This is a genomic window from Paenibacillus albiflavus (assembly GCF_004344915.1).
GTDB classification, from domain to species: domain Bacteria; phylum Bacillota; class Bacilli; order Paenibacillales; family NBRC-103111; genus Paenibacillus_AM; species Paenibacillus_AM albiflavus.
In genome coordinates this window covers 1-85,216 of sequence record NZ_SKFG01000027.1, presented here as the reverse complement: position 1 = coordinate 85,216, position 85,216 = coordinate 1, and the positions used below count along the sequence as shown (strand labels likewise).

92 protein-coding genes, 2 tRNA genes, 1 rRNA gene and 1 other RNA gene are annotated in these 85,216 nt (G+C 43.3%); 37 read left to right on the top strand and 59 right to left on the bottom strand.

The window, feature by feature from the left end; genetic code table 11:
- The 5 genes from E0485_RS20190 to E0485_RS20170 all read right to left on the bottom strand — a co-directional run.
- A 16S ribosomal RNA gene (locus E0485_RS20190) occupies positions 1-84 on the bottom strand; the annotation flags it as partial.
- Between the two features lie 374 nt (positions 85-458).
- Positions 459-716 carry a DUF2164 domain-containing protein gene (locus E0485_RS20185; protein WP_132419876.1) on the bottom strand — a complete coding sequence of 86 codons (258 nt, stop codon included), beginning with the start codon at positions 714-716 and terminating at the stop codon, positions 459-461.
- A gap of 86 nt (positions 717-802) precedes the next feature.
- On the bottom strand, positions 803-1,114 hold the full coding sequence (locus E0485_RS20180) for a DUF5316 family protein (RefSeq protein WP_132419875.1): 312 nt from the start codon (positions 1,112-1,114) through the stop codon (positions 803-805).
- Between the two features lie 189 nt (positions 1,115-1,303).
- Entirely contained in the window at positions 1,304-1,579 is a 276-nt protein-coding gene (locus E0485_RS20175) for a hypothetical protein (protein ID WP_132419874.1), read from the bottom strand.
- Positions 1,580-1,750: 171 nt separating this feature from the next.
- A tRNA-Leu gene (locus tag E0485_RS20170) sits at positions 1,751-1,833 on the bottom strand.
- 246 nt (positions 1,834-2,079) lie between these two features.
- Here E0485_RS20170 and E0485_RS25740 point away from each other — a divergent pair.
- Entirely contained in the window at positions 2,080-2,214 is a 135-nt protein-coding gene (locus E0485_RS25740) for a hypothetical protein (protein ID WP_268957618.1), read from the top strand.
- Between the two features lie 12 nt (positions 2,215-2,226).
- Complete coding sequence (locus E0485_RS20165; RefSeq protein WP_132419873.1) at positions 2,227-2,508, top strand: hypothetical protein; 282 nt, start codon at positions 2,227-2,229, stop codon at positions 2,506-2,508.
- A 10-nt stretch (positions 2,509-2,518) separates the two neighbouring features.
- Here the strand turns inward: E0485_RS20165 and E0485_RS20160 are convergent, their stop codons facing one another.
- From E0485_RS20160 to E0485_RS20145, 4 genes are all read right to left on the bottom strand, one after another.
- Positions 2,519-3,253: an adenosylcobinamide amidohydrolase gene (locus E0485_RS20160; RefSeq protein ID WP_165921239.1), complete on the bottom strand. Its 735-nt coding sequence runs from the start codon at positions 3,251-3,253 to the stop codon at positions 2,519-2,521.
- Positions 3,250-3,474, bottom strand: a complete 225-nt coding sequence (locus tag E0485_RS20155; RefSeq protein WP_132419871.1) for a hypothetical protein — start codon at positions 3,472-3,474, stop codon at positions 3,250-3,252. The genes E0485_RS20160 and E0485_RS20155 overlap by 4 nt, the downstream gene beginning before the upstream one ends.
- Positions 3,475-3,558: 84 nt before the next feature.
- The gene (locus tag E0485_RS20150) at positions 3,559-3,873 is read right to left on the bottom strand and encodes a hypothetical protein (protein ID WP_132419870.1); all 315 of its coding nucleotides are present in this window, start codon (positions 3,871-3,873) and stop codon (positions 3,559-3,561) included.
- Positions 3,874-3,943: 70 nt separating this feature from the next.
- Positions 3,944-4,513 (bottom strand): xanthine phosphoribosyltransferase, encoded by a 570-nt coding sequence (locus E0485_RS20145; RefSeq protein WP_132419869.1) that lies wholly within the window; start codon positions 4,511-4,513, stop codon positions 3,944-3,946.
- 235 nt (positions 4,514-4,748) lie between these two features.
- Between E0485_RS20145 and E0485_RS20140 the strand changes: the two genes are divergently transcribed.
- Complete coding sequence (locus tag E0485_RS20140; protein WP_132419868.1) at positions 4,749-5,444, top strand: hypothetical protein; 696 nt, start codon at positions 4,749-4,751, stop codon at positions 5,442-5,444.
- Between the two features lie 149 nt (positions 5,445-5,593).
- The gene (locus E0485_RS20135; protein WP_132419867.1) at positions 5,594-6,628 is read left to right on the top strand and encodes a YkvI family membrane protein; all 1,035 of its coding nucleotides are present in this window, start codon (positions 5,594-5,596) and stop codon (positions 6,626-6,628) included.
- Here E0485_RS20135 and E0485_RS20130 read toward each other — a convergent pair.
- The 11 genes from E0485_RS20130 to E0485_RS20080 form a co-directional block, all read right to left on the bottom strand.
- On the bottom strand, positions 6,566-6,976 hold the full coding sequence (locus E0485_RS20130; RefSeq protein ID WP_132419866.1) for a hypothetical protein: 411 nt from the start codon (positions 6,974-6,976) through the stop codon (positions 6,566-6,568). The genes E0485_RS20135 and E0485_RS20130 overlap by 63 nt on opposite strands.
- A gap of 15 nt (positions 6,977-6,991) precedes the next feature.
- Positions 6,992-7,258: a hypothetical protein gene (locus E0485_RS20125; RefSeq protein ID WP_132419865.1), complete on the bottom strand. Its 267-nt coding sequence runs from the start codon at positions 7,256-7,258 to the stop codon at positions 6,992-6,994.
- Between the two features lie 24 nt (positions 7,259-7,282).
- On the bottom strand, positions 7,283-10,591 hold the full coding sequence (locus E0485_RS20120; RefSeq protein WP_165921238.1) for an AAA family ATPase: 3,309 nt from the start codon (positions 10,589-10,591) through the stop codon (positions 7,283-7,285).
- Positions 10,588-11,922 (bottom strand): metallophosphoesterase family protein, encoded by a 1,335-nt coding sequence (locus E0485_RS20115; RefSeq protein ID WP_132419863.1) that lies wholly within the window; start codon positions 11,920-11,922, stop codon positions 10,588-10,590. The genes E0485_RS20120 and E0485_RS20115 overlap by 4 nt, the downstream gene beginning before the upstream one ends.
- Positions 11,923-11,949: 27 nt before the next feature.
- The gene (locus E0485_RS20110; RefSeq protein ID WP_132419862.1) at positions 11,950-13,077 is read right to left on the bottom strand and encodes a glycosyltransferase family 4 protein; all 1,128 of its coding nucleotides are present in this window, start codon (positions 13,075-13,077) and stop codon (positions 11,950-11,952) included.
- Positions 13,078-13,254: 177 nt separating this feature from the next.
- On the bottom strand, positions 13,255-14,100 hold the full coding sequence (locus tag E0485_RS20105) for a DegV family protein (RefSeq protein ID WP_132419861.1): 846 nt from the start codon (positions 14,098-14,100) through the stop codon (positions 13,255-13,257).
- 63 nt (positions 14,101-14,163) lie between these two features.
- A complete protein-coding gene (locus E0485_RS20100; RefSeq protein WP_132419860.1) occupies positions 14,164-14,427 on the bottom strand; it encodes a hypothetical protein in 264 nt (87 codons plus the stop codon).
- A gap of 235 nt (positions 14,428-14,662) precedes the next feature.
- Positions 14,663-15,706 carry a hypothetical protein gene (locus tag E0485_RS20095; RefSeq protein WP_132419859.1) on the bottom strand — a complete coding sequence of 348 codons (1,044 nt, stop codon included), beginning with the start codon at positions 15,704-15,706 and terminating at the stop codon, positions 14,663-14,665.
- Positions 15,707-15,828: 122 nt separating this feature from the next.
- Complete coding sequence (locus tag E0485_RS20090) at positions 15,829-16,623, bottom strand: Cof-type HAD-IIB family hydrolase (RefSeq protein ID WP_132419858.1); 795 nt, start codon at positions 16,621-16,623, stop codon at positions 15,829-15,831.
- Between the two features lie 45 nt (positions 16,624-16,668).
- Entirely contained in the window at positions 16,669-17,415 is a 747-nt protein-coding gene (locus tag E0485_RS20085; protein ID WP_132419857.1) for a pseudouridine synthase, read from the bottom strand.
- Between the two features lie 3 nt (positions 17,416-17,418).
- Positions 17,419-18,918, bottom strand: a complete 1,500-nt coding sequence (locus E0485_RS20080) for an RsmF rRNA methyltransferase first C-terminal domain-containing protein (protein ID WP_132419856.1) — start codon at positions 18,916-18,918, stop codon at positions 17,419-17,421.
- A gap of 185 nt (positions 18,919-19,103) precedes the next feature.
- Between E0485_RS20080 and E0485_RS20075 the strand changes: the two genes are divergently transcribed.
- Positions 19,104-19,610, top strand: a complete 507-nt coding sequence (locus E0485_RS20075; protein WP_132419855.1) for a thioredoxin family protein — start codon at positions 19,104-19,106, stop codon at positions 19,608-19,610.
- 70 nt (positions 19,611-19,680) lie between these two features.
- On the opposite strand, the gene thpR is transcribed toward E0485_RS20075, so the two are convergent.
- The 4 genes from thpR to E0485_RS20055 form a co-directional block, all read right to left on the bottom strand.
- Positions 19,681-20,253 (bottom strand): RNA 2',3'-cyclic phosphodiesterase, encoded by a 573-nt coding sequence (thpR, locus tag E0485_RS20070; RefSeq protein ID WP_165921237.1) that lies wholly within the window; start codon positions 20,251-20,253, stop codon positions 19,681-19,683.
- A 102-nt stretch (positions 20,254-20,355) separates the two neighbouring features.
- Positions 20,356-20,778 carry a DUF309 domain-containing protein gene (locus tag E0485_RS20065; protein ID WP_132419853.1) on the bottom strand — a complete coding sequence of 141 codons (423 nt, stop codon included), beginning with the start codon at positions 20,776-20,778 and terminating at the stop codon, positions 20,356-20,358.
- A gap of 9 nt (positions 20,779-20,787) precedes the next feature.
- Complete coding sequence (locus E0485_RS20060) at positions 20,788-21,588, bottom strand: GTP pyrophosphokinase (RefSeq protein ID WP_132419852.1); 801 nt, start codon at positions 21,586-21,588, stop codon at positions 20,788-20,790.
- Between the two features lie 25 nt (positions 21,589-21,613).
- Positions 21,614-22,717, bottom strand: coding sequence for a quinone-dependent dihydroorotate dehydrogenase (locus tag E0485_RS20055; RefSeq protein ID WP_132419851.1), 1,104 nt, complete (start codon positions 22,715-22,717; stop codon positions 21,614-21,616).
- A 136-nt stretch (positions 22,718-22,853) separates the two neighbouring features.
- On the opposite strand from E0485_RS20055, the gene E0485_RS25735 reads away from it, so the two are divergent.
- Positions 22,854-22,985, top strand: a complete 132-nt coding sequence (locus E0485_RS25735) for a hypothetical protein (protein WP_268957617.1) — start codon at positions 22,854-22,856, stop codon at positions 22,983-22,985.
- A 33-nt stretch (positions 22,986-23,018) separates the two neighbouring features.
- On the opposite strand, the gene E0485_RS20050 is transcribed toward E0485_RS25735, so the two are convergent.
- The 3 genes from E0485_RS20050 to E0485_RS20040 form a co-directional block, all read right to left on the bottom strand.
- A complete protein-coding gene (locus E0485_RS20050; protein ID WP_132419850.1) occupies positions 23,019-24,509 on the bottom strand; it encodes a L,D-transpeptidase family protein in 1,491 nt (496 codons plus the stop codon).
- Positions 24,510-24,638: 129 nt separating this feature from the next.
- Positions 24,639-24,872, bottom strand: coding sequence for a ferredoxin (locus E0485_RS20045; RefSeq protein ID WP_132419849.1), 234 nt, complete (start codon positions 24,870-24,872; stop codon positions 24,639-24,641).
- A gap of 165 nt (positions 24,873-25,037) precedes the next feature.
- Positions 25,038-26,330: a DNA polymerase IV gene (locus E0485_RS20040; RefSeq protein WP_132419848.1), complete on the bottom strand. Its 1,293-nt coding sequence runs from the start codon at positions 26,328-26,330 to the stop codon at positions 25,038-25,040.
- Positions 26,331-26,445: 115 nt separating this feature from the next.
- Between E0485_RS20040 and cimA the strand changes: the two genes are divergently transcribed.
- Positions 26,446-28,059, top strand: coding sequence for a citramalate synthase (cimA, locus tag E0485_RS20035; protein WP_132419847.1), 1,614 nt, complete (start codon positions 26,446-26,448; stop codon positions 28,057-28,059).
- A 54-nt stretch (positions 28,060-28,113) separates the two neighbouring features.
- Here the strand turns inward: cimA and E0485_RS20030 are convergent, their stop codons facing one another.
- Entirely contained in the window at positions 28,114-28,668 is a 555-nt protein-coding gene (locus E0485_RS20030) for a TlpA family protein disulfide reductase (protein WP_132419846.1), read from the bottom strand.
- Positions 28,669-28,834: 166 nt separating this feature from the next.
- Here E0485_RS20030 and E0485_RS20025 point away from each other — a divergent pair, with 166 nt between their 5' ends.
- Both E0485_RS20025 and E0485_RS20020 read left to right on the top strand, forming a co-directional pair.
- Positions 28,835-30,073 (top strand): MFS transporter, encoded by a 1,239-nt coding sequence (locus E0485_RS20025; protein WP_132419845.1) that lies wholly within the window; start codon positions 28,835-28,837, stop codon positions 30,071-30,073.
- A gap of 56 nt (positions 30,074-30,129) precedes the next feature.
- A complete protein-coding gene (locus E0485_RS20020; protein WP_207911024.1) occupies positions 30,130-30,804 on the top strand; it encodes a zinc metallopeptidase in 675 nt (224 codons plus the stop codon).
- Between the two features lie 49 nt (positions 30,805-30,853).
- Here the strand turns inward: E0485_RS20020 and E0485_RS20015 are convergent, their stop codons facing one another.
- The gene (locus tag E0485_RS20015; RefSeq protein ID WP_132419843.1) at positions 30,854-31,762 is read right to left on the bottom strand and encodes a LysR family transcriptional regulator; all 909 of its coding nucleotides are present in this window, start codon (positions 31,760-31,762) and stop codon (positions 30,854-30,856) included.
- An 83-nt stretch (positions 31,763-31,845) separates the two neighbouring features.
- Here E0485_RS20015 and tpx point away from each other — a divergent pair, with 83 nt between their 5' ends.
- Entirely contained in the window at positions 31,846-32,364 is a 519-nt protein-coding gene (tpx, locus tag E0485_RS20010) for a thiol peroxidase (protein WP_132419842.1), read from the top strand.
- 106 nt (positions 32,365-32,470) lie between these two features.
- Here the strand turns inward: tpx and E0485_RS20005 are convergent, their stop codons facing one another.
- The 4 genes from E0485_RS20005 to E0485_RS19990 form a co-directional block, all read right to left on the bottom strand.
- Positions 32,471-32,854 carry a DUF1499 domain-containing protein gene (locus E0485_RS20005; protein ID WP_132419841.1) on the bottom strand — a complete coding sequence of 128 codons (384 nt, stop codon included), beginning with the start codon at positions 32,852-32,854 and terminating at the stop codon, positions 32,471-32,473.
- A 76-nt stretch (positions 32,855-32,930) separates the two neighbouring features.
- A non-coding RNA gene (gene ssrS / locus E0485_RS20000) (6S RNA) lies at positions 32,931-33,112 on the bottom strand.
- Between the two features lie 47 nt (positions 33,113-33,159).
- Positions 33,160-33,930: a YesL family protein gene (locus E0485_RS19995; protein WP_132419840.1), complete on the bottom strand. Its 771-nt coding sequence runs from the start codon at positions 33,928-33,930 to the stop codon at positions 33,160-33,162.
- A 144-nt stretch (positions 33,931-34,074) separates the two neighbouring features.
- The gene (locus E0485_RS19990) at positions 34,075-35,691 is read right to left on the bottom strand and encodes a DEAD/DEAH box helicase (RefSeq protein WP_132419839.1); all 1,617 of its coding nucleotides are present in this window, start codon (positions 35,689-35,691) and stop codon (positions 34,075-34,077) included.
- 369 nt (positions 35,692-36,060) lie between these two features.
- Between E0485_RS19990 and E0485_RS19985 the strand changes: the two genes are divergently transcribed.
- From E0485_RS19985 to E0485_RS19970, 4 genes are all read left to right on the top strand, one after another.
- On the top strand, positions 36,061-36,882 hold the full coding sequence (locus E0485_RS19985) for a YitT family protein (protein WP_132419838.1): 822 nt from the start codon (positions 36,061-36,063) through the stop codon (positions 36,880-36,882).
- 126 nt (positions 36,883-37,008) lie between these two features.
- On the top strand, positions 37,009-37,197 hold the full coding sequence (locus E0485_RS19980; RefSeq protein WP_328591329.1) for a hypothetical protein: 189 nt from the start codon (positions 37,009-37,011) through the stop codon (positions 37,195-37,197).
- Positions 37,198-37,328: 131 nt separating this feature from the next.
- Positions 37,329-37,547, top strand: a complete 219-nt coding sequence (gene tatA, locus E0485_RS19975) for a twin-arginine translocase TatA/TatE family subunit (protein WP_132419837.1) — start codon at positions 37,329-37,331, stop codon at positions 37,545-37,547.
- A 139-nt stretch (positions 37,548-37,686) separates the two neighbouring features.
- The gene (locus E0485_RS19970; protein ID WP_132419836.1) at positions 37,687-38,895 is read left to right on the top strand and encodes a putative glycoside hydrolase; all 1,209 of its coding nucleotides are present in this window, start codon (positions 37,687-37,689) and stop codon (positions 38,893-38,895) included.
- A 70-nt stretch (positions 38,896-38,965) separates the two neighbouring features.
- Here the strand turns inward: E0485_RS19970 and pfkA are convergent, their stop codons facing one another.
- Positions 38,966-39,934 (bottom strand): 6-phosphofructokinase, encoded by a 969-nt coding sequence (gene pfkA / locus E0485_RS19965; protein ID WP_132419835.1) that lies wholly within the window; start codon positions 39,932-39,934, stop codon positions 38,966-38,968.
- 49 nt (positions 39,935-39,983) lie between these two features.
- Positions 39,984-41,030: a tetraprenyl-beta-curcumene synthase family protein gene (locus E0485_RS19960; protein WP_132419883.1), complete on the bottom strand. Its 1,047-nt coding sequence runs from the start codon at positions 41,028-41,030 to the stop codon at positions 39,984-39,986.
- A gap of 286 nt (positions 41,031-41,316) precedes the next feature.
- Between E0485_RS19960 and E0485_RS19955 the strand changes: the two genes are divergently transcribed.
- The 5 genes from E0485_RS19955 to pepF all read left to right on the top strand — a co-directional run bounded on the left by E0485_RS19955 (position 41,317) and on the right by pepF (position 45,595).
- On the top strand, positions 41,317-41,967 hold the full coding sequence (locus tag E0485_RS19955; protein ID WP_132419834.1) for a nitroreductase family protein: 651 nt from the start codon (positions 41,317-41,319) through the stop codon (positions 41,965-41,967).
- A 130-nt stretch (positions 41,968-42,097) separates the two neighbouring features.
- The gene (locus tag E0485_RS19950) at positions 42,098-42,331 is read left to right on the top strand and encodes a hypothetical protein (RefSeq protein ID WP_132419833.1); all 234 of its coding nucleotides are present in this window, start codon (positions 42,098-42,100) and stop codon (positions 42,329-42,331) included.
- Between the two features lie 276 nt (positions 42,332-42,607).
- Positions 42,608-43,282, top strand: coding sequence for a TerC family protein (locus E0485_RS19945; RefSeq protein ID WP_132419832.1), 675 nt, complete (start codon positions 42,608-42,610; stop codon positions 43,280-43,282).
- Between the two features lie 9 nt (positions 43,283-43,291).
- Positions 43,292-43,480, top strand: a complete 189-nt coding sequence (locus E0485_RS19940) for a hypothetical protein (protein ID WP_132419831.1) — start codon at positions 43,292-43,294, stop codon at positions 43,478-43,480.
- Between the two features lie 324 nt (positions 43,481-43,804).
- Positions 43,805-45,595 (top strand): oligoendopeptidase F, encoded by a 1,791-nt coding sequence (pepF, locus tag E0485_RS19935; RefSeq protein ID WP_207911022.1) that lies wholly within the window; start codon positions 43,805-43,807, stop codon positions 45,593-45,595.
- On the opposite strand, the gene E0485_RS19930 is transcribed toward pepF, so the two are convergent.
- From E0485_RS19930 to E0485_RS19915, 4 genes are all read right to left on the bottom strand, one after another.
- On the bottom strand, positions 45,584-46,414 hold the full coding sequence (locus tag E0485_RS19930; protein WP_165921236.1) for a DUF92 domain-containing protein: 831 nt from the start codon (positions 46,412-46,414) through the stop codon (positions 45,584-45,586). The genes pepF and E0485_RS19930 overlap by 12 nt on opposite strands.
- A 55-nt stretch (positions 46,415-46,469) precedes the next feature.
- Positions 46,470-47,603: a CapA family protein gene (locus E0485_RS19925; RefSeq protein ID WP_132419828.1), complete on the bottom strand. Its 1,134-nt coding sequence runs from the start codon at positions 47,601-47,603 to the stop codon at positions 46,470-46,472.
- A 239-nt stretch (positions 47,604-47,842) separates the two neighbouring features.
- A complete protein-coding gene (locus tag E0485_RS19920; RefSeq protein WP_132419827.1) occupies positions 47,843-48,472 on the bottom strand; it encodes a fumarylacetoacetate hydrolase family protein in 630 nt (209 codons plus the stop codon).
- Between the two features lie 21 nt (positions 48,473-48,493).
- Positions 48,494-49,738 carry a CapA family protein gene (locus E0485_RS19915; protein ID WP_132419826.1) on the bottom strand — a complete coding sequence of 415 codons (1,245 nt, stop codon included), beginning with the start codon at positions 49,736-49,738 and terminating at the stop codon, positions 48,494-48,496.
- A 193-nt stretch (positions 49,739-49,931) separates the two neighbouring features.
- Between E0485_RS19915 and E0485_RS19910 the strand changes: the two genes are divergently transcribed.
- Positions 49,932-51,170 (top strand): MFS transporter, encoded by a 1,239-nt coding sequence (locus E0485_RS19910; protein ID WP_132419825.1) that lies wholly within the window; start codon positions 49,932-49,934, stop codon positions 51,168-51,170.
- Here E0485_RS19910 and E0485_RS19905 read toward each other — a convergent pair.
- A complete protein-coding gene (locus tag E0485_RS19905) occupies positions 51,135-51,830 on the bottom strand; it encodes an O-methyltransferase (RefSeq protein WP_132419824.1) in 696 nt (231 codons plus the stop codon). The two genes, E0485_RS19910 and E0485_RS19905, sit on opposite strands and share 36 nt — an antisense overlap.
- 85 nt (positions 51,831-51,915) lie before the next feature.
- Here E0485_RS19905 and E0485_RS19900 point away from each other — a divergent pair, with 85 nt between their 5' ends.
- The gene (locus E0485_RS19900) at positions 51,916-53,079 is read left to right on the top strand and encodes a THUMP domain-containing class I SAM-dependent RNA methyltransferase (RefSeq protein ID WP_132419882.1); all 1,164 of its coding nucleotides are present in this window, start codon (positions 51,916-51,918) and stop codon (positions 53,077-53,079) included.
- A gap of 328 nt (positions 53,080-53,407) precedes the next feature.
- Here the strand turns inward: E0485_RS19900 and E0485_RS19895 are convergent, their stop codons facing one another.
- On the bottom strand, positions 53,408-54,649 hold the full coding sequence (locus E0485_RS19895) for an MDR family MFS transporter (protein ID WP_132419823.1): 1,242 nt from the start codon (positions 54,647-54,649) through the stop codon (positions 53,408-53,410).
- A gap of 220 nt (positions 54,650-54,869) precedes the next feature.
- On the opposite strand from E0485_RS19895, the gene hppD reads away from it, so the two are divergent.
- From hppD to E0485_RS19870, 5 genes are read left to right on the top strand one after another with little or no spacing between them, the layout of a single operon-like run.
- Complete coding sequence (gene hppD / locus E0485_RS19890; protein WP_132419822.1) at positions 54,870-55,982, top strand: 4-hydroxyphenylpyruvate dioxygenase; 1,113 nt, start codon at positions 54,870-54,872, stop codon at positions 55,980-55,982.
- A 33-nt stretch (positions 55,983-56,015) separates the two neighbouring features.
- Positions 56,016-56,648 carry a flavin reductase family protein gene (locus E0485_RS19885; protein WP_132419821.1) on the top strand — a complete coding sequence of 211 codons (633 nt, stop codon included), beginning with the start codon at positions 56,016-56,018 and terminating at the stop codon, positions 56,646-56,648.
- A gap of 3 nt (positions 56,649-56,651) precedes the next feature.
- Positions 56,652-57,602, top strand: coding sequence for a fumarylacetoacetate hydrolase family protein (locus E0485_RS19880; RefSeq protein WP_132419820.1), 951 nt, complete (start codon positions 56,652-56,654; stop codon positions 57,600-57,602).
- 15 nt (positions 57,603-57,617) lie between these two features.
- Positions 57,618-58,775 (top strand): homogentisate 1,2-dioxygenase, encoded by a 1,158-nt coding sequence (locus tag E0485_RS19875; protein ID WP_132419819.1) that lies wholly within the window; start codon positions 57,618-57,620, stop codon positions 58,773-58,775.
- A 12-nt stretch (positions 58,776-58,787) separates the two neighbouring features.
- Positions 58,788-60,713 carry an AMP-binding protein gene (locus E0485_RS19870; RefSeq protein ID WP_328591328.1) on the top strand — a complete coding sequence of 642 codons (1,926 nt, stop codon included), beginning with the start codon at positions 58,788-58,790 and terminating at the stop codon, positions 60,711-60,713.
- On the opposite strand, the gene E0485_RS19865 is transcribed toward E0485_RS19870, so the two are convergent.
- Together E0485_RS19865 and E0485_RS19860 are read right to left on the bottom strand one after the other, a co-directional pair.
- Positions 60,710-62,503, bottom strand: a complete 1,794-nt coding sequence (locus tag E0485_RS19865; protein WP_132419818.1) for an ABC transporter ATP-binding protein — start codon at positions 62,501-62,503, stop codon at positions 60,710-60,712. The two genes, E0485_RS19870 and E0485_RS19865, sit on opposite strands and share 4 nt — an antisense overlap.
- Positions 62,500-64,260 (bottom strand): ABC transporter transmembrane domain-containing protein, encoded by a 1,761-nt coding sequence (locus E0485_RS19860; protein WP_132419817.1) that lies wholly within the window; start codon positions 64,258-64,260, stop codon positions 62,500-62,502. Before E0485_RS19860 ends, E0485_RS19865 begins: the two co-directional genes overlap by 4 nt.
- A 204-nt stretch (positions 64,261-64,464) precedes the next feature.
- On the opposite strand from E0485_RS19860, the gene E0485_RS19855 reads away from it, so the two are divergent.
- Positions 64,465-65,352, top strand: a complete 888-nt coding sequence (locus tag E0485_RS19855) for a TIGR01777 family oxidoreductase (protein WP_132419816.1) — start codon at positions 64,465-64,467, stop codon at positions 65,350-65,352.
- 194 nt (positions 65,353-65,546) lie between these two features.
- Entirely contained in the window at positions 65,547-65,930 is a 384-nt protein-coding gene (locus tag E0485_RS19850; RefSeq protein ID WP_132419880.1) for a VOC family protein, read from the top strand.
- Positions 65,931-65,999: 69 nt separating this feature from the next.
- On the opposite strand, the gene E0485_RS19845 is transcribed toward E0485_RS19850, so the two are convergent.
- Positions 66,000-66,221, bottom strand: coding sequence for a DUF1450 domain-containing protein (locus E0485_RS19845; protein WP_132419815.1), 222 nt, complete (start codon positions 66,219-66,221; stop codon positions 66,000-66,002).
- Positions 66,221-66,523: an iron-sulfur cluster assembly accessory protein gene (locus E0485_RS19840; RefSeq protein ID WP_132419814.1), complete on the bottom strand. Its 303-nt coding sequence runs from the start codon at positions 66,521-66,523 to the stop codon at positions 66,221-66,223. Before E0485_RS19840 ends, E0485_RS19845 begins: the two co-directional genes overlap by 1 nt.
- A 198-nt stretch (positions 66,524-66,721) precedes the next feature.
- On the opposite strand from E0485_RS19840, the gene ytvI reads away from it, so the two are divergent.
- The gene (gene ytvI / locus E0485_RS19835) at positions 66,722-67,834 is read left to right on the top strand and encodes a sporulation integral membrane protein YtvI (RefSeq protein WP_132419813.1); all 1,113 of its coding nucleotides are present in this window, start codon (positions 66,722-66,724) and stop codon (positions 67,832-67,834) included.
- A 59-nt stretch (positions 67,835-67,893) separates the two neighbouring features.
- Here the strand turns inward: ytvI and E0485_RS19830 are convergent, their stop codons facing one another.
- Both E0485_RS19830 and E0485_RS19825 read right to left on the bottom strand, forming a co-directional pair.
- Positions 67,894-68,115, bottom strand: a complete 222-nt coding sequence (locus E0485_RS19830; protein ID WP_132419812.1) for a hypothetical protein — start codon at positions 68,113-68,115, stop codon at positions 67,894-67,896.
- 71 nt (positions 68,116-68,186) lie between these two features.
- Positions 68,187-69,101, bottom strand: a complete 915-nt coding sequence (locus tag E0485_RS19825) for a M14 family metallopeptidase (RefSeq protein ID WP_235857647.1) — start codon at positions 69,099-69,101, stop codon at positions 68,187-68,189.
- Between the two features lie 121 nt (positions 69,102-69,222).
- On the opposite strand from E0485_RS19825, the gene E0485_RS19820 reads away from it, so the two are divergent.
- Positions 69,223-69,657 (top strand): universal stress protein, encoded by a 435-nt coding sequence (locus E0485_RS19820; protein ID WP_132419810.1) that lies wholly within the window; start codon positions 69,223-69,225, stop codon positions 69,655-69,657.
- Between the two features lie 81 nt (positions 69,658-69,738).
- Here E0485_RS19820 and racE read toward each other — a convergent pair whose 3' ends face one another.
- From racE to selD, 6 genes are all read right to left on the bottom strand, one after another.
- A complete protein-coding gene (gene racE, locus E0485_RS19815) occupies positions 69,739-70,554 on the bottom strand; it encodes a glutamate racemase (RefSeq protein WP_132419809.1) in 816 nt (271 codons plus the stop codon).
- A gap of 151 nt (positions 70,555-70,705) precedes the next feature.
- Entirely contained in the window at positions 70,706-71,101 is a 396-nt protein-coding gene (locus tag E0485_RS19810; protein ID WP_235857648.1) for a disulfide oxidoreductase, read from the bottom strand.
- 137 nt (positions 71,102-71,238) lie between these two features.
- A complete protein-coding gene (locus E0485_RS19805) occupies positions 71,239-71,583 on the bottom strand; it encodes a YtxH domain-containing protein (protein WP_132419808.1) in 345 nt (114 codons plus the stop codon).
- A 6-nt stretch (positions 71,584-71,589) separates the two neighbouring features.
- Positions 71,590-72,102: a DUF948 domain-containing protein gene (locus E0485_RS19800; RefSeq protein WP_165921235.1), complete on the bottom strand. Its 513-nt coding sequence runs from the start codon at positions 72,100-72,102 to the stop codon at positions 71,590-71,592.
- Positions 72,103-72,283: 181 nt separating this feature from the next.
- Positions 72,284-73,315 (bottom strand): tRNA 2-selenouridine(34) synthase MnmH, encoded by a 1,032-nt coding sequence (gene mnmH / locus E0485_RS19795; protein WP_132419806.1) that lies wholly within the window; start codon positions 73,313-73,315, stop codon positions 72,284-72,286.
- 14 nt (positions 73,316-73,329) lie between these two features.
- Entirely contained in the window at positions 73,330-74,406 is a 1,077-nt protein-coding gene (gene selD, locus E0485_RS19790) for a selenide, water dikinase SelD (protein ID WP_132419805.1), read from the bottom strand.
- A 165-nt stretch (positions 74,407-74,571) separates the two neighbouring features.
- Between selD and E0485_RS19785 the strand changes: the two genes are divergently transcribed.
- Complete coding sequence (locus E0485_RS19785) at positions 74,572-75,228, top strand: bifunctional 4-hydroxy-2-oxoglutarate aldolase/2-dehydro-3-deoxy-phosphogluconate aldolase (RefSeq protein WP_132419804.1); 657 nt, start codon at positions 74,572-74,574, stop codon at positions 75,226-75,228.
- Between the two features lie 86 nt (positions 75,229-75,314).
- On the opposite strand, the gene E0485_RS19780 is transcribed toward E0485_RS19785, so the two are convergent.
- The 3 genes from E0485_RS19780 to E0485_RS19775 all read right to left on the bottom strand — a co-directional run bounded on the left by E0485_RS19780 (position 75,315) and on the right by E0485_RS19775 (position 76,675).
- Complete coding sequence (locus E0485_RS19780) at positions 75,315-75,746, bottom strand: DUF86 domain-containing protein (protein ID WP_132419803.1); 432 nt, start codon at positions 75,744-75,746, stop codon at positions 75,315-75,317.
- 3 nt (positions 75,747-75,749) lie between these two features.
- A complete protein-coding gene (locus E0485_RS25730) occupies positions 75,750-75,878 on the bottom strand; it encodes a hypothetical protein (RefSeq protein ID WP_268957615.1) in 129 nt (42 codons plus the stop codon).
- Positions 75,879-76,006: 128 nt separating this feature from the next.
- Positions 76,007-76,675, bottom strand: coding sequence for a tetratricopeptide repeat protein (locus E0485_RS19775; RefSeq protein WP_132419802.1), 669 nt, complete (start codon positions 76,673-76,675; stop codon positions 76,007-76,009).
- Between the two features lie 108 nt (positions 76,676-76,783).
- On the opposite strand from E0485_RS19775, the gene E0485_RS19770 reads away from it, so the two are divergent.
- Positions 76,784-77,068, top strand: a complete 285-nt coding sequence (locus E0485_RS19770; protein WP_132419801.1) for a hypothetical protein — start codon at positions 76,784-76,786, stop codon at positions 77,066-77,068.
- 4 nt (positions 77,069-77,072) lie between these two features.
- Here E0485_RS19770 and E0485_RS19765 read toward each other — a convergent pair whose 3' ends face one another.
- Together E0485_RS19765 and E0485_RS19760 are read right to left on the bottom strand one after the other, a co-directional pair.
- Positions 77,073-77,564 (bottom strand): VanZ family protein, encoded by a 492-nt coding sequence (locus E0485_RS19765; RefSeq protein WP_132419800.1) that lies wholly within the window; start codon positions 77,562-77,564, stop codon positions 77,073-77,075.
- 30 nt (positions 77,565-77,594) lie between these two features.
- On the bottom strand, positions 77,595-77,906 hold the full coding sequence (locus tag E0485_RS19760; RefSeq protein WP_132419799.1) for a hypothetical protein: 312 nt from the start codon (positions 77,904-77,906) through the stop codon (positions 77,595-77,597).
- A gap of 153 nt (positions 77,907-78,059) precedes the next feature.
- Here E0485_RS19760 and E0485_RS19755 point away from each other — a divergent pair.
- Positions 78,060-78,132, top strand: a tRNA-Ala gene (locus E0485_RS19755).
- Positions 78,133-78,627: 495 nt separating this feature from the next.
- On the opposite strand, the gene E0485_RS19750 is transcribed toward E0485_RS19755, so the two are convergent.
- Positions 78,628-79,275 carry a transcriptional regulator gene (locus tag E0485_RS19750; protein WP_132419798.1) on the bottom strand — a complete coding sequence of 216 codons (648 nt, stop codon included), beginning with the start codon at positions 79,273-79,275 and terminating at the stop codon, positions 78,628-78,630.
- A 339-nt stretch (positions 79,276-79,614) separates the two neighbouring features.
- Between E0485_RS19750 and E0485_RS19745 the strand changes: the two genes are divergently transcribed.
- The 4 genes from E0485_RS19745 to E0485_RS19730 all read left to right on the top strand — a co-directional run.
- Positions 79,615-80,133: a phage holin family protein gene (locus tag E0485_RS19745; protein ID WP_132419797.1), complete on the top strand. Its 519-nt coding sequence runs from the start codon at positions 79,615-79,617 to the stop codon at positions 80,131-80,133.
- Positions 80,134-80,492: 359 nt separating this feature from the next.
- Complete coding sequence (locus E0485_RS19740) at positions 80,493-81,602, top strand: SGNH/GDSL hydrolase family protein (RefSeq protein WP_235857646.1); 1,110 nt, start codon at positions 80,493-80,495, stop codon at positions 81,600-81,602.
- Positions 81,603-82,118: 516 nt separating this feature from the next.
- Positions 82,119-83,327 (top strand): macrolide family glycosyltransferase, encoded by a 1,209-nt coding sequence (locus E0485_RS19735; protein ID WP_132419877.1) that lies wholly within the window; start codon positions 82,119-82,121, stop codon positions 83,325-83,327.
- 326 nt (positions 83,328-83,653) lie between these two features.
- Positions 83,654-85,216: prenyltransferase/squalene oxidase repeat-containing protein (locus tag E0485_RS19730; protein WP_132419796.1), on the top strand; the 1,563-nt coding region annotated here is incomplete at its 3' end.

Below are 85,216 nucleotides of genomic sequence, written 5' to 3'. Positions count from 1 at the left end.
CCCGAAGGAATAACTCCGCTCGACTTGCATGTATTAGGCACGCCGCCAGCGTTCGTCCTGAGCCAGGATCAAACTCTCCATTAAAGGTGAGCTGATTGCTCAAAATTTCTTGCTAGCTTGTCTCAAACATAAGCACCGAAGTGTTACTCTCTCGACGTTGTTGAGATTATTAATCTCATTTATTTCTTCACTCGTTGTTCAGTTTTCAAAGGACAATTTCTTTCGTTTCTATCATCTCGTTACTTGCGAGACAACTTTTATATTATATCACTTGGTTCGTGTTTTTGTCAAGAACTTTTTAATTTCTTTTTTCTAGGAGTCAATCGATTATCGATTGTTTCCTTCAAACATCAGCACGTCTACCGAAGTGACAAGGAGTATCTTATCAAATTTACAGCAAGTATGCAACAACTTGTATACATCCAATTTTATACATTCAAATTCAGAGTGATTTAGCATCATCTTCTGTTGGCTTGAAGTGGCTTCTCTAGTGCATACATTTCATCATCCAAAGACTCCATTTTCTGCATTATGACTTTGCGAGCATCGGTTATCGCTTGGTTATATATATAGGGTGACAGTTCTTTTAGCATAAAATCCAATAAGTTTTCAGCGGCTAAATCTCCGATTGATTCTGAACGCTCTGCTTCAAAATAATCTTGGATGCTCGAAATAATCTCCATCTTCTGCTCTCTAGGTAATTTAATGGGATTCATGAAATTCCTCCGATTTATATTATAGCCATTCTCTTTACTATAACATTATAAAAAGGCTTAGCAAGCAAGGCTTTTAGTGCACATGATCAATTGAGTTGTTTAACTACCATAAATATGATGAACCCCACTGTTAGAAATGGAGCCGCCATAATCAGTAAATATAAAGACCACTTGAATCTTGTTTCATTATCTTCTACCGTACTTGTATTAAAATTTGCCCGTATCCGCTCTCCACTTCCAAGAGCCCCCGAGAACACCATGGACAAAGCAAGTAATATACCGCCTATACTTAGACAAATTTGGAGTGAAAGCCTTAGATCACTTATGAAGAAAGCTGCTACAGCGATAACAAGGCACGTAATTGTGCTGTAAAGTAAGGTCTTCATCTTCATCTTCATCTTCATCTCCCCTTCCATTATGAGCTTAGCATTCTGACTTTAGCCACGAGCGATGCACGATGCTTGCTATACCAGTCCCATTTTCAATCATTTGATCAAGAGAAACGGTTTCACCGCCTTTATGGACGGATGCGTTTCTTAAGGTATTACTTAGAATTTATGAGACGAATGTAATAAATTCTATAATAATTAGAAATTAATCGGAATAAAATTCTTAAATATTCCTATCACCCTATAAGGTTTATCTGTATCCAGTTTCGTCTCGAAGATCGAGAACAAATAGAGATTGGTCGAAGTGGTTGTTCCACCATAAATGAAGTTACCAAACACGGATACTAAGCCTTTTTCTATTTGTCCACTATTTGCAGTAGATTTGTCCTTCATCCAGGATACATACTCATCCTTTGTCGGATTAGTAAGGAATAATAGCCCTAGAATAATGAAGATGACGATCCATTTCTTCATTTGCTGTATCAGCTCCTTCAACCTTTACTACTTTCTACTAAAATATTCGATTTGCAAGTGTAATAATCCTGTTAGACAAGATAATAGCCCGCAGGCAAATTCTGAACATATAAAAAAACAAGGTCTATAGATTACGATTAAGTAATTAATAGACCTTGTTCATTGTAGTCATGCGGTCGAGAGGACTCGAACCTCCACGGTATTGCTACCACTGGCACCTGAAGCCAGCGCGTCTGCCATTCCGCCACGACCGCAAATAATGAAGTTGCAGGCAATTAAGATCGCCATTCCCTGCCATTTACCTATACGGAATACTAAAAATTATAGCACTAAATATTTGACTCGTAAATATATCTTACAATTTACGGTACAAACTAGTGACTCAATCTCTCTGAAACAGGCATAATCTTTAGCACGCATCGAAGGAATGTTTCTTATAATAACGTATGGGGAAGTAAGAATAGCAGCCCATTGCTGCGAAAGATGGAGGCGGTCTATCGATGAAGGAGGAAGCTAAAGGTCAAATATTGCTTGTGGTCGCAGGAATTATTGCTGCTTCTTTTATTCTCAATATAGGAACGGAAGAACAGCCCGAAATCACTGTGGAAGAATCAACAAGTAGCCCATTAAGATGAAGGTGAGGGGAAATGGCAGGAGCTAACAATAATAACGGTAATGGTAAGAATGGAAAAAACAATAAGAAAAGCAAGGCGAGCTCCACCACAATTTCCCCTCAATCATTGGCGGTAATTGCAGCGCTTATAACCAAAGCATTAACCGTTGATTCTGTCCTTATTGCCCGCGATCAGCATATTGAAGTGCTGCTTGTTGGATCGTTCAAAAAAGGAGCCCCGGGTGCGGTGAACAACGATATTACAGTTGGTGAATTGATTGAGCTCTTGCAAAGTGCAAAAGGGACAAATGTATAAGAAGGCATGATCACCTGCTTAATACAGCCTTCTTATAGTTACGTCCAGCTTCCATTGCAGCTTCGTAAACAGTTCTTCCAATTAAATGGCCGAGCCATGTTGCGGTCCCTGCATATTCGCGTATGCGACCACGATTCGTCGCAGCAACAACGATAGCGTCAGTCGTTGTTCCTGTAGCTCTCCGCATATGACCGTTCATATCTTGTACATGTACATCAAGATCTTGCAGCGCCGCTACCTTCGCTTCCGTTGCTGTAATGATACAATTCGCCATGGCACAATCGGACAAGTTGCCATCGATCACCAATATTATATTAATCGTTCCAGGGAACAATTCCTCAGGTTTGCGTTCAAGTCCAGCTCGTGCAATATTCCCGAGTCCCATTGTGACCCATGCGCTAACATGCAGACAATCAGAATCAGATTGATTTGCATCAAGAACATAACTCAGGGAGTGATAACCGACATCCTCCAAATAAGCAGCGGTTAACATCCCTACAACATCTACCGATGGAAGTCCTTGTGTCTGCAAGAATTCGTCCATTTCGGTAATTGGATGATCACAGTTATAATGCTTATCAACATGGCGATTCACAATATGACGGTGGAATCCAAAGCCTCCACCCCATATGGTTGAACTCAGTGTACGAAGTGGCTCCTTACTGGAGATAAGAATATAGGACCCATTTGTCACTTGGATGTGCTGACTTGCAATTCCCTCTATCAGATCTGCGTCATTATTCATTCTGGCAGTGTCCATTCCTTAGGACGTTCTGCGGTGAACGGCTGATAGACATAGTCACGTCCGAGCTTGAGCATCTTACGATTCGCCTTGCGAACTAATACATGCGTATCATCCCATGCCACCACAATCCCTTTAACATCATTAGCAGGATCCATATCGCGAATGACCCTGAGCAGGGTCCCTTCTTGCCTGAAAGCATCTAATTGTTCTTCCGTTATCATGTATGATTCTACACCTCCATCATAGATTGTTTACACAAAAAGACCTGCCACCCGAATATGGGAAACAGGTCATTCAGTACTATATCAAGAAACGACTTCCTTCGTTTCAAACCAATAATCGAGAACCTTGGAGGACATCACCTTATGCTTGATATAATCCACCTGTTGATTCGAGAAATGCTCTTCCCAACTTACGGATAAATCCGAACACACTTCAACAATAGTTAATAATTCTGACCATGCGACGTACCTTTTATACCAGAAAAATTGTGGGTGTTCAATCATATAAGGATATAAATCATCAAACTTTGTATGTTTACAGTCAAGCGCACGTTCAAAATGAGTTTTTGCTTCAGATAATTTGGTAATGAAGTAGCTCTCTGTAGTTGTTTCATTCATTATTCCGATGCCTCCTCTCATTGCTATTAGAATCATTATAATTCAAAAAAACGAATAACGAAAGGGCATTTTACTCTAATTCGATCTGTCCGTTCTCAAGCGACTGGATCCTCACTAATGAATAAACCTCATAACCCATTTCACGAATGGAATCCCCACCTGGCTGAAATGCTTTTTCCACCGCAATCCCGACTCCGACTAGCATGGCGCCTGCTTTATCGATAATCCGGATTATCCCACGCGCCGCATCCCCATTGGCAATAAAATCATCAATAAGTACAACGCGGTCATCTTGATTTAAATAATTCGCTGAAATAACGATATCCGTAACAATCCCCTTAGTGAATGAGGGAACACGCTCTTCATACACCTCTTTATCCATTGTTGGTGTCTTTTTGCGACGAGCAAATACGAGCGGAACACCTAATTCATAAGCAGTGGCAAATGCGATCGCAATGCCTGATGATTCCACAGTCAACACTTTGGTTGGTTGAAGCGGGCGATAGCGCTCTGCAAATTGCTTTCCCATTGCCATAACTAATTCGGTATCAACTTGATGATTGAGAATCGCATCTAGTTTTACAACACCATTTGAGACAACACATCCAACCTCTTGAATTCGTTTTTTTAATAAATCCATCTATAGGTTCCTCCGCAACAAAATAGTTTCAATTACTTGATCAAACACTAACTCTATCAAACTAGTATTTATTTTGGTTATTGAAAATAATTTACATCGAAACTTCATAGGTATCAAGAACCAATTTATGATTTTATGTTGTTTGAATTGTAACTATTTAGATGATTTGGGTGTTTATATAGGTAGAGAATGTTACAATAGAATCTATAGCGTGACTGAGAGAGAAGGTAAACCTATGGATATACATTGGAAAAAATATAGAGTTATCTTTATTTGCATCCTACTACTTACATTAATTGGCTGTGAGAAGAAGCAGCTTGGCCAGCAAGCGGCGCCAGCTTCGACACCAGTTGCTTCGAATAAACCAAGAGTAGAACCTATTGAAGTGCCTCCCGTAAAAACAGGTACAGACAACGTGACCACCAATTCAGTAGATTCAGAGAAACAAACAACAGATACCTCCACGGAAGAGACGGAGCACAATGATAAGCAAGCTGACACACCGACGCCATCTGCGAAACCTGAAGTAAAAGATCACGATACATACAATACCAATAAGCCGACGCTTATGGGGCTGCAACTAAATGCTAGTCAATCAGTCGTTTCCAATACATTCGGTAATCCGAAATCCGAACATAAGCTTGAAGATGATGGCGGCGTTATTCATGTCCTCAATTATGATGACTTCTCCATCGGACTCAACACGAAGAGTCAGGTAGAATTCATTGAGATTCACTCTGATGAAATTGATCCAGGTCTTGGCGGAATTAAGGTAGGCAGCTCATCAGCAGATGTAATCAATTCACTTGGCAAGCCGAGTACGAACACGAATTATGTCATCTCCTACAAATCGCAAGGAACCATTCTTAAGTTTGATGTCGATATTGATGAAGATAAGATCCTGTCGATCAAGCTATTTCCAAATAATTAAGTCATGTATCAGCCCTTAATTTCATAACTTGTACCAATAGGTAACTGCTTGACCTTATCTTTAGGCTTAAGTTCCTATGGTAAAAGCATTACGAAGAGCGTGTTCTTTCATTGGAACGCGCTTTTCTGTAATAAGGGGGTTATCATGCAATGTCGCGGATAGGTGAAATCATTCGAATTGGCTTTACCTACGTAGGCACAATTGTAGGGGCTGGTTTTGCGTCAGGGCAAGAAATTTTGCAATTCTTTACGAGGTACGGCTGGATGGCCTTGTTGACCATTATGCTGTCTTCTATCCTCTTCATCTGGCTTGGCGTCAAAATGATGACAATCGCTTATACGATGAAAGCTAAATCATATGAAGATTTGAATCGAATGCTATTTGGAGCCAAGATCGGCTCCTATGTCTCCCTCTTTATGCTTGTTGTTCTATTCGGGATATCAACCGTCATGCTAGCAGGTGGCGGAACGGTATTTGCAGAGCAGCTGCATTTATCGTATCAAACAGGACTGCTAGTCACACTATTCGCATCGTATTGGATCATTTCACGCGGCATTCGTACCATCATGACGGTCAATACAATTGTAGTTCCGATCATGCTGATATTCTCTTGTCTCATTGTGTGGCATACTATGCATTCTCCGACAGCGGATAACTGGCTTCGCATGACATCCGATTACTCGCCTGTCGCAATTTGGACAGCTCCGCTTCTATACACAGCCTTCAACTTAGCCACCTCTCAAGCGGTGTTAGTACCTGTTGGGGCTACTGCATCGAGTAAAGCTGTTATTTACTGGGGGGGAGGGCTTGGAGGAGTTCTAATAGGCTTACTTCTTATCGGTGCCCATTTCTCACTTTCTTCTCAAATGCCCGGGATTGCCCAAATGGATATTCCGATGGCTGGACTCATTCTTCCACTAGGTAATGTCCTGCATATTCTCTACTTGTTCGTTATTTTCGGTGAGATTTTCACGACGTTCATTGCGGATATTTATGGTCTCGTACTCCAAATAGAACAAAGAACCAAATGGAATAACCAATTGATTCTTCTTGTTATTTTAACGCTATGTTATTTAGTTTCGTTAATCGGATTCAAAACATTGCTTACAACGCTATATCCCCTATTCGGCATGATCTCGATTGTCTGGCTCACGCTCATGGTCTGGCGCAAGCAAGCCGAGTGAACGAATCGCGTTATTCAGCATAAATAAACGAAAGACCATCATCAGCATTCCCATAAAGGAGAAAATGACGCCTGCTACTAAATACACGAGATGCCATTCGGAGAAACTTGCGCGATCACGCAGCACAGCCGTTAAGTCAGCAAATAGCAGCAGCAAGCCAAGTACAAATAAGACAATGATGATATAGTCTAGTACCGTCCAGCGCAAAAGCATCGAAGGAAATGGCATCTTTGATGTGTCTGCAGTCGTGCGGCGATGCATGGCGATTAGCCATATGCCATAAACAAGGCCGCCAATTGCCAGAAGACCTAGGACAGTCCCCAGACTGGCAAGAAACAAATTGATCATCGTATCCACTCCTTCTTAAATTTGAACCAAGAAAATTAATAGTGTAATTGTGAGCGCAAAAATAATGACGGGAAGCAGCATTTGAAGAATGATGATTGCTTTCGCATCAGGAGCCTTCACTTGATGAAATAACGCTCTGGAGACTGTATGCTGCAGCCGCTGCTTGGGCGGCTCTACTATTGGCTTAGGAGCCTCTGCTCCGAGTACAATCTTGCCCTTTTTCCTGCCGACTTGATAAATGAGTTCTCTTGATTTACTCGGCGGATCTTGACGATTATCCATCAGCACGCCTACCTCCATTTGTTATTACAATTCAACCAAATGCAATTTCGGCAGCCTGCGAAGGGCAACATCCCGAACATGCTGATGGCAGGTAAAAAGTATAATTTGATGCCTGCTGCTCAGCTCATTCAACACTTCAAGACAAGCTTCCATTCGCTCACCATCAAAATTCACTAATATATCATCCATGATCAGTGGTAAATTCACTCTTGCCGCATATTCTTCTGCCAGTGCAAATCGCATAGCCAGATATAATTGTTCAGCAGTGCCGCGGCTTAAGTAAGCCGTATCGACTCCTCGCCCATCTGGACGAACCGCTTCGAGCTTCTGCTCCGAAGTAAGCGGAGCGCGTATCCCACTGAATCGGTGCTGCGTCATTCGAGCGAAATAATCCGATGCGCGCTTTAGCACGCCAGGCTGGCGCTCTTCTTCATACACGGCGCGCGCTTTGCGGAGGAGGTGGAGCGCGAAGGCGTGAACGGCATATTCACGCCCAGCTTGCCCTAGCTCAGCGAGCAGCTCCTCGCGACGCTGCAGCTTGTCGCTATGCTCGGCGCCTAGCTCGAGCTTAGCGGCTTCGCCGGCGAGCAAGCCGCGACGCTCGCGCAGCGCATTGACCTCGCGCGTCACTTGCGCGAGCTGCTGCGTAAGCTCGTCCGCCTGCGCGGCGAGCTCGATTTCGCCATGCGTGCTGAGCATGGCGTCAAGCTCTTGCAGCCGCTGGTGACCTTGCACCAGCGCTGTAAGGGCGGGGAGCAGGTGACGCCGCTCCCCGTCAAGCTCAGCCCGCCGCGCAGCAAGGCGGGCGTTCGCGCGGAGCTCTTGCTCCGACTCCGCGCGGCATTCCTGCATCAGCGCTGCGATACGCAGCTGATGCTGATCTAGGCGCTGGCGCAGCGACAGCGCCTCAAGCTCTGCCGCGCGGCGGTCTGCGGCCACGCGGGCAGCGTCTTCGCGCTTGCGAAGCTCATGCGCGAGCGCCTCCCCTTGGCGCTTCACGCTAAGGATCGGGTCGCCAGCAGACGCTGCACCTAGCAGTGCGCCGGCAGCAGCTTCGAATGAGGCTGCTGCCACTTCTGTTGCCGCTAGTCGCACAGCAAGCCGCCTTAGCTGATGCATAAGGCTATGCCCTTGCTCAACAAGCGGCAGACTGCCCTCTAGCGCCTGAGGAGATAAGTGCTGGCTGAAGCCATGCACAGACAGCCACTTCGACCATTGTGCGCTTGCCTCCTCTAGCTCAGTTGCATGTATACGAATATGTGACTGCTGCTTCTCCAATTGCTTGTCCACTACATCCATTCGACGCTCGAGCTCGGTTATCGCAATCTCAAGCTGCTGCCACTTCTCTTGCTTATCATCGTGCTCTTCAGCAGCTTTCTGCCATCCTTCCAACTGCTCATCGAGCCATCTTCTTGCTGCCGTCCATGTATACTCGGCTAGACCTACACTTTTCCAGCTACCCGTACTTATCTGCCAGCATACATGCACCTCATCCTGCAGCATATCTTGTATAGCCAATAAGTCCTGTTCCGTCCGCGCTAGCTTATTGCGAAGGACGGAAGCTTGATCGGCTAGTTGACCATCTTCCTTTAATCTATCGTGTAAAGCATGCCCGCCCCGACCTCTTCGGCTTCGGTCACGCCTGCCAGCCTTTGAAGACATCCGATTGAAGATAGCAACAGCAATTGCGCCTATTAGGCCAACTCCGAGCAAAACAATCGCATATGGTATGCTATCCTGCAGATACAAGAGTATGCCGCCCAGTATCCCAACTATCCCTATAACAATAGGGGTTAAATTTGCACTACTGCTGCTTACTTGCTCCTGCTTATCCGCTAGTTGCTCGGTTAACAGGAGCTGCAGCTCCCTATCTTCGATTCGTTGTCTCAGATGCTCACATTCCTGCTCAAGCAGCTTATACTTCGTATATTGATTCGCAATGGTACGTAAATGCTGAATTGGATCAGAAATTTGATCACTTAAAGCCTTAAGCGGATAATGCCGATTGCCTTGAGATTGATCGCGTTCTCGGTCCCGCTTCTGTTTCCGAAGTTTAACCAATTCCTCTTCCAGCTGCTCTTTCTGCCCCTTGAGTGAACGCTCTTCCATAGCCAATTGTTCCCTGACTCTTACTAGCTCGTCTGATCGCATTTTATTATCATTAAGCTGCTCACGAGTAGCTGCTGATATTGGAAAGGCTTCAAGGTTAGCTTCCGTCCACTCAGCATCAATCAATCGTAGTGTTCGCTGCAGTTCCTTATCTGTCTGCGCAAATTCGACCTTCAATTCATCTGCTGATCGGATATCGGACTGATAATGGGCAGTACGTTCAATTAAGCTTTCGATATCTGATTTATGCTGCATAATTTGTTCGTCGAGTGATAACTGCTCTATCTGTGTATCCAATTGATCAATTCGAATCAAGCATTCGGAATAGGAAGTCGCTAATTTCTCCTGCTCTTCGACAATCGCCTCGTACCTGCTGACCGCTTGTTCAGGAAACTGCGACCATTCAGGCAGCTCAGCAAGCTCAGCTTCTACAACATTCCATCTGAGCCAAGCCTCGCGTGCCTTCAGGCAAGTCTCAATCCAAGTATGCTGTGACAGCAAGCGCATGCGATTGTCCTCTAGCTGGTCAATTCGGATTGCCGCCGACCGCTCTTCTTCTTTAATCGCGTCATATTGTGAAATCGAATCCTTGCTGCGTCGGATCGACAGTTCCAATTCCTCTAACGCTTTTAATTGCACATTAATCTGTTGATTCCTGCCGCGAGATTTATACAATTGATCCATTCTAGCAGCAAGCTTACGCTCACCTTCAAGCATTGCAGATGGCGAAATACCTAATCCCGCACTATACATATAACTGCCGATTTCATCCTTCTGCAGCGTTCGAAGCTCTTGGAGCTCAGTCAATCCAAAGGCAAACAAGGTGCGAAATACCTCACCGGATATCCCGCCGAGCAGTGACTTAAGCTCTTCTTCACCACCAGTGCTCCCGTCAGGAAACGTTACCTTGACCGTACCTGCTGAAGCTCGTCCTCTTCCGCTGCTGCGTTCATAGCGTTCAACGAGAATTCGCTCTCCCTGTTCATTAATTAGGGATAGAGAGCCTCCAAAAGTACCGCCTGCAATCGGTTCATATCGCTCTGCTAACCGCTGATCCGATTGACTGCGCGCAGCAAATCCGAATAGAATGGCACGGATGAAGCTCGTCAGTGTACTTTTGCCCGCTTCATTGGATCCATGAATCAGCACGAATGGTTGATCCATCGGAATACTCAGTTCTCCAAAAGCGCCGAACCCTTCAACATGAATGGCAGCAATCCTCATCCGTTCCACCCCCCATCTGCGAGGGTATCCATGAGCAGCTCTTCGGCAGCTTGCAGCCATTCACGTATCTCATCGGGCTCAGCTGCATCAACACCTAAAAGCCTTGCTATTTTGGGCTGAGTCATGAGCAGGCTTAACGCTTCTGAGCGATAATCGCTTAAGTCTTGATCATCCTTGCCAATCTCTCGCGCCATCCGCAGCATATCGCCTACGAAGCTGCGCTCTTCAAGCAATTGATCCAAATCAATCGTTCGTCCTGTGTGATCAACGATCGATTCAGGCCAAATGAAAGCTTCGCTATCCTGTGACCCCCCTGCCAAATCGGATTCCCGAAGCTCCGTTAACAGGTCCTGCAATGCCGAACCTTTGCGTAAGACATCATGCAGCGTTCCTCTGCCTTCCAGCACAAATCGAACGATGCAAGACCTGCCATCTGCTGCTTGCAATAGCTCCTGCATATGAGCTTCAAGCGCATCCTTGAGTTCTTGCTCCGTTTCCATATGGGCAATCGAAATTTGCTCGACATGCCACCGAATTTCATCTAACGGATGAAAGGTTAATCGTGTTCGTCCATCTGCTGTTACATCGGCTATGTAACAGCCTCTAGGTCCACATTCTCTTATGCTTCGCCCTTGTGTATTGCCAGGGTAGACGATACAGGTCTGATCCTGATCGATTTGCGTATCACCGCTAATCATTTTACGTGTATGTACATGTCCAAGCGCCCAATAGTTCATTCCGCTTTGCTGCAAATCCTGCTTGGAGCAAGGCGCATAGTTATCATGATTGGCATCTCCATCGACATTCGTATGCAGCATTCCTATTTCATATACAGGCTGCGATGGATTCGTGTTGGGGACGACAGCTTTATAACGCATAGCTAAATTATCTGCAACTGCAGATGTCGAGTAAGATATACCATGAACGCGTGCAACAACACCGCGATCTCCACGTTCGACAAGAACCGTTTCTACTTCTTCCGTACCAAAAACATGACACCCCTGAGGCATGCTTAGCTTAGCTGCTCTTCCATCAAGTGGGTCATGATTTCCATGGATGATGAACACCCGAATATCACGAGAAGACAATTCTTGAAGCGCCTTCTGCAAGCGAAGCTGTGCACGCAAGGAACGATCTGCTAAATCATACACATCACCACTGATGAGCACCATATCTACTTGTTCCCGTATTGCAAGTGCAACAAGCTTATTCAAAGCTCCGAATGTCGATTCGCGAACACGTTCTCTAATATTCTCAGGCACATCACGCATTCCACGGAATGGTGAATCTAAATGAAGGTCTGCACTATGCAAAAAACGGACAGGCTGCATTTGATTCACCCCTTTTCATTTTACATATCATTGTATTTTGTACGTATCATAGACCGATTGCAGCTGTCTAGTAACTCTACTAAGCGCATAGGTCTTGCGGGCTTTATCCCATGCTGCATGAGCCAATTTCTCTCGAAGTACAGGATCAAGAATCAACTTCTCCAGTGCTAGGCACAATGCCTTCGGATCATCTGGCTGTACTAGCAAGCCATTGCGTTCATGCTCAATTTGCTCTGGGACCCCCCCCACATTCGTACCAACGAGCGCAAGCAGGCATAATGCTGCCTCAGCATAGACAGAGCCGAATGATTCCGCACGCGAAGGCAGCACAAAGATATCAAAGAAAGGCATAAAATCCTCTGGATGCAGCATGTAGCCATAGAATATTGTGTCATCATAAATCCCTTGCTCTATCGCCAGCTTCTCAAGTTCCTCCCTGTTCGGTCCATCTCCAATAATGTGCAAGACAAATTTCGAACCGCGTTTTTTGAGCTCTGCGCAAGCATAGATCAAGGTATCAAGCCCTTTGGCTGGTACTAATCGACACATTGTAATTAGTTGCGGAACTGCATTCTCGTGCCTCATGGGACGGAACCTTTTCTCGTCAAAACCGTTCGGTATTACGCCAATTTTCTCCGAATCCTGAACGTAATCTGCTAAGTAACCTTTGAACGCATTCGATACGGTGAGCAGTTGATTGGTTTTGGCTTCAAGTTCTCCATAGAGGGAAGTGAGAAACTGATGTTCAGGTCCATTCTCCGTAATTCTGCCATTAAGCAGAAGCTCTTTCTCGAAAGCTGAATGGATTGTCATCACAATCGGTGTATCTGGATATATCTCACGCAGAGCCAAAACCGCAATCGGATGATGTGCATGTATCAGATCATAAGGCTGCTTAAGCCGCATTCGACTCCACCAAATGTAATCTTTAAGCGTCTGCATATACTTATCTACTATCGCATTCCCTACAAATTTGTAAGCATCAAAAGTAGTGAATTGAACATTTTCATGGCCTTTTCCTCTAAGCCTTTTGGGTAAAGAAAATATTTCCATCTCACATCCACGTGTATTAAACTCATCAAGGAGATAAGGAATCATGGATGAAACGCCGCCAGGTTGTTCTGGTGGAAAGAATAATGCTTGTAAAATACGCATATCTTTTCACACACCTTTCCGTGTGTTAATCCAATAACATGAATTAAATTCCAAATAATTAACTTTACACTATCTTATTCCATTCTATTTTAACGTGCTGAAAGAGAAACGACAATAAGCCTGCTTAATAAGCAGACTTATTTCTTCTTGAATTCTATTTTAAAAAAGAATAATCGATTAAAATGCGATTACGATTCCGCCTTCGCCTGCATAAGTCCCGATAACGGGGCCAATATTTGTCATAATAACGCGTTCGTAAGGATATCTGGACATTAATTCATCAATAAATTCTTTCGCACGAACCTCACAATTGGAATGGGCAACCGCAATGATCTTCTTATCGGACTGTTGCCAAGTTTCGCCGACCTTATCGATCAATCGCTTAAGCGCTTTTTGCGTGCCGCGAATTTTTTCTACAACCTCAATTGCACCTTCATTATTCGCACACATCACAAGTTTAATATTAAGTACAGAGGCTACTTTACCTTTAAGCTTATCAAGACGTCCACCTTTAATCACATTCTCAAGCGTATCAAGGGCAAAGAGCGTCTTAGTTTCTTCAATTTGCTGCTTCATTTTAGCTAATAATTCATTAATATGGAATCCACTCTTTGACCAATTCGCTGCATAGACTGCAAGTAATCCAAGCCCAACTGAGGCTGTCTTCGAATCCAGAACCTCAATCTTTTGACCATGCTCTCCTTCTTCTTCAAGCATTTCCTTGGCCATTACGGCATGATGATAAGTACTGCTAATTTTGGAAGTACAGGAAAGGACAAGTACATCCTTCTTCTCTTTAATCGCTTCCTTAAAACGAATCAGAAATTCATTCGGAGAAGGACTAGATGTTTTAGGCAATTCGGCTTCTTCACTCATTCGTTTGTAAAAAAATTCACGATCTATCTCTGAGGAATAGCAGTCCTCACCAAAGTGAACTGAAAGCGGAACTACTGAAATGTTGAGTTCTTCGGCAAGTCCATCCGGTAAATCCGAGCAACCATCTGTGATGATCTTAATTGTCATGTTGATCTCCACTCTCTCATATTAGGCTAAGCTACTTAAATCTATTATAGCTCCATAAAGAAGTCAAGGGTTGCGCCGATAATGATCAGATAATGCGCCTGTAATTTCACGAATTCGTGTATTTTCGTTGCGAAGCTCCTGTTCAATTTTAAATACCAATGTTTGGATCTGTTCTCCAACCACATCAGGAAGCTCTGCTTCCTCCAAGCTCTTGACGATGTACAGCAAACATTGATAGGTCTCATCCATTAGCGCTTTTTTCTTCCCGTTCAGCACGACTTCTGCTAGAAAAACAAGATGACCTATTTCCAAATGGTTCAATTTCAACCGCTCATCACATCCTTTATCCACCTATTATCCATCATTTTGCCAATTGTGTGAAGGGGATTTTTGTAAAAATCACTCGAATGGCAACGAAATATTTACCAGGACATAGGCCGACAAGGACAGATATCATTTCTCCATAAATTAGAAATTAGGCAAGATACACGAGAATTAAGAAAAAACGCAAATCAATCATAGGATTGATTTGCGTTTAAAATATTACCTTGTTTGATTTACTTCAAACTGACTCCAGCAGCAATTCTTCCATGACCTCGTCGCCACACATCATCGTGAGATTCAGGTGGTTGCAATCCTGCTCTTTGTCAATCTCATCCATCAGTTGCTTGCCGATTCGCAGTCTAGTATCTGCGTCATGATGAGGCTTGCGGAAGTTAATGAATCCCGTAATCGGATAATCACTAAGATCAATTGTAGCTGTACCAATCGATCGTGAACGATACGTATTCTGATAGATGACATACGTAAGCGCATCATCGTCATCGCGAATAAGTTCAATCGTATAGTCATCATCTGGGATTAGATCGATTTCATCTTGATGATCAGCCGCATCCAATAGTACCTCATTCGTCATCTCGATCGTATCGATAATTTCACCCTCATAGATCATATCGATCACAAACATGTGGATTCCATCATCTTCCATATCCGCAGTTAGCAGATTCGCGATGCCTTCGATTTCTTCTTCAAGCGGATTGAACATCCAATCTACACTTCCTGTTACTTCATTGTCATGAATTTCGCAGAATGCTTCTGCAATAAAGTAACCATCCTCATCATGGATGTGATATTCGATCGCATTTCGGTCATGTCCTACTTCAACCAGTTCAAAGTACGTACATGGACGAATGATTTCGATCTCAATCTCATCTTCTATTTCATCATCAAGATCATTAACATGAAGGGCGCTTTCAATCTCAAACTCATCATCACAAGCTTCCAGAATCCGTTCTTCAAACATATCCTCATCTTCCCAAGAGGATGTCGAAATAATATCATCGTAAGCGCTATAAGTAACGACAACATGACATTCTTCCGCCCTAGTCGCATCAATCAATCCTTGAATATAGCGATGTACGACTTTCATGACACGCATTTTATCTAGGTCGCTTAAAGATTCCTCTTCTAATTGGATAGATCCCGCAATGCGATCCGATTCTCGATAAACGAGCGTCAATGTGCCTACATATTGTTCATTTAGCAAAATATCATTCGATTCCCCGCCTGCTGTTCGAAGATCAGGCCTAATCATTATTGCAGCCAACTCCACCACGCTCCTTATCAATGATTGGAAAACATGAATTGGAAGAACTTCCATTTCATTAATACATTTCCCAATTGTGATTCAGAATATAACTAGAGGTGGCCGCTTCATGGATAGTGAAATCAAGTTAAACAATATTTGATGAGCGCTTGAGCAACACCGTCTTCATTATTGGAGACCGTGACATCTTGCGCTATTTTTTTCAGATCATCTGGTGAATTTCCCATTGCAATTCCAAGACCAGCAAGCTCAATCATTTCAACATCATTATAATAGTTTCCAATTGCGATTACTTGATCATATGGGATACCCATTGAATCAGCGAGCTCTTTGAGCGCATTGCCCTTCGTTGCCTTCTCGTGGACAAGATCCAGGAAGTTAGCACCGCTGCGGAACATATTTAAGCCTGTGACCAAGCCGCGCTCGCGCATTGTACGCTCCGCCTCTTCAATGACCTCAACTTCTGCTGCAAGTGTCATTTTTACAATTCTCGGTAATTGCATGACATCCGGAATAATATGTGGATTTACGAAGAACTGTGCGTAAATGTCCAGTGCCTCCTGTGTCGCTGCTTCTAGATATAAATCAAACGTTGTGCATACATCAAAGTGTATATTGTTGCTGCGCAAATATTGAAAGAGTTCACCATAAGCATCTGTTGGCACAGAGAAGTCATGAACGAGCTCGTTGCCCTCAGACAGGACAGTTGAAGCTCCATTATGTGCAATAATAGTCCCTTCAAGTCCCAATTGATCCAAGATTGGAAATACGGATTGTGGCGCTCTCCCTGAACATAGAACAATCGTCGCGCCCGCATCATGTACACGACGAACCGTTTCTTTGTTAACCTCAGATAACTGATGCTCATCATTAAGTAAGGTACCATCAATATCAAGTGCAATTAGTTTGTATTGCATGAACTCATCTCTCCCATCTCTTATCTCTATCTCTAGCTTACCTATCTATATCGACATTCCGTGCTGCTGTAATAGGGATAGCTCATCTGCAGTCAACTCACGGCTCTCCCCTAATGCAAGCTGCGGATCTAACTGCAAAGGTCCCATCGATAGACGTTGTAAATAAATGACCTTCTTCCCAACAGCTTCAAACATGCGTTTCACTTGATGGAATTTGCCTTCTGTAATGGTCAGTTCGATATCAGATACGTGACCGCACTCCTGCAACTCTACTTTCAGAATCGTTAGCTCTGCAGACTTGGTCTTATAACCGTCATCAAGCGTCACACCATCCTGAAACGCAATTCGGTCAGCTTGACCGACCTCTCCTAGTACTTTAGCATAATAAGTCTTCGGTACATGCTTGCGAGGAGACAAAAGATTATGCGATAGCTTGCCATCGTTCGTTAGCAATAACAAGCCTTCCGTATCCTTATCCAAACGACCGACAGGAAACACATCAAAAGGCTTGAACTCGTCTGGAAGCAAATCCACAACCGTCCGATCTCGCGTATCTTCCGTTGCAGAGACGACTCCCTGCGGTTTATTCAGCATTAAGTAGACAAATTCGCGATAAACGATCCGTTCCCCATATACCTCGATGCGATCCATTTCGGGATCAACTTGCACTCCGCTGTCTTTGATAATAACCTCATTCACTTTCACTGCTTTGCTCTTCACGAGCTTCTTCAACTCAGAACGTGTCCCGTATCCTAAATGAGCAAGTACTTTATCTAAACGTTGTTTTCCCATCGCTTATGTCCACCTCCAGCCTTGTGGATATTCATTCTTCATCATGCCATCCAGCCACTTTCCCCATCCAACAGGATAGCCATCGACTGTCACGAGGCTCCAACCCTTGGCAGGAGCCATCTTATTGGATGCAACAGGAGAATGGAGCTTCAGCTCTGCTTCATCCACCTCGAGCGTTTCCCCTTTCAAATATCGAATGATCCGCGGATCATCTACTGAAAGTGGCAATATGCGGACGGCTTCCGATTCGCGTATTCCCATTGCAAGTGCATGTGCGGGCACGAAGCGACCCTTATGCAGCGAGCCTATATACCAGCCAGGACGAACGACCTTGATTCCAGCTAAATTTGGAATCCCGTGCGGCTGCATGTACACATGCTCGCCAAAGCTCACCAGCTTTCCCTCTTCGAGCAAGGGAAAGCGCAGCTCCACTGCCGCCCATGCGTGCAGCGGAGCCAGATCGGCGGCCGCCTTTGCAGGGCCGCCGCCGCGATGCTTCGCTGCCGGCTTCGCCGCGGCAGCGTGTGAAGCGCCCGCTTCCGCAGGAGCGGGCGCAGCGCTTAGCCGCAGCGCGGCTGCGAAGTGGCCCTCGCCCTTCAGGCGATGGGGCCACAGCCGCACCGTACGGCTCACCGCGTCAGCGGCGCTGCCCTTTGCCGCGCCGCTGACCCACTCGGGTCTGCCTGTGGACAGACCCGCTCCCGCAAGCGCGGCGGAAGGCGCGACCACCTCGAACTCGGGGTGGTCGTCCAGAAACGCCGCGATCTGCATTTCATTCTCCTCAGGTGAGAAGGTGCATGTCGAGTAAACAATCGTGCCACCAGGGGCTAACATAGCCGCCGCTTGGCGCAGCAAATCATGCTGCATCGCCGAGCAGACCTCTACCCCATGCTTCTCCCACTGCCTTGCCATATCCTCTTCCTTGCGAAACATCCCTTCACCCGAGCAAGGGGCATCAATGAGAATTTTATCAAAGAAAGAAGCGAATGTAGACATCATCCGTTCAGGACGTTCATTAAGCACAATGCTATTGCGAACACCTATTAGCTCCAAATTTTTAACTAACGCTTTCACACGATCGCTATGAATATCGTTCACAACAAGAGTGCCTGTACCACCAAGCTTCGCCGCAATTTGTGTCGACTTGCCGCCTGGAGCCGCGCATAGGTCAAGTACTCTATCGTTCGGCTGAACATCAAGCAGCTCAACTGGCAGCATAGCGCTCGGCTCCTGAATATAGTATAGACCTGCATGATAATAAGGATGCTTACCCGGACGATTCTCCTCCTGATAATAGAAGCCATGATCTGCCCAAGGAATAGGCGTCAAATGAAAGTCCTCGCGTTTCTTGGCTTGAAATTCTTCTGGGGACAGTTTTATGCCATTAATTCGGAGTCCAAATAAACGAGGTTCGTCATACGAAGCCATAAAATCTGTAAATTCTTCTTGAAGCATATGTTTCATCTTGTCTGTAAATGCAGAAGGTAATTGCGTGACGTTCATCTATATAAACCGATCCTTTCAAGCAGCTTTCAATAAATTCTATTATAGTACATGGACCATATGTTTTCACTAATATGACATGAAGATATCAAAGGTTGGCAGGAGACTATCGTGTTATGATAGAATCTTAGGTAAGTACATTTATTATAGTAACTCACATTTCATAACCTAGAGGAGCGACCCGAATGAAAAAAATGCTTATCTTCGCAGGAATCATCATTATCCTGTTTGGCGCACTGTTTGTTGTCAACAAACTCTCTGTTCAACAAAAGGAAGCGCAATATAAAGATAATGTATATGGAAAACCCGTATCGAAGCTGAATCCAGCTACGGTCAAGCTGCTTGATAATCCCAACTACGATCAAACGATTTCTCCAAGCGAGCTAAGCCAAAAAATCGATAAAAAAGAAAGCTTCTTCATGTACTTCTATGCATCTGATTGTGTGCATTGCCTTGCAACAACACCACATCTAATTGAGATGGAAAAAGAGATTGGCGTACAAGTTCCGATGCTTAACTTAAGAGAAGCAACTGAGAACTTTGCGAAGTACAACATTCAAGCTACACCGACACTCGTTTATTTTAAAGACGGAGTAGAGGTTGAACGTATCGTTGGGGGCATGCAGTCTAAAGAAGAGTCGAGCGGCAACCCTGTCGAAGATTACAGTACCTTCTTCAACAAATATAAATAAGCCAAGACAAGAGGACTAATTTATCGCTGACTCAAAGCGATAAATTAGTCCTTTTTTTATAGCTCAGCACTTAAAGCTGCCATCTCAAAATCGGCTCATACATTGGCCGCTCCTTGGGATGGCTTCGATACAGGACGATATCAGACACCTGCCAGTTGAGCTCGAGATTTGATTTCCACGTGGTATACAAAGGCTTAAGATCATCTGCATTCCATGCTGATTTTCCTTGATAACGCCTTGCGATTGTAATATGCGGATTGTAGGCTCGCTCTTCAAGGCTGAATCCTACCTTAGCTGTCGCTTCATCGATACTTGCCTGAAGCCTATTTAGCTCTGGTAACTGCCCTGCTACACCCAACCATAAGATTGATGGAGAAGCTGGTTTACCGAAAGTTCCTAGTTCATCAATTGCTAACGTAAACGGAGAAGCAATCTCGCTGATAGCAGATTCGACTTCCTCCTTAATAGCTGGAATCTGATCATCCCCTGTGTCACCCAGAAACTTCAACGTAATATGGTAATCTGTAGGATGTGTCCATTTTTGAAAAGGTAGCCCAGCTTTCGATTTGCTTGCTAGCTCTTCAACCTCATGAATGATGGAATCTGGCAAAGCCACTGCAATAAACAACCTTGAAGTATTCACGATCATAACCTCCAATACTTATTGTTACTATTAGAACACAAGCTGCAAAATATACAAAACGGATGCTAGGCATGTTGCCAAGCATCCGCGCTATGCGATTGATTAGTCCGTTATTTTCCGTTCAAGCTCATGAATATGATGATTCAATTGCTCCTGAAGAGCAGGATCGAGAATGACAATATCAAACGGTTCATGTTCAAATTGTACATTAGGTATATGTTCTAATTTCGTTAAGTACGCTCGACTGTTAATCCGTACCTGCTCGAGATCGATTCCAAGCATTCGTTCCGGATAACGACTCAACTTATCCAGTGCTGATCTCATTAATTTCAAAGCGCCGCTTACATTCTCATTGCGATGGTGATACAGCGCGACAGCAACCTGCAGCAAGCCTTGATAAAATGGATCTTTGGCTTCTTCGAGCCATAACTCTTCTAACGATTCATGGCATTCAAAATAATCTCTTGTACAGTTAAAGTCGTAAAGAAATTGTAGGTATAGCGGATCATAGATTTTCTGACTCATCGGCTACGACTACTCCCCTTTTTGAACACGCTCAATGGCTGCCTCGATCGCATCTGACAACACTCTTAGCTCTGCCATATCATCTTGCTCCCATAGCTCATTGAACCTGATCTGATAATGAACAGCTTCTTTCACTTGATTAAAGTAATATAGCTCCTGAATATCGTTCAGGATTTTTCTCACAAGCCTGGAATCATCCTCGAATGACTTTTGTGCTTCGACAATATCTGAACGAATTTTGGACATTTCCTGATCTAAGATATGGGCAGCCTCTGCAGCACGGCTAAGTCTTAACCTAACCTCTTCTGGCAATACAGCTCCTTTATACTTGTAATTAAGTGAATGCTCTATCGTCGCCCAGAAGTTCATGGCAAGCGTACGAATTTGAATTTCAGCCAGTACAGGCTTCATTCCGAGCAATGTCTGTACAGGATACTCGACAATCACATGGTAGGAGCGGTAACCGCTTTCCTTCTTATTCGTAATGTAATCCTTGGCGTAGATCACTTTCATATCATGTCTTGCGCTAATAATTTCCGCAATGCGCTGAATATCCTCTACAAATTGGCACATAATTCGAATACCAGCAATATCCTCAATACCTGTTTCCAATTGATCCATAGGGACATTAAGCCGCTTGGCTTTGCCTAGAATGCTGGATACCTTCTTGATTCTTCCCGTAACAAACTCAATCGATGAATACTCTTCACGATTGCGCAGCTCATCACGCAAAGTTTTGAATTTAATCTTTAACTCTTCCACTGCTTGCTCGTAAGGGAAGAGGAATTTCTTCCAATCACGTCCGTCCATCGTTTAACCCCCGATATGGGCAAATCTATTTGACACCTGCACCAACGGCTTGCGATATATGAGTGAAGCCATCTTTTTTAAGAAGCGCTAGCAATCCTTCGTTAATCGCTTTATTAATTGCCGGTCCTTCATAGATAAGGGCAGTGTAGATTTCAACGAGACTTGCACCTGCCAAAATTTTCTCATAAGCATCTGCTGCTGTAAAAACTCCGCCAACTCCAACAATCGGTAACTTACCCTCGGTAATCTGATAAACACGGCGGATCATATCTGTGGACATTTGTGTTAAAGGCTTGCCACTTAGTCCACCTGATTCTTTGCTATTCGGATGTGTAAGTCCGTCACGAGTAATCGTCGTATTCGAAGCTACGATCCCAGAAACACCAGACTTTATTATACTTGAAACAGTCGATTCAAGTTCCTCTGTCGTTAAATCAGGTGCGATTTTCACTAGTATCGCTTTACTATGACCACCGAACTTCGCTTGCTGCAAATCTCTTTCCTCGACTACCGCCTGAAGCAGCTTCGTAAGTTCTTCGCCATGCTGCAGGCTGCGCAGTCCTGGCGTATTCGGAGAAGATATATTCACTTCAAATAAATCAGCAAGCTCATATAAACCTCGAATACAGCTGCGATAATCTTCTAGCGCATCCTCATTCGGAGTTACCTTGTTCTTGCCGATATTCACAACGACCGGAATTGAATATGGCTTCGCTTTGCGCAAATTAGCTGCCATTTGCTCTATGCCATGATTATTAAAGCCCATACGATTAATCAAGGCTTCATCCTGCGGTAAACGAAAAGATCGCGGCTTCTCATTGCCAGGCTGCGATTTAGGTGTTACGGTCCCTACCTCCATGAAGCCAAAGCCAATTCTAGAGAATCCTTTAACGGCGTGTGCATTCTTATCTAAACCAGCTGCCAAACCAATCGGATTGGCAAAATGCAATCCCCACAGGTCAACGACTAATTCTTCATGTTCATGAACGCCCCATGTCGCACTTAGAATGCCAGATATGCCTGGTATTGAACCAGTTGTACCTAAACCATTTATGATTATATTATGTGCTGTTTCCGGATCAAGTTGGAACAACATTTTTTTAACAAAATTTTTATAAAACGCACTCATGCTGTCCACTCCCATTCGCTAGACTCTACAAGACAGTTTATCTGTTTCTTTGTTTGAATGCAAAATATTTTCTCAAAACTTTATGTCAATTTGCTATAATGAGGATACAACGCGATCTATAGAAAGGGTGATTTCTATGAGCAAAGTTAAAAAAACAAATATGGTGCACAAAAAACAGAACGAAGTTAACAAGAAAGCCATCATATGGACAAGCTCCATCGTGGGGGCATTCCTTATTCTCGTCGTTCTGCTGTTGATCTTTACATAATTATTCACTTACATCGCGAACTTGCATAACGTATTAGAACAACCATCGATATACTTTTTTGGGGTTGCGCTCCTCGGTCTGGCTCGGTAATCCGAATCGAGGATGATCAGGTTCAAGCTTAGGACTACTCTTTGCTTGATTTGAAGGCAACGGTGGTAATAATCCCGTCCCAATCGTTACTTTGGTCCCAAGCGGTACCATTGCGAACAATTCTTCGACATCATCCTTGTTCATCCGAACACATCCGAGTGACTCATCTTTACTGATACTGTCAGGTTCATTCGTTCCATGAATTGCATAAAGCGTATCTGACAGTGTCATTCCTCTAGAACCAAAATCACCATTCGACTTACCATTAGGGTTACGTACTTTCTCACTAATCTCAAACTTGCCTTCAGGCGTTCGATTTCCACCAAGTCCAACTGGATAGCTGCGTACGATAATATCGCCAGATACAACAGCCAAATGATGATTCTTGCGATCGACTATGATTTCCAGCGGTTTTGATAATGGATTATGCCCTGGAGCCCCTTGCTTTTTCTTTGATGGAGGGTTCGATGCTTTATCATCAGACGTTTGAGACTGCTCGGGTTGATTATTGCCTGGAGCTAGGATACCTTCGAATATTTGCTTCATATCAGGTGTTAGTCCACTTAATATGTTATTGGGATACGGTTGATATAAGTCTCCTACTTGACTTGGCAGCTTGCCATTACGTTCTTTATAAGCGGCAATAGCTGACCGAACTACAGCCTCAGCTTCCTGCTTCTGTTTCCACATGTCAATTTGACCAGCAAATGCTTGACCATCCTCCGGCTCGCAGTTACAGTTCGAAGCATCATAATAGCTGATATTGGATTGCCCCCCCTTTGTGTTGGTCTTTACAGACAGAAGTAGGGAAGGCTTACTCGGCCAAATATTCCATTTACCATCAGCACTCTTATATCCGGCTACTAGTAAATTATTTTCCAAACGGTCGCCTCTTGTTCGAATCATCTCATTTAATGCCTCGCCATAGTCAGAAGCGGATTCTTTATCCTTCATATAGGTAATGCCATATCCTGCGAAATCTTGCAGCTTATTAGGATCATCCTTGTCTTGATCAGTTGTCGCTTGATCTTCAACTGGTTTGTTCTTCCCTTCTGCGTTTGTCATTCGATCTATAGATTTAGAACCCGATGATTCGATAACTCGCTGTAAAGAGGGCAAAAGAAGCAATAAAAATAGCAATACACTTATGAAGACCCGTCTTGGCCACTTGGAGCGATGATCTGTTGAATCTGTTTGCTCTGATGCTGCTGCAGACTGCGCATCCTCAAGTGCATGTTTAATTCGTTCATAATTAGGTGTATCCCCGTTCTCAAAAGCTAGATAGATTTCTCCAGCTTGTGTAAAGCAGTATGCCGCCTTACCTTCCTCACCCTTCGCTAAATACTCTTTACCTAGCAAATACCATGCAAATTTATCTTTAGGACGCTGCTTCAGGTAGTCTTTGAAAAATTCTGGATCATCCTTCCACTCCAAATAAACCACCTCTTTCTACCTGTTCTCTTCTATTACATCGGCATAATAACAGGCATCTTGAAGAGTTTCAGAGACACAAATAAACCGCCCTCCCTTTAAGAGAAAGCGGTTATTTTTACGATAAGCCTATTAATTAAAAGGCTCATCCTTGACTTGAATCGAATCGGTTGGGCAACCATCTTGAGCATCCTGAAGATCATCATATAAATCCTCCGGAATTTCTGTAATCCCCCGGTTGTCATCGCCCCCATACACAACGATTGCGATACCATCATCATCATAATCATAAATATCAGGCGCAGTTGCACCGCAAGCTCCACAAGCGATACAAGTATCTTTATCTACACAAGTATATTTAGCCATTAATTGATTTCCTCCTACCGAAAAGTAATTAACTAGTATAACACCTACATGATAAAAGTCAGAATGATTAAAGTAAATGATGCTAGTTCTCAAATTTAACTATAATATAAGCTGCCATCTCACACAAGATACTGTGCCAATGTCGGAAAAGTTTCCCTAATCTAGCTATTCCTCATCCAGTTTCTGATGTTTCATATGATCCATTTGCAGCGATGTTCCTCTTACTTTAGGATTGCGAAGCAATGTAGAAGGATCATCTCCTATCATACCAAGCGTAACCACAGCATTCTCACCGAATTTATCACGGAGCGCATCCATGACTTCTGTCAGCTTCTCTTTCTTCGGCTGAACTTCATAGTTAAAAAGATCAAGCTGGATTGTCATTTCCTTCTTAGGCTGCAAATTACTTACAGATATACCCAACAATCGAATGGGTTCACCCTGCTTCCAATGTTTATCGAACAGCTGACAAGCAGCATGATGAATCTCATCTGTCTGTTCGGTGGGCTCTGTTAAAGTCACTGCCCGTGTAATGGTCTTCATATCAGGATCGCGAATTGCAATTTGAACAGTTGAGGCAACAAGCTCCTGCTTACGCAATCTTCTCCCTACACTATCGGATAAGTTGAGCATCACACGCACAACCTCTGCTCGGTCCGTTACATTATAAGGTAGAGTCGTTGAATTCCCAATGGATTTGCTCTGCTCTTGATCAGGGTTAACAGCAGAATCGTCCACACCATTCGCTGAAGCGATGAGGTGAGCGCCATTCACGCCAAAATACCTCGTCATTAAAGCACTATCTGCTTTAGCTAACTGCCCAATGGTTCGAATACCGATACGCTCCAGCTTCTGAGCGGTCTTCTGACCAATTCCGAACAGCTCGGCACAAGGTTTATTCCATAAAACGCGTGGGACATCTCTACGTCTTAGTATAAATAACCCGTTGGGCTTTTTCATATCAGATGCCATTTTAGCTAAAAGCTTATTAGGAGCAACGCCAATAGAGCAGGATAAATCCAGCTCTTGCTTAATTCTCTGCTGTATATCGTTCGCGATCTGAATCGGTGTTCCAAATTGCTTGGATCCTGTTATATCTACAAAGCATTCATCAATGGAAATGGCTTCTACTAGCGGAGAATACGAATAGCATATTTTCATAAAAGCACGGGAAAATTGTCTATATAAATCAAAGTCAGGCCTTAGTAAAATAAGCTCAGGACAAAGTTTTAGCGCTTGATTGACATGCATACCCGTTCGTACCCCTGTAGCTCTAGCTGCATACGAGGAGGTCACGATAATCCCTCGACGCTGCTCAACTGAACCCGATACCGCAATTGCTTTGCCTTTATATAAGCCTGGTTCGACTGCCTCATGTACAGAACAATAAAAGGCATTCATATCAATGTGCAGAATGACTCGTCCCTGCTTGGGATAATAATCACTGGTGCGGTTCATGACGTTGCCTCTCCTATCCTTCAATTTGTCAGAAAATATTAACCAATACCAAATAGTTTATGCTATAATCGTAAATTATACATTCGATTGAGTACATTGATAAGGGGGACTATTCATGGAGTCAACGATACAATTGTTTGACACAACTTTAAGAGACGGTACACAAGGTGAAGGAGTCTCTTTATCTGTAGAGGATAAACTCAAAATTGCAAAAAAGCTAGATGAACTCGGCATTCATTATATAGAAGGCGGCTGGCCTGGAAGCAATTCCAAGGATATCGAATTCTTCAACCGCGTTCAAGAGCTTCACTTAAAGCATGCTAAAATTGCCGCTTTTGGCTCTACTAGACGCAAGGAGTCGCTCGCAGAACAAGATGCCAACTTGCTCAAAATTGTTGATTCTGGCGCTCAGGTTGCTTCAATCTTCGGCAAATCATGGGACTTCCATGTTCACACGGCAATTCAAACTACTTTAGAAGAGAATCTGGCGATGGTATCAGATTCAGTCGCTTTTCTAAAGCGTTCAGGGCTTGAAGTGCTTTATCTAGGCGAGCATTTCTTCGACGGCTATAAGAGCAATCCAGAATATGCCCTACAAACGATTGCAGCGGCACAAGCCGCTGGGGCAGATGCAATTGTACTTTGCGATACGAACGGCGGATCACTGCCTGATGAAGTCTATTCTATCGTTAGTGCAGTTAAAGAGCATATCCATATTACAATTGGCATCCATGCCCATAATGATTGTGATCTTGGTGTTGCGAACACACTTGCAGCAGTTAAAGCAGGTGCAACTCATGTTCAAGGCACATTCAACGGTTATGGCGAACGCTGCGGCAATGCGAATTTGTCCTCTATTATTCCGAACCTGCAAATTAAGTTAGGCTATTCATGTGTGACAGAACAACAACTGATGACATTAACGCCAACAGCACGCTATATTAGTGAAATTGCCAATATGTCCATGCCTGTCAGTCAACCGTATGTTGGTATGGCAGCATTTGCTCATAAAGGCGGTATCCACGTATCTGCGATTCTCAAGGATGCTACCACCTATGAACATATCATTCCTGAGAAGGTAGGCAATAAGCAGCGAGTACTCGTATCTGAGCTTGCTGGTCAAAGCAATTTAATGTCCAAAGCGCTTGAATTAGGGATTGATCTTGATCAATCTAACAAGGCACGTGAAGTAATTCAGAAGATTAAAGAACTAGAACATGAAGGATTCCAGTTCGAAGGCGCAGATGCTTCACTTGAGCTGCTGCTGCGTGAAGCGATGGGAACAATCGAAGAATCATTCACGGTTGAATCGTTCAAAATCTTGGTAGAGAAAGCCTCTGACCGTGGCAACATCACAGAAGCTATTGTACGAATTAAAGTGCAGGATCAACTTATTCTGACTGCTGGGGAAGGTAATGGTCCTGTCAATGCACTCGATAATGCACTGCGTAAAGCATTGCTTCCGTACTATCCTGACATTATGAATGTTCATTTAACAGATTATAAGGTTCGCGTACTTGATGAGCAGGGAGCTACAGCCGCTAAGGTTCGTGTACTTGTAGAATCAACAGATGCCAACAACGCCTGGAGTACAGTCGGGGTGTCCAGCAACGTTATTGAAGCAAGTTGGCTCGCTCTGGTCGATTCTATCCGCTACGCATTAATCGGCAAACAGCCAATCGAATCCCTTAACGCCGAGCGTGAACGCTTAGGGCTCGTTAATCATTAATCAGTTAAAGCCTCCTCAGAAGATGGATCATCTTTTGAGGAGGCTTTGTTCATTTTACTTCGACATTTTGATTAGTTTAAGCAGCTTACGCTCAAGCGATTCATAAGTTTCTAAATAGAATACTTCTTGAATCACGCCATTCGTATCAATGAGAAAACTTGTTGGAATAGGTTGAATCCCATACAAATCGGTTACTTTGCCCTCCATATCCATCAAAATTGGAAAAGTCAACTCATGACGGTTAACAAAATCCCGAACGTTTTTCAAACTATCCCCAGGCGTAATATTCACGCCGTAAAGATCAAATTCATCCTTATACTTCTCATACAGCTTCACTAAATCTGGAGCTTCTTTATTACATGGTCCGCACCAGGAAGCCCAAAAATTGATCCAGAGCGGTTTATCTCGTTTACCCCCAACTTCATAGGTCTTCTCATCCAATGACTGTAAAGTAAATGAAGGCGCCAAATAATTAGGCTTAGCAGCTACCTCTTGCGGCAATCCTGCAGTTGTATTGGTTTTTTGGATATTCTGATAGATCGCTAAACCCGTTAAAAGAACAAGTATGAGCAGCACAATATAATTGTTTCTTTTTCTTTTTGTCAACATAGAGACGTCCCTTCTGATTTCCATGATCCTGTCCTTCATTATAATTCGTTTCCAATCCAAACTCCAAACTAAATCTAAATATTGTGTTAAATCGTGCGTGTATGCAGTTGCGACTTAAGGGAACTCTAAACATACTATTGTCTTAAATGAAATGAGGTAACCGAAGATGCAATCATCAAGCTCCAATGAACAATCTGGGAAACAAGGCAGCAGCAAGAGCTTAGTATGGGAATTTATTGGTTTATCCACCATCCCCCTCGTACTGGTTCTCGGTAACTCCATGCTCGTTCCTATTTTACCTGATTTACAAAAAGCACTTGGAGTTACCCAATTCCAAAGCTCCCTTATTATCTCTTTATTCTCCATTACAGCAGGGATAATTATTCCTGTTCTTGGTTATTTGTCAGATCGATTCTCACGCAAAGCGGTTATCATTCCGTCGCTAATTGTCTATGGCGCAGCAGGTATCCTTGCAGGCTTCGGTGCTGTGTGGGGTTCCTATACAGTCATCATTATTGCGCGCGTCATACAAGGTCTCGGAGCCGCTGGCACAGCACCTATCGCAATGGCATTAGTCGGTGATATGTACGATCAAGGAATGGAAAGTAAAGCGCTTGGGCTAATTGAAGCAGCGAACGGAGCGGGTAAGGTTCTCTCCCCAATTATTGGCTCCCTGTTAGCTCTAATTGTCTGGTATGCTTCGTTCTTTGCTTTTCCAGTATTCTGCGCCTTATCGCTGCTAGCTGTCATATTTTTGATAAAAGAACCGAAGAAGAAGCAAGAACCACCGAAGTTAGGCGAATACTTACACCAAATAGGCAGTATTCTAAAGCAGAAGGGCCGTTGGCTAATTACAGCATTCTTTGCAGGATCGCTTGCGCTATTCATCTTGTTCGGTGTTTTGTTTTACTTATCGAATATTTTGGAAAAGGAACCTTATAACATTGATGGCGTATTAAAAGGCTGTATCATCGCGATCCCGCTGCTTGGTCTTGTATTGACTTCCTATATTACAGGTGCTGTCATCAAGAAGAATGGAACCTTAATGCGTATCCTGATCAATGTGGGAATGGCAACGATGGCAGCATCCTTGCTGCTTACCGTATTCTTTTACAAAAACATCTATGTTCTGATTGGCTTCCTAACCTTAAGTGCAATTGGAACTGGCTTATTGCTTCCTTGTCTTAATACGATGATCACAGGCTCGGTTAAACGCGAAGAACGCGGTATGATCACATCGATCTACAATTCGCTTCGCTTTATCGGTGTTGCTTTTGGTCCCCCATTATTTGGCTGGCTAATGGATAAATCACATGCTGTACTGTTTATTTCGGTCTCATCCCTATCCATTGTAACCTTGATATTTGTTTTTTTCTTAATTAAGCCACAAGGCAAAATTGGTTGAAACCATCCGTACGTGAGCCACGTAATAATTGGATATACTTAAATGACGGAGGTTTAATCTCAATGATTTACATTCTAATAATAATTGCATTTGGATTATCCCTATGGGCACAATTCCGAGTTAAAGGTACATTCTCAGAGTGGTCTAAGGTACCTGTTCATTCTGGCATGACAGGGTATGATGCAGCACGCAGAATGCTCGATAACAATGGCTTACACGACGTACCCGTTGAACCAGTTCGCGGTTCATTAACGGATCACTACGACCCGATTGCTCGTGTTGTTCGCTTATCTGAGCCTGTGTATTATGAAAGATCCATCTCTGCAGTCTCCGTTGCATGCCACGAGGTTGGTCATGCCATTCAGCATAAAGAGAATTATTCCATGCTGGTTGCTCGTCATAAGATGTTCCCTGTCGTTAACTTTACATCTGGCGTTGCACCATTGCTTATTATCGCGGGAATTATTTTCTCGTCCTTTAGCTTTTTATTGCTAATCGGGATTATTTTCTTCTCAGCAGCCGTTCTGTTCCAACTTGTAACACTTCCTGTTGAGTTTAACGCCAGCAACAGAGCACGTGAATTAATGGTTGCTAATGGATTCATTACGAATGATGAGGAACGTGGGGTTGGCAAAGTCTTGAATGCAGCAGCACTTACTTATGTAGCAGCGGCATTAATCTCCGTCCTTGAATTAGTTCGTCTGATCCTGATTTACCGTTCAAGAGACTAATGTGATACCCAAAAAAGCTGTTCCGTAAATAACGGAACAGCTTTTTTTATTAAAGCTCTCGCTTAATCGTACGGTCTTTAAAATAGGTCATCAAGAACCGTACGAACACCTCAGCAATTAACGGCAGTTTCTCACCGCGTCTACGGATGAGACCGATGGTCCGAGACACTTCAGGTTCTACAACCTTCATTTTCACAGGCTGCAGCGTATTCGAATCGATCAGTGCAAGCTCTGGCAATAAACTAACGCCCATTCCTGCTGCGACAAGACCACGAATCGCATCGGTCTCATCTGCTTCAAATTCTATTTGCGGAGTAAAGCCTGCCTTAAGACACGCATCCATTACGATTGTCCGAAGAGAATAAGATTCCGTGAACATGACGAAAGTCTCATCCTTAAGCTCAGCAAGTCGAATTTCTTTGCAATGAGCTAGCTTATGTCCAGGCGGAACAATGGCATATAGCTCATCGGTCATTAAATATTCTCCCGTAACATGCTCATTTGTTTCGGGAAATGGTGATACAAAGGCTAAATCGATTTCTCCCTTAGCTACATCTCGCAACAAACTATTATAAGTCCCCTGCTTCAAAATAAACTTAGCGGACGGATAATCCTTGCGGAATGCTGCAATCACCGATGGCAGCAAGGTGAGAACGATACTATGCGGAAACCCAATGCGAATTTCTCCTGCATCTGGGTCAAGGAATTCATGAATTTCATCAACCGCTTTATCTAATTCAGTCAATACCCCTTCAACTCTTGTGAGAAACAATCTACCGACTGATGTTAATTGAACATTTCTTCCCTTTTGAACAAATAAAGTAACGCCCAATTCTTCTTCAAGCAAACGAATTTGTCTACTTACTGCAGATTGAACCACGTGCAGTTCCTCAGCTGCTTGTGTTACGTGCTGTTTTCTGGCAACCTTCACAAAATACTGAAGTTGTCTTAGCTCCACGATTGGACAATCCCCTTCCAAGTTGTTTATAATTAGAAAGTTAGAATAATTATTATATAAGGATTTAAGGAGGACATATTGTCATGACAATTGAACGTTCTGAAGTTGCTACATTTAAAGGATCCCCATTAACATTAATTGGTCCTGAAATCAAAGTCGGAGACAAGGCTCCTGATTTCACAGTTAACCAAAGTTTGCTGCAAGAAGCAACACTTGCCGATTACACTGGCAAAATCAAATTAATCTCTGTTGTGCCATCACTTGATACAGGTGTATGTGATGCACAGACACAACGCTTTAACAGCGAAGCTGCAGGCCTTGGAGATAATGTTATTATCTTAACGATTTCTGCTGACCTACCTTTCGCGCAAGCACGTTGGTGCGGAGCAACTGGCGTAGACAGAGTAATCACGCTTTCTGACTACAAATCCAATTCATTTGGCAAAGCATACGGCGTATTGATCAAAGAATTCCAGCTCGACATGCGCTCAATCTTCGTAATTGACGCTAACGATACTGTTCAATATGTTGAATACGTATCTGAAATGACTGAGCACCCGAACTACGAAGCTGCAATCGCTGCAGTAAAAGCACTACTGTAATATATGTGTTTAACTTAGAAACAGCAGATATATCCAGGATAATTCCTACCAGATATATCTGCTGTTTTATTTGATATGAATCAATTCGTGAAATCGATTCTATGTATTAGGTTATTTTATATGCAGCTAATTTTCGATCAAGCAAGCTATAGATTTGCAATATCGTGCGATAATTAGCGCCTAGATCTCCAAGAGAACCCCGTGATGCTGAATATATATCGACCGCTGTTGCCGTTGGATTAAGTGCGAATAACGTCAGTGTAATATCCAATTTCCTGCCTGAAACCGTTCTTTTCTCACAAACGATCTCACCTACGGATTTCACCTCATGAAGCACCTTATAGCCTGAATTACGAAGAACAGATGTAACTTCATCCCATATCTTATCGCGGGATAATTTGTAGTTTCTAGTCTTTAATGCTGGGTCCTTGGCTTTCTCCCCAGTTTGATCATGGCTACGAAAAATACCGACTAAAGTGCGTTTTAACAATCGATTTCCTCCTTTGATGAAACAAGAAGAAACGTAATCACCATCTTATAGTATAGACTGATGCGTTTCTTTAACAGAAAAACCCGCATATGCCGTCCGATTTAGGTGTTTCAAACCCGCTCTCGCAGGTGGGTGACCGCAGCAACACTTTTGAAGTCCCTTTTCGAGGGCATGTCAGCCGTAGTGCGATAGTAGGTCTCCCGTGAAACAGTCATTGGTTTAAAACATTAAAAACCGAAACGAACATCGCAGGATGTAGTATTCACATTATAAATCAGGAACGCTCTGTTTTCAACAATTAACACCTAGTTAGGCTCGTTCTTCACTTCAAGCTCCTCATTCGCAGCCGCTTCTTTGTTCTGCATTGCCTCTACCTTCGCAATCATTTTATCAAAGCCGCGCTGGAACATAAAGTATGTTAAGAATGCCATCATACTGCCTGTGAAGAATAAGACAAGGAAAGTAAATTGGAAATAGGAAAAATATAAAATGACCACATTACCAAACAAAATAACGAGTGATCCAACTGGATTGCCGATCGTCATCATAAGCGAATTCTTAATTAATCGAGTAAACTTAGCTTCGATGTGAACGATAAAACAAAAGTAATAGCATATAGTAATGATAACGATAACCGTCAATACCAAAAATAGATATGACAATAATTTTAAATTACCTTCCTGCAGTGAATAGAAGTTATAATTGAAGTAGATCAAGAAGCAGGTTATCACAAACAAAATTCCCGCAATCATGCTCTTCAGGTAATTCTCTTTAAAGCCCTTAAAGAATGTTCGGAACATAGGTGAATCATCTGCACCTTGTACAAATTTCCTTACAATCGCAAACATCGCCGATGTTGCCGGAAATAAGGTAAACGGAGCAACGATACCAACAAGCATAAACGTTTGAAAGTAGAATCCTTTATCTACAACGGTGGGATCAAATGCGTATAATACAATAAGTAGAAAGACTGGTGCAAATAGTGAAAAAGCAAGCCATAGCAAGTTAATGAACGCTAATCTCATGATCCATTCTGTTAATCGGTAAATCCCACCCATAAAACCTCTTAGTTCCAAATCCACAGCCTCCTCGTAACTTAGCAACAATGCAAGTAAACCTTATGTAATTAAATTATAGCTTATTTCACCAGAGATAGAAAGCTTTATACCATATATACAAAGAAGAGCGAAGCATGGATATGCTTCGCTCTTAATTTTGTATTACTTGTCTTGGGATCCTTCGCTATTGCGCTTAGGAGCCCTGGAACGATCACGAGAACCGTAGTCACTGCGATCTTTATTGCCGCTTCTATCGAAATCACGGCTATTGCTGCTGCGATCTCTGTAGCTGCCGCTACCCGTACGACCATCGCGGCTGCCAGAACCATCTTTACGAGGACCGCGTGATCCGCCTTCCTTGCTATAGCGTTCAAAGCGACGTTCAGCACTTCCGCCGCTATATGAGCCGCCACCCATGCGGCGCCCTTGTGAACGAACATCTGGGCGACGTTTCTTAGCACGTAATGGATCTTCAGGTGTTAGCTCGATCTCAACATCTTTCTTCTCACCTGTAAGAAGCTGCATTGCCGCAGATAACAAGTTAACCGAATCATATTGCTCAAGCAATTGAATCGCTACGCCTTTGTATTGAACATGTGTTTCTTCTTGCATCGCTTCAATTAGCTTAGTAGCTGTAATTTTTTGCTTTCCTTCCATTGCTTCCGCAACACTTGGCAGCTGCTTTTTCATAATGCGGTGACGCGTAACTTTCTCAATGAAATGCAAGTGATCCACTTCGCGAGGAGTTACGAATGTCCAAGCTGTACCTTCTTTACCTGCGCGGCCTGTACGACCAATACGGTGTACATAGCTCTCAGGATCTTGAGGCAAGTCGAAGTTGATAACATGTGTTACACCTGAAACATCGAGTCCACGTGCAGCTACGTCTGTTGCAACAAGCACATCAATGCTGCCATCACGGAATTTACGCATTACGCTATCGCGTTGATTTTGGGACAAGTCGCCGTGCAAGCCTTCAGCTGCATAACCACGCTTTTGAAGAGCTTCAGACAATTCATCAACACGACGCTTAGTACGACCGAAAATGATCGCAAGTTCTGGAGATTCCATATCTATTAAGCGGCTAAGCGCCTCGAATTTTTGTCTTTCATGGATTTCGATGTAGGATTGATCAATTGTTGGAGCACTTACTTGTTTAGGGATAACCGATACATGCTCAGGATTACGCAGGAATTGTTGCGCTAATTTCTGAATATTCGCAGGCATCGTAGCAGAGAACAACATCGTGTGACGTTCTTCAGGTACTTGGCTTAGGATAGATTGAATATCTTCCATGAAGCCCATGTCAAGCATTTCATCCGCTTCATCAAGAACAACCGTTTGAACGTCTTCCAGCTTGATTGTCTTGCGGTTAATATGGTCAAGCAAACGACCAGGTGTACCAATAATAATTTGTGGTTTCTTTTTTAGTGCACGGATTTGTTTAACGATATCCTGTCCACCATAAATTGGTAGCGAGCGAATTCCTTTGAATCTACCCAATTTACTGATCTCTTCTGCAACCTGAATCGCTAATTCACGCGTTGGACACATAATAAGTGCAACAATTCGATTCTCAGTAACATCAATTTTATTCACTAACGGTAATCCGAATGCTGCAGTTTTACCCGTACCCGTTTGGGCTTGACCAATTAGGTCACGTCCTTCCATAGCTAGAGGGATCGTTTTCTCCTGAATTGGTGTAGCTTCTTCAAAGCCCATTTCTGTAACCGCACGTAATACCTTTGGTGATAAATCAAACTCTTGAAAAGTCTTCAATATTGTTCATTCTCCTTTATTTAAGCAGGCCGAGCAGCTAGCTTACTGATGTGCTGCGCCTCTTTGTCAATATTACCCTTAAGGACGACATCTATCCGTTTATATTGTTCTCATCAAAACGAGCAAAGTTCTTTCATACCCAAACGATTGCATCTACAGTCATTCTCACGCAAGGGAAAGTCCGTTCTTAAGAATATACCGAAGTATTATAGCATAACGGAGCAGTACATTACCAGTAAGATCTGTAAAACATATCATTTTGATTTTCTCCCGATTTCGTTTATTATTTGTATTGGGTTAACGCTGTTGCATGGTTACAAGGAGAAAAGATGTGTGCATTCTCCGACTATTTTATGAGGTGATTTCGCATTGAGGAAGCTATCAGATTTATTATTAATTTTAATTGGCAACATTATAATCACCATCGGATTTAACTGGTTTTTGATCCCGCATAAATTGCTCAGCGGAGGCGTATCTGGCGTAGCCATGCTAGTCGGTTACTTTACGGATTGGAGTATCCCCCTTCTGTACTTTTTGTTCAATCTACCGATCATTATTTGGGGTCTAATTGTTATTGGACGTAGATTTATTATGATCAGTGTCGTTTCAGTTATTCTAACGACCTGGTTCATGGGATTAATTCCAGCTGAGGAAATCGTGCATAATTCAATTCTTGCTGCAGTTTCTGGCGGTGTGCTTGTAGGATTAGGTGCTGGTATCTTACTTAGGATTGGCGGATCAAGTGGTGGATTTGATATTGTTGGTCTCATTCTTACAAGACGTTATGATTTCCCACTTGGTACTGTTCTTACTGTCCTGAATGCGATTGTAATCATCATTCTCGGCTACAAGAACGACAATTGGGACTTGGCGTTAAACTCGATGCTTGCCATTTATCTAGCCAGCCTTGTAATTGATACGGTGCATATCCGTCATATCAAGGTTACAGCTTTTATCGTAACGTCCAAGAAACAGGAAATGCTTACCTGCCTGCTTCGCTTACCTCGCGGCGTGACCGTGATGAAGGCAGAAGGGGCTTACTCTCAAGGTTCGCAAGATGTACTTATGACCGTTACGACCAAATATGAACTAGCCGAACTGAAACGGCTTGTGACTGGTGTAGATGCCAATGCCTTTGTCAATATTGTAGAAACAGTCGGTATTTGGGGTAAATTTAATCGATTAGACTAATCAAATATTCATATTAACAACTGTATAAATATGTTATAATAAAAAAGAATTTCATAATAGTTCTGGCTTGGCTGTATTATTTCTGATTAAGCTTTTTCTAATCCTAAGATTGGAAGGGTGATCGAAATGGAAACTGTTAAGTTATCCAGGATTGTAATGAGATTAACACCTGAGTTATACGCCTCACTTACTAACTTTGAGCTGGATTCTGATATTATTCTCATGTATGGAGTTGAGAAGTTACAAGCTGAGGATGTCCTTGAGATCATACAGCACAGCATTAACGAGCATCGCAAAAACGCCTTGCTTCACTGAAGAAGGCGTTTTTTTTGCTAATACTAATAATAGTGAAACCGTTTTTCTTTGTGATTTGTTTTGACTTTTGTAATAATTAGAATATGTAGTAGATCAGTATTAATGTTATGATATAGAATGAGGTGATTATAATGGGTTTATCTCCATGGCATATTTTAATCGTAGTATTAGTTGCATTGTTATTGTTCGGTCCTAACAAATTGCCTGAGCTAGGTCGCAGTTTCGGTAGAATGTTCAAAGAATTCAAAAATGCTACAGCAGGCATCACTTCAGACGAAGCGGATAAGGCCAAGCCTGTAGAAGCAGCACGTACCGAAGAGCTTCAAGTAAACAATAATAGCAGCAAGTAAACCTACATAAACTGCCTGTTAGCATCGATATGCTATCAGGCTTTTTCTTTTTTTACGTTCTATGCCAAAAGACCTCTTCTTTCGATTCCAATCATGCATTATAATGAAAAATAGTTAATCGATGGGAGAGAAAAACAGCATGGAAATGTTATTAGCATCCTTATTAATGGTTTGGGGAAATCTATCAGCCGCAAGTTCTGATGTTACCTTTGAGCAGCTAGTCCAAGCCTCACTAGATTCAAAGAATGCAATTGTTGAAGTTCAACCTGGTTCAGCAACTAATGGCACCAAAGACCCCGATAAGCCAGCAGGTCCACTCGATTATTTATTGCCTGCGAGCAAGAAAGATCCAGAGCCTAATTCACCGAAGGTCAAAGGTATTTATGTGACCTCACATGTAGCTGGCGGCAAGAAATTTGATAGTTTAGTAAATTTGCTAGACAAGACGGAACTTAATGCGATGGTTATTGATGTCAAAGATGATTACGGTTACATCACCTTTGATACCGGGAATCCAGAGCTAACGAATCTTGGTACAACAAAGAAGAATATTGCTGATATCCATAAACTAACAGCTACCCTGCAAGAGCATGATATCTATCCGATAGGCAGAATCGTCGTGTTTAAAGATTCGATTTATGCCAATATGAAACCAGAACAATCCTATGTTTCATCTAATGGTACCGTATGGCAGAACGGCCGCAAGGAAAGCTTCGTTAATCCTTATCTCAAAGAAATATGGGATTATAATATCAATGTTGCTAAAGAAGCTGCCAAAGTAGGTTTTAAGGAAATTCAGTTCGATTATGTTCGCTTCCCTGAAGGGTTTGAGAAGAAAGCCGATTCTTTAAAATATACCAAAGATGATCGTTCGAGAATTCAGGTGATTTCTGAATTTGTGAAGTACGCGAAGGAGCAGCTTGAGCCGCTTGGCGTACGGGTTTCAGTCGATATTTTTGGATATGCAGCTTCTGTACCGGCGGCTGAAGGGATTGGTCAGGATTTCGAGACGATCTCTGCGAATGTCGATGTGATCTCACCTATGATTTATCCAAGTCATTACTCAGAAGGTTGGTTTGGCGCCAAAGTACCAGATGCTGCACCATACCAGACAATTAATGGCGCTTCTATCGATACGGAAAAGAAACTAACTAGATTGAAGGAAATGAATATAAAACCAATCATTCGACCATGGATTCAAGATTTTACAGCCACATGGGTTAAAGGACATATCACATACGGCAAGCATGAACTCGAAGAACAGATTCGAGCGCTCAAAGACAACGGCGTTGAAGAATACTTATTATGGAATGCTGGAAATAACTATACCGAAGGTGTTAAGTTTTAAAATACTAAATAAAAAGAACAGCAACTAGGATAAGGTTTTTACCCCCCAGCTGCTGTTCTTTTCATATTTATTATTGAGATAAGCGAACCGCTAACTCGTATAGTTCCATGTTAAATGGTTTCTTGGAATTGACAACTTTATCGATATCCGTAGCAATCAGCTCACCGTTAATAACGCCGCAGCCTTTGCCTGAATCACCCTCGATTAGTCTGCGAACTGCAAAGTCACCTAATCTTGAACCAAGTACACGGTCATTATGTGTAGGTGTACCACCGCGTTGAATATGTCCAAGAACAGTTACACGTGCATCGATTCCGCCTACTTTATTCAGGCTTTCAACCACATCATCTGCTTTGCCATAGCCTTCAGCAACGACAACGATACTGTGACGCTTGCCATGTGCGAAATTCTCCTTCATACGCTCAGCAACCTTATCAAGCTGGAACGGTACTTCAGGTACTAGAATCGTTTCCGCACCGCTTGCTAGACCCGCGTATAGCGCAATATCACCACAATGGCGACCCATTACTTCTACTACAGATGAACGCTCGTGAGAGGACATGGTGTCACGCAGTTTATTAATTGCATCAACTACAATGCTGACAGCTGTATCGAATCCAATTGTGAAATCGGTATAGGCGATATCATTATCAATTGTGCCTGGAATACCCATCGTTTTGATGCCAAGCTTGCTTAGCTTGTTCGCACCTTGATAAGAGCCGTCGCCACCAATAACGATCAGACCATCAATACCACGATTTTTGAGAATTTCGGCACCCTTCTTCTGACCTTCTTCTGTACGGAACTCCTGGCATCTTGCGGATTGCAGAATAGTACCTCCACGTTGAATAATATCACCAACGCTTCTTAGATCCATCTCACGAATATCATCATTAAGCAATCCTTGATAACCACGTTGAATACCGTACACCTTTAGCCCATGATATAAACCACTTCTTACGACAGCTCTTACAGCTGCGTTCATACCTTGGGAATCTCCACCACTTGTTAGAACTGCAATTGATTTAACTGCTGACATTTCCTCGTCCTCCTATTAGCGAAAAGTTGTCTTTTCATTTGTATATGATCTAATCTTGCGTTGTTATCGGATCAGATTTGGCGCGTATCCATAAAGAATTGATGAAAAAGAATAATCTCGTTAATGGACTCTTCTGCATTAATTTTCGAGAGATATGTTTAACTTCAGGTTGTCTTCTAACCTTAGGATCCGATAAATACAACGCTAATAAACCCTCAATTATCATACGATGAAATTTTGGATGCTCCAAATACAAAATTTTGTCACGAGCATTCCTTGCCATAAAGGCAATTCTCTCCGTTGTCTCACTCATACTGTTAAAATAAGTACAGAAGTTCAAATCCCCGCCAAGTCTATCTTCTTCCTGATCGATTAAATAATCAAGTAGAATATGTAGACCGCCAACATAAGGGAAATAAGCTTCATTTATTCGCTCAATCTCAGCTTCTGGCAAATCAGGATCACATGCTGCAAGAAACATCATGAATACGCCAAGCGTTGAGCCTGTAGCGGATGCAAACTCATTCCAAGACAGCTGAGGAAAGTCCGCCTTATGCTCATTCCACCAATTTATTAGTGCCTTTTCCCTCAGTTCAATGTTAATATGTTTATACACCTGCAAATCAATGTAGAGCGATACAAAATTCCGAACCGATTGTTCGGTCAGCTTGTACGATGGTAATTCACGAATGCATGCTTGACATGTAGTGACCAAATCATGCAAGTATCCGCCATCATCTTGCTCCTTGCGAAGAGCATAGTAATTGACTAAAGCTGCTTCAGGATTGATCGCGTCCAGCATGGACTGATGCAAGAGACGAAAATCCTCGGGATCAAGAGACGTGCTTCGATCACACAAATTGTCCAAATAATCACTAATCGTCTGGAAAGCAACAATTAATGGGATGAGATAGCCCCGCATAGGAAGATTAGCAGAAGCGTAAATCGCACCTCCTTGACAGTGAAATTCTTTGTGCGTAATACTGTCAATAGCCTGTTTTCTCAGCTCTGGATCGGGAATTCGTTCTGCTGCTGTCAACCAGCCTTGCAATTGTTCCTTAACCTCCGGAAATACATAACGGTAAACCCGACGCATAAGTGATATTGGACCTGTTGGAATGAGAGCTTGTGAAGTTATATTATAGTTCAACAGATAGCCTCCATGCTGTTAATCAAATTACACATTTCACAAATAATGCGATGATTATGGATTCCATACATATTGCGAATATAATAGCCATTATACAATGTTCGGTTAACGCTTTTCCAGTATTGCATAAACAGCATGAAGGTCTATCACCTATTGAATGAAGATGTATGCTTGGTCTAAACTTAGAAAACAATGAATTTTATTGAGATTAGGGAAAGTAGGTAAATTGTTCATGCAGTATACTGATTTAAAAGAAATTATTCAAGGTAGACGCTCGATTCGTAAGTTTACAGAAGAGAAAGTAGCAATCGAGGATATACGTGAGATCATTGATTGTGCTAGATATGCACCAAGCGATACTAATTCGCAAACTTGGAAATTTATAGCAATTACGAACGCTGGTATGATTAAACATATTGAACAATTAACGTGGGATCAGCTCCATGCAAGGGCAGCCTATGCAGAAGAGAATGGACTAGCTAAGGAAGCCAAGCTTCTAAGCAAATCATTTGGCCCTTATGCAACGGCATTCGCAAACGCTCCCGCACTCATTATTTGCTTGGCGACTCCATATAATTCCAAATTCCGTGAAAAAATATTTGATCCCATTAAGCTCGTTGATGACGCTGTATGGGAGGAAGAAGGAATTAAGAGTTCCTGTTTAGCCATCCAGAATCTGATGCTAGCTGCACACGCAAGGGGGCTCGCAACTTGTCCAATGACAGGACCTGTCCTACTCGCACAAGATCAAATCAGATCCTATCTGGAGATCCCTGCAGAGTGCCAAATCAACATGGTTATCGCACTAGGTCATCCAACAGCAGATCGTCCGAACAAGCTTCCGCGCAAAGAAATTGATGAAATCTTGCAAATTATTGAGTAATCTCATCCAGCCCTTTGGTCATGAAAGACCTAAGGGTTAATTTCTTTGCTATGAGGTATTGCATGCCTTGCAAACACCAATTTATTGCGTTATGATGGGGCAAAATGTTAATGAAACGGAGTCAACCTTCATGATAAAAAAACATGTAATCTACAAACAAGATAAATGGAATATGCTTACAGTTGAAGTCAATGGAACGAGGTATATCGCTAGAGTCATATCTGATCAGTGGGGAGAAGATACATATACTTTTTTAAGCAGATCAGCGTTAATACAATGGGCTCAAGATCGTTTTAGTGTCGAGAAATTTGAAGGCACCGATGAAGAGCGCAAGCAAATTCTTGATGCATTTGAACTAGTCTAATCTACGATTGACAATCGATATATACTAAAGATATAATTTCCTTAACATGTAATATATGATTCTCCAAAGGGGAGTAGCTAGATACGATAAAGTCGTCAATACGAGTGCAATATTGCTCCGGCTTTTTCGGCAACATTCCGTTGTTAGCAAGACCTTTGCCTAGAAATATTCTATTCTGGCAAAGGTCTTTTTGTGTTCACTAAAATCTTGCCAGATGCGAATTGAATCAGGTACATGATGCAAGACTATATCTAAAACAAGGGAGTGGACAACGTTATGGAATGGTTCTCAGCCGAATTTTTCGCGGCATTATTCTCCATCATCGTGATTGATCTCGTATTAGCAGGTGACAATGCAATTGTTATTGGACTTGCAGCTAGGAATGTACCGAAGGACTTACAGAAACGAGTTATCATTTGGGGAACAATCGGTGCCATCGGGGTTAGAATCTTAGCGACGATCGCAGTAACCTACTTGCTCAAAATACCTGGGCTTTTACTGCTCGGTGGTTTCATGCTGATCTGGATTGCTTACAAATTACTTGTTGATAAAAAAGACCATGAAATCGCGGCTAAAAATACCGCACTTGCAGCTATCGGGACAATTATTTTAGCAGATGCCGCGATGGGACTCGATAATGTTATTGCAATTGCTGGTGCTGCACAAAGCCATATCGGACTCGTCATTATTGGTTTATTAATTACTGTGCCGATTATCGTATGGGGAAGTACATTATTTATTAAACTAATTGAACGTTTTCCAATTATCATCTATTTTGGTTCTGCCGTCCTTGCTTACACCGCCTCGAAAATGATTATTGATGAGCCATTTATTCATAAATATTTTGAAGGTAATCCAATCCTTAGATATACTGTGATCGTCATTGTTATCGCTGCTGTGTTAATATTAGGTAGAATAAATGCACCAAAGGCTAAAACCCAAGGGAGCTGATTTTACCTTATGCCAATGTCAGATTCAGTACTCACATTTATCATCGTATCATTCGTACTTGCCTTAATCCTGATTTTGAAAAAAGATTCTTTGCCTGCAAAAATCAAAAGATTTCTAGCCATCATCACATTAGTTCTAATCGTTATTTCGTTTATCCTGGTGCTTATTAGTTTTTTTAATTTGGGACAATCAAGTTAAACAAATATTCCGTTAATGAACTAGCTATGCTTTTCACACTTCGTTATAATGAATGAAGACAACGGCTATACTAGGCGTGAAGAAACGGTTTCATCGTCTTTAAGGACGGATGCGTTTCTTAAGGTATTACTTAGAATTTATGACACAAATGTTATAAATTCTATAATACCGAGTAGAAAATAGCTTGATCTGCTTATGCCTAGGAGCGTGATTGTCATGCGGTTACTAACAGCGGCGTTGCTATTAAGTCTAACTGCTCAATCTGCAATGCCTTACCAATCGCAAGCTTTAACTCATCCATATTCTATTATTAGGAGGGCTCCCATGTCGCAATTACCTGCACGTAAGGATGTTCCAGTTGAACATCAGTGGAAGCTAACTGATCTGTTTGCAGATCAAGCAGCTTGGGACAAAGAAAATAGCGAGCTTAAAACGAAGCTTGCACAAATCAGTAAATTTCACGGCAAATTAAACTCTGCTGAATCGATTAAGCAATGCTTTGAACTTGAAGATCAGATTTCACTGCATGCCGAAAGATTATACGTTTACGCAAATATGAAGCATCATCAAGATATGGCTGACCCTAGCGATCAAGCTTTAGTTGATCGCGCGCGTAAATTGAGTGTAGAAGTGAATGAAAGCCTATCTTTCATCTCACCTGAAATTCTTACACTATCCGATGATCAGCTTCAAGCATTAGTGAAGGATTCAAGCCTATCCTTGTATCGCAAAACACTAGAAGATATGATTCGCCAGAAACCGCATGTATTGTCCAAATCAGAAGAAGCTTTGCTTGCAATGGCTGGCAACGTGACAAGCGCACCAGAAACCATTTTTGCGATGATCAATAATGCGGATCTTAAGTTCCCTAAAGTGAAGAATGATAAGGGCGAAGAAGTGGAAATTACACATGGCTCCTACATTCAGTTCCTTGAAAGCCGCAATCCAGAAGTTCGTAAAAATGCTTTTACAGCTGTCTATGAAACGTATCGCAAGCAAAAAAACACACTTGCCTCTACCCTTAGTGCGAATATTGTAAAGAATCAGTTCTATTCAAAAGCACGCAAGTACCCTTCTGTACTTGAAATGTCCCTATTTGGCGACAATATCAATAAAGAAGTTTATACGAATTTAATTGATACGATTCATGATTCTCTACCTTTGTTACATAAATATATGGAACTTCGTAAAAAGCTGCTTAAGGTTGACGAATTGCATATGTATGACCTATTCACACCACTTGTTGAGCAATTCGATATGGATATTACATATGAAGAAGCGAAGGAAATGGTGAAAGATAGTCTGGAGCCGCTTGGCGAGAATTATGCGAAGATTCTTCAAGATGGCTATGATACAGGCTGGATCGATATTTATGAGAACCAGAATAAACGCAGCGGTGCGTATAGCTGGGGCGCATTCGGCACTCATCCATATGTCCTTCTGAATCACAAAGACAATCTGAACTCTATGTTCACGCTTGCGCACGAAATGGGTCATGCGATTCATTCTTACTTGTCCGATGCAAACAATGAATACCGTGATGCGCAATATACAATCTTCCTGGCAGAAGTGGCTTCGACACTCAATGAAGCTCTCTTGATGGACTATCTCCTTAAGAGAACAACTGATCCGAAGGAAAAGCTGTATCTCTTAACTTATTATGCTGATCAATTCCGTACAACGGTGTTCCGTCAAACCATGTTTGCAGAATTCGAGAAAATCACACATGAGAAGGTTGAGAAGGGTGAATCCTTAACCGCTCAAGACTTCAACCAGATTTACTATGATCTGAACGTTCAATACCATGGTAAAGGCATGACTGTAGACAAGGATATTGAAATGGAATGGGCACGTATCCCTCATTTCTACAACTCCTTCTATGTATACAAATATGCAACTGGCTTCTCCGCTGCAACAAGCTTTGCGAAGCAAATCCTGGACGAAGGCGAGCCAGCTGTTGAACGTTATCTTGGCTTCCTGAAGAGCGGCGGAAGTGATTACTCCATTAATATTCTTAAACGTGCAGGCGTTGATATGTCTTCACCTGAGCCGATTAAACAAGCGATGAGCGTATTTGCTTCCATTCTTGATCAAATCGAAGAATTAACGAAGTAAATCAATTAATTCTATCGCAGATTTATAAATCCTTACCGCTAATGCCCCACCAAGGATAGACGCGATAATGTTGACTGTATCATTATTAAACCATTGCAATCCTCTAATTTTCTCTGTGGGGTGATTGCAATGGTTTTTCGTTTCTACGTCCCTACCACAAGCCTTACAACGATACATCACCTGGATCGAAGCTCCCATTAACGAATCTCCAAGAGATCCGACTAATCCGCCCGTAAGTCCAACTAGGAGCACATAACCAAGATTAATACCGCCTACGTCATCAACCTGCAAGAATAACCATCCAATCAAGCCTATGAACAACCCGCCTAGTGCAGATGCGGCTACACCTAGCCCTGTGATACCTCCAGACGTACCAGGGGCCACCTTGCGTCCATTTAAAATTGATCTTGGTGTACTTCGGCTTAATCCTCCAATCTCAGTTGCCCACGTATCTGCTGTTACAGCTCCCATAACGCCAATGAACGCAATCCACCAGTAAGGATGCGGCCAGCATGCATTGAAAATACACAACAATAATCCGATTCCGCCATTTGCGGCAACCTGTCCCATATCCCGATTGCCACTCTTGGCGTACCCGCTTTCAGCCGCTGTCTTACGCTGCTGTTTGAGCTTCGTTAATAACGTTGACGATACGAAAAAAGCAATCAAAACGCCATACCATGCAATTGAGCCAAGTGCATACATGGTAGTTCCTAGTAAGATTGCTCCTGATGCCCCGCTCATTGTTAGTGATTTTTTCATGTAAGCTGCGCCTGCAATCACGGAACTACAGATGAGTCCAACTATCCAGCCTATCATATGGTTCAATCTCTCCTCTACTACCCCAACTTTATGAATAGATTCATTGTACCTGTTATGGAAGCGATTTGTCAGCACTGGATGTTACAGCCGAACGATCCTGAATCGAATAACCGTTAACTTCCACATTCTTGGAGATGGCTTCTATGAATTTAAGCTGCTTATGCTCATAGTTCTGATCTTGTGGAATAACCTGATTATGCTTAATTAAGTAAGGCTTAAATGCCATCTCTACCTTGCCATTTCGAAGTGTTACGTTAAGCAAGCCTGTGTCAGCCTTTGCTCCCTTCACATAATCGGGGAACAAGAAGTTTCCAATGGAATAAGCGATGGGCTTGCCATGGTAGAACTCATATCCCTGCAACACATGAACATGGCTGCCGATAATAGCATCTGCCCCAGCATCAATCATTTGGTACGCATACTCTCTTTGCCACTGCTGCGGCGTATGTGTCTTCTCTACACCCCAATGCATATAGACAAGCAGATAGTCTGCTCCTGCACGCTCCCGCTTGATTACTGGCAGCACACTGTTCTTATTATAGGCTTCTGCGACGCCAGGCTGATCAGTTTGGGCAAACCATTCACCTGTCGGAATGAATCTAGAGAATGCAAGAATCTTAATTTTCTGTCCCTTAATTTTAAATAGTTGTGCAGCATACGCCTGCTCCTTATTCCTTCCTCCCCCAACATACCGCAAACCCGTCTGCTCCAAATGTTGAAGTGTTTCCAGGAACCCTTGCTGCTTATAATCAAGCACATGATTATTGCTAATAGACACGAGATCAAAACCCGCATTCTTTATGCCTGATAACGATATCGGATCAGACTTGAAATTATAAATTTGATTCGTATCTTTCACACGATGCGTCGTAACAGCAGTTTCCAAATTAACGAATGCCAGGTCAGCTGCGCTTACCTCTTCACGCACATACTGAAATGGATAGTCTGGCCCTTTCTCGCGTATTGCCTCTTTTACCGACCAATCCATCATCGCATCTCCTGCGAATATGAGATGAACGGGCTCATGACTGGTTGCTGCCGCCTGCGTTTGCAGTTGTGGCGTCCTCGAGCCAGCATCACCGCTAAATTCAATTGTCTCTCTTGCAGATAACCACGTGAGAATTCCCAATCCTAGTGCTAGAACTATCCCAATCATGAGCCAACTCAACCAATGATATTTGCGCATAAACTACCATCCTTTGCTGAACTTATTGCTACTAGTATGCAACAAAAATTTCCTTAGCATGAAAAAAGCCGTCCCTCAGTCGATTATGACCTGCAGGACAGCTTGAGCTTCTTGCGAATTCGGGCTACGGCTACCCTTAAGTATTCAATTTCGTTGCAGCACAAAAAATACCCAAAGACAATCACCTGAATAGGCGTTAGTCTCTGGGTACTCGATTATTTCTTATTTGAATAAGTACATCACACCAAATGAATTACGGACTTTCCTACCTCTTCCTCATCCCATTTCAAACGAATAACGTCATGGTCGTGAAGCGCGCCTACCCCTGCAGGTGTACCCGTATAAATAAGATCTCCTTCACCGAGTCCATACTTGGATCCAATATAATCCACAATCGTTTGAAGATCAAAAATCATATCCTTTACATTGCCAACCTGCGCAACTTGATCATTAATGAGAAGTGAGAAGTTGCTTGCTTCGATTACAGCCGTCCCTGGGTAGGGAACAAGTGGCGTCAATAGAGCAGAGTTTAGAAATCCCTTGGCTTTCGTCCATGGATGACCTGCCTTCTTCAGCTCTGTCTGAACATCTCTTAATGTAAGATCAACACCAAGTGCAAAGGAATCAATTAACTCATCTACTAGAATTCCCGGTTTGTAAGCCTTGCCCACCCTGATGACGAATTCTCCTTCATAGTGAATTTCTCCAACATCACCTGGTAAATTTATCGCTTCTCCATTCATCGGAGTCAGCGCATGCGTTGGCTTTAAGAAAATCATCGGCTCCTTAGGCACAGCATTGCCAAGCTCAGCGGCGTGCATAGCATAATTACGACCAACACAATAAATATTACGAATATTAACTGTCATGATGATTACTCCATCCTCTTGTTATTTGGCGGTTACTTTCCCTGTTCCATCTCCAAGCAGTTCAACTGTTGCATCTATTGAGATCGAGGATATGCGCTTTAATAGCTGGTCAGCCTTATCCCCTGTTAACGGTTTAGGAAGTGCATACTGAGTCAATACGGGAACTATACTTAGTTCAGCTTCTCCTGCTTTATTGACGGTTACTTGCAAGATCGCAGATTCATGCGTTTTGGCGACTTTATTCGTTGTAAAAATAAAATTCCCTAGCGAATACGCAATCCATTTGCCCTTGTATTGCTCAAAGCCTTGCAGCACATGCGGATGACTGCCTACGATTAGATCCGCGCCTGCATCAATAAATCGTCTTGCAAGGTCCTTCTGATATTTTACCGGCATATCCTCACGTTCTTCTCCCCAATGAGCAAATACTACGACGACATCCGCATCCGCCTTGGCCCGTTTGATGGCATCCTCAGCATCCTTGGGAGTATATATTTGGGTCATGCCTGGTCTAGAGGCAGTTGCTTTCCAGCTTTCATTCGGAATGATGTGATTCAAGCCAATAAAGGCAATCTTAACCCCATTTTTCTCCAAAATAGCATGCTGATACGCTTCGTCAATGTCATGACCCGCTCCGATATGCTTAATTCCTGCCTCATCCAAATGTTTTAATGTATCCAGTAAACCATCAGGTCCTCGATCCATCGAATGGTTATTTGCTAGATTCACAAGATCAATTCCAGCCGCTGCAAGCGGTGGCAGCGCCTCAGGTGAAGATTGATAAGAGTACAACTTATCTTGCTTCGTTCCATTGCTCGTAACTGGTGTTTCTAGATTGGCAATGGAGAAATCCGCTTGTTCAAAATATTTGCGTACATATGTATAAGGATAATCGTAGCCTTCCTTCTTTAGAATGCCCTCAACTTTATCTGACATCATCACGTCGCCTACAAACGTCATCGTCACAGACCCTTGATTCTGTTCTGATGTTGGAGTCTCGGTAGTTTCAGGCTTGACAGGTTCAGATGTTGCAGGGGCAGGCTTCTGATTAGAGGAAGGTGTAGGTGTAGGAGTCGAAGTAGTTACAATTGTACTGCCTTTTGAGTTATTCTGATCCGCTTGCTCTTTCCCTGAATCACCGTTCCACAGCGTAGCGGCAAGCGCAACGATAATAGCTACTAACGGTAATGCGATCGAGAAGAACAGAATACCCGTTTTTTTCTTGCGCGGCGGCGGCTTCCGCATTCTACTTGATCTAGGCTCCATTCGTTTACCTCATTTCTACTATTTGGTTAAATTATATAAAACGAAATGATAGATTACAATTCATTTTCAATGTTGGCACAAAAGCAGTAATTTCGACATGTTGGTGTTATAATAAATGGATGATTTGCATCAATAGATAATCTTTTCAACTTATTGCTGTTCGCGGCATGAAGAAATGAAAGAGGTATCCATTATGGAGCGTTGGAAGATTAACCTGGGAGTCTTGTGGTTCGGGCAATTCATGGTCATGAGTGGAATGACGATGATCGTCCCCTTCTTGCCATTATACTTGCAGCAAGATTTAGGTATGACCGATCCCCATCAGATTTCCACTTGGGCAGGTATTATTTTTGCAGGGAATTTTGTAACAGCGTTCGTATTTCAACCGATTTGGGGTGGAGTAGCAGATCGTTATGGTCGCAAAATGATGCTGCTCCGTTCTGGATTTGGAATGGCAATTGTCATGGTGCTGATGGGATTTGCCACGAATGCCTGGCAGCTGCTTGGACTTCGTATGCTTAACGGGGTCATATCAGGCTACGTACCAGCTGCAGTCGCACTGATGTCCACGAACACGCCCAAAGCCAAAATGGGCTTTGCGCTCGGTACCTTGCAGTCGGGAGCGGTTGCAGGATCCATTCTGGGGCCATTCATCGGCGGGTTATTAGCTGATGCAGTAGGATACCGGAGTATTTTCTACATAACAGGCTCCTTATTAACACTTGGCAGTATTCTCTCTTGGATATTCGTCAAAGAAAAATTCAATGCAAGCGAAGCTGCGAAAAAGCCTAAAATATCCATTCTCAAAGCCTGGAAAAATTTGCAGCATATTAAACAATTACCTGCACTTTATACGGTTACGCTCATGATCCAATTCGCCATGCAAAGCTCCCTACCGCTAATGCCATTGTTCGTAGCTGATCTGTTGAATGGACGAACAGAGAATTTAGCCTTTCTTGCTGGATTTGTTTCTTCCATTACAGGTTTCTCCAATATGATCGCGTCACCGCTGCTTGGCAAATGGTCTGATCGTATCGGATCTGAGAAAATTCTGTTCTTCTGCTTGATCGGTGCAGGGGTAGCGTTCATTCCCCAAGCGCTTGTATCAAGTGTATGGCAGTTATTCATCGCCAGGTTCTTCCTCGGTATCTTTTTAGGCGGATTATTGCCGACTGTCAATACATTAATTCGTAAATACACTCCCGCAGGGATGGAAAGCCGCTCTTACTCTTTTAACTCCAGCTTCCTATCCTTCGGGAATATGATTGGCCCTGTTTTCGGGGGTTTCATCTCTGGCTATATCGGTGGTATTAGAGGCATTTTCTTCTTTACTACGGCTATGCTTCTGCTCAATGCATTCTGGGCCTATTTAACTTTAATTCGCGCCAAATCAGCATCACTTCACTCGGGCGATCGCCAAACCGTCGAATGAAGGCAGCATCGTGCTTTCGAGACGTGGATCTGCAGCAAACATACGATTGAAATCACGCATAACTTGCACAGAATGCTTCTGAACATTCGGGTCGATTGTCCGTCCACGCATTAACAAATTGTCTGCGACGATAATCGCGCCTGAGTTCGCTAATTTGATCGCCCATTCGAGATAGTTCGGGTAATTCACTTTATCCGCATCGATAAAAAAGAAATCGAATGTCTTCCCTTCGCGTTCTAGCTGCTCCAAGCTGTCTAATGCAGCACCTACACGGAATTCAGCTATGTCGCCATAGCCTGCTGCTGTAATATTGCTTAGCGCCAAATCAGCAAATTCTTGGCGAATTTCGAGGGAGACGAGTCTACTTTCTGCAGATTCCCATTTGCAGTTGTTCGCTTTTAATCCGCGTGCGATGCATATACCGCTATATCCGCCCAATGCACCAATTTCAAGTGCGGTGTGTGCGCCAGATATATTAATAAGCAGCGTTAATAGTCTGCCATATGCGGGATCAACCGAAATTTGCGGCAGCTTACGCTCCTCCAATGCTGCTTGGATGCGGAGCAATTCTTTATCAGGTTCATATAAAGCCGCTAAATAGGACTCGGCGGTTACAGGTTCAGTAGATGGGCTAGCATTTGCATCTAGTTTGTCTTGCATGGGATGACTTCCTCCTTGATTGTTCGATAAAGTTATTGTATGGTTTTTGCGTGAGATGTACAAGACGAAAGGAAAGATAACGACTTTGACACAATTACAATTAATTGCAACTTCACCAATGGGGCTTGAAGCAATCGTTGCCCGTGAGGTGCGCGAGCTTGGATATGATCAAGTAACCGTTGAGAATGGACGAGTAACCTTCATCGGAGATGAATTAGCGATATGCAGGGCTAACTTATGGCTCCGTACAGCAGATCGTATTCTAGTCAAAATGGGACAGTTCAAAGCGACAACCTTTGATGAGCTATTCGAAGGAACAAAAGCTTTGGCATGGCCTGACTGGATTCCAGAAGACGCGGAATTTCCGGTTGAAGGACGGTCACATAAATCACAGCTTTCCTCCGTTCCTGCTTGCCAAGGGATTGTGAAGAAAGCCATTGTGGAAAAAATGAAAGAAGCGTACGGGACGGCTTGGTTCGATGAAACTGGCGCACGATATGTGATTGAAGTGGCGCTATTAAATGATGTCGCAACCCTTACATTAGATACGACTGGCGCAAGTCTACATAAACGCGGGTATCGCAAGCTAGTCACTGAAGCGCCAATGAAAGAAACAATGGCAGCCGCCATTGTCCTGCTATCCCGGTGGCGGGCGGAACGCCCGCTGTATGATCCGTTCTGCGGCAGCGGAACGATCCCGATTGAAGCGGCGATGATCGCTTGGAACATCGCCCCTGGTCTGCGTCGCAGCTTCTCCGCAGAAGATTGGGACGGGGCTGTGCCAGCGTCCCTATGGGACGAGGCGCGCGAGGAAGCCTACGACTCCCTTCGTGACGATATCCCGCTGGATATCGTCGGCTCCGACATCGACCCTCGCGCGATCGAGGTTGCCTTAGCCGCCGCGAAAGCGGCCGGGCTGGCGAAGGAGCTCCACTTCCGCGTGGAGTCCGTCGCCAAAGCCCGCCCGCGCGGCGACTATGGCTGCCTGATCACCAATCCGCCGTACGGTGAGCGGCTTGGTGATCTTGGCGACGCCGAGCGAGCGCTTCGCCAGCTCGGTGTCCTAGCGAATGGGCTGCCCACGTGGAGCTTATTCGTGTTCAGCCCAACCAAGCAGCTCGAGAAGCTGATGGACCGCAAGGCAGACAAGAACCGCAAGCTCTACAATGGCCGAATCGAATGTAACCTTGCCCAATTCCTCGGTCCTCTTCCAGCACGTGACTGGAAGAATCCGAATTTATTAGGTTAAGGTAGTACTGCAAAAAGGGTGCGTCCGAAGTAAGTATCTTACTTTGGTCGCACCCTTTACATTTTGTTCAGGCATCGGTCCTACTTAAAACAAATAAGTACTTTTCAGGTACTTATTTCCCCCTAAGCTGTCCACATCGATAAAATAACGGATTGCGAAGTATCTATTCATTCGAAGACAGAACAATTTACCTGCATTCACATGAAATAGATACCTGCAAATCCGTTATTTTGTAATAGATGCCCATTTTACCTCTAATAAGCACCTCAAAATCCGTTATTTTACGATAGCCAGGCAGCATCATAGATCGATTGCATATACTTAGTTCTTACACTCCACTATTGAAGGCTTTCCTGCCATTTTTCACCGCAAGCTTATCATGGACCCTGCCGCCTGTCGTGTACCAGATGCTCGCGAATAAAGAGACGCAAGCCATGACGATAAACATCGTTGTACCGCTATAAGCGCTCATCAGCAGCCCTCCAGCGGATGGTCCGATAAACTGTCCAAGGGAATTAAACGACTGTGCGCCGTAATAGGTACCACGTAGATGTTCAGGTGCAAGTCGATCCATCAACATACTCCCAGCAGGATAGTTCATGATTTCACCCAATGTGAAAACAATCATCGAAATAATCCAGGCAAGCGTACTCTCTGAAATCGCAAAGCCAATAAAACCGAGCGCAAACATGATATTCCCTATGTGGATCCCAAAAAGCGGGGATTTACGTTCTACAAGTACAGATAGTGGCACTTGAGTCACAATAACGGTAATCGCGTTCACACTCATCAGTATGGCAAACAGAATGACGCCATCTACGACATTTGCCTGCAAGTACTGTGACAGCGTTACTGTCATTTGTGAATAGCCAATCCCAACCGTGATCCCGCCGAGAATAAAAAATCGAAGCGCAACATCTTTTCGGACAATTCGGAAAGAATCTCCTAGCTTAACCTTCGATTTATTGTTACCCTCAATTTGCTTAATGCCAAAGTACTGCAACACAGCATACAAACCTACGGAATACAGTAAATAAATAACACCAGTAATTAGAAAAGCATTGCCACCCGCACTGAGTCCAAAATAAGCACCAATAAGCGGGCCAATTGCAACGCCAATATTTGCCCCAAGGTAGCGCAAGGAGAACATTTTCATCCTTTTCTCAGGAGGGGTTACATCTGCCATTAACGCTTGTGATACTGGCTCAAAGAACGAACGGCATAATCCATTCATAATATTAAGTAGCAGGAATAGCATTGGATGATGCACAAGCGCAAATAGCACAAATACCCCGCTCCAACTGAACAAGGCGCCAAACATAATGACTCTTCGTCCAAATCGATCCGATAAGTTACCGCCAATAAAACCGCCGAATGTAGAGGCTAACGAACCTGCTCCGATCACGAGTCCAATCTCTACAGGCGTCATTGCCGTGCTTTTACTCAAATATATCGCAAGGAATGGCATACTCATCGAAGTTGCTATTCTAGCAAGTACGACGCCAATGACCAAGCTATATACGATCGGATGAAAGGACGAAAAATCCCGAAAAGCTCGAATAAATCGCATATGGTCTCCCCTTCCTTTACGTTCCTCTCTCTTTTTAATATAAACGCCATTATACTCCAATTGTGGATAATTTCAATACAATTCAGGTAATTTCGCTTTGTCACATTGAAGGACCAGTGCATAACAGCCGTGTAGCATTAATGTAAGTATTTGTCAATTATTTATTTCATGAATTATACTTTAAATAGTTTCAATATTGTGAAAATTAGGGGGCGTTCATGTGAAAGTTCAAGCTGTTCATACTGTCCAATCCACAGAAATTTTTCCGGTCAAAGAAGTCGAATATGTGGAATTATTTGTTGGTAATGCGAAGCAAACTGCCTATTTCTTTTGTCGTGCTTTTGGGTTTCAGCCTGTTGCCTACAGCGGGCTAGAGACTGGCGTCAAGGATCATGTATCTTATGTGCTGGAACAGAATCGGATGCGCTTTATCGTTACAGGCGCTTTGCTGAGTGACCATCTTGCTTCCAAATTCATCGGGCTGCACGGAGATGGCGTACATGACATTGCGCTCAGCATTGATGATGTAGCTACAGCTTATGTAGATGCCGTAACTCGAGGCGCTATCCCGATTATGGAACCTACTGTTTATACCGATGAACACGGCTCAGTGACCAAAGCAATCATCGGCACATACGGAGACACAGTTCACACCCTAATTGACCGTTCCAATTATAAAGGTGCTTTTGCTCCAGGATTTGAAGCGTATACACCTGATATTATTTTTGAAAAAACTGGCCTTATTGGGATCGATCATGTTGTCGGTAACGTTGAACGAATGGAAGAATGGGTGTCCTATTATGAGAAAGTCATGGGCTTTACGCAAATGATTCATTTTGATGATAAAGATATCTCGACCGAGTATTCCGCTCTCATGTCCAAAGTTATGCATAACGGGGGAAGAATCAAATTTCCGATCAATGAACCTGCAACTGGTAAGCGTAAATCCCAAATTCAAGAATATCTTGATTATTATAACGGCCCTGGCGTTCAGCATATCGCACTTCTGACGAATGATATTATTACAACCGTTACGGCACTGAAGAGTAATGGCATTGAATTCTTGTCTACACCGCATACGTATTACGAAATGCTTCCTGACCGTGTAGGGCAAATTGATGAAGATCTAGCTAAGCTAGGTGAGCTGGGCATTCTGGTAGATCGTGACGATGAAGGCTATTTATTGCAGATTTTCACGAAGCCACTTGTTGACCGCCCGACTCTATTCTTTGAAATCATTCAGCGTAAAGGCGCAAGAGGCTTTGGTGACGGAAACTTCAAAGCACTATTTGAATCTATTGAACGCGAACAAGCTAGAAGAGGAAATTTATAATCGATTTCAACTTATTAAAGGAACGTGATTCGCATGCATGTTGAGCCCCATTCGCTTCAGTGGCAGGATGCCTACAAATTAATGATCGGTTCCATAGTACCAAGACCAATTGCCTTCGTCTCCACTATAGATGAGCACGGGATCGCAAATCTTGCGCCATTCAGCTTCTTTACAGCGATCTGCGCTGATCCGATGATGGTCTGCTTCGCTCCGATGCGTCGGGGTACAGATGGAGCGATCAAGGATACGCTTGCGAATATACAGCATAACCAGGAATTTGTGATCAATATCGTCAGTGAGCCAATTACGGCTCAGATGAATGATACGGCGATTGAATTTAACCCAGAAGTGGATGAATTCGAGGTTGTGGGGTTAAGCAAGGTCTCAAGTACAATCGTCAAGCCTCCACGTGTTGCAGAATGTGCAATTCAACTGGAATGTGTCCTTGAGCAAATTCTTGATTATGGATCACATCCTGGGAGCGGGAGTCTTGTCATCGGTCGCGTTGTTCTCATTCACATGAACGAGGAAGTGTATAAGGATGGGAAGATCGATATGAGCAAGCTTGCTCCCATCGGACGCATGGCAGGCAATGTTTTTACGCGTGCTGCTGCGGATACATTCACTCTTGAACGCAAGAAATTCCCTGATGAACTTAGGAGGTAGCAGATGAAACTCGTTACATTCGAAGCTCCACAGAAGCGTGCCAGAGCAGGCTTCCTCCTTCGAGATCAAGTGATTGATATGGAAGCCATTAGTGAAGGCCAATTGCCTTCATTAATGGCTGATTTCCTGCAGGAATTTGATCGTTACTTCCCTCTCGCCTTACAATACGAAGCTTACTTGCTTAATCAAGATTATTCGCATAACTGGGAGCTGATGAGACAAAAACAGCAAACCTACGCTTTTTCTGATGTAATTCTGCTAGCTCCACTAACCAGACCGTCCAGCTTAAGAGACTTCTATGCTTTCGAGCAGCATGTACGTACCTGCAGAAGTCACAGAGGACTTCAGATGATCGAGGAATGGTATCAAATTCCCGTATTTTATTATTCCAATCATCAAGCGATTATTGGGCCTGATAGAGTCCTTGAGCGTCCATCTGCTACGAGCGAATTGGATTTTGAATTGGAAATTGCTTGCATCATCAGCAAACAGGGACGCAATATATCTGCGAACAAGGCTGAGGAATACATTGCTGGATATTGCGTCATGAATGATTGGAGCGCCCGTGACTTGCAGCGTCAAGAAGTGAAGGTTGGTTTGGGACCTGCCAAAGGGAAAGATTTTGCCACTTCACTTGGGCCATATCTTGTTACCAAGGATGAACTTGAACCTTATCGCACTAAGGATCGCTATAACCTTGCCATGAAAGCAAGAGTCAATGGCAAGCTGATCTCACAAGGTAATTTTCAAGATATCCATTATAGCTTCGGCCAAATGATCGAACGTGCATCTCAAGATACCACGCTATATCCAGGTGATGTGATCGGATCTGGAACCGTAGGAACGGGCTGTATTCTTGAACTAGGCACTAATGTTCAGCCATGGCTCGAATCTGGCGATATCGTAGAACTCGAAATAACAGGATTAGGCGTATTGCGAAATACGATTAAATGAAAGGAGTCTGAACCTATGCCATTTTATCATCGTATGGGGAGTATTCCTCCTAAGAGGCATACAACGTTCCGCAAGCCAGACGATAGCTTATATCGTGAACAAGTCATGGGCACCAAAGGCTTCTCTGGTATTCAATCGATTCTTTATCATCACTATCCACCGACCGAGGTTGTGCGCGCTACTTTACTTGGCAGCTATATGCCAGAGTATGAAGAAATGGGCGCACTCAAACATCGACATTTTAAAACAAAGCGTTATACAGGAACTGGTGATGCATTAACAGGCCGTCAATATTTCCTCGGAAATGACGATCTGCTAATCGGTATTGTGAATCCCGATAAACCAATGGATTATTACTACCGAAACAGTGACGGTGACGAAGTGCTGTTCGTTCATCATGGATCAGGTCAGGTTGAAACGATGTTTGGTACGCTCACTTATCGAAGCGGTGACTATATCGTTCTGCCAATCGGAACGATCTACCGAGTTATTCCGGATGCGGATGGCGATGCTACAAAGATGCTCGTCATCGAAACGAATAGCTGGATTACAACACCAAAGCGCTATCGCAATGAACATGGTCAATTGTTAGAGAACAGTCCATTCTGTGAGCGCGATATTCGATTGCCTGAGCAATTATTAACATATACAGACCAAGGTGAATTTGAAGTTCGCACCAAATCCCGTGGTTATCTACATTCCATTGTACTGAATCATCATCCACTGGATGTTGTGGGTTGGGACGGTTTCTTATACCCGTGGATTTTCAATATTGGAGATTTTGAACCGATTACAGGCAGAGTTCATTTGCCACCTCCAACTCATCAGACGTTCGAAGGTCATAATTTTGTTATTTGTTCCTTTGTTCCACGATTATTCGACTACCACCCGCAAGCGATTCCTGCTCCTTATTTTCACAGCAATGTAGATAGCGACGAAGTTCTATATTATGTTGATGGCAATTTTATGAGCCGCAGAGGTGTGGAAGAAGGCTCGATTACTTTGCATCCGACAGGAATACCACATGGTCCGCACAAAGGCAAAATTGAAGCTAGCATCGGTCAACATGCGACAGCAGAGCTAGCTGTCATGATCGATACATTCAAGCCACTCAAGGTCGTCCGTCAAGTAATCAACACAGAAGAACCCGATTATATGTATAGCTGGCTGTGAGGTGAAATCAAGTTGGAGCTGAAATTAGTTCAGTTCATGCGAAAGCTGGGGTTTGAGGATTACGATGCCTTCTATGCTGAATCTATTGGAGATATTCGCTGGTTCTGGGATCAGGTCGTGCAAGATATGCAGATTCCATGGCTTAAGCCTTATCATCAGGTGCTAGATTCATCTCGAGGCTTTGCGTGGCCTCATTGGTTTGTTAACGGCGAGCTGAATATTACACAAGCTGCTGTATACAGGTGGCTACAGGACGAAGCAACGAAGAACCAGTACGCTATTATTGCAGAGAATGAGCTGCAAAAAGGACGATCCTTAACATATGAACAGCTAGCGCTAGAAGTCGATCGACTGGCAAATAGTTTGCGTCAAATAGGTATCGGCAAAGGTGATCGTGCCGCCATCTACATGCCTATGATCCCTGAAACCGTCATCGCCATGTTAGCATTAGCCAAGCTTGGTGCTATAGCGATCCCAATTTATTCAGGATTCGCCCCTTCAACCATCGCCAAACGGCTACATGCATCAGGAGCCAAGCTGCTATTTACGGCAGATGGTTATTATCGCAAAGGCAAGATCATCAAGATGAAGCCCATCGCTGACGAAGCCGCAAATCAATGCTCATCAGTCGAGGTCATGGTCGTTGTTCGCCAACTCGGTATCGACATTCCGTGGGATGATCATCGTGACCTTGCGTGGTCTACGCTCATTCAACAATCATCCCAATTAGTGCCATCACAAGTGGAACCCATGACAAGCACTGAGCCACTTATGCTTCTATACACATCGGGTACAACAGGCGAACCTAAGGGAATCGTGCATACTCACTGCGGTTTCCCGATTAAAGCAGGCTTTGATGCGGGTTATGGGATGGATGTACGGCAGGGAGATCGACTCTGCTGGCTAACGGATATGGGATGGATGATGGGTCCCTTTATGCTATATGGCGCTTTACTTAACGGCGCTACAATGGTGTTATATGACGGTTCACCAGACTATCCTGAACCTAATCGGTTATGGAAGCTGGCTGAAACTCATCAAATCACGCATCTTGGAGTCTCGCCCACACTGATACGTGTGCTAATGAAGCAAGGTGATGAGTGGCATCAGCAGCATAATCTATCCTCCCTACGTGTGATCGGTTCTTCTGGCGAGCCTTGGAATGACGATCCTTGGAAATGGTTATACGAGCAAGTTGGGCAGGGGCGTATCCCGATTGTCAATTATTCCGGAGGTACTGAAATTTCAGGCGGTATTCTATCCAATCAACTGCTTAAAGATATTGCGCCATCCGGATTCAATGGGCCATTGCCTGGTATGGATGCGGACATTTATGATATCCAGGGTCAATCGATTTCTACAGGAATTGGAGAGCTTGTGCTTAAGCAGCCTTGGGTTGGAATGGCTGCCGGCTTCTGGAATGATGCGGAGCGATATACGCAGACTTATTTCTCCAAATATCCGAACACATGGGTGCATGGAGATTGGGTCGAGAAGGATGATGAGGGGTATTGGTATATCAGGGGGCGCTCTGATGACACGCTGAACATTGCTGGCAAAAGACTTGGACCTGCCGAAATGGAATCCGCCCTAGTCGAGCATGCCGCCGTTCTTGAGGCTGCTACAATTGGCATTCCCGACGATGTTAAGGGTGAAGTAGCTGTATGCCTAGTCGTCATCAGTCAAGCATACCAGGAATCCAAGTTAACGATAGAACTCATGAATGAATTGCTCCATTATGTTGAGGAGAAGCTTGGAAAAGGAATGAAGCCCAAGGTTATACATGCAGCAGAACAGCTCCCCAAAACACGTAATGGCAAAGTGGTTCGAAGGGCAATTCGCGCAGCATACCTCGGGCTTGATCCTGGTGATATATCGACTCTTGAGAATCCAGAAATACTGGATACGATTCGTCTACTTGGCTCACCAACAGTTTAAGCTGTTGGTGAGCTGGATTGTTTCTCTGCTCCTTGTTGAAGCAAGTACATGCGATAGTATAGTCCTCTTTGTGATAATAAGGATTGATGATTGCCTCGTTCAACAATTTCACCTTTGTGCAGCACGAGAATTTGGTCTGCATCTTGAATCGTCGATAAGCGGTGGGCGATGGCAATCGTCGTCCGTCCTTTGCGCATTTTGGCAAGCGCTGCTTGAATGGCTTCCTCTGTCTCGGTATCAATGCTGGCCGTCGCCTCATCGAGCACGAGAATTTTAGGATTACGTGCCATCGTTCGTGCGAAGGATAGAAGCTGACGTTGACCGCTAGAGAATGTTGCCCCTCTCTCACCAACTGGTTCATCATACTGCCCCGGAAGCTTTCGAATAAACGAATCCGCTTGAACAAACTCCGCAGCACGCTCGATCTCCTCTTGTGTAATCTCATCTTCATGCAATCTGATATTCTGCTTTACATCTCCGGCGAATAAGAACGAGTCCTGCAGAACGAGCCCTACTTTATCACGCAATTCCTGATCGGAGTAAGCTTGAATTGGTTGTTCATCGATCAGAATTTCGCCTCGATTAATGGAATAGAAACGCATCTGCAGGTTAATGATAGAGCTCTTCCCACTGCCCGTATGGCCGACTAATGCAATCGTCTCACCTGGATTCGCAACGAACGAGATGTTATGCAATACATCCGTCTGACCATCATAAGAAAAGCTAACATCCTTAAATTCAATTTTACCTTGAACGATCTGAGGATTATTTTCGCCTTCCTGTGTTGGAGCAGCTTCTTCTTCATCCATTAAACCAAACACACGCTCAGCCGATACAATCGCCTGTTGAAACTCTGTTAATCTGAACATCATCATATTGATTGGTTCGAAGAATCGCTCCAAATAATTGATGAAGGCGTACAAAACACCAATTTCCACAGGACCAACAAATGATTTGAATCCGAAGAAACCAAGAACTAGCATAATCGCTAGTAAATAGATGAAATCAACAGCAGGTCTAACGAGCAATCCATTCAGCTTAATCTGCCTTAAGTTGGCTTTATAATGCTCTTTGGTCGTCTGGTCGAATGATTCACGGAATCTTTTTTCCTGACGCATCGCTTGAATAATGTTCATTCCCTGAAGCGATTCATTCAGCTTGGCATTCAACTGGCTTACTTTCTCTCGAGAGATATGGAATACCTTGGAACTAAGCTTACGATACACCTGCATAAGCATCATGATTACAGGCAGCAGCAGCAAGCAATACAGCGCAAGCTTCACATCCAAAAAGAACATCCCGGCCAAAATCCCAACCAGCATAACAATCCCTTGCACATAGGTTGACAATACACTGACATACAGCATCTTAATCGATTCTGTATCATTCGTAATACGAGAAACCAAGCTACCACCCGGCGTTCTATCAAAAAACTTCAAGCCCAAATGCTGAATTTTGCTAAAGACATCCACCCGAATCTGTTGAATAATCCAATAGGCAATTTTATTAAAGCTAACTAACTGATAATAAGTGAATACGACGGATAACAGATGTAGACCTAAATATATACCCGCTAATACACCGATCGCTTGCCAATCAAAATTGCGTGGCGTTAAATAGTCATCGATAAAAATTTGGATCAGCTTCGGTCCAGCGACACTTGAAGCTGTTCCTAATGCTAATACGATAAAAGCGGTAATTAGCGCGACGCGGTGCGGCTTCATATAAGCAGCTAGTCTGCGGACGGTATGCTTCGTCGACAATTTCTCTTTCGGACTGATCTCACTCATCGCGCTAATTGACCTCCTTCATCTACATCTGATTCAAGCTGCTGCTTGTTATACATCTCGGCATACCAGCCATCAGTTAACATCAGTTCTTCATGTGTACCTCTTTCGGCAATCTGCCCGTCTTCCAATACCAAGATTAAATCTGCATGTTCGATCGCACTTAAACGATGTGCTGAAATAAGCGTCGTTTGCTGCTGGCGATTGATTCGCAGTTCATTCAGAATCGATTCTTCTGTCTTGGCATCAACAGCGGATAGCGCATCGTCGAGCATCAGAATATGCGGATTCATCAGCAAAGCTCTCGCAATCGATATCCGCTGTTTCTGGCCACCTGACAATGTAACCCCACGTTCGCCGACAACCGTCCCATAACCATCTGTAAATTGTATGATATCATCATGTATACATGCCGCCTTGGCAGCAGCGTGAATCTCTTCCATCGATGCATCAGGTTTACCAAAAGCAATGTTCTCAGCAATCGTCGCGGAGAATAGGAAATGATCTTGCGGCACGTACCCAATAGCCCCTCTTAATGCATGTAAAGTCACATCGTAGATGGATTGATTACCGATTTGAATATCACCTTTCGTAAGGTTGAATTCACGCATTAGCAGCCTGAGAAGCGTTGTTTTGCCGCTGCCTGTTTTCCCAACAACCCCTAACGTCTGTCCTTGCTTAAGTTCGAACTGAACATTACGAAGGGCAGCATTCTCCTGCTCTGGATATAAGAAGCTCTCGACTTGATAATTCACATTACCTTGAGGGATGACATCGACTGTATCTTCGCGATCTGTAATCTCAGGCTTAACGCCAAGCATAAGCTTAATTCGATCATAGGAAGCTCTTCCGCGTTCCATAATGTTGAACAGCATGCCGAATGCAAGCATCGGCCAAATCAAATGTCCTAAATAAATCGTAAAAGTCGTTAACTCTCCTAATGTAAATCCATTATCTTGGGTAACATACATCGCGCCAAAGCCAACTGCCAGGATAAAAGAGAACCCGATAATCAGCGAGATCGTTGGATCGAATAAAGCATCGATTTTTGCAACTGCAATATTCTTATGTACCACATCGGACGATAAATTTTGGAATGAACGAATTTCTGCTTTTTCTTGACCAAATGCTTTAATCACGCGAACACCTGACACATTCTCTTGCACTTTATCATTCAAGTCAGAGAAAGCCGCTTGTGCTTTATGGAATCGCTTATGCAGCATTTCTCCATAAATCCAAGTTGCAAGCGCCATGAACGGCATTGGAATCAGGACGATTAACGTGAGCTTCCAATTAATATATAACATCGTAATGGTAACGAGAGCACCCGTTGTTAAAGAGTCGACCAATGTCAGTACGCCATCAGCTGCCGTCATTTCAACAGCTTGCACGTCATTCGTACTATGCGCCATTAAATCGCCAATTCTGCGCTTATGGAAGAATTGAGGAGACATTCTCGTAAAATGTTGATAGAGATTGTTACGTAGCTGTCTTTCCAGCCGTAATGCGGAGCCAAAAATAAAAATACGCCATACGAAACGGAATCCATACGCTAGACATGCGAGCAGCAGAATAAGCAGCAGCCATTCTACTAAACTAGCAGCCGTCAAAGTTTGATTCTGAATACCATCCACTACTTTACCTATGATATATGGAGGTACTAGATTAACGAACGATACTAGAATTAAGAATAAGACACCCATTAGATAACTTTTTTTCTCTTGCTTAAAAAACCACCATAAATCTTTGAATATTGCCATAATTGTTCCATTCACCTTCTACCTGATAAATTAAAGCATTAATTCCTGCCATCACCGCAGCTTTCCTAGTCCTCTTGCGACCATTCGATTAAGTATGCATCCAAAATTTGCAAACCCATCATTACTATATCATGTATATATGTTAAAATTCACTTGTAAGTTTTTTGCCTGAATGGATCATTTATATATGCGGGAGGTCGAGCAATGAAAATTGCCATTACGGGGGCAACTGGTTTCATCGGTAAGCATTTAGCTTCGTTCTATGTCAAGCAGGGTGCTGAAGTCATCATCATTTCACGTTCTACCGCTAAACAACCATTGGATGGCATAACAACCCTTACATGGGAATCGTTGAAGAATAACCCTCAGCAGCTTGAAGGTGTTCATGCCATTATTAATCTTGCAGGCGAATCTATTAATCAACGCTGGACAGCAAGTGCCAAGGAACGGATCGTGCAATCAAGGCTAACGACAGCCGCTGCTCTTGCTGATATCATCTCCAGGCTACAGAATAAACCTGAGGTCGTCATTAATGCTTCTGGCATGTCCATTTACGGAATATCAGAGTCCGAGCGCTTCGACGAGCGTTCACCTGCACACATCATGGATTTTCTCTCGTCAGTAGTTGAGCAGTGGGAACAAGCTGCAGATCGTATCCAAGATACGCGAATCATCAAAATAAGAGTCGGTATCGTACTTGGACGTGATGGAGGAGCTTTGCCACCTATGCTGCTACCTTATAAACTATTTGTTGGCGGCAGGATTGGTTCAGGTCTTCAGTGGATGTCATGGATTCATATTGAGGATATGATAGGGTTAATCGATTATTGCATTCGGAACACAGATATCAATGGACCCGTTAATGGGACTGCACCGCATCCCGTTCGCAATAAAGATTTTGCACGTACAATTGGTAAAGTCATGGGAAGGCCGAATTGGTTCCCCGTTCCTTCTTTTATCTTCAAGATTGTGTTTGGTGAATTGTCTACATTGCTACTTGATGGACAATGCGTAATTCCGCAAGTTCTGCTCGATCATGGATATAAATTTCAATATTCGAATTTGGAATTAGCGCTTACAGATTTACTATAGATTTCTGAATTATATAAAAATATAGGTTTGTTAAATGCTTTGTTGGCACTTGGTAATTAGCGAACATATGTGCTATTATAGTATTATAAAACACAGGGGAAGTTAAGTCCAGAGGAATAGGAAATCGTTAATGAATTGCGCGAAACTCGTTTATCGTAACCAACATTGCAAATATCAAAGGAGGCAACTACATGATGAAAGTCATAGTTACCAGTATATTCGTTCAAGATCAGGACAAGGCATTGAAGTTTTATACAGAAACGCTGGGCTTTGTATCAAAGCATGACATTCCCGTCGGAGAATTTAGATGGATAGCGCTTGTTTCTCCCGATGAGCAGGACGGTACAGAGCTTTTGCTCGAACCGGATAACCACCCTGCCGCCAAAGAGTATCAAAAGAAGATCTATGCCGATGGCATCCCAGCGACAATGTTTGGTGTTACAGATATTCATAAAGAGTATCAACGATTATTGCAAAGCGGCGTGAAATTTACGATGGCGCCAACACAAATGGGCAAACTCACAATAGCTGTTTTCGACGATACATGCGGCAATCTTATACAAATTGTGCAAAAGTAGCTTACTGACGAAATATGTTGCTGCTAACAGAGCCAGCAAGAAAAAACAGCCCGAACATGTTCGGGCTGTTTATTTCACATATTTACTTGCTTTCAGCAAAGCATCATCTTCTGTCTTACCGGTTACATATCTGCCATTAATGAATATAAAAGCGAACCTGGAGCATGGGCCACAATAGGATTTGCATCCGACTTTGATTTCTGCATCGGGTGCCATTTGTTTCAACTTAGGCATGATGGATTTCAGTTTAATGTGTTTGCATTCATCACAAATTCGGATATCGTTAGCCATTAGTGGTCTCCGTGATTACCCTTACTTGGGTTTGTAATCATGAAACCTTCTTCTGGGAGGTAGAAGTAATCAATTCTTATTCCATCCAAGAGAGGCTCATCTTTGTCAAGCAACACATCAATCCCTTGCTCAGTGTGCGCAACATAATCGGCTTCAGTCTGATCATCTAATCCTAGTTCATAATGTGCATGATCACCATGTCTATGTGCAATTGCTACACGCACCATAAGTCCTTTGTTTTCTTCTTTATCTAGTTCCATACGTAGCATTTTGGCAGCAGTGCGGGAAATTTTGCATTTCATGATCTACATCTCTCCTGATAAATGAATTTCATGTCTTATTGTAAAGAAAGATGCGGCTAAAATCAACTAACTGACGTGTAAACTTCTAAACGAACTTTTACAAATGCTCATTTATCGCGGATTTTATCCTATCAAAATGTTGTAATTTTACATTTTTTTCATTACTATAGAAATCAAACATGCATAGGATGTGATGATGTGCTGCCATTTTATAAAAAATATTCCAGGACGATTTTCGACATAGCCTTGCTTCTACTGACAGGATATTTATTTATGCTGCTGTTCAGCTATATTTACGGAATCGCGAAACCCATTTTTTGGTCTTTCATTATTTTCCTAATTATTGAACCATTCGCGCGTTTCCTACATAAGCGTAAGTTCAAAAAAATTATTGCAACTACTATATCCACCCTATTGTTCATTCTTATCATTCTGGCGATAATTGCTGGCGCAGGCGTCCTATTCACGAATTTATCCTTGGAATTCATCATGAACATGGAGAACTACAAGTCACTGCTACAGGATAATATCACGCATACCGTTAATTATTTTCAGAACAAGATCGAAGCACTGCCGCCTGATGTCATGATCAAAATTCAAGAATTCACAACAAACACTGCAACCAAAATGATGGAGATATTCCGCAACCTGCTGAATATATTAGTCACCTTTATTACTTCTATCTCTGGAAGCGTCATGAGTACAATGATTAATCTTGGGATGGCGCTGATTTTAGCATTCTTCCTATCCGTTGAGATCGATAATTGGAAGCGCATTGCCAAGGAGAAGACTCCTTCTACTTTCAAAACTGCTTTTGAATTCCTGCGCGTGAACGTCATTAAGGGGATTGTGTCTTATGTTAAATCGCAGTTCAAACTAGTCTCTATTACATTCGCGCAAGTATTTATCAGCTTTCTTATTCTCGGGGTCAAGAATGCGTTTGCTCTGGCGCTCCTATGCGGGTTAGTCGATATACTGCCACTACTTGGCGTATCTGCGTTCTTCATTCCGTGGATTACCTATTCCTTCATCGTTGGCGATACGGTATTCGCCATCTGGCTTACGGTCATCTTGGCAATCGTTCTTATCGTTAGACAAATTCTCGAGCCGAAGATTACAGGAGAATCACTTGGTGTATCTGCCTTTACTATGCTTTGTGCCATGATTATCTCCTTATCCTTATTCGGCGTTATGGGTTTGATTATGTCGCCTATCATCATTATTTTAGTCAAGGCGTTATATGATCAAGGCTACTTACAACGATGGATTCGAATGCCAAAGGAAGAATATCCAGAAGAAAAAGTGGAATAACTTCGTTTAATCAAAATAGTAGAGGCGAACTCCATAAGAGTCCGCCTCTATTTTTACATTTATTGAATTGCTTTGCGAGTTAAGATACAAGGCACCCCATATCCAACTGCGCCTGGCTCCTTCATGTGGGCTGCGTAATTAAGACCTCTTGTGCATGGCGTCTTGCATACATCACAAGTGGAAGACTCCACGAGCCGCATTACATACTGTATCCTGCCGTTGTGCAATTCCTTCTTTTTCTTCGTTGTTTTGGCGCCGCCCTTACTACTCTTACCAGCCATATCCATTCCTCCCGATAAATCTGCTCCTACAATATATGAGTAGAATTACAAAGGGTTCATACCTACCAAGCTCATCCTACCTGTGGTTCAGATCTCGATATAGCTTCAAGTAGCAATCGCGCCATATTCGGATAGATATCCTGCATGTCGCTAATGGGGAGTGGGTTCACACCCTCGCCAAGCTCGATTGTAAATCCAGGACGACCCGTTTCTTGAATAAACCAATCTTTATATCCTGCATCGCTGCCTGTTAGCTTAATCGCCGCATATCCACTGACTTGAGCTAGTCGATTAGCATACGCTTCTGCATGAGGACACTCCAAATCACGATAATTCCAATAAATTTCTTTACCTTGCGTATGTAAAGCAATGACAACATCAAATTCCTCTTTTTGTGTAAAAGCAGCAATCGCCTTGGCTTCAGGCTCTGTCAATGGAGCATTCCCGCCATAATCACGACTGGATGGCCCGCTTACCGTACGACGCTCACATTCCACTTCCCAAAAGGCTGGGAACTGATCATTCAAATCGACGCCCCGAATGTTTGCTTTCCAACCTGTATAATCATCTGACTGTTCATTCCAGTTAAATACGGCTTCTCTAAGTTGCTTGTCGCTAATCGTTTCTCTGCCTCTTACGACTAACTCCACGCCATCTGGATTAACCATTGGAACGAGCCACAGCTCCGCTTCAGCCAGCAATGCTTGCACATCATAGCCATATAACTGCTCCCCTGTGGTATTACAATGTAAGCAATCCTCGATAAACTGCATCAATAAGGGAGTCGTAATCCATTCATTCGCATGAAAGGCTGCATTGATATGAATTTTGCGCTCTCCTACACCCATTTGGACAACCTGGATCGGCCTTCCCAATACGCTTGAACCGATTGATTCAACATGCAGAATAGGATACTGTGTTGACAAAGTAGACAAGTGATCGTGCATTTCCTCGTAACCATATATGTCGATTTCACGACATTCCATCACATAACCCCTCTTCATACACCATTATGGTTATTATCGCAATACTCCAAGTTTTGTATATCTAGCTAATCATGATATAATTAAACTATAGAATCCAATCTTCCACTAGAGGTGATTTGCTATGTTATTCCACAAAATTCTTGTTGCATTCGACGGTTCGAAAGCTTCGAATCAAGCACTGGATAAAGCAATTGAACTTACGAAAGTGACACCTAACGCAGAACTTGAAATTGTACACGTTCTTCAGTTCCCTAATTTTGTTATTGGCGAAGCAATGATCAATACACCTATCTACATACGTGATGACTACTATCAATCGGCTGAGAAGGTTAGAGACGAAGCTAAAGCACGCGTTGCAGATCTGGGTATTACGGCAAATGTTACTTTGCTTGAAGGTGGAGCTGCAGAATCGATTCTGGAGTTCGCTGAAGACAAACAATGTGATCTAATCGTAATCGGCAGCAGAGGTCTTGGTGGAATTCGCGAGTTTTTCCTTGGCAGCGTTAGCCATAACGTAGTCCAACATGCGAAGATTCCTGTTCTTATTGCCAAATAATTGTGTTATGAATGTATCACTATCACTATATGCCAAAAACCAGATCATTACGATCTGGTTTTTGTTTATTCTTGTAACAACTTAATTTTCACCAAACTTCGGTACTTGCCACACAACTGGCTTACCATAAATGTGATCCTTCAACCATGCTTCCGTAATCTTTTTAAAAATAACGGGTTCACCTGAACAGAAAAAATGATGCACAGGTTCCGAATTCGATGATGCCAACGCATTATTATGGTACAGTACGGTAGAGATTTCTCGTGCAGTTTCCTCTGCAGAAGATATAAGGGCGACATTAGGACCCATCACATCTGAAATCTCATCTATAAGAAAAGGATAATGCGTACAACCGAGAATCAAGCAATCAATCGGACAATCTACCAAAGGCTGAAGTGACCGCTCTACGATGTTATGGGCGCGATCCCCTGAGAAAATCCCATTTTCCACAATAGTTACAAGATCCGGACATGCTAGTGATTCAATCTCCAATTGCGGAGATATCATTCTGAGCGCTTTCTCATAAGCTCCACTACGAATCGTTCCTTCTGTACCTATAACCCCAACCTTGCCACTACGAGTTGTCTTAATCGCAGCTCTTGCGCCTGGTGTAATCACACCGATGACTGGGACTGATACAAGCGTACGAATATGTTCCAAAGCTACAGCCGTTGCCGTATTACACGCAATAACAATCATCTTAGGATTAAAATGTATCAAGTACTCAACGATCTGAGTCGTAAACAACTTCACTTCTTCAGCGTTTCTTGGTCCATAGGGTGCTCTTGCTGTATCACCAAAGTATATAATTTTCTCTTGAGGAAGCTGACGCATTACTTCTTTTACAACCGTTAATCCTCCAACACCCGAGTCAAGAATAGCTATTGCTTGCTGCACTAAAACACGCTTCCTTTACTTTGAAATCTGAACATTCGAAACGTGCCACATAAATAACCAATGAAGGGACGTTTCTTCTTGCACGTTAGAATATGATAAGTTTGTTCAAAACGTACCAATCATAACAAATCTACTACAGGTAAGACAATCCTTACTTGCGATCCGCTCTCCATACCATAATTTGGATAATCGTGATTAATAGGAAAGCTGTCCATGCAAGCAATGGAATTGTAATAAATCCTAGCCAGTTAATATAATCTGAATCACAAGCAACAATACCGCAGCTGCTGCTAAATGACTTGAACAAATCCGTTTTCTGCAAAAGATAATGATAACTGGATACGCAGAATCCAATTAATGAGAACGGTAGTATGTAATGGTATTGCGTATTGTCTTTACGTAGAATGGAAACGGTCAGAATGAGCACAAGCGGATACATCAGAATGCGTTGATACCAGCATAATTTGCATGGCTCGTACAACAGGACTTCAGAAAAATATAAACTGCCTAGCATTGCGACTAGCGCGACTATCCATGACATCAACATGCCATTGCTTAAAATAAATGACCTAAAGCCTCTATTCACTTCAAACATCCCTTCTATCATGCAATACATACCAAAACCACACTGCCACATGCTTATATCATGTGGCAGTCTGGAATCTATGCTTTCTTATTATACAATTATTTAAGCGTAAGTACGAGTTCTTCTTCCTCTTCTTCAAATTCATCTGCAGAAGCAATTACGGCAATTTGATCTTCAACATCTTCTTCCTCTTGGTTCAAGGAACGAGCATTCCCCACTGCTTGTGCAGCTGCCTCCTTGGCTCTGCTAATAAATTCGGATGTATGGCTGCCAATACTTTTGGCGATCTCTTGCGTCTTCTCACTAACAGTATGATATCCTTCTGCAATATCAGCTCTTAGCTCACGACCAGGCTTAGGTGCAAACAGTAAAGCAGTTACCGCACCAATCACCCCTCCTACCACAGATCCAATCATAAAAGTTTTTGCAGTTTGCTTATTCATTCAACTTCACTCCTTCTTATTTCGTTCAACCTGCTCGCACTGGCTCACTTGCTTACGATACAGCTCCTGCATTGTGTGCATACATTCATATCCTGCCTGCAGCCAATCTGATATGCCAAGTGGATCTTTGCGAGGTGGATGCGTCTCCCCCTTGGAGGCTTGCTTCTGATTAGGTGGCTCATCGGATGACTTAGTGCCTACATATTTGGCAAGAAATTCATTCATTCGCTTCAGCTTCTCCCCTAGCGATTGCAACGATTTGCCAAGACCTAGAACGGATTGATAAACACCTTGCAATTCACGTGACCTCGCATGCACATCATCGATCATTCCTCGCATCGCTCGCATCAGCTGTCTAGATAGTCTAGCGGTCTCATCAACCGTTTGCGTCATATGTGCAAGCGATACATCGATCTTCTGCATAAGTGCCTTAGCGATGTGCAGCGTCCAGATCAAATAAACCACAAGCACAACAAACGCTCCTGCTGCAACAACCGCGCTTATCTCATACCAATTCATTGACAATTCACCTCCTAAAGTCAGCCTATCCCCCATCGATCCCCTTGCTTACCGATTAGCATGAACTAGGTATTCGCCTAGAAGATACTACAGTATAAGAACGATAGCCGCTTTTTGACACTAAAATTCAATAAAAAAACACTTGGATTGTCTCACGAATCAATCCAAGTGTTTTATTCCATTACATTAACTTTGCTAATTCCACCTTAATCTGTTCAACCGCTTCAGTCATATTGCGAGCTTCGCATACGACAGGGGGCAATTCATATTGCTTCCCTGCGTATTCATAACGCGAATCGTAATAATATTGCAGCAGATGCTCAATCGCCTCTTCGAACCGATCCTGAACAAGCGCTTGCTCGATTTGAAACGCGATCGGTGTATGAATTCGTTTTTGAATAAAACGGAAAGCTTCTATGCTCGCTTCTTTATGCAAATGAGGCTGATAATCCTCCATGATATTCTGAACGCGCTCTTGAACGGGCAGTTCAATTTGAATCTGCAATCCTTTCTCCTTCGCTTCGACCAGAAACTGAGGAAGCACTGCTTTGCCAATCCGCTTGCTCTCGGCTTCAACAATGACATACGGAGAATCTTTATATTTAAGCAGCTCTTTCAGCAATAGCGCCTCAAATACCTTCTGATTATTGGCCTTTAATCCAATGCCTCCAAATATGGAGCCACGATGTCCAGCCAGATGCTCAAGATCGATTACCGGATAGCCCTCTTCTGCTAGTTGATGCAAAATCTTTGTTTTGCCTGTACCTGTATTACCGCTTAGGACAATGCACTTTGGCGTAAATTGATAATGCTCAAGTGTAGAGACGACCCACTGGCGATACGAACGAATGCCACCTGTTAGACGTGATACATGAATGTCCATTAGAGATAACACAGTTGCCGTCGTCTTACTGCGCATGCCGCCTCTCCAGCAAAACACAACCTTGCGTCCCGGAATCGCTGCGAACTGCTTCACAAAAGCAGGCAGCTTGGCAGACATTATTTCAAGTCCGCGCTCCTTCGCCTTCTCAACTGAAACTTGCTTAAAAAGCGTACCAATTTCTTTACGTTCCTCATTATCGAAAAAAGGAATGTTGATCGCACCTGGAATTGTTAATTCTTCCCATTCACCAGGTGAGCGAACGTCAATCAATTGAAGATTGCCTGCCTTCTGCATTTCAAATAATTGTTCGAGTGTTATATCCTGATACATCCGTAAGCCACCTCTTAGCTAGTCTTAAGCTCGCCTTCTACGCGAATTTGCCCTGGATGGTCAGCAATAACCTCGCCAATCATTCTCGCATCCACACCTGCTGCTTGCAGCGCAGCAAGCAGCGCGTCTGCACAATCGGCTGCTGCAGACATCAGCAGCCCGCCGCTCGTCACCGCATCGCACAGAATCCATTGACCGATCTCGTCAATGGATGGTGCGAAGGTGACGGAGTCCGCTACATGCGCGTAATTATTCTTAGTGCCCCCTGGTACATTGCCCGCTTCCGCTAGTTCGCGGACGCGAGGCAGTACGGGCACTTGATCCGCGCTAACGTGAATGCCGACACCGCTGCCCTTGGCCATTTCAGCGGTGTGTCCCATTAGGCCGAAGCCCGTGATATCCGTGCATGCATGCACATCGAAGTCCGCCATTACTTCGGCAGCTGTTTTATTGAGCGTGCTCATCACATTCGTGACTCGCGCAATCTCTTCTTCGCTAAGGAGATCCTTCTTGATCGAAGTTGTAAGAATACCTACGCCGATCGGCTTCGTCAGGATCAGCTTATCTCCTGGCTTTGCGTTCGCATTCGCACGCACCTTGTCTGGATGCACAACGCCAGTTACAGCCAACCCGAATTTCGGTTCAGGATCATCGATGGAATGACCTCCGACAAGTGTCGCTCCTGCCTCGCGCACCTTGTCCGCTGCACCACTCAGGATAGCGGCAAGGATCGATTTATCCAGCTTTTTGATAGGAAAAGCTACAATATTAAGAACGGTAAGCGGTTTGCCGCCCATCGCATACACATCACTTAAAGCATTCGCAGCAGCCACTTGTCCAAATGAATAAGGATCATCTAGGATCGGCGTGAAGAAATCCACCGTTTGTACGAGTGCTAAATCGTCTGTCAGTTTATATACACCTGCATCATCACTTGTATCTATTCCAACTAATAAATTGGGATTCGGTTCAGCTTGTGGCAACGCACGAAGAACACCCATCAATTCACCAGGACCAATCTTGCAACCACAACCGCCTTTGCTAGTGAGGGATGTCAATTTAATTGGTTTCACTGTTTGATTCTCTTCCATATGGAATTCATCCTTTCATCTCTCTTGCCATGAATATATTACTCTTTTATTGTATGACCACCTGTGTAACTTGTCCACTTTGGCGCGTTCAACCCCGCGACTAGACTTTTGCTAGGAATAAGCACATAATTAAATTAATGCCAATTATAGAAAGGAACATACATCATGATTACAGAGCGTGGATTATCTCTAATGGAACAAACTCGTGTGATTGCTATTGTTCGCGGAATTGAACATAAGCACATCGTATCTGTTGCAGAGGCGCTTTATGCAGGTGGGATTTCGGTTATGGAAGTCACTCTGAATACGCCTGGAGCGCCTGCAATGATCTATGAATTACAGGAAGCAGTGGGAGACCGCATGTTTATTGGTGCAGGAACCGTACTGAATATGAACGATGCTCATAAAGCAGTTGAAGCAGGAGCCTCCTTCATCGTAACACCGAATGTAGACGAAGAAGTTATCCGCTATTCTGCAGCTCGTAATATTCCGATCTATCCTGGGGCAATGACACCGACTGAGGTTGTACGAGCATGGAGCGCAGGCGCTACAGCGATCAAAGTTTTTCCAACTTCTGTTCTTGGATCAGGCTACATCAAGGAGCTTAGAGGCCCACTTTCCCATATTCCATTCCTCGCTGTAGGCGGCGTCCGTGAAGAAACGCTAATGGAATTCTTGCAAGCAGGCAGCTATGGCTTCGGAATTGGCGGTGTACTGTTCAATCGCGAAGCAATTGAGCAAGGTAATTACGATTCAATAACCCATACAGCCAAACGATTGACATCCATCATACAAGAGCACTTGGCACATAGCCGAGCTTAAATAGAATGTAAACACAACAAAGAGGAACCAGCTTCATGATCCGGATCAGGATTGGAAGCAGTTCCTCTTGGTGTGTTTGCTATATTTTAGACAGTGCCTAATTCCTTCGCAATAAAAGCTCTTACATCTTGATCAAACCGCTTTAACAAGTCAGGAAGCGCTAGCATAAGTGGATGATAATCTCCCCGATGCCAAGAAGCGTAATCCTGTACAAGCGGTTTTCTAAGCTGAACTAACTGCATTAAAGTTGCAGCGACTTCTTCGCCAAACACCTTTTCCCCTTGCAAAATTTCAATAATATCCTCATACGATGACGCATCACGCATAATGAAGCCATCAATCATCAAGCTGCCAACGTCTGTTACGATCTCAATCGCTAATTGAAGCGCACGTTCTTGCGCAAACTGATGTGTAATTTGATGATTAACCCAAGAACTCTGAAGTGCCGAACAGGCTTCGATCACTGATGGAATAAAAGCTAGTCTTGATTCTATTTGTTGCTCGTTCACATAGTACATGAGTTATTTTTGTCTCCTTTTTTTGCGGATTTTGGTCCAAATAATCATGCCTCCAAAAAATACGATGACGATAAAAATCAAAAGTACCGCTTGCATCACATATTCCAAGCTTAATCCCTGATTGGCACCCACATTCATTCACCCACATTTTCATACAATTCTACAAATACAGCCGATTCTCACAATCTACTCCTCAGTGTAGACCGTGCGAACATCCAGCGTCAAGCCTCAACTGGGCTTGTTCATGAATCGTTCCTAAATTAACCCTTGAAGCTAGAGAGAATCGCCCACTTGCGCTGTTGTTTGCGAGAATATTTCGGCAAGCTGGAATAAATCTGCCTTGTATCCTTGAAGGCTTGCTTCGCCTCATCCTGTTTGCCCAGGCTCTGATACAGAATCCCCAACCGATAATAAGCTTCGCATGACGAAGAATTAATCTGGCTGAACTGCTCCAGCACAGCAAAAGCCTTATCTAATTCATTATGGCTGACATACGCTTCTGCAAGCCTCAAGTAAGGCTCACCATATTTCACGCGCGGATTAAGCAGCAAAGCCTGATTGATCAGTTCTTCCCCCTGCTTCATATCGCCTATTTTCAAATAACATATGCCTAGCTCTGCATGAAGATCAGCAGAATCCTCCATACGAGGCTTCGCATCAGTGAGCCACTGTATAGCCTCATGATACTTCTTCTTCTCGATCAGGAAACGAGCTAAATCCAGTTTACTGGAAGTATTATGAGGATTAAGCCGCAGCTCATTACGCAATCTGGCAATACTTCGACTGACCTTGAATGGGCGAAAAATGCTAGGAGTCAACCCAATGAACTGACGATCTATCCAATAAAGAATGACTAGCAGCACGATCAGTGCAATGAATGGATTGCCGAATAAATACCATAAGAGCCCAAAGCCTAAAATTTTGGACATATCATTATTTCCTCCTACTTGTCAATTCATTGATTCTTCATATACGGCTTCAAACATGGTGAAGGAATCATGTATAATTAAATTATAACCTATCTAGGAGGGTATTGTATGAATGAACAACAAGCCGCACGCTGGGCTAAAACGAGAGATAAAGGTAGAAATAAATACATAGTTACATTTGGAATGCTCACGATCGGAGTGTGTATCACACTTCTATTATCGATCATGGAATTTATTTCTAATAACGAAATTACGCCGATGTACGTGGTCGTTCGATTCTTCGTATTCAGTGTGATCGGTATTATACTTTCGAACAAAACTTGGGAGCGCAATGAACGCAGATTCCAAGCATATACTAGTGCTAGTGGCGCAAAAGGCAAGGTAAGTAAATAGATTGCTAGCGCTTCTTATTGCTCCTCAGCCCGATATAAGCCACATAGCATATGACAACGAGGAGAATTCCGATTGAGTCCACTACTACGTCAATGGCATGTCCCGTCCTGCCAACGATAAACGTCTGATGCCATTCATCTGAAATGGCATACAGGCAAGTAAATAAAGCCGCTATGGTAATGGCGGCACCTCTATTCACATGCTTCGCTCGCAAGGTAAGTAAGCTTAATTGAGCTAGTAAAGCAAATTCGAACATATGCCCCATTTTCCGAATCATAAATTCAAGCATATCATAAGGCAAATGATACGTAATAAGTTCTCCGTCATAATGGAACTCGAGATTCGGCAGCACGCTTGATAGCTGCTCTTCCGATATCCATTCCGCTAATCGCGGGCGTAAATCCTGCTGGCTATAGGGTTCTGCTGATTTCACAAAAATAATGACCATCCATATAACCGTTAAAGCAAGCCATATCCAATAACGACGATTCTTCATATGTCAATTGATCGTCCTTTCTATTCAAACCTAATCTTCGTACTCCTTATGAGGCACAGGCCCATTGCCCTTGCCTCTCATGCTGAACAATACAAATCCAGCGATAATCACCAAATTAAAGAAAGCAATGGCATAAACAACGAGCTTGAAATTTGTTGTATCATCTGTTTCTCCGAGCAGTAACGAAGCTGTACCTCCACCTGTTATGAGTAGATTTACAATTGTGGAAAGTCCAAAAGACAGACCAAATTTCTTCGTCTTCTTCATCACCATAACGGCTACGACAAGCGTCACCACAAATGCAGCTATAATCCAGAACCAATACGACATATCTTGAGACAAGTTCAATCACTCCTGTAAATATACTATATGTATAATTGTTATTATCCTTTAATAATAATACGTTACTGCTTCAAAAACACCTGTCTATTAAGTCAATTTATTGATTTTATTGTTAATTCACTTATGATATAATGGTTGATATCTTATATTCATGGGGCCATAGCTCAGCTGGGAGAGCGCTTCGCTGGCAGCGAAGAGGTCAGGGGTTCGATCCCCCTTGGCTCCATTATAACGAAACGGACATCCTATCGGGTGTCCGTTTTGTTTTGGAGTCCCTATGGGGGCCAGCCAGGGGTTCAGACCGCGCGGAGGGAGCTGTAATCGAGGTCGCCACAAAGGAATAGGAATACGCCTCACAGCTTGGCGTCACTTTGAGGAAGGAAACAATCGCCATTGAAATCTTCCGCAATGATCTTATTAGCCGAGTAGGCTTCGTCAGCAGGTAGAATCAGGATTTCCATATCCCCCTAGGTTCCACCATACGGTTACATAATAAACGATAGGGTTTTATTTATCTTAAGGAAATAGCTGCAGTTAATCATTCCATAATCACTCCTTTCAAATTCTAACGGAAATAATAGCTTCTATTTGACCAAAATACGATGAATATAAGTCAATTGAACGCAAATAGAAGCATTCATCTCCGTTAAAATTTCATTACTTTCATTTTCGATGAAATAGTGTCTGTGGCTTCCGTTAGAAATTATCGTTCGAGATCCGGCTATTGTCTAATTTTGTACGTACGATATCTCTGTTTACCGCTAACGACGACGAGCAATTTCTTGTCGACCATATTACGAAGAAGATCTCTGGTGTGGCGTTCAGTTAGCTGCAAATGCGACGCTAGGTCTCGAGGTGTGAAAGGACGAACCAACCTACGGGCAAATCGCAGTGTTTCTGCTTCGGCCCAGTTCAGCTCGGAAGGCATGCCTATGGAAAGGAATTTCCCCACAAAGGCAAGCGTTAGTTGTTTGCAAACTTCAGGGTCGTCTCTTATTGACAAGTAAGCTATAGGAAGGAATAACCAATCATCAAGGGAAAGCAATGCTTGTTTCAAACATAAATCTTTAAATCGGCCGGTTTCAACGTCTCTGGCATGGGATCGGTAATCTTGTATTTCAACACAGCCCTTAGATCGACCAGGCATATAGGCCAAATCAAGGTAACGGTAGCCATTGTTCATGTCCCGAACCTCATACTCGGGATACAAATGCTCCAGGTTCCCAATAGCGGGGAACCAGATCGCGCGTAAATACGCTGTGGTTCCGTAGCTTAATCCTTTTTGTAGTCGTTCCCGTCTCCTAGGATTACTCTCTCCGGCAATCTGAGTGGATAACCATCGTTCATACACTTCATCGAAAACGTTCATCTTCTCACCCGATCTGGCGGATATGCAAAAAGCCGCTTTTAATACGGCATAACTCAATAGAGCTATCCATATCAAAGCGACATGTGCTTCACGCCTTTAGTTTGACATCAATCTATCATATAGGGGCGATTGATTCAAGCAGAAACGCAAAACCCCTCCGGTGAAGACCAAAAATTTCTGATTGCCGCATTCCCGTTGTTAAAGCAAGTAGAAAGGCAACTACATAAAGGACTATAACTCAGTCTAGAGACTGACTCTGAAATCAGGTTATGGGCCGAACACAGGGATTATGGGAAGTGATATGATAAAAGCATCTACTACAAAAGGACGGCGATGGATATGAAATGGCATCAATTCATAGAACGTTATGCAGCATCAAGAGGGTGGGAAGAGCGAGAAATTGACTATCAGTGGCCATCGCCTTCGTTACCAATCATTAGTATTCGGACGAATTTAGGTCGATATTCTTCTAATCGGCAATACCGAAGCGGAGAGCGTTGGAAGACTGCGGTTGGTTTAATTGCAATTGGCGATATAGCAATCGGATTAATTTCCGTCGGAGCCGTTAGTGTCGGACTGTTGTCGGTAGGCGCCATATCACTAGGAATTTGGTTAGCTTTGGGAGCAGTTGCGATGAGCTGGATTGGTGTAGCAATTGGTGCTGTGGCATTTGCAAGTGTTGCTGTCGGGGCTGTCGCTATTGCCAAATCGATGGCTGTAGGTGCAGTCGCTATTGGGAAGATCAGCGTAGGCGCTGTGGCGTTCGGGAAGTGGGCATACGGTGTAGTTGTGGTTGGAGAGCACGGATTTGGCTTAATTCCACTGACGACAGATGTGTGGAATTGGTTTAGGCGGTAGTTTGGTTGGGTTTAAAGAAGCACCTATTCTATTAGCGCTTACGAATGAGTAGAGCTTCCTACAATGTATAGTTTTGTAATGTTGGTTTTTGAAATACTTAATCATTAATCATGTGTGACCAAAAGTATGACCAAAAGGACTTCAAGAAAATCAATATAGGCATGTTAACCCCACCACTTCGATATTCGGTATCGTCTCAGCAAGGATGACTAGCAAAGAGATCAGAAGCTGTCACGCAATTAAAAGAATTTCATTGTACCCAAGTAAAATATAGTAGAATAGAATTTATGGTACATATCACTTTTTACATCGTGTAATGAAAATATGATATACATCAATGTTACGGAAGGATTGGTATTGTGGAAAAAAAAGTTGAAAATTTACTAGAGAAATTTGACTCCCAAATGCGTCCAAATGAAAAATCTGAAGGCGACACTTATTGGCATTCACCTTTAGAGCAGCCTTTTCAGGTTTCAGGCTTGGCTTGGTTTGCGCAAGAAAGAAAATATCGCAGATTACCAACTTTACCTACTCATGCAATTCCTGAAGCCGTCGATCAATTAGCATATCATCCTGCAGGAGGGCAAATCCGGTTTCAAACGGATTCATCTTCTCTGTCAGTCAAGGTGAAACTCAAAGACAAAGCCAATATGGTGCATATGCCAGCAACCGGACAATGCGGTATCGATTGTTATGTAGGATCTCCTGATTCCATCGTTCCATCTCAGTACGGCAATACTACGAAATATGACATCACTCTCACAGAATACGAATGTGCGTTGTTTACCAATTGGGATTCCAAGATGCGCAATATCGTTCTCTATTTACCGCTATATCAAGGGGTCGAGGAAATATGGATTGGCTTAGATGAGAAAGCGACGGTCGTCGCTCCTTCCAACTACGCTTCAAAGAAAAAAGTGATTATCTATGGCACTTCCATCACTCAAGGCGGCTGCGCTTCGCGACCTGGCATGGCATATCCGAATATTTTGAGCCGCAGGATTCCACTCGAATTTATTAATCTTGGTTTTTCGGGAAGCGGCAAGGGAGAACCTGAGGTTGCCGAAATCATTTCACAGATTTATGATCCTGCTTGTCTAGTCCTTGATTATGAAGCCAATTGCGTAAGCACCGAGCTTTTCCGTAAGACACTTCCAGAGTTTATTAGAATTTATAGAGAGACGCATCCGATAACGCCGATCCTGGTTGTATCACGAATTCGTTACGCACGTGAGGATCTGACACCACACTTATTCAAGGACAGGACAGAACGTAAGCAATTCCAGCAGTCGCTCGTTAACGAGTTACGGGAGCAAGGTGACTCCAATATTTATTTCTTCGATGGCACCGTAATGTTGGGTGATAAAGATTTCTTCGAATGCACGGTAGACGGTTCGCATCCAACGGATCTTGGTTTTATGCGGATGGCAGACGCGCTTGAACCAGTTCTGAAAACTCTACTTTTATAATTATCTCAATATTATCATTCGAAGTGGAGAAAAGTATTGAAATGCCTGTAAAAGGAGACATCATGGCCAACTATCAAATTTGTGAATTTTGCGGGAACTTGTGCAAACAAAGAACGAATAGAATGTGTGAAAACTGCGAAGAGACCTATCGAAAGATACGTAGCATTGTTGAAGATAACCCGAATACAATTGTTCTAGAAATATCGAATCAAACTGGTGTGAGCGTAAGTAGAATTCTATCCTTTGTAAGAAATGGATATTTTATTATGAAGGAAGGAAACATAGACATTCTGAAATAGCAATCATAACAAGTGGCGTAGTTTAAACGAGCCGCGACGAAATCATCAGTTTCCTTGTTAGGTCAGGAGTTCGATCCCCCTATTCTCCACCTCTCCACTCAACCGGCAGAAATGCCGTTTTTTTGTTTTTCAAGATTAGCATTCATACTTGAATGGTATGATTATAATGAGCAAATGAAAAAAAGCTCAAACCCCGTCATTTTGGAAGGTGATGAACATAGCTCGTGTATTGCTAGTCAATGGAGGCTCCGAAGGACATATCAATCCAACTCTCGGTGTGGTTCAAGAACTTATTCGTCGTGGAGAAGAAGTGGTTTATTTTATCGCTGAACAATATCGTGATCGTGTCGAGCCAACTGGCGCAAAGGTGATCACGTTCGATAGCACCAAATTTGTTGAGGCGTTTCTTGTTGGAGGAAGAAGTCCGTGGGCTCGCGTTGCTGGACTATTGCGCACCGCCGATATCATCATTCCCACTCTTCTGGAGCAAATAAAGGGAGAACGTTTTGATTACATCATTCACGACTCAATGTTCGGCTGTGGGCATATGGTTGCACAAATACTCGAGCTGCCTGCAATCAACTCATGCACGAGTTTTGCCATGCAGGAAAACAGCTTTAACAGTCTCCAAGACTACCTTTCGCGTCAATTTCCAGCGGACGTGAATGAACTTGAACAACAGGAGTTTCGTCAGTTGATTAGTAGCATGCAAGCAAAATACAATGTGCAAATTGGCTCTGCTTACGAGATTTTTTGCAATCCTGCGCCATTGACCATCGTCTACACATCGAAACATTTCCAACCCGATGGAGAAAGCTTTGACGATTCGTTCAAGTTTGTCGGACCATCTTTCGTCCCTCGCTCACACGGCCAATTTGAATCTGATTTCTCTGGTGTGGACACGGATCGTTTGATTTACATTTCACTTGGTACCGTTTTTAATCAAGCGTTGGATTTTTACAAGCTCTGCTTTTCGGCGTTTGCCGAAACGAAGTACACTGTGATTCTATCCGTCGGCAGACAAACCCAGATTGCGGAATTGGGAGACATTCCTGCGAATTTTATCGTTCGGGGCTACGTACCGCAAATTGAAGTACTTCAACATGCCAAATTGTTTATCACACATGGCGGCATGAACAGCACCAGTGAAGGCCTGTATTATGGTGTTCCGCTGATTGTACTTCCCCAAAGCGCCGACCAGCCTGCTGTGGCACGACGTGTGGCTGAAGGCGGTGCAGGCATTCATCTCAATCAAGCAGACTTAACTGCTCGAGCTCTCAAGGAAGCAGCGGAAAGCGTACTAAACGATGCGTCAATTCGTAAGTCATGCATAGAAATTGGTGATTCGTTCCGAACTGCAGGCGGATCTCATCGAGCCGTAGAGGAAATCTTCGCGTATAAACGAAGTCTAGGAGTTACTGATTAATCAAGTTTCCATCAACGTAGGAGATCGTGGTGATTTTAGCTCGTGGTCACACGTTTGGTCGCAGTAAGAAATTTTTGGTGATGTTTCGGCTTTTTCGTAAGGCAGCAAGCTTCGCTCAGACCATTATTTTCTCGAAGAAAAGCAACCGCCCTTCCCCCTGTTTAAAGCAGGGCGATTCATTTTGCTCGACAATTGTTCAATGCTTCCTGGGGGGCGATTTATTGCTATCTTTATCTCGATACTGTGCATATTGACCACTCCCACATTTCCTTCTTCCCGCCGTCATATAATGTCAAAAATGACTTGCTGCGGAGGTGCCATGGAAAATGGTTGATTTGATAAGCAAAATCGATGCGGAAATTCATCGCTTGACAACAAACCTTATTCAGCAGCAGCAGCCGGACGGATCTTGGCATTTTTGTTTTGAGAATGGGATCGTTATAGACGCGTATGTGATCATTCTGTTCAGGACTTTGGATATCCGCAATGAGGATTTGATCCGGCGGCTGCATGATCGGATTCTCGCCGCGCAGCAGCAAGGTGGCTGTTGGAATTTGTATGCCGATGAAGAAGGAGGAAACTTATCCACTTCGGTTGAAGCTTATTACGCTCTGCTCTTTTCCGGGTACAGCCATTCCGCAGACGAACCGATTCAGCGGGCAAAGCGTTACATACAATCCAAAGGCGGACTTGGAAAAGTTACCAGCATATTAACAAAAGCCCTTCTAGCCGCTACCGGACAAAGAAAGTGGCCGGCATCCATCTCCTCCGTTCCGCTGGAAGTGCTGCTTTTTCCTGCTTATTTCCCCCTTAACCTTTTTGATTTTTCAGGATATTCAAGAGTTCATATAACCCCAATGCTGATCATGGCCGACCGTAAATTTTCCATTAAGACAGCCCATACGCCCGATCTATCCGATCTCATTGTCCGCTCCATAGACCAAGAGGAGCTCGACCAACGCCAAGATTTCGATCACCGGGAACATCAAAAATTTCAGGACAACATCCAGGCAGGCTTAAACCGCCTTATCGGCACGCCCCGTTCTATCCATGAAGCCGCTACCGACAAGGCAGAACAGTTCATGCTTTCGCGGATTGAAGCGGACGGATCGCTATACAGCTATGGTAGCAGCACGATTTTAATGATTTTCGCCCTTCTTGCGTTAGATTACGATCCACAGCACTCCCTTATCTCGCATGCCATTGATGCCTTAACCGCAATGCAATGCCGCTCCGATCATCATACTACGATTCAAAATTCACCTTCTACCATCTGGGATACCGCCCTGCTTGCATATGCGCTGCAAGAAGCCGGGATTGCCGGCAATCATCCGGTTATTCGGCGTACCGCCGATTACTTGCGATCCAAACAGCAGCATAAAAAAGCCGATTGGAGCATCCATAATCCGGATACCTTACCCGGGGGATGGGGATTCTCGGAAACCAATACCATCAACCCTGATGTGGACGATACCACTGCAGCTTTACGAGCAATCAAAAACCTCACCCATACCGATCCTTCGTACCAAGATTCATGGAATCGTGGACTAAACTGGGTGCAGTCCATGCAAAATAACGACGGCGGTTGGCCAGCATTCGAAAAAAACACGGATAACAAAATGTTGACCTGGCTTCCCATAGAAGGCGCCAAATCGGCTGCCATCGATCCGTCGGGGGCCGATCTTACAGGACGGACTTTGGAGTATCTGGGGAACTTCGCTGGACTTACAATTCGTCATGAATTCATCAAACACGGGACACAATGGCTGATTAGCCATCAGGAGAAGGACGGATCATGGTACGGAAGATGGGGAGTTTGTTATATCTATGGCACATGGGCCGCATTAACAGGTTTAACGGCGGTCGGCCTTCCGACGAACCATAAAACA

Bases quoted from the DNA above. Each gene is read 5' to 3' on its own strand.
- E0485_RS20030 (WP_132419846.1), bottom strand. From the start codon at position 28,668: ATGTTGACAAAAAGAAAAAGAAACAATTATATTGTGCTGCTCATACTT.
- mnmH (WP_132419806.1), bottom strand. From the start codon at position 73,315: ATGTATCAGGATATAACACTCGAACAATTATTTGAAATGCAGAAGGCA.
- E0485_RS19980 (WP_328591329.1), top strand. From the start codon at position 37,009: ATGGAAACTGTTAAGTTATCCAGGATTGTAATGAGATTAACACCTGAG.
- E0485_RS19930 (WP_165921236.1), bottom strand. From the start codon at position 46,414: ATGATAGGCTGGATAGTTGGACTCATCTGTAGTTCCGTGATTGCAGGC.
- cimA (WP_132419847.1), top strand. From the start codon at position 26,446: ATGGAGTCAACGATACAATTGTTTGACACAACTTTAAGAGACGGTACA.
- pepF (WP_207911022.1), top strand. From the start codon at position 43,805: ATGTCGCAATTACCTGCACGTAAGGATGTTCCAGTTGAACATCAGTGG.
- E0485_RS19825 (WP_235857647.1), bottom strand. From the start codon at position 69,101: ATGGAATGTCGTGAAATCGACATATATGGTTACGAGGAAATGCACGAT.
- E0485_RS20185 (WP_132419876.1), bottom strand. From the start codon at position 716: ATGAATCCCATTAAATTACCTAGAGAGCAGAAGATGGAGATTATTTCG.
- E0485_RS19810 (WP_235857648.1), bottom strand. From the start codon at position 71,101: ATGTTGATGTCATGGATAGTCGCGCTAGTCGCAATGCTAGGCAGTTTA.
- E0485_RS19955 (WP_132419834.1), top strand. From the start codon at position 41,317: ATGCAGTATACTGATTTAAAAGAAATTATTCAAGGTAGACGCTCGATT.
- E0485_RS20090 (WP_132419858.1), bottom strand. From the start codon at position 16,623: ATGCAATACAAACTAATTGCACTTGATATTGATGGTACCTTACTTAAT.
- E0485_RS20045 (WP_132419849.1), bottom strand. From the start codon at position 24,872: ATGGCTAAATATACTTGTGTAGATAAAGATACTTGTATCGCTTGTGGA.
- E0485_RS20165 (WP_132419873.1), top strand. From the start codon at position 2,227: ATGGCAGGAGCTAACAATAATAACGGTAATGGTAAGAATGGAAAAAAC.
- E0485_RS19880 (WP_132419820.1), top strand. From the start codon at position 56,652: ATGAAACTCGTTACATTCGAAGCTCCACAGAAGCGTGCCAGAGCAGGC.
- E0485_RS20085 (WP_132419857.1), bottom strand. From the start codon at position 17,415: ATGGGAAAACAACGTTTAGATAAAGTACTTGCTCATTTAGGATACGGG.
- E0485_RS20125 (WP_132419865.1), bottom strand. From the start codon at position 7,258: ATGGATAATCGTCAAGATCCGCCGAGTAAATCAAGAGAACTCATTTAT.
- E0485_RS19940 (WP_132419831.1), top strand. From the start codon at position 43,292: ATGCCAATGTCAGATTCAGTACTCACATTTATCATCGTATCATTCGTA.
- E0485_RS19750 (WP_132419798.1), bottom strand. From the start codon at position 79,275: ATGAACGTTTTCGATGAAGTGTATGAACGATGGTTATCCACTCAGATT.
- E0485_RS20130 (WP_132419866.1), bottom strand. From the start codon at position 6,976: ATGATCAATTTGTTTCTTGCCAGTCTGGGGACTGTCCTAGGTCTTCTG.
- E0485_RS20075 (WP_132419855.1), top strand. From the start codon at position 19,104: ATGAAAAAAATGCTTATCTTCGCAGGAATCATCATTATCCTGTTTGGC.
- E0485_RS19865 (WP_132419818.1), bottom strand. From the start codon at position 62,503: ATGAGTGAGATCAGTCCGAAAGAGAAATTGTCGACGAAGCATACCGTC.
- E0485_RS20110 (WP_132419862.1), bottom strand. From the start codon at position 13,077: ATGCGTATTTTACAAGCATTATTCTTTCCACCAGAACAACCTGGCGGC.
- E0485_RS20060 (WP_132419852.1), bottom strand. From the start codon at position 21,588: ATGGACGGACGTGATTGGAAGAAATTCCTCTTCCCTTACGAGCAAGCA.
- E0485_RS19860 (WP_132419817.1), bottom strand. From the start codon at position 64,260: ATGGCAATATTCAAAGATTTATGGTGGTTTTTTAAGCAAGAGAAAAAA.
- E0485_RS19805 (WP_132419808.1), bottom strand. From the start codon at position 71,583: ATGAATAAGCAAACTGCAAAAACTTTTATGATTGGATCTGTGGTAGGA.
- E0485_RS19895 (WP_132419823.1), bottom strand. From the start codon at position 54,649: ATGCGATTTATTCGAGCTTTTCGGGATTTTTCGTCCTTTCATCCGATC.
- E0485_RS20115 (WP_132419863.1), bottom strand. From the start codon at position 11,922: ATGCAGCCTGTCCGTTTTTTGCATAGTGCAGACCTTCATTTAGATTCA.
- E0485_RS19945 (WP_132419832.1), top strand. From the start codon at position 42,608: ATGGAATGGTTCTCAGCCGAATTTTTCGCGGCATTATTCTCCATCATC.
- E0485_RS19925 (WP_132419828.1), bottom strand. From the start codon at position 47,603: ATGCGCAAATATCATTGGTTGAGTTGGCTCATGATTGGGATAGTTCTA.
- E0485_RS19960 (WP_132419883.1), bottom strand. From the start codon at position 41,030: ATGCGTCGGGTTTACCGTTATGTATTTCCGGAGGTTAAGGAACAATTG.
- E0485_RS19875 (WP_132419819.1), top strand. From the start codon at position 57,618: ATGCCATTTTATCATCGTATGGGGAGTATTCCTCCTAAGAGGCATACA.
- E0485_RS20160 (WP_165921239.1), bottom strand. From the start codon at position 3,253: ATGAATAATGACGCAGATCTGATAGAGGGAATTGCAAGTCAGCACATC.
- E0485_RS20080 (WP_132419856.1), bottom strand. From the start codon at position 18,918: ATGAACGTCACGCAATTACCTTCTGCATTTACAGACAAGATGAAACAT.
- E0485_RS19770 (WP_132419801.1), top strand. From the start codon at position 76,784: ATGAATGAACAACAAGCCGCACGCTGGGCTAAAACGAGAGATAAAGGT.
- E0485_RS19800 (WP_165921235.1), bottom strand. From the start codon at position 72,102: ATGAATTGGTATGAGATAAGCGCGGTTGTTGCAGCAGGAGCGTTTGTT.
- E0485_RS20025 (WP_132419845.1), top strand. From the start codon at position 28,835: ATGCAATCATCAAGCTCCAATGAACAATCTGGGAAACAAGGCAGCAGC.
- E0485_RS20040 (WP_132419848.1), bottom strand. From the start codon at position 26,330: ATGAACCGCACCAGTGATTATTATCCCAAGCAGGGACGAGTCATTCTG.
- E0485_RS19775 (WP_132419802.1), bottom strand. From the start codon at position 76,675: ATGTCCAAAATTTTAGGCTTTGGGCTCTTATGGTATTTATTCGGCAAT.
- E0485_RS19765 (WP_132419800.1), bottom strand. From the start codon at position 77,564: ATGAAGAATCGTCGTTATTGGATATGGCTTGCTTTAACGGTTATATGG.
- E0485_RS19850 (WP_132419880.1), top strand. From the start codon at position 65,547: ATGAAAGTCATAGTTACCAGTATATTCGTTCAAGATCAGGACAAGGCA.
- E0485_RS20140 (WP_132419868.1), top strand. From the start codon at position 4,749: ATGGATATACATTGGAAAAAATATAGAGTTATCTTTATTTGCATCCTA.
- E0485_RS20120 (WP_165921238.1), bottom strand. From the start codon at position 10,591: ATGAGGATTGCTGCCATTCATGTTGAAGGGTTCGGCGCTTTTGGAGAA.
- E0485_RS19745 (WP_132419797.1), top strand. From the start codon at position 79,615: ATGAAATGGCATCAATTCATAGAACGTTATGCAGCATCAAGAGGGTGG.
- E0485_RS19910 (WP_132419825.1), top strand. From the start codon at position 49,932: ATGGAGCGTTGGAAGATTAACCTGGGAGTCTTGTGGTTCGGGCAATTC.
- E0485_RS19905 (WP_132419824.1), bottom strand. From the start codon at position 51,830: ATGCAAGACAAACTAGATGCAAATGCTAGCCCATCTACTGAACCTGTA.
- E0485_RS19785 (WP_132419804.1), top strand. From the start codon at position 74,572: ATGATTACAGAGCGTGGATTATCTCTAATGGAACAAACTCGTGTGATT.
- E0485_RS19970 (WP_132419836.1), top strand. From the start codon at position 37,687: ATGGAAATGTTATTAGCATCCTTATTAATGGTTTGGGGAAATCTATCA.
- selD (WP_132419805.1), bottom strand. From the start codon at position 74,406: ATGGAAGAGAATCAAACAGTGAAACCAATTAAATTGACATCCCTCACT.
- E0485_RS19830 (WP_132419812.1), bottom strand. From the start codon at position 68,115: ATGGCTGGTAAGAGTAGTAAGGGCGGCGCCAAAACAACGAAGAAAAAG.
- E0485_RS20175 (WP_132419874.1), bottom strand. From the start codon at position 1,579: ATGAAGAAATGGATCGTCATCTTCATTATTCTAGGGCTATTATTCCTT.
- E0485_RS20065 (WP_132419853.1), bottom strand. From the start codon at position 20,778: ATGAGTCAGAAAATCTATGATCCGCTATACCTACAATTTCTTTACGAC.
- E0485_RS20155 (WP_132419871.1), bottom strand. From the start codon at position 3,474: ATGATAACGGAAGAACAATTAGATGCTTTCAGGCAAGAAGGGACCCTG.
- tpx (WP_132419842.1), top strand. From the start codon at position 31,846: ATGACAATTGAACGTTCTGAAGTTGCTACATTTAAAGGATCCCCATTA.
- E0485_RS19845 (WP_132419815.1), bottom strand. From the start codon at position 66,221: ATGGCTAACGATATCCGAATTTGTGATGAATGCAAACACATTAAACTG.
- E0485_RS19920 (WP_132419827.1), bottom strand. From the start codon at position 48,472: ATGACAGTTAATATTCGTAATATTTATTGTGTTGGTCGTAATTATGCT.
- E0485_RS20105 (WP_132419861.1), bottom strand. From the start codon at position 14,100: ATGACAATTAAGATCATCACAGATGGTTGCTCGGATTTACCGGATGGA.
- E0485_RS19820 (WP_132419810.1), top strand. From the start codon at position 69,223: ATGTTATTCCACAAAATTCTTGTTGCATTCGACGGTTCGAAAGCTTCG.
- E0485_RS25735 (WP_268957617.1), top strand. From the start codon at position 22,854: ATGAGCAAAGTTAAAAAAACAAATATGGTGCACAAAAAACAGAACGAA.
- E0485_RS19885 (WP_132419821.1), top strand. From the start codon at position 56,016: ATGCATGTTGAGCCCCATTCGCTTCAGTGGCAGGATGCCTACAAATTA.
- E0485_RS20135 (WP_132419867.1), top strand. From the start codon at position 5,594: ATGTCGCGGATAGGTGAAATCATTCGAATTGGCTTTACCTACGTAGGC.
- E0485_RS19855 (WP_132419816.1), top strand. From the start codon at position 64,465: ATGAAAATTGCCATTACGGGGGCAACTGGTTTCATCGGTAAGCATTTA.
- E0485_RS25740 (WP_268957618.1), top strand. From the start codon at position 2,080: ATGAAGGAGGAAGCTAAAGGTCAAATATTGCTTGTGGTCGCAGGAATT.
- tatA (WP_132419837.1), top strand. From the start codon at position 37,329: ATGGGTTTATCTCCATGGCATATTTTAATCGTAGTATTAGTTGCATTG.
- E0485_RS19950 (WP_132419833.1), top strand. From the start codon at position 42,098: ATGATAAAAAAACATGTAATCTACAAACAAGATAAATGGAATATGCTT.
- E0485_RS20055 (WP_132419851.1), bottom strand. From the start codon at position 22,717: ATGAGTGCGTTTTATAAAAATTTTGTTAAAAAAATGTTGTTCCAACTT.
- E0485_RS20180 (WP_132419875.1), bottom strand. From the start codon at position 1,114: ATGAAGATGAAGATGAAGACCTTACTTTACAGCACAATTACGTGCCTT.
- E0485_RS19915 (WP_132419826.1), bottom strand. From the start codon at position 49,738: ATGGAGCCTAGATCAAGTAGAATGCGGAAGCCGCCGCCGCGCAAGAAA.
- pfkA (WP_132419835.1), bottom strand. From the start codon at position 39,934: ATGTCAGCAGTTAAATCAATTGCAGTTCTAACAAGTGGTGGAGATTCC.
- E0485_RS19780 (WP_132419803.1), bottom strand. From the start codon at position 75,746: ATGTACTATGTGAACGAGCAACAAATAGAATCAAGACTAGCTTTTATT.
- E0485_RS20145 (WP_132419869.1), bottom strand. From the start codon at position 4,513: ATGGATTTATTAAAAAAACGAATTCAAGAGGTTGGATGTGTTGTCTCA.
- E0485_RS20150 (WP_132419870.1), bottom strand. From the start codon at position 3,873: ATGAATGAAACAACTACAGAGAGCTACTTCATTACCAAATTATCTGAA.
- E0485_RS19840 (WP_132419814.1), bottom strand. From the start codon at position 66,523: ATGAAATGCAAAATTTCCCGCACTGCTGCCAAAATGCTACGTATGGAA.